The following is a 115343-nucleotide window of genomic DNA, read 5'->3' as shown; positions in this document are numbered from 1 at the left end:
CTATTGTTAAGGGTGAGCCAATGCCAGAACCTGGATTGCCAGAATCTTTCAACGTACTTATGCACGAATTGAAAGGTCTAGGATTGGATATAAAACTTGAAGAATAACATTCTGTTGAATTGGCTACGCTTCGGCGTAGCCTCTCTAACGGAATATTCACAATAATTAGCAGCATTTATTATGGCTAGAAATAATGATAAAAATACAGTACAGAGGTTCAACCAGATCTCTATAGGTTTAGCTTCTCCAGAGTCTATCCTCGCGGAATCTCGTGGTGAAGTCCTTAAACCTGAAACGATCAATTACCGTACGCACAAACCAGAGCGTGACGGATTGTTCTGTGAGCGTATTTTTGGTCCTGTAAAGGATTATGAGTGTGCCTGCGGAAAATATAAAAGAATTCGATACAAAGGGATCGTTTGTGACCGTTGTGGTGTAGAAGTTACCGAGAAGAAGGTGCGTAGAGACCGTGTTGGTCACATCAACCTTGTTGTTCCTGTAGCTCATATCTGGTATTTCCGTTCTTTGCCTAACAAAATTGGTTATTTGCTAGGTCTTCCTTCCAAGAAGCTTGACATGATCATCTACTACGAAAGATATGTAGTGATCCAGCCAGGTAACGCGGTAGATGAAGAAGGAAATGCTTTAAAGAAAATGGATTTCTTAACTGAAGAAGAGTATCTGAACATTTTGGATGAACTTCCTCAGGAAAATCAATATTTAGAAGACAGCGACCCAAATAAGTTTATCGCTAAAATGGGAGCTGAATGTCTTATCGAAATTCTTAAGAGAATAGATCTTGACGATCTTTCTTACGAATTGAGACACAAGGCGAACAACGAAACTTCCAAACAACGTAAGACTGAAGCCCTTAAGAGACTTCAGGTTGTAGAAGCACTTCGTGATGCAAACAAAAATCGTGAGAACAACCCAGAGTGGATGATCATGAAGGTTGTACCGGTAATTCCACCGGAACTTAGACCTCTTGTTCCTCTTGATGGTGGTCGTTTCGCGACCTCAGACTTGAACGATCTTTACCGTCGTGTAATTATCCGTAACAATCGTCTGAAAAGATTAATGGAGATTAAAGCTCCTGAAGTAATTCTACGTAACGAAAAACGTATGCTTCAGGAATCTGTAGATTCATTATTCGATAATACAAGAAAATCATCAGCAGTAAAAACTGACTCAAACCGTCCGCTTAAATCCCTTTCAGATTCATTGAAAGGTAAGCAGGGTCGTTTCCGTCAGAACCTGCTTGGTAAACGTGTGGATTATTCAGCACGTTCGGTAATCGTTGTAGGACCAGAATTGAAGATGTTCGAGTGTGGTCTTCCGAAGAACATGGCAGCTGAGCTTTACAAGCCTTTCATCATCAGAAAACTGATAGAAAGAGGTATCGTAAAAACTGTGAAGTCTGCTAAGAAGATTATCGATAAGAAAGAACCTGTAGTTTGGGATATACTGGAGAACGTATTAAAAGGACATCCGGTATTATTGAACCGTGCTCCTACGCTTCACCGTCTGGGTATCCAGGCATTCCAGCCTAAACTTATTGAAGGTAAGGCAATTCAGCTTCACCCACTGGCATGTACCGCATTCAACGCCGATTTCGATGGTGACCAGATGGCGGTTCACTTACCACTTGGGCCAGAAGCTATTTTGGAAGCGCAGTTATTAATGCTTGCTTCTCATAACATTTTGAACCCTGCGAACGGTTCTCCAATTACAGTACCATCTCAGGATATGGTTCTTGGTCTTTACTATATGACCAAGCACAAAAAATCTACTGATGAAGAGCCTGTAAGAGGAGAAGGACTTACTTTCTATTCTGCGGAAGAGCTTGTAATCGCTTACAACCAGAAGAGAGTAGACCTTAACGCAGGTATCAAGATTAGAACTAAAGATTATAACGAAGAAGGTGAATTAGTATACCAGATCATCGATACTACTGTTGGTAGAGTGCTTTTCAACGAGGCTGTACCAGAAAAAGCAGGTTATATCAATGAGGTATTAACCAAGAAATCACTTCGTGAGATCATTGGTAAGATCCTTAAAATTACAAGTGTACCAGAAACTTCTGAATTCCTTGACCAGATCAAGGAGCTTGGTTACGGTTTCGCATTCCGTGGAGGACTTTCTTTCAGCTTAGGTGATATTATTATCCCTGAAGAGAAACAATCTATGATCGATGAAGCTAACGAGCAGGTTGAGGGTATCATTGGTAACTATAACATGGGTCTTATTACCAATAACGAACGTTATAACCAGGTAATTGACATCTGGACTTCAACTAACGCAGGTCTTACTGAATTGGCTATGAAGCGAATTCGCGAAGACAAGCAAGGATTCAACTCGGTATATATGATGCTTGATTCTGGTGCGCGTGGTTCGAAAGAGCAGATCCGTCAGCTTACCGGTATGCGTGGTCTTATGGCCAAGCCGAAGAAATCTAACTCTGGTGGAGGTGAAATTATCGAAAACCCGATTCTTTCTAACTTTAAGGAAGGTCTTTCGATTCTTGAATACTTTATTTCTACTCACGGTGCTCGTAAAGGTCTTGCCGATACCGCACTTAAAACGGCCGATGCTGGTTACCTAACCCGTCGTCTGGTAGATGTTTCCCAGGATGTGATCGTTAATGAGGATGACTGTGGAACGCTTAGAGGAGTAGAAGTTAGACCTCTTAAGAAGAATGAAGAGATCGTAGAATCATTAGGAGAAAGAATCCTTGGACGTATTTCCCTTAATGATGTGGTAAATCCATCAACAGATGAATTGATTGTTGGTGCGAATGAAGAAATAACTGAAGAGATCGTTGCCAAGATTGAAGCTGCGCCAATCGAGAGTGTTGAAGTACGTTCACCACTTACCTGTGAAGCGAAGAAAGGTATCTGTATCAAGTGTTACGGTAGAAACCTTGCAACTAACAAGATCGTACAAACAGGTGAAGCTGTTGGTGTTGTTGCTGCACAGTCTATTGGAGAGCCAGGTACTCAGCTTACACTACGTACCTTCCACGTGGGTGGTATTGCAGGTAACATTTCTGAGGATAACAAACTTGAAGCTAAGTTTGACGGTATCGCAGAGATCGAAGATCTTAAAGTTGTTAAAGGTGAGGCCCCTGATGGTGGAACTGCAGACATCGTGATTTCTCGTACTGCTGAACTGAAGATAAAAGATAAAAAGACAGGAGTTGTATTAAGTAACAATAACATTCCTTACGGTGCTCAGATCAACATCAATGATGGAGCTACTGTATCTAAAGGAGACGTTATCTGTACTTGGGATCCATATAACGGTGTGATTATTTCTGAATTCGCCGGTAAGATCAAGTACGAGAACGTTGAGCAAGGTGTTACTTATCAGGTTGAGATCGATGAGCAGACAGGATTCCAGGAAAAAGTAATTTCTGAATCCCGTAACAAGAAACTGATCCCAACGCTTCATATTTTAGGTAAGAAAGACGAAGTAATTCGTTCTTATAACCTTCCGGTTGGAGCTCACCTTATGGTAGACAACGAAGAGAAGATCGGAGTTGGTAAGATTCTGGTTAAGATTCCACGTAAATCTTCTAAAGCAGGGGATATTACGGGTGGTCTTCCAAGGGTAACCGAGCTTTTCGAAGCGCGTAACCCATCTAACCCTGCGGTTGTATCTGAGATCGATGGTGTTGTATCTTTCGGAAAGATCAAGCGTGGTAACCGTGAGATCATCGTAGAGTCTAAACTTGGAGAGGTTAAGAAGTATCTAGTGAAACTTTCTAATCAGATCCTTGTTCAGGAGAATGACTATGTAAGGGCTGGTATGCCATTATCTGATGGTTCTATCACTCCGGAAGATATCCTTAACATTAAAGGGCCAAACGCTGTACAGCAGTATCTTGTGAACGAAGTTCAGGAAGTATACCGTTTACAGGGTGTGAAGATCAACGATAAGCACTTCGAGGTTGTGGTAAGACAGATGATGCGTAAAGTAAGAATCGTAGATCCGGGTGATACTATCTTCCTGGAAAACCAGCTTGTTCATAAAGATGATTTCATCGATGAGAACAACAAGTTGTTTGGAATGAAAGTTATCGAAGATGCGGGTGATTCTGAAAAGTTGAAACCTGGACAGATCATTTCACCAAGAGACCTTAGAGATGAGAACTCTATTCTTAGAAGAGAAGACAAGAATCTTGCAACTGCAAGAGACGTGATCACCGCAACAGCGAATCCGGTACTTCAGGGTATTACCAGAGCCTCCCTTCAGACCAAGTCATTTATCTCGGCTGCTTCCTTCCAGGAAACAACCAAGGTATTGAACGAAGCTGCAGTAAGCGGTAAGATCGATGAACTAGAAGGATTGAAGGAAAATGTAATTGTAGGACATAGAATTCCTGCAGGTACAGGTATGAGAAAATATGATAGCATTATTGTTGGTTCCAAAGAGGAATTCGACGAAATGCTTGAGAGAAAGCAGGAAGTTAATTATAACTAATTCCTGTTAATAATAAGAAAAAAGGCTCCGCTCACCGCGGGGCCTTTTTTATTTATAACGATATTTGAGATATGAAGGATTATTTTAAGGAATTACTCGAATATTCGCATTATTACAACCTCGAGATCATCAAAAAGTTTCGAGATGGAGACCTGCATTTTATAGTCCCAGACCGAGCCGTGGAACTTTTATCTCATACCCTGAATGCCCAGAAGATCTGGAATGAACGCCTGAAGGGGAACAGCGATAATCTAAAGGTCTGGGAAGTTCATGAAATAAACCACCTGGAAACCATAGAAGAGGAGAACTACCAAGAAAGCCTGCATCTTCTGAAAACCGAAGATATGGACAGGATCGTGGAATACAGGAATACTAAGGGAGAAAGCTTTCAGAATACTGTAAAAGACATAATCTTTCACATGGTGAACCATTCCACCTATCACCGCGGACAGATCGCGACAGAATTCAGAAAACAGGGAATTGACCCGGTAGTTTCAGATTTTGTCTATTATAAACTGAAAAAATAATATTAGAATCTTAAATTGAATAAAATTTAAAACATGGAAGACGATAAAAAGAATAAGAACCAGAAGGGAAAGATCAATATAGAACTGGATGAAGCGGTAGCCGAGGGTACCTATTCCAACCTTGCCATAATTAACCATTCTGTTTCAGAATTCGTGGTAGATTTTGTGAATATCATGCCGGGAAGGCCTAAAAGCAAGGTGAAGTCCAGGATCATTCTTACTCCGCAGCATGCTAAAAGACTGCTGAAGGCACTTGGTGATAACATCAATAAGTTCGAGCAGGCCCATGGAGAGATCAGAGATTACGATAAGGCTCCGCTACCATTGAATTTTGGACCTACAGGACAGGCTTAATTGAGTAGGCAGTTAGTAGGCTGTCAAATATAGACTTATCAACTAAAAAGAGATTTCTCGCTTCGCTCGAAATGACTTTTTCTATACGAAGTCATTTCGAAGGAGAAAAGCGACTGAGAAATCTCTTTTTTTCATTAAAATCAATCTTTTCACTTTCCATTTTGCACTTCTCAAGAAGTATATTTTGCGAAATAGATCTTCGCGGCTTTCATTACTCTTGGAGCAAGGATTAGAGTCGAGATCATCGTGGGGATAGCCATTAAGGCAAAGAATCCGTCAATAAGGTTCAGAATAAAGCTTAACGAGGTAGTCGCACCCAGAATAATACTAAGAATATATATCCAGTTGTAATATTTTTTGTTCTTGGCGCCCATCAGGAAAGAAAGACATTTCGTACCGTAGTAAGAGTACGAAAAGAGCGAAGATATACTGAAGGCCAGGATACATAATAATAACAGGTAATTCCCAACATAAGGTATCGCCTGGTCGAAAGCGGCGGCGGTAAGGCTTACACCATTCACATCTGTACTTTGCCAAACTCCGGTTACCAGAATTGCCATGGCCGTTAAGGTGCACACTACCAATGTATCTATGGCAGGCCCTAACATCGCGATAAGTCCTTCCCTGATAGGTTCAGAAGTTTTACTGGCTCCGTGGGCCATGGTGGCCGTTCCAATCCCGGCTTCGTTTGAAAAGGCACCTCTTCTAATTCCCAATAAGATCAATCCTCCCAGGATCCCACCTAGTAAAGGATCTCCCTTGTAATTGTTCGCGGCGAAAGCATCTGTGAAGATCATTCCGAAATATTTTAAAACTACCTCGTAATTCACGAACAGGATGGCCAGTACCGAAATAAAATAAAGGGCGACCATAGCCGGTACCAGTTTGGACACGGTCTTACTAATGCGGTCCAGGCCTCCAATGATCACCACAGTGGTGATAAGCGTTAGGCCTATACCAATGATAAGGTTGGAGGTGAAACCTGTTTGAATATCGTTTGGTTCCAGAAGTATATAATTGATCGCCTGCGTGAGCTGGTTCACGTTGAATACCGGTAAGGCTCCAACCAGTCCCGCCAGCGCGAAAAATACAGCTAATGGCTTCCATTTTTTGCCAAGGCCTTCCACGATAAAATACATTACTCCACCCTGTATCTTTCCATCAGTATCCTTACCACGGTACATAACCGCGAGGCTGTTGGTAAAGAATTTTGTTGCCATACCAACAATAGCGCTTATCCATAGCCAGAAGATCGCGCCGGGTCCGCCTACGGCGATGGCTACGGCTACTCCGGCAATATTACCCATTCCTACCGTCGAGGATAGGGCGGTAGATAGTGCCTGGAAATGGTTGATGTCTCCCGGATCATCAGGATTGTTATATTTTCCTCGCAGTACCTCTATAGAATGGCCAAGATACCTGAAAGGGATGAACCTTGAATAGATCAGGAGGTAAATTCCGCCTCCAATAAGCAGGACTACTAGGGGGATTCCCCATACGGCAGAAGCGAATTCTGCTATAAAATGATCGATTTGGGACATAGAAAAACTTTGTCCCCGAAAATAGTAAAATTTGTGGGGGTATCTATCGAATAAAATTGACTTTTAAAATTTCGTCACCCTGCAATTGTTCCAGAGCCATTATGAGATGCTGAAACAAGTTCAGCATGACGCGTATAGTCACAAAATTTTAAAACTCTGAAGTAAAATGGAATTTGATCGACGGATATTTCTGCTGGGTCATCTGTAGCGAGAATTGGGAATCTGCCAGGAATACCAGCTGTCCAGATTTATCTTTGGCCAGGTATTTGGATTTTACCCTCTTAAAGTCCTTGAATTCCTCACTTTTCTCGTCTTCGGCTTCTACCCAGGTCGCTTTATGTACGTTCAGGTTCTCATAAGTACATTTCGCGCCGTATTCGTGTTCCAGCCTGTATTGGATCACCTCGAACTGAAGCGCTCCAACTGTTCCTATCACCTTTCTACCGTTCATTTCCAGTACGAAAAGCTGGGCAACACCTTCATCCATCAGCTGGTCGATACCCTTTTCCAGTTGTTTGGATTTCATAGGATCTGCATTGTTGATATACCTGAAGTGTTCTGGTGAAAAGCTCGGGATTCCGCGATACATCAGCGTTTCCCCTTCAGTAAGTGTATCGCCAATTTTGAAGTTCCCGGTATCATGAAGACCTACGATATCCCCCGGATAGGAAACATCCACGATCTCTTTCTTTTCTGCAAAGAAAGCGTTAGGAGAGGAGAACTTCATGTTTTTGTTATTCCTTACGTGAAGGTAATTCTTATTTCTTTCGAACTTTCCGGAAACTATTTTTATAAAGGCCAGCCTGTCACGGTGCTTGGGATCCATATTTGCGTGGATCTTGAATACGAACCCGGTGAAATCTTTTTCTTCCGGCTTTACAACTCTTGTGTCACTTTCCTTGGGCCTTGGTGGAGGCGCGATATTGATAAAACAATCCAGCAATTCTCTAACCCCAAAATTGTTAAGGGCAGATCCAAAGAATACAGGCTGTAATCTTCCCTGCAGGTAGGCATCACGGTCGAATTCAGGATATACACCCTGGGCAAGCTCCAGTTCTTCCCTTAAAGTATCTGCCGCATTGTCGCCTATCAACTGGTTCAGTTCTTCAGACTGCAGGTCGCTGATTTCAACGGTTTCTTCGATATCCTTCCTCGGATCGCCGGTAAAAAGGTTTACGTTCTTTTCCCAAATATTATAGATACCCTTAAAGTCATAGCCCATTCCAATAGGGAAACTCAAAGGGGTTACGGTAAGGTTCAGTTTTTGTTCGATCTCATCCAGCAACTCAAAGGCATCTTTACCTTCCCGGTCAAGTTTGTTAATGAAAACGATCATAGGGATGTTACGCATCCGGCAAACTTCAACAAGTTTCTCGGTTTGTTCCTCGACACCCTTGGCAACATCTATCACCACGATCACCGAGTCTACGGCGGTTAGGGTTCTAAAAGTATCTTCAGCGAAATCCTTGTGTCCCGGAGTATCCAGGATATTGATCTTAATATCTTTATATTCAAAAGCAAGTACAGAAGTCGCAACAGAGATACCTCTCTGGCGCTCAATCTCCATAAAGTCACTGGTAGCACCCTTTTTGATCTTGTTGGATTTTACGGCACCGGCTTCCTGAATTGCCCCACCAAAAAGCAGTAGCTTTTCTGTAAGGGTGGTTTTACCCGCATCAGGGTGGGAAATAATTCCAAAGGTTCTTCTCTTGTTGATCTCTTTCTGATAATGCTTCATTCCTCTTGCTATTGGAGCGGCAAAAATACTATTATTTTCAGGATTTTTCTAAATGGATTTGAAGGCTTTAGAGATAATTTACGGCTGAATATTTCCGAAAAAATAAAAAGATGGGATGCTGTCGCACCCCATCCTGTTTTTCATAGCAATAATCTTCCGATCATTTGCATTTATATCTACGGTAATTCTTTTGCCGTGGTTTTGAATATTGCATCCAGCCCAAGAAATAATTGGGGTTTCCGACTTTTTATGCGACCTTTATATAAACTACTTCACTAAAGATCATGGGTTTTTCTCTACAAAACCGAAACCTGGTCGCAATTTTAATTGCGTTGATCTTGTTTTTTAATTTTTCCGCGAGTTCACAGAATAAGACCGAAGTGCTGGCCAAAGGCAGTTATGCCATAAATATGGGTCTTGTCCCGCAGACCCATGGGAATGCGCTTAAACCCTACGGACTTATCTATGAACTGCTAACGGAATATCCTGTAGAAATAAAATGGGTGATAGAACCTAATAAGAGGAAGGATGGAATAGATTTTAAACTCGAAGATGAGACCTTTAGGTCCAGCTCTTTTGTAGTCCCGGTTTCCTATCTTACCGATGAAGTTAAACAAGTGATTTCTTCCTGGGAAACCAAGGGCGTGGTTGGTTCTTATCTGGACGAGGATACCGCCTTGCCTGTTTTTTCTGAACTCTCGGTAGCCCCGAAATGGACGCTGGATAAACAGAATGGCATTATCGCCCTTTCTTATTTTAAAGCGGCTGAGATCCCTGCCTCGGCCTTTGGAGGGTATAGTTCCCAGAACTGGAAGCTGCCGGAAGAATTGGATATTTGTGACGATATATTCGTGATGCCCCATGCAGAGCCTAAATTCGAGACCCATAAAAATCTTTATTTCTGGAACAGGGATTATAAAGGTGCCATCTGGGCCGGTTGCCACGCAGGCAGTCAGCTGGAAAATTTATATGGTCCTGCTTCTGAAGCTAAAAATGCTGAATTGATTCAGCTGAATTTCCTTTCGGCTGGTACTGCCGGTGCCAGGACCACAGGATTGGTACCTTATTACGAGCATAGGTTCGCCTCTCCGCCCTATGCACACCAATTTCCCTCAGATCCCGTAGCGCAGTATATTGGGAAGAGCGATATGGCGCTTATCAATGGGTCTGAAAGGATTTTTTATCCAAAAAAAGCGAACATCTGGCGGGAAAGCGCAAGGCAGATCATTATTGATCCCACCGCGCCAGATGTACCTGAGATTTCCAATGGTCCCGGTGCAATCCTCATCTACGGTCCAGGCTTTGGAAATCCGAAGAACGGGCTGGTAATGTACCAGGCTTCGCATGATTTTTCGGGAAATAAACCCGAGAATATTGCTGCCATGCGAGCATTCTTCAACTGGAGCTTTTATGCCAGCGAAGTAAAAAGGAAGGAGAATATCATCAAGTTTCAGAACATTAATGGAGACAAGATCTTCGCGGCCAGGGTAGGGGACGATCTGGCCAAAATGCTCAATCTGGACCCGATTCTTTTCGATCTGGACAAGGCCGAGATCAAACCTAAAGCGGCAAGCCATCTAGATGAGATTGCGGCTTACATGATAGAATATCCCGAACTTTTAATAGACATCCGGTCACATACCGACAGTCGTGCCGACGATGCTTATAATCTCAAATTATCCCAGCAAAGGGTGAAGGTGACCAGGGATTACCTAATTCAGTCTGGAGTAGATGTCGCCAGAATCTCCGGCAGGGGTTACGGTGAAACCGAATTGGTGAATGATTGCCGTAATGGTATCCCCTGTTCAGAAGCCTCGCATGAGAGGAACAGGAGGTCTGAGTTCATACTTTCCATTAACTGCGATATATATTCCGGTAATCTCAAACTTTAGGAATTGCTTAATCAGCTTCCCTGTGATAAAAAATTCCGATTTTGTACATTTGAGCTTCAATTAAAAAAATGGCAGAAGAAAAAGTAATTTTAGTTAACGAAAAGGACGAGCAGATAGGGCTCATGGAAAAGATCGAAGCGCATGAGAAAGCCTTGCTGCACAGGGCATTTTCAGTTTTCGTCTTTAACGATAAGAATGAGCTGATGATACAGCAGAGAGCCTTTGGGAAATATCACTCACCGGGCTTGTGGACCAATACCTGCTGCAGTCATCAAAGAGAAGGAGAGTCGAATATCGAGGCCGGAAAACGCAGGCTTCAGGAAGAAATGGGGTTTTCTACAGAGCTGAAGGATACGATTTCCTTTATCTATAAAGCACCTTTTGATAATGGCCTGACTGAACATGAATTCGATCATATCCTTGTTGGGAATTTTGAAGGTGAACCAGATCTAAATCCCGATGAGGTTGCCGCCTGGAAATGGGTTTCCCTTGAGGACCTTAAGGTGGATATGAAAAAAAATCCTCATATTTATACGGAATGGTTCAAGATCATTTTCGATAAATATTATTCACATATTCAGTAATGAGAATCACTGTACATAGAAAAGCTCATTTTAATGCGGCACATCGTCTCTTCAGAAAAGACTGGGATGATGAAAGGAATTTCGAGGTGTTTGGAAAGTGCAGCAATCCCCATTATCATGGGCATAATTACGAGCTTATAGTTTCGGTGACCGGTGAGCCAAATCCTGAAACCGGCTTCGTGATGGACCTTAAGATCCTGAAAGAGCTTATCTATAGTGAGGTAGAAGAAGCATTTGACCATAAGAATCTTAATGTCGAGGTTCCTGAATTCGAAGAACTGATCCCAACTGCAGAGAACATCGCCGTGGTGATCTGGAATAAGCTCAGGACCAAGATCAAGGAGGATCATGATCTCGAGATCACCCTTTATGAGACTCCGCGAAACTTCGTAACCTATAAAGGGGAATAATATGAAGATAGGAGACAAAGTACCCGATCTGGAACTAAAAGATCAGCATGGAAATAACTTCAGATTCCATCACCTGATAGGGAAAAAGGCCTTTGTGGTCTATTTTTACCCAAAAGATTTTACTCCCGGTTGTACCAAAGAAGCCTGTAGTTTCAGGGATAGTTACGAAGAATTCAAAAAGCTGGGCGCTGAGGTGATCGGGATAAGTGGTGATTCGGAGCAATCCCATTTCAAATTTGCCGATAGGTATAACCTGCCATATATATTTCTTTCAGACCAGAATAAAAAAGCACGGAATGAATTCGGGGTAAAACCGAATCTTTTGGGATTACTTCCCGGAAGGGAAACTTTTATTTTCGATAAGGACGGAAAACTGCTACACAACTTCAATAACATGAATGCCAAAAGGCATATGCCTGAGGCACTAGCGGTGCTGAAAAAAAATCAGCATTAATTTCCTTTAATTTCATCCACATTTCGAAAAATAGTTTAAATTCGCAGCCGAAATTTATTTGATAATGGCGAGTAAAAGATTGCTTAAAAAGGACGTGAATTATGTAATGGGAGACATCATCGATGCTGCCTATATTCACCAAATGGCTCATCCAAAAGAAGACCCGGCGAAGTCTGAGGCTATAGTAGATGAGGCTATCAGTGATTATGATGAATTGATTAGAGAGATCAATCGTCGTGATGTAGAGAACAAACAAAAGCATTTTAAAGCTGTTCAGGCAGATCTTGAGAAAAAGGCCAAGGCTTTGATCGAGAAACTGAACGCACTTTAATAAGTTGCCGATGTAGCTCAGCTGGCTAGAGCAGCTGATTTGTAATCAGCAGGTCGTGGGTTCGAGTCCCTCCATCGGCTCTTAATGAAAACCTCCCTTTTTGGGAGGTTTTTTTTATGGAATCAATTTGGATTTAAAAGCCTGTCATGGGCCTAGGCGAACGGAGTAATTTTATCGGCTTAAAAAAAGCCTCTTCAAAAGAAGGGGCTTTTTTATTTGACCAAGGGGTTATTTTTTTACTAAATCGCGTGCATCAATGTAATGCTTCTAGTTTCAGATGTTTTGAAGTTCTTTCCTGTACTCTTTTAAATTCCTGCTCATCTTCCCGTACGTCCCTGTTCCAGAATGGGATCATCTCTGCCAGTTTTTCCTGGGTGCTCGATTTTTCCAGCCGTTCCGGGAAGGCTATTTTTAATACTTCCAGCATGATGTGAACAGCGGTGGATGCTCCCGGGGAAGCACCTAGTAAAGCAGTGATCTTTCCGTCCTTGCTGTGTACTACATCAGTACCAAATTCAAGAATTCCTCCCTTTTCCTTGTCTCTTTTTATGATCTGTACCCGCTGCCCGGCAACCATAAGTTCCCAGTCTTCGGGTTTCGCATCCTTTATAAATACCTTCAGTTCTTCAACCCTGTCTTCGTGGCCCATTCGAACCTGGTCAATTAGATAGGAGGTGAGCGGTAGATTGTGCCAGAAAACTCCCCACATAGAAGGAAGATTATTAAAGCGCAGGGATTTGGGCAGGTCCAGGATAGAACCTTCCTTGAGAAATTTTGTACTGAATCCGGCGAATGGCCCAAACAACAATTCCTTTTTTCCATTGATGAACCTAGCATCCAGGTGCGGAACAGACATCGGCGGAGCATCGACCCCGGCCTTGCTATATACCTTCGCATGATGTTTTTCAATGATCTCCCTGTTCTTGCAGAATAACCACTGCCCGCTAACTGGAAAGCCGCCGTAGCCTTCTTTTTCCTTTATTTCCACTTTCTGCAGTAGGGGAAGAGCTCCGCCACCGGCGCCTATAAAAACATGTTTGGCATCGTAATAGGTCTTTTCTCCCGTTTTAAGATCTTTAACTTCGGCAGTCCAGTCCTCGGGGCCGTCGGGATCTATATCCAGTACCTCCTTGTTTCTTAATACCGGGACTTTAAATTTGTCTTCCAGGATCTTAAAATACTGTTCGGTGAGGGAACCAAAATTCACCCCTGTGCCGAGTTCCATCCTGGTGGCCGCCATTGCTTCGTTTGCATCCCTGTTCTCCATGATGAGTGGAAACCACTGCTTTAGATCTGAATGCTTTTCTGAAAACTTCATTTGCTCGAACATGAAATGTGAGCTCATGGCCTCGTACCTGTTTTTCAGGAATTCCACATCCTTTTTTCCGCGTACCCAGGCGTGGTGCGGAATACTGTGTACAAAACTCTCAGGCTCCTTGATAAGTCCCTTGCTAACCAGATAGGCCCAGAATTGTTTGGATTTTTCAAATTGCTGGAATATTTCGATGGCCTTGGAGATATCTACATTGCCATCTTCATCTTGCGGAGTATAGTTCAATTCGCAAAAGGCAGAATGTCCTGTTCCTGCATTGTTCCAGGCTTTGGTGCTTTCCTGCGCAACTTTATCCAGCCTTTCCAGAATGAGGATCTTAAGTTCCGGAGCGGAAAGTTTCAGGATAAGGGCAAGTGTGGCGCTCATGATGCCGCCTCCAACACAAATTAGGTCGTATTCGCGATTGGTGTTCGTCATAGTAATTGGATTTGCCTCAAGTTAAGTATTCCAATCCCAAATTTCAGCTAACAAAAAGCTAAGAACATGTTATAACAAAAAAGGAGCCTACTGGCTCCTTTAAGATATTTTTCCAAAGATTTTTATGAATTTTCGCTGGCAGTCTGGTTTTCTACCTTTTCTTCCAGTTTTTCTTCTTTTTTACGCTCTTTAAGAAAATCCTTCAGCTCCTGGCCATATTTCGATTTCTTTACTTTCGGAGCCAGAGAAGTATAGATGGTATCCAGATATTTGATATTGGCGTCGAATACTTCAGAAAGGGCCAGGTAAGGAGCGATCTCATGGTCTTTATTGTTAATCGCGAAGTTAACGGTATACAGGTATTTTCTTTTCAGAAGTTTATCATACTTCTGGTCGATCTCCATCAGTTTTTCCTCGTCCTGAGCCTTTTCAGCTTCAAAACTTTCCTTAATAAGTTCAAGGTTCTGGTCATTGAACCTGTTGATCATTTTACGATATTCCATCAATTTCTCTTGGTTCACAGAACCTACGATCTTCGCGCTGGTTTCAAACTTTTCAAGCTTGGTATTGATGGTCACCTCTCCCTGGTCTGCGAAAAAATCTATACGGTCGTCGTACTGATTATTATCTACCTTTTCCAGGTACAGGTACATGATCTGAGGGCTTTCAATATAAGTTTCCATAGTGAAGTTCGGGTCGCCATCTACCACTACAGAATCAACGTTTACCAGGATGGTGTCCTGGATCTTTTGAAGGAATAAGGTCCCTTTTTTTAGGCCCTTGATCTCCCCACTAACAATTAGATTGCTTTCTTTTTCTGAACAAGCAGTTATGCTTATTAATATTACTAAAAGAAGAGCTAGTTTTTTCATGTTTTGAATTCGGATTTTAAAGGAGCGCAAATATCTTATATTTTTCTATTTATTACTAACTACCGGCAGCTATTTGCATTAAAATTGTACACAGGATCGCGCCGTAAGTTCCCACTACATATCCAAAAACGGCGAGCAATACACCTACCGTGGCTAGCGAAGGATGAAAGGCTGCTGCGACCACCGGGGCCGAAGCTGCACCACCTACATTGGCCTGGCTACCCACCGCCAGGAAGAAATATGGCGCTTTTATTAATTTCGCGGTAGTTATAAGTACGATCACGTGAATAAGGATCCAGATAAGGCCTATTCCTAAAAGTCCCGGATTTTCGAAGATCTTTCCAAGATCCATTTTCATACCGATGGTGGCCACCAGGATATAGATGAAAATACTTCCTATTTTACTGGCTCCGGCTCCCTCGTAAGATTTGAATTTTGTGAAAGATAATCCTATCCCGATAGCGGTGGCAATGGTGATCATCCAGAAGAACTGGGAGGAGAAGGAGGATAAGGCGCTTTTGGAATCGCTGAAGATCTCGAAGTTTGCCAGCAGGTATTCAGACATTCCATCTGCGCCCCAATGTGCAAGACCTACCGCGCCGAAGGCCAGGGCAAGCATGATCATGAAATCTGGCAGGGAAGGGTTACGCACCACGCTTTCAGCATACGAGCTTACCTTCACCTTAAGGTCTTCTATAGCCGAATTATCTGCTTTTAACCAGTTGTCTATGCTATTATTTTTGCCAATTCCCATTAGGACGATCGCCATCCAGAGATTGGCAACCACGATATCCACAAGCACCATCCCGCCATAAAGTTCCGGATTGTATTCATATATCTCCAGCATGGCAGCCTGGTTCGCACCACCACCAATCCAGCTACCCGCAATGGTAGACAATCCTCTCCATATTGCATCGGGCCCAACTCCGCCAAGGGTTTCCGGGGAGATGATAGACATGATCAAGATCGCGACCGGACCTCCCAGCACGATCCCAATTGTTCCGGCAAAGAACATTATAAGTGCTTTTGGGCCAAGGTTAAAAATGGCTTTGAGATCTATACTTAGGGTCATAAGGACCAGTGCGGCCGGTAGCAAATACCTGCTGGCCACAAAATATAATTGGGAAGTTTCATCATCTATCCAGCCCAGGGAATTGAAAATGGCAGGGATCAAATAGCACATCAAAAGCGCCGGTACCACTTTATAGAATTTACTCCAGAAACCTTCTTTTTGGGATGAGGTGTAAAAAACAAAGCCGAGAGCAAGCATTAACAAACCAAAGACAATCGCGTCGTTGGTGAACAAGGTAGATTCTTCCATAAATTTTTAACTAGGTTGCCGGCAAAATACAATTTTTATTATTTCCAGAATCAGGTAAGCAGCGACTTATATTTTTAGCAGGTCAGAAATACTTTTGGCCACACCGTCTTCCTTGCCGGGAGCAGTTACCATGTGAGCGACTTCAAGCACTTCGGGCTTGGCATTACCTACGGCGATCCCCATGCCCACGCCGCGTAGCATCTCGATATCATTATAGTTATCTCCAAAAGCCATGCTCTGGGATAACGGGATCTTAAAATGATTTTCGAGCAGGTGGTTCACGGCAGTAAGTTTAGAAATAGCCTTAGGAGCTATTTCGATATAGGTTGGTTTGGAACGATAGAGGTGAAGCTGCTCGGGGTATTTATTTTTCAGGAAACTAAAAATGCTATCGATCTTTTCTTCTTCGCCCATGGCCATGATCTTGTGAGCTCCCTTTTCCTCTTCTTTCCATTTTTGGATCACCACCTTATTTTCATGGAATTCCGGTTGTACTTTGGTGTTGTTGATCTCCCTCCTAGTCCAGAAATCGTCGCGTGGCACGTACCATTCATCATTATGGAACAAGCTAAGATGAACATCATGATCGAGGTTGTAATCATGAAGATCTTCCAGGATCTCCAGAGGAATTTCGGTGGAACTGGTGGTTTTGCCGTCGGCAATAATGAGTCCGCCGTTATAACTTATCAAAGGCAGGTGCTCTATATCCATTTTTTTCTGAAGATGCCTCATGGCTGCTGGCATCCGGGAAGAGATCAGGATAAAGGGAATGTTAGAGTTGTTTAGTTTTTTTATGGTTTTAATGGTGTATTCAGACAGGTCTCTCTCGGCATTCAGCAGGGTTCCGTCTATATCTGAAAAAATTATTTTGAACATTATTCTTCCTTCTTTTGGTTTTTAGGGTGTCTTTTTGCCTGTTTCAGCGCGTTATTCAGCATCCATTCAATCTGCCCGTTGGTACTTCTAAACTCGTCTGAAGCCCACTTCTCGATAGCTTTTAGCATATCTTCATCTACTCTTAAGGCGAATGCTTTTTTCTTGCCCATAATTTACTCAAGTTCTTTGATAAAATCAGTGATTATCGGGATCAATTGCGGGTGTAAAGGCAGGTTAGGTTCGTTATAAGATTTTGTGTTCACGAGTCTGTCATCGGTTTTTATTTCCCTGAAAATATGGTTCATATTTTCAACGATCTCCAGCCGGGAATCTGGTCCGGCGTTTTTGAGCATTTCTGCTTCTTTGACCTCTACCTGAATATCTGAAGTTCCATTGATGATCAAGACAGGAATATCTAATTTTTCGATCTCTTCGGCAGGATCGTATTTCATCCAGCTTTGCATATAAGGCTGAACCGATGGTTTAAAGATATTTTCGAGCATAGGGCTGTAATTGGTCGTTTGGCCATTTTCCCTTATTTCATTGAAAGCGGTCCTGGCATTTTCTGTTAATTGCGGAGCCATTTTATCGATCTGCTCTACGATAACATTGTCTATGGGCTGGGCTGCCCCAGCAAGAGAGATGTAGGCATCGGCTTTTTCCCTGGCCGCCAGCATTCCAACCAGGGAGCCCTGACTGTGTCCCGCGATCACGAGCTCATTATAAGTGTCCCGCTCCTCAAAATAATTCAGGATTTTCTCCACATCATTTACCAGGTCTTCGAACCTCAGGTCTTCCTCCTTGATATTTAACTCGTTCATCTTAAAGATTCGCTTGTCGAATCTGTAACTGGCTATGCCGTTAGCTGCAAGTTCCCTGGCAATCTTTTTCATCCCGTCGTTCTTCATCAGGGCCTGGTTCCCATTTCTGTCGGTTGGACCAGATCCCTGGACAAATATGACCAGGCTTTTAGCCTCGCCGGTTGTGGGAGAGGTGAGTGTGCCTTCAGTAAACTGATCGATCTTCAGGTCTTCTTCCATATATTCTTCCTGGGCAAAACTTCCCTGAGAGATGAGTAAGATCAGGAAGGCAAATAGTATATTTCTCATGCTGTTTTAAATTTTTCCCGATAACGGGCAATTACTTTTTGTGCTTTTTCCGGCTTATTGGTGCCGATCAGGAATTTTTCATTATCCTTTGTGATGATCTGTATGCCCATATTTCCGGAAACATTGTAAGCCTTGGCTTTTCCGAAACCTCGAATTCCCCAGCCACCATATTCCTGTACTGGCAGATACTGGCGGACATAGCAATCTTCAATCTTCTCCCATTTATATTGTCTTTTAAAGACTTTTAATGGCCTGAACTCTGCCCTTATCCCGCGGGCATCGATTTTCGTTTTTAACCTTATCACCCAGAAAAGGACAATAATTAGCAATACCAGGCATAAACCGAGAAGGTTGGTGCTTCCGCTGCTGTTATCACCTAAACTGTTGATTAGCGGGATAGAAGTAACGACTAGGGTGCTCCCCAGGACCAAAATAATCCACCATTGCCGGAAGGCCTGTTCTTCCTTGAATATCCTCATCTTTTAATGATTGAGAGTTCCGGCATTCACTACCGGGGTGGCATCTCGATCCCCGCACAGCACAACCATCAGGTTACTAACCATGGCGGCCCGCCTTTCAGAATCCAGGTCTACCAGTTCCTTACGGCTCAATTCATCTAGCGCCATTTCTACCATACTTACTGCACCTTCAACTATCTTATGCCTGGCCGCGACAATAGCAGTTGCCTGTTGTCTTTTCAACATGGCACTGGCGATCTCATTAGCGTAAGCAAGGTACCCGATCCTGGCTTCCAGTACTTCTATCCCCGCGATATCCAGTCTTTCTTCAAGTTCTTTTTCCAGGGCATCGCTTACCTCGTTCATACTCGATCTTAAAGTGATATCCTCGTCCAGGCCTTCGTCTGCAAAATTATCATAAGGATACATACTGGCGAGTTTTCTAACTGCCGCATCTGTTTGTACCACTACAAAATTTTCAAAATCATCTACGTCAAAAGAAGCCTTGAAAGTATCCATTACCCTCCAGACAAGGATCGTGCTTATCATGACCGGGTTCCCCAGTTTGTCATTTACCTTTAGCCGTTCACTGTCGAAGTTCCTTGCCCTTAATGAAATTTTCTTTTTGGTGTAGAATGGGTTCACCCAGAATAAACCGTTCTGTTTTACGGTTCCTTTATAATCCCCAAATAAGAGAAGGACTCGTGATTCATTTGGATTTACCAGTATTAAGCCCGGCAGAATAAGGATTGCAATAAAAAATGCTATTGCCCAGAGGGGATTGGCGGTATTTAAGACCGCAACGATACTTCCTATAGCTAGAATGAGGAAGACGAAAAGCATCACGTAGCCGTTAAATGCCTTTATGGTTTTTTCTTGTGTCATGATTGAATTAGTTTCTGATATTAAAATGATATCATAAATATATAATATTAAATTTTAATCTTCTTTATTCTTAACAGTTATTTTTTTCTGGCTTCCTTATATTTGCCGCAAATATTTTAAATAATGAAGAATATCTTGTTTACAGCCGCCTTCTTGCTGGTTTCGGTTTTTAGCTTCGCATCTGAAGGTGATTGGGGTAAAACCGGGCACCGCGCAACGGCTGAGATCGCAGAAAAACATTTAACCGAAAATGCTAAAGAAGCTATAGATGAATTGCTGGGAGGATACGGCCTGGCGTTCGTGGCAAATTACGCAGATGATATTAAAAGCGATCCTGAATACAGAAAATATGGTCCCTGGCATTATGTAAATATTTCTCCGGAAGCTGATAAGTATAAGATCGAAGAGGCAAGTAAAAAGGGAGACCTGGTTCAGGCAATCAGGAAATGTGTGGCCGCATTAAAAGATAAGGAAACCTCCAAGGAACAAAAGGAGTTTTATTTGAAGATGCTGGTGCATTTTGTAGGAGACCTTCATCAGCCTTTTCACACCGGGCATGCCGAAGATAAGGGTGGTAACGATATTCAGGTAAGATGGTTTAATGACGGTTCTAATATCCACAGGGTATGGGATAGTGAGATGATCAATTTTTACCAGATGAGCTATACCGAACTTGCAATAAATACCAAAGATCTTTCCAAGAAAGAGATCAAAGAAATTAAAAAAGGCAAGCTGCTGGATTGGGTTTACGAATCCAGGGAAATGGCTGAAGATCTTTATGCCGGGGTTCAGAACGGCGAAAAACTAGGTTACTCCTACATGTACGAACATATGCCTACCGTATTGAACCAATTGCAAAAAGGAGGGATTCGCCTGGCAAAAATCCTGAATGAAATTTACGCGGAAGAAAGTTCAGATTCTTAATAGATCTTTCTATAGGTTAGGTTGATCCTGGGTTCAGAGACTTTTTTTGTTTTGGGAAGCTGATGTTTCCAGAATTCCTGGGTTGAACCTTTCATGATTAAAAGGCTGCCATGTTGCAGCCTTATTTTATGCCTGGCAGTTTTGTCTATTTTATGTTTTAAATGAAAGATCCTTTCGGCTCCCAGGCTTACGGAAGCGATAACTGGGTTTTTGCCGAGTTCCTTTTCGTCATCGGCATGCCATCCCATGCTATCGGCACCATCCCGGTATAAATTGGCCAGGCATACATTAAAGCTGGTATCGCTGTATTTTTCGCATTTTCTCCTTACCTCCTCCAGCTCAGGAGGGAATGGTTGCGGGTGCATTTCCAGGCCAGAATATCTATAACTTTTGCCGTCCTCTCCAAAAAGAGCAGTGAGTCGTGGCTGCAGGATCTCCCTGCCAAATAGTTTTATCTTCTCCTGTTTCCACTGGCTAAGGTCAAGTAATTTTTCCAGGTAATCATCGGCCGTAGTGGGATCAAAAAAAGTGGGATAGTATTCTATTTGCCCGTCCTTAAGATCTATGCTCTGCTTTTTCATGGTCTTAAAATTTCAAATAGAACCAGGCCCACCACATCAAAAAGAACTGTAAGGGTATTCTTACGATTAAAATCCACCTGGGAATGCCTGCGGCGGCCTTTTTGCCTGAAAGCATGTAAAAATGTACCAAAAGGAAAATAGTAAGCATAAGTATGATCCCGTAGATCGCCAAGTCTTTAGTTTCAGGGAATAGCAACGAAACTCCCAGTATGATCTCGGCCAGGCCGCTTAAATAAACCAGGCTCTTATGCGCCGGGAGGTAGCGCGGCATGATCCTCATGTACATGGCGGGTTTCAAAAAATGGAAGATTCCGGCGATTATATACATAAAAGCCATTAAATAAAGATGCCAGGGGTATATCATAAAGATCAATTTTTGATGAAGATAAGAGAAAATATGGTATGACGAAATTTGTTAAAAAGGTTCATAAAACAGATTTTTGTTGTGTAAATTCTTAAAATAGAGTAATTTCAACGCCCTGAATCTAACTAAATTAAACTAACCTGCTGTTGAAGAAAAATTATTTTCTTTTATTTCTCCTGTGCCTATTTATCTGTAATTCGTCTAGAGCTCAAGCCGATGATTCCTACATTGAAAAAGAATTGGAAGAGTTGCTGGATAGTCTTATTAATGAAGTCGATAATTATCATTATGAGCAGGCTATAGATATTACCCACTCTTTGCTTACAAAGGCTAAAGACCTTAAAAACCATTATTATATCTCTAAGGGATATAACTTTCTAGGACATATTTATACAGATAAAAAGGATAGTGCACGTGCTCGGAAAAATTATACACTTGGTCTGGAATATGCCTACCTGAGTAAGAACGATACCTTGCTCATGCATGCCTATAATAACCTGGGGAATGTATATTCAGAGATACCGCAAACTACTTATAAAGGTATTTCATTTTATAATGAGGCTATCAAAGAAGCAAAAAAGGTTGGATCTCCTTTAGATGTGATTACTCCCAGGACAAATATTGGCTGGACTTACCTGGATCTTGGGCAGCATAAAAAAGCATATCCCTATATTCATAACTCCCTTGAATTACTTGATTCTACAGAGGTGACTGATTCTTTAGATAAGGAATATAAAGAATATTTATACTCCCAAATTTATATGCTGCATGGCCGGTATTTCAGCCAGGAAAAAGAATATGATACCGCCAGGTACTATTTTGAAACCTCTCTAAGAATGGTGGAAAAGGATAGCGCTATATTGCTTGCAGCAGATACTTACCGGGAATATTCAAAAATGTTGGCCCAAAAAGGTGATTATAAAAAGGCTTACGAGGCTCAGCAAAAATACATCGATTATAATGAACAGGTTTTTGAAAAGGAGAAACTAAAACAAACAGAGATCGCTAATGCCAGGTTTAATCTCAACCAGTATAAAAAGGACCTTTTAATTGCCGAGAAGGAACAGAAATACCAGAACGATATCATCCAGAAATCCAAGGAAAAAGTAGTGGTTATGGTTTTTTCTTCCATCGGGATGATCTTTATCCTGGTCTTTCTATATAAGGTGAACCGCGACCGTCAAAACCTGATCGAAAAGCTAAAGCATAAGAACGTTCAGTATCGCGATGCCAAGGTTGAAGCTGAAAAGCTTTCCTTACTTAAAACAAGATTTTTTAGTACGGTAAGCCACGAAATAAGAACCCCACTTTATGGAGTGATAGGCCTTACTTCGCTTCTTCTTGAGGATAAGAGCCTGGACAAGCACAAAAGCGATCTTAAATCCCTGAAATTTTCTGCAGATTACCTGCTGGCGCTCATTAACGATGTCTTGCAGATGAATAAAATGGAATCTAATGAGGTGAAGCTCGAAAATGTTTCTTTCAACCTGCGTGACCTTATGAATAGCATCGTTAATAGTTTCGAGTTCACCAGGGTGCAGAACAGGAACAAGATACACCTGGATATCGATGAAAGTATCCCGGCCTACCTGATAGGTGATTCCGTTAGGCTTTCACAGGTTCTAATGAACCTTGTTGGGAATGCGACCAAATTTACCGAAAGGGGAAATATCCATATCATTGCCCGCCAAATAGACAGTGAAGCCGAAACCTCCAAGATCTATTTTGAAATTAAGGATGATGGCCCGGGAATTCCGGAAAGCAAGAAGAAAGTGATCTTCGAAGAATTCTCACAGCTAAGTAATTCCAATTACAATTACCAGGGCACAGGACTTGGTTTGCCCATTGTAAAAAGGCTGCTTAAACTTTTCAGGTCTAAAATAAATCTGGAAAGTGAAGAGGGTAAAGGTTCCACTTTTAGTTTCTCGATCCTATTCAAAGTCGATACCTCTAAAAAGGAGATCGAAAAACCTGAAGAGGAATTCAAGTCATTGCATAATGAGGATAGGAAGAGGATTCTAATCGTGGACGATAACCGTATCAACCAGGTGGTGACCAAACGAATACTGGAAAAGAAGGATTTCGAATGCGAGGTAGCGGGGGATGGGCAAACCGCCATTGACCTGGTACAGAATGGAAATTATGACCTTGTTTTGATGGATGTGAATATGCCAGGAATTTCAGGCCTGGAAGCTACTAAAGAGATCAGGAAATTCGACCAGCATATTCCTGTCCTAGCCCTTACTGCGGTTGAAGTAGAGGAGATCAGGGAAGAGATTCAGGCTGCCGGGATGAGCGGCATTATCATCAAACCTTATGATGTACAGCAGTTCTACCAGATCGTTTACAAGAATCTTAGCCTTAACGAGTATACCGAAGAATTATAATTATTTCGTCACCTCCTGGGCTTTTTCAGGCGCCTTGAAATAATCTTTCTTAGGGTCGAAGAACCTGATGTTCGAGATGGTCGCCTCGCCTAGTTTTTCGCCAAATCCATCCTCAGAATTCCAGTTGTGGAAACTCCATTTGGTAGCGATATCTACATTTTCTACAGACTTAAAATCTGAATAAACGATCGCGTGCGGATCTTCTTCCGCTTTTTCTTTTTCCTTGCTGAAGGTGACAATATAGGCTGCTGCCTTTAGTCTGTTGGTTTCTTGGTCCTTATAAACAACATACCAGTCGTCTGGAGAGTCACCAATATTTGATTTAAAACTAAGTTTTGCCGTATCATAGCTTATACTGTCCAGCATCTTTGGTTGCTGTTCTTCCCAAACCGTACCTGGATCGGTAAGTTTAAAAGGCATGGCAAAGAAATACTGCCAGGTGAAAATGTCGAATCTCGCTCCCTTAGCTTCAGAAGTATCCGGGCTCATAAATACTTTTTCACCGTCATAAATGATCGAGGAACCGTCGGCTTTATCTACCCGCACTTTCGTGGAATTGGTGGTCATGGTCACCCTTCCCTCCAGACGGGTCTGGCCGCCAAATTTCAGGTTGATATCAAAGGCCACGGCCGGTTGGTTCATGAAAGCCGCCTTGTTATGTGCTTCCTCTATATTTTCAGAAAAAGAGAAAACTTTCGGGGGAGTGGCCCCATCGCCGATACCGTTATCTGGTTCCACCGGTATTTGCTCTTCAGAAGTATTCTGTTTACAGCTTATAATTAACAAGAAGGCGAAAAGGAAACTTAATTTTTTCATTGCTGGAATTTTTTTAAAAGTACGAAAAGAATGTACATCAAATAAAAAACCGCTTCCCCGAAGGAAAGCGGTTGGCATTCAAATATCGAATAAGGTTTATTTTACCATATCAAAACTTCTCTTGATAAAGGCAGTTAATTCCTCACCTTTAAGAAGGTTCTGAGATAATCTGGCCAGGTCTAAGGATTGCTTGATTAGACGCTGCTGTTTCTTCTCGGTTTTGGTGTTAAGAATGGTATTGATGAGGTCGTGGTTGGTATTCACAACCAGGTTATAAATCTCTGGCATATTGCCCATACCAAACCTTCCACCACCGCCGGTTTGCTGCATTTCTTTCATTCTACGCATGAATTCTGGCTGGGTGATGATCAATGGCGCAGCATTGCTGTCCATCGCTTCCATCTGTATGGTATACTTTTCTGAAGGGATCACCTTTTCAAAATCTGCTTTAAGCTTCTCTTTCTCTTCATCTGAAAGTTTAGAGATCTTTTCGTCATCCTTTTTAATAAGGTTATCTACGTGATCTGAATCTACACGTACAAAAGAGATCTTCTCTTTAGAAGTTTCCAGCTTTTGAAGCAGGTGAGATACGATTGGCGAATCCAACAGAAGTACTTTGTATCCTTTGTCTTTGGCTGCTTCGATATAGCTATGCTGCTCATTTTCGTTAGAAGCATAAAGGATCACCATATTTCCGTCTTTATCGGTCTGGTTTTCCTTGATCGCTTTTTCCAGCTCCTCGTAAGTGTAATAGTCACCATCTGTAGTTGGGTACAGCGCAAATTTGTCAGCTTTTTCGAAGAACTTGTCTTCGGTTAGCATACCGTATTCAATCACGATCTTGATGTCGTTCCACTTCTTCTCGAAATCTTCCCTGTTATTGTTGAAAAGACTCTTCAGCTTATCTGCCACTTTTCGTGTGATATAGCTAGAGATCTTTTTAACAGCACCATCTGCCTGAAGGTATGATCTTGAAACGTTCAACGGGATATCCGGAGAATCGATCACCCCGCGAAGCATGGTAAGGAATTCAGGAACTATACCTTCCACATTATCGGTTACAAAAACCTGGTTCTGGTAAAGCTGAATTTTATCCTTTTGAATGTTCATATCCTGCGCCATCCTTGGGAAATAAAGGATCCCGGTAAGGTTGAACGGATAATCTACATTAAGGTGAATATGGAATAACGGCTCCTCGAACTGCATAGGATACAATTCGCGGTAGAAGTCGTTATAATCCTTTTCTTCAAGATCTGTTGGCTGCTTGGTCCAGGCCGGGTTTGGGTTGTTGATGATGTTATCAACGGTTTTTGTTTCCGGCTTGGCATCTTCAGGTGCATCCTCAGGAAGGGGAAGTGTTTCTTCCTTGGTTCCGAACTTGATCGGGATAGGCATGAACTTGTTATACTTCACCAGTAATTCCTGAATGCGATTCTCTTCAAGGAATTCCTTGTCATCTTCATTTATATGAAGAATAACTTCGGTACCATGTTCCTTTTTATCAGCTTCTTCAAGTTTGAATTCGGTGGTACCTTCACAAACCCAGTGAGCCGCTGGTTCGTCTTTATGAGATTTGGTGATGATCTCTACTTTGTTAGCTACCATAAAGGCAGAGTAGAAACCAAGACCAAAATGACCAATGATCCCGCTGTCTTTAGCGGAATCCTTATATTTATGTAAAAATTCTTCAGCGCCAGAGAAAGCTACTTCGTTGATGTATTTTTCAACTTCCTCCTTGGTCATCCCGATCCCCTGGTCGATAATATGAAGGGTCTTGTTCTTCTCATCGATCTTCACTTCGATGGTCGGGTTACCATATTCTACATTCGCTTCCCCAAGACTGCTTAGGTGCTTGAGTTTAAGAGTTGCATCGGTTGCATTTGATATAAGCTCCCTCAAAAAGATTTCATGATCACTGTATAAAAACTTCTTGATGAGCGGAAAAATGTTTTCAACAGATACATTTATTTTTCCGGTTGCCATAGGTATGATTTTAAATTTTGATTCGCATTTCTGATTTCAAAAAAAATACCATTAGTGAATTGCTGTCAAACTGACACTTACTGTAATTAAATGGCGGGCATGTCGTCTAAAACCCTGATTCCAAAAAACCTAGTAAATATTTAACAAAGTTTTGTTTAAAGTTTATGGAAAAAACTTGAACAAATGTTGTATTTTTGAAATAGAAATTAAAATTATGGCGAAGAAGACAGGAAATAGTAAAGTGAAGGAAAAACCAAATGCAGATAGGCTCATCGCTATTTATATGGACCATGTTCTGGAACATGAGAAAACTCCTAAGAGTGTTTACAAGTTCACCAAGGATAATGGTCTAACCGAAGCTGACTTCTATAAATTTTTCGGAAGCTTTGAAGGATTAAGAAAAGCGATCTGGGAAAAGTTCTTTGACAATAGTACTGAAGTAATGGAGAAATCTAAAGAGTATGCTACTTTCTCTAACCGTGAAAAGCTGCTCACTTTCTTCTACACATTTTTTGAAGTTCTCACTGCCAACCGCAGTTACGTATTGTACACTTTAAATGAGCATGGGCAGTCCCTAAAGACCATGGACCAGCTTAAGACACTTAGGAAAAGAATGAAGAACTTCGGGAAAGAACTTATAGCAGATAATAACAGGGAAAAATCCTTAAAGGTCTTTCAGCAGAATGAAATGTTATTTTCTGAAGGTGTGTGGGTACAGTTCCTGTTCCTGCTAAAATTCTGGATGGACGATAATTCCGCAGCCTTTGAAAGTACCGATGTGGCGATAGAAAAATCTGTAAATACGGTCTTTGACGTATTCGATAATACCCCATTAGAAAGAGTGGTCGATTTTGGCAAATTTCTATGGAAAGAAAGAATGGCCTAAGCCTAAAGAAGAAAGATAGATGAAAACCATAGATAGCATACCAACAGGCAAATTAGGCAGAACCGGAAAGCTGGTATCTACCGGGGTGAAAATAGGTGGCAATTACCTGAAATATTATGGTAAAAAAGCCTTTAATCCCGAGTTGACCAGAGATGAGCTGGATGAAGATAATGCTACCGATATTTATGACGGTCTGAAAAGCCTGAAAGGTAGCGCCTTAAAGGTCGCCCAAATGCTTTCCATGGAGAAGAATCTTCTTCCTGGAGCATATGTAGAGAAATTTAGCCTGGCGCAATTTAGTGTGCCGCCACTGTCTGCCCCTTTGGTACGTAAGACTTTTAAAAAATACCATGGAGAATATCCTGAAGACTTATACGATACATTTGCAACCCAGTCGGTAAATGCCGCCAGCATCGGTCAGGTGCATAAAGCGACAAAAGAAGGGAAAAAACTTGCTGTGAAAATCCAATATCCGGGGGTTGCAGATAGTATCAGTTCAGATCTGGCGATGGTAAAGCCAATTGCCTTAAAGATGTTCAATCTACAGGCGAAAGATTCTGAAAAGTATTTCAAGGAAGTTGAAGGTAAATTGCTGGAAGAAACAGATTATGTGCTAGAAGTAAAGCAGAGCAAGGAAATTTCTGAAGCCTGTGCACATATTCCGAATCTAAAATTTCCGAAATATTACGAAGAACTTTCGAGTGAACGAATTATTACGATGGATTGGATGGACGGGATCCATCTGAGTGAATTTGCCAGGCAGAACGAAGACGAGGAGCTGGCAAACAAAGTGGGTCAGGCTTTGTGGGATTTTTACATGTTCCAGATACATGGCTTAAAACAGGTACATGCAGATCCACATCCCGGCAATTTTCTGGTAGATAAGGACCATAACCTTATAACAATAGATTTTGGGTGTATCAAACAGATCCCCCAGGATTTTTATGAACCTTATTTCTCTTTAACAAATAGAGAAAATTTAAACAATAAGGAATTCTTTTATCAAAGGCTTTACGAGCTGGAAATTCTCAACGAGAATGATTCTGAAAAAGAAAAAGAATTCTTTTCTGAAATGTTTCACGAGATGTTCACCATGTTTTCGACACCGTTTCAATCTGAAAGGTTTGACTTTACCGACGAGAAATTTTGGAAACATCTTACTGAACTAAGCGAAAAATATTCTAAGGACCCTGAATTACGAAGAATGAATGGAAATAGGGGAAGCAGACACTTTCTCTATATGAGTAGGACCTTTTTTGGCCTTTACAATCTATTACATGATCTTAAAGCGAAAGTAGAAATAGAAAATTTTAGAGTGTATCTCTAATGGTTGATTTATTGGTTAGGTTGTTAGAAAGCGTGGTCACGTTCTAGTGGTTGCGCTTTCTTTCTTTAAAACAAAGATCCCCGGCAATTCGCCGGGGATCTTTATTTATTTATTTATGGGAATCACTATCTAATTTCCCGGGGTTTCCTGGAGCTCCTGTTCTTTTGGCTCATCTTCTTTATTCTCTTTCTTGTTCTTCACATATTTTTCCAGCCAGCGATCCTGTTCCCACAGGACATGCAGAACAGATTCTTTTGCGCTGTAGCCATGACTTTCCTTAGGTAGCATTACCAGTCTGGCCGTAGCACCAAGTCCTTTTAGGGCGTTGAAATAGCGCTCGCTCTGCATAGGGTAAGTTCCCGAATTATTATCGGCTTCTCCATGAATAAGCAATAAAGGGGTTTTCATCTTATCTGTGTGCATGAAAGGGGACATGGTGTTATAGACCTCTGGTGCTTCCCAGTAACTTCTTTCCTCACTCTGGAAACCAAAAGGGGTCAGGGTTCGGTTATAGGCACCACTTCTGGCGATTCCTGCTGCAAAAAGATCGGAATGTGAGAGCAGGTTAGCCGTCATGAAAGCTCCGTAACTATGGCCACCCACGGCAACCCGGTCACGGTCTACATATCCCATTTCGTCAACAGCATCTATGGCCGCTTTAGCATTGGCCACCAATTGTTTTCTAAATGTGTCGTTTGGTTCTTCATCACCTTCACCCACGATTGGGAAAGAAGCGTCGTCCAGCACAACATAACCGCGGTTCACCCAGTAAATAGGAGAACCATAGTAAGGATAGGTGAATTCGTTGGCGTTGGAAGTATTTTGAGAAGCCGAATTCTTATCCTTGAACTCACGCGGATAAGCCCACATGAACATCGGTAATTTTTCAGGATTTTCTTTATCGTAACCCGCCGGAAGGTAAAGCGTGGCATTCAATTCCAGGCCATCTTCCCTTTTATAACTGATCACCTCCTTGCTTACCTCTTCAAGGCTCTTGAATGGATTTTCAAAAGACGTGATCTGTGTAAGCTCATTATTAGCATCGATATCGCGAATGTAGTAGTTTGGATATTCAACCGAAGATTCGATTCTTACCAGGATTTTTCCATCTTCAATATCCAGGGCCTCTACCAGCGTTTCCTTTTTATCCTTAAATTCAGACTGGTAAAGTCTTTCGGTATCGCCATCATCAAGATCTATTTTGTCTACAAAGGGGAATTGTCCTTCTTCAGTATATCCGGCTCCCAGTAGAAAAGCATCATCACCGTCTAATTTTAAAACGCTTTTACCAAATTTATTTTTCCTGGTCACGAAATTTCCCGGATCACTGTATACATCTTGGTAATTCCTGTCGAAAATGATCTTAGGCTCTTCAGAAGCGTCAGCAGGATCAAAAACATAAGTTTTGGTGTTCCTGGTATTCCACCAGTAATCGCTGGCTATGGCCAGGTTTTCCTCTGCCCATAGAATTCTGCTGGCGCGGTTCTTTACTTTAAGAAGCGATTTACCTTCACCTTTAAAAGGAGCTTCCAGTTGAAAAAATTCATCGCGATAATCAGCTTCCTCCTCGGGATCTCCGCCATCAAGGGCCTCCACATAGACCAGGCTTGCCGGCTTATCGTCCCGCCATTGGAAATCTCTTTTCCCGGTACGCTCTGCCATAAATCCTTTAGGAAGATCCTCGATCAAAGGCACATCATTTATCTTGCTTACCAGTTTTCCAGTTCGGGTATATACGTTAGTTTCTGAAGGGAACCTGTAGTAAGGCACCAGGTAGGAGAAAGGTTTTTTGATGTTGGTGATCATCACATATTCACCATCTGGCGAAAATGAAATATCGCTGTACATTTTAGGTTTCATCCATTTTGAAGAGGTACCGTCTAGGTTTACCTTGATAAGTTCAGACCTGGCTAGCTGTTCAAAGTTGTATTCGTCATTAGGATTCTTTAAAAGATCCTGGTAGGTACGGTTCTGTGCTTCTTTTCCATCACTTACAGAGATCGTAGGCCCGGTAGGAACAGAAGTTTCGGTATCTATCAGTTCCTTCCTGTCTGCAGGAAGCATGGTGACGAGCAAGGCAGAATTATCCCTGAACCAGTTCACGGTACTTCTCATGTTCGCATTGATATGTGCATCGGTAAGCTTTTTCGTGGTTGCCTCCTTTACATTCAGTACCCAAAGTTCTACTCCCTTAGCGGTGGTATGGGTGAAAGCGATCATGGATTCATCTGGTGACCAGGCGAAATTGGTAAGTCTTGGAGCGTCTGGCAATCCTTTTACTTGAGTAGGCTGTTCCGCATCGATCTGCTTTACCTTCAGGTTGTTGTAATACCGAGCCCGGCTGTTAATATTGGTTACGGGATTAATCCTTAACCCGCCAAGGCGCATCTCGGTTTCACTTAATTCAGCAATACTTTTAAACTGGTCGCGGTAAAGGAAGGTCATCATTTCAGCATCGCTGTCCAGGATGGTGGCAGGAGCCAGGGGAACATCAATAAGCTCCAGGATCTCTTTAGGTGGTTTTTGATAATCCAGATTTTCCTGGGCGAACATTCCCGAAAGGAATAGAAAGCATGCCGAAAGACAAATAACAATTCGGTTCATAAAATAGGTTTTAGTTTAAATTTAAAACGCGACAAAAACTGAAGGAATGTTAATGTTTAGTATATTGCGCGTCCGTTTTTTTACAATTTGCTTAAATTTAATAAGATTAGTTTTTAATTTCATAAAAAACATCCATGTATCAAACAAAAATTGCAGGATTAGGAAAATATGTCCCTGAAAACATAGTGACGAACGATGATCTGTCTAAATTGATGGACACGAATGATGAATGGATCACCGAGCGTACAGGAATCAAGGAAAGAAGACATATTAAAAAAGGAGATGGGAACACTACCGCCACCATGGGAGTGAAAGCTGCTAAGATCGCCATTGAAAGATCTGGAATTTCAAAAGATGATATAGACCTTATAGTATTCGCTACCCTGAGCCCGGACTATTATTTTCCTGGCTGTGGAGTTCAGGTGCAGGAAATGTTGGAGATAGATACTTGTCCGGCCCTTGATGTTAGAAACCAGTGTAGTGGTTTTATTTATGGCCTGTCTGTGGCAGATCAGTTCATCAAGACGGGAATGTATAAGAACGTTCTTTTAATAGGTAGCGAGAACCATAGTGGAGGATTAGATTTCACTACTCGTGGCCGCTCTGTTTCAGTGATCTTCGGAGATGGCGCCGGTGCCGCCGTGCTTACCAGGAGTGATCATAACGGTCAGGGGGTACTTTCCACGCATTTGCATTCTGAAGGTAAACATGCCCTAGAACTTTCTTTAAAAGGACCAAGTACGGAGCATTGGGTGCCAGAAATCATTGCCGAGAACCCTCAGGGAGATGATATTCCCTATTACCCATATATGAACGGGCAGTTCGTTTTCAAAAATGCCATCCAGCGTTTTTCTGAAGTCATTAATGAAGGCTTACAGGCGAACGGGCTTGAGGTTTCAGATATAGATATGCTTATTCCTCACCAGGCGAATCTCAGAATCTCGCAATTCGTGCAGCAGAAATTCAGACTTTCAGACGACAAGGTTTATAATAACATTCAGAGATACGGTAATACTACCGCCGCTTCTATCCCTATCGCCCTTACCGAGGCCTGGGAAGAAGGAAAGATCAAAGATGAAGATATAGTGGTGCTTGCCGCTTTTGGTAGTGGATTTACCTGGGGTAGTGCAATCATTAAATGGTAAAATAACAAGCTCCGCTTCTGGCGGAGCTTTTTTTATATTCCCTTGTAGTATTTATAAAGATCATAGATTCCAAAGGCTATAAAACCAATGGCCAGAATGATCCCGAAACTATCTGTTTCCACAGCCTGGGATTTCTGGTAAAGCCTGAAACTTCCATAAGCCAGGAAGACGAGTCCCAGGACAAGATTCCAGATATTGCGTTGAGGTTTTTCATGCCCTTCAAGCGGCTCTTCACTGTTCATCCTTGAAGTCTTTAGGGAAAGTGGTCCTGGCTATTTCTACTGCCTGCTCGAGATCTTTCTCCAGAACAAAAAGAAGTACCTGGCCCGGAAGTCCGCCTCCGAAACCTGCCCGCAGGCCGGAGTCGAAATCATTCCTTACCCGGGAATGAATTCCTTCCTTTTCAAATAATTCCTGTAAATACTGTACGTTGGTTTCAGGGCCGGTATAGACCCTTTTGTAGCTATAGTTGTCTTCGTCACTCATTGGTTAAGGTTTACATCCCTAAAATACGAATTAGGTAGTAGCAATCTTAACTTTTTAAACGGAAATTAACTTTCTAAGCATTGTAGAACTTGCTGTCCCAAATGGCTGTATTGAAGTTTTTTCCCATTTTAAAGCCATAAAAAATGGATAGTCCTGCAAACCACTTAAAGATAAAAAAGAAGACCATAAAGAATTCTGTAGTGCTTTGCTGTTGAGAGAATAATCCATCAGGGATTAGCAGCGCGGTAAGAAAACTGATGGCCAGCAGTAAGACCACGAAATTTTCCAGGGTCTTGAAAGGCCACATGATCATCTTTCTGAAAGGATGCAGGTCATTGCCCCATTTATGGATAAGGTAATAGTAATCATTGCCAATAGGAGCGAAGAGCAGCGGATCATCGGCATTTTCAAGTTTGAACAATTTCGAGGGGGCAACGATCTTAAAACCCCTCAAAGTGGTTTCATGGGCTTTCTCGAGTCTATTTACCTCCATCACCGCTTCATACGGAATTTTAGCTTTAAAGAATTTTGAATCAAGAAAACGAAGGCGGTAATCGATACAGATCTGATAAATATCGTCCAGGTGAAAGATCCTGTGGGTTTCCAGCAGGTCAAAATTGAAGTCATTTCGATCTATTCCCTGGCCGGCTTCTAATTCCTTAAAGATCTCTTCATCCTTTTTTCCGGCTTCGGCCAGAATTTTCTCAACCTGTTCCAGTAATTGCTGTTCAGAGGTCTTTTTATCTCGAATTTTAAGGAGCTGCTTTTCTAAATTGGTGCGGGGAATTCTCAACTTCATTTTCTTTTTCTTTAGCTCCACTAAATTAGACAATTAAGCTTAGAATTACAATCTGAGACCACTCAAAAACAGGAAATTAACAGCCTGCTTCAGGCTCTACAGCTGTTAATTCTATGCCAATTAGCCCTAATTTAAAAACCGTCTAAGCTGCTTCAGCGTAACTTTCTATATAAATCATTAAAACTATTGATATGAAAAATTTAAAATTATTCAGCCTGTTAAGTATTTTCCTTTTTGCTGGAATTATGGCCAACGGGCAAACCACAAGTGCAGAGACCAATATGGTTGGAGGAGCCGAGATGTATTCTACCAAGAATATTGTAGAAAACGCGGTAAATTCTAAAGATCACACTACGCTGGTTGCCGCGGTAAAAGCTGCCGACCTGGTTGATGTTCTATCAAGTGAAGGCCCGTTCACCGTATTTGCTCCTACGAATACTGCTTTTAATGCGCTGCCAGATGGAACTGTAGATACACTGCTAAAAGAAGAGAACAAAACTAAACTACAAGGGGTATTAACATATCATGTGCTTGCCGGAGATTATAAAGCCGGAGATATTGTTGATGCGATCAAAAAAGGAAATGGAAAAGCCACTTTTACCACCGTAAATGGCGAAAAACTATATGCTATGTTAGATGGTGATAAGGTGAAGCTGAAAGATGCTAACGGAAAGGTGGCCACCGTTACCCAGGCAAATGTGAACCAGTCTAACGGGGTGATACACGTGATAGATGGCGTTTTGTTACCATAAGTTTCGATAAAAATTTAATTGAATCACAAAAAGCGGCTTCAGGCCGCTTTTTCCGTTAAATAAAAGTCAAATTTAGCCTGAGCGTTTTCCATTTAAAAGCATTCAGGTTATTTTGACTAAAATGAAAAATCTTAAAGCTATGAAATTTCTAAAATTAGGTTCATTTATCATGCTAGTAAGCATTTTGCTGGCGTCCTGCGGTTCAAGCGGACCTTCAGCTAAAGATGATCTAAAAAAACTTAAATCTTATAATACCTATGCCTTTTTGCCTAATAAGGATACCATCATTAACCGGGAGCTGGAAAATGAAGCTATTCAGCAGGTGATCGTGGAAACCATTAATGCCAATATGCGCGATGAAGGTTTTGTGCTGGACCAGAGAACTCCAGATGTACTGGTACATTTTCATCCAATGTTCGACGAAAAAGTGGCAGTGAACGCAAATCCCGTTTATACCAATTATCCGTATTATCGTCCAGGGCATTATGTAGGACCCTATTACCAGGATTTCATGTATGAGAACTATTTTACCATACAACGCCTGAACGGACCACGGGTGGCCCAGGTGCCTTACCGGGAACGTTCTATCGTGATAGATCTCATAGACAGAAGGACCAACGAAATTCTCTGGAGAGGTACTTCCGAAGAAAATATAGGAAGCAGGCGTATGCAACGAGAAATAAGGGAATATATAGACGACATATTCAAAGAGCAGTTCTAGGAATTCTAGATGTCAAAAAAAACCGTGTGAAGCTCACACGGTTTTTTTATTATCTCAATTCAGCCTTGAGTTCTTTTTCGAACCTGTGCTGGAGCTTTTTCATCATTTTGTCCACCTGCTTATCGGTAAGGGTTTTGTTCTCATCCTGGAACATAAAACTAACCGCATAACTTTTCTTGCCTTCCGGAAGATTTTTACCTTCGTAAACATCAAAAAGGTTAACATCGGTGAGCATTTTCTTTTCGGTCTGCCTGGCGATCTGCTCGATCTCATCATAAGTGACCGACTGGTCCAGAAGCAAGGCAAAATCCCTTCTTACGCTTGGATACTTTGGAATAGGAGCGTAGCTGGTCTTTTGCTGCTTGGTAATCTCGATCACCTCATCCCAGTTGAAATCTGCAAAGATCACTTCCTGGTCTATATCGAACTTCTTAAGAACAGATTTCTTAACCACTCCAAATTCTACCAGTTTAGATTTCTTATTACTTAATTGCAGGCCTTCAGAGAAGATATCGCTTTTTGCCGATTTCAGCTTCAGATCTTTCACTCCAAGTTTTTCAAAAATGGAATTGATCACTCCTTTCAGGTAGAAAAAGTTTCCGTTGCCCGGTACTTCGTTCCAGCTTTCAGAAGTTCTAGCCCCAGAAATGAACAGGGAAAGGTGCTTTTTCTCCTCTCTGCCGCTAACAAAAGAGTGGTAGGTCTTTCCGAATTCAAAGATCCTGATATTGCTGCGCTTTCTATTAATGTTGTAACTGATGGCCTCAAGACCAGAGAAAAGCATGCTCTGCCTTAGCACAGAAAGGTCCTGGCTTAGCGGGTTAAGCATTTCTACCTGGTACTCATTCTTTAACTCTTCACTCAGCTTATTGTAATTAGAAGTAGTTAAGGAGTTAGCCATGGTCTCATAGAATCCCTGACCGATCAATTGCCTGGCGATGAGGTTCTGTATCTTGTAATCTTCAAACTTAGATGAATTGGCCACCGAAAGGCTAAGCTTATCTCCAAACTTGATATTATTATATCCGTAAACCCTTAAGATCTCCTCGATCACATCAGATTCGCGCTGTACGTCCACGCGGTAAGAAGGGATCGTAAGTCCCATCCCGGTTTCGGTCACGTTATTAACCCTGATCTCGAGAGAGGCAAGTATAGATTTAATGGTTTCCTGTTCCAGGTTCTCCCCAATAAGTTTGTTTACCTTTTCAAAAGTTAAGAACACCTGGAAATCCTCGATTTTTTTAAAATAGAGATCGTCGATATCGCTGGTGATCTCTGCATCTGCAATTTCCTTGATAAGCAGTGCCGCACGTTTTAGCGCGTACTCAACCGAGTTGATGTCGATACCTCTTTCGAACCTGAAAGAAGCATCGGTGTTTATCGCATGCCTTTTGGCAGTTTTACGAACGCTTACCGGATTAAAATAGGCACTTTCCAGGAATACCTGGGTAGTGTTTTCGGTTACCCCACTGCCAATTCCGCCAAATACCCCGGCGATACAAAGTGGTTTTTCAGCATCGCAGATCATAAGATCTTCCTCGTGTAATTCTCTTTCTACCTCGTCTAGGGTGGTGAACTTAGTGCCCGATGGCAGGGTCTTTACATTGATCTCGTTCCCGGCGATCTTGCCGGCATCGAACGCATGCAATGGCTGCCCTAACTCGTGCATCACGTAGTTGGTGGCATCTACCACATTATTTTTTGGGGTGATCCCAATGGCTTTTAACCTGTTTTGTAACCATTTTGGAGATTCTTTTACTTTCACTTCTGAAAGGCTTACCCCGCAGTATCGCGGCGCCAGGTTAGAATCTTCAACCTTTATCTGGATTCTTAGACTTCTATTATCTACATGAAAACTGCTTACCGAAGGGGTGATAAGCTCCATTTGCTGTCCCTTTTGCTGGTAACCTGCTTTCAGGTCGCGGGCAACACCCCAGTGGCTCATGGCATCGGCACGGTTAGGGGTAAGTCCAATTTCAAAGACCTCATCATTCTCTACCTCGAAGATTTCGGCTACGGGAGTTCCTGGTACAAGTTCATTGTCCATTACCATAATCCCCTCGTGGCTTTGACCAAGACCAAGTTCTTTTTCAGAACAGATCATTCCAAAGCTCACTTCACCACGAATCTTTCCTTTTTTGATTTCCCAGGCTTCTCCTTTTTCGTCATAAAGTACGGTGCCTATGGTCGCAACCGGAACTTTTTGCCCGGCGCTAATATTTGGTGCGCCACAAACGATCTGTACTTCCTCGCCGTTACCAATATTCACCTTGGTTAATTGCAGCCTGTCGGCATTTGGATGAGCCTCACAACTTAGAACATGGCCAACCACTATGCCATCAAGCCCTCCTTTTATGCTCTGGAAGCTATTGATGCCTTCTACTTCCAGACCAAGGTCTGTTAATAATTCGCCGGTTTTTTCAGCGTTTTCGGGTAGTTTGATGAACTGTTTAAGCCAGTTATATGAAATCTTCATGAATTGTCTTTTTCAGGCAGCAAAGATAGTATTACGAATGGTTTTGTCATAATTTGAAAAACAATTTTGTAGCCGCTCCTGAGAAAAGAAAAAGAGGTGATTACACCTCTTTTTCCTGCTCTTAAGTGTTGATTTCTAGTTTCGTTTTTTCAGGTTCATTGTCCTTACTTTTTGCCAGTCATCTCCATTGGCATTATAAACTATCCATTCTACCTCATCTGCATTCTTTTTGAGGTCATGTTTCACTTTTACTTCCTCGTTATCATTATTGGTATAGGTTTCCATCATTTCATAATGTCCCGGCTCAACTTCCTTGACCTTCATTTTTGAATTATAGATCCCCTGGGTCTGATTCCTGCGCATATAGGCAATATCGAACTCGTCTTCCGTTGGGTCGTAAACCATGACCCTTTTACAGCAGGGGTCCTTGTCGGGCCCGTCATGATCCACGATCATAATAGAACCGGACGGATCAAAAGAAACCTTATTGGTACTTTTAGAACTGTTCATTTCTTTCCCGTTCTGGTAGGTCCTGGTCTCGTTATCCCAGTTACCTACCAGGAAGTTCAACTGTTTGTCCTTATTTTCCAGGATGGCCATTTTTGCTTTCCCCGCTTCCATGACCAGTTGATTTTCCTCGGTATCCTTTTCTGAAGCCAGTTTCATTGACTTTTCAATATATTTTTTAGCTTCTTCCTTTTTCCCCATTTCCAGTAGAACGTCAGAATAGGAATCATAAGGATTGGCTTCGTTTGGATATTCTTCGATCTGAGCCTGTAGAAGCATTTCAGCAGCTTTTAGGTCTTCTTCCTCTTGCATCAGGCGATAGGCTAGCACGTTTAGCGGTTCGGCCATTCCTTCGTATTCCTTGTTAGGATTGTTCTTTTCGTATTGTTTTAGTACTTCCTTGGCCCCCTTGTCCTTATAAGTTTCATAGAGCTCATCTTCCATAGACCTGTTTACGGTCTGTGCGAAAAGTGAAGCGGTAAAAAAGATCAACATTAGGCTGATACTCCATTTGATTTTTGTAATTGCACCCATAATTTGAATTTTTAATGAATAATTGATTAATGCTCACAATAGCATTTGATTGTAGGGTAATGGGCTTGTAAATTTTACAGATCATCAAAAGGGAGCAGGGCTCCCTTTAAGACCTGCTTCTAACTTTTCTTTTTCATATGGCGATAAACCATCTTTTCTTCGCCTTCATCGGTTATATTATATACAGTCCATTCAACCTCATCACCGTTTCGTTCTACCACATGCCTGGTTTTCATCTTTTCATCATTATTTTCCATGGTTTCGATCATTTCCAGTTTATTGGTGCTGTATTCCACGATCTTCATCTCGGCGGTCTGGAAACCGTTAAGGTTGTTGCTGTTTGTCCTGGCTACTTTGTAAACATTGTTCACCGCATCATAGGCGATCATCTGTGTGCCCTCCCAGTTTTCTTCCTCGTTGGTCATTTTCATCACCAGTGCCGAATTCATTTTGCTGGGCATAAATTGTACATCGTCCCTGAATCTCAAGGTCTTTTCTCCATCTGGGAAATTATAGGTCTCTACTTTCCAGTTGCCTTCAAGAAAGCTGAACACCTTATTGAGTCCTTTTAATTTGGCGAGTTTAGATTTAGAAGCCAGGATAAGATTATTATTGAAATCATTATCTTCTGCACCGGCGAGCAAGTCTATAGATTTGTTCAAATTATTGATAGCTTCTTCATCCTTTCCCTGCTCTATAAGTGCATCGGCGTAGGAGTCATAAGGGTTGGGTTCGTTAGGATGTTCTTCTATTTGAGCCTTAAAAACTAACGCGGCAGCTTCGGCATCATTTTCATCATTGAGCAGCCGGTAACCCAGAACGTTTAAAGGCTCCTGTAGCCCATGGTATTCCTTGTCCTCCGGCATGTTTTTGTACATGCTTAGGGCTGCATCTGCCCCGTTAGACTTATACTCCTTATGGAGCTTATCGATCGTTTCCATATCTGCTTCTCCGTTCTGAGCGAACAGGCTCATTGACAGGATAAATAGAAGACCGCAGATGCCCTGTTGTAAAGTGGTTCTTGATTTCATCTTTTTAGGATTAAATGGTGTTAAATGAATAGTTATAGAAATTGCCTCATGGCTTTTTCACATTACTTCAAAATGGGGCGTAAGAATCTACCTCAGAGATTTGGGGAGGGCATGAGGTTACAGGTAAGTATTAAAAATTTTCGGATTGCTTAAATATACGGAAAAATGCATAAATAGCTGTGATTCAGTAATTAAAAAGATGCTGGCCTTTTACAGGTGACCATTAGATTTTAATCGATAACAGGTTCTCTCAAAATTGGATATGGAAGCATCCTTATAGAAATTCCATTTTACTGAAAGCCTTTAGTTTCTATAGCACACCATTTAATTGAACAAGCCAGATAAGAGATCCATGAATGATTATCATTTTAGGTTTTCTAAAAAATGCCAATTAATGGGGGAATACCCCCATATTTAAAAACAGCGTTTTATCGTACAAAAAGAAATCTTGTGAAATAGCCTGTTCTCCTTTCCCGGCCTGGTTTAGCTGATGTAGTTCCAGATGGTTTTATTCTGAACCAGCCTGGAATAGGCATGTTTGATCATGGCATGCTTTTCCTCGCTAAGGTTTGGGTCTTCCTTCAGGATCCTGGAGGCATAGTACCTGGCCGACTGAAGAATGGAGTTATCCTTGACGATATCGGCTATTTTCAGGTTGAGGACCCCGCTTTGCTGGGTTCCCATAAGATCTCCTGGACCCCTGAGCTTAAGGTCCACTTCCGCGATCTCGAAACCATCGTTGGTAGCGGTCATGGTTTCCAGACGGGTTTTGCTGTCGTTAGACAGCTTATGTCCGGTCATCAGGATACAGAAACTTTGTTCGGCGCCCCTTCCCACGCGGCCTCGTAACTGGTGTAGCTGGGAAAGACCGAATCTTTCAGCGCTTTCAATGATCATCACACTGGCATTGGGCACGTTCACTCCAACCTCGATCACGGTCGTGGCCACCATGATCTGGGTTTCGGCCCTTACAAATCGGTCCATCTCGTAATCCTTATCTGCCGGTTTCATCTGCCCGTGCACTATCGAGATCTGAAAATCGGGGAATTCCCGGGCGATACTTTCATAACCGTCCATCAGGTCCTTATAGTCCATTTTTTCGGATTCCTGGATAAGTGGATAAACCACATAAACCTGCCGGCCTTTTTTTATCTCATCCCTTATAAAAGCGAAGACCTTTAGCCGGTTGCTGTCAAAACGATGCACGGTCTTAACCGGTTTCCTGCCCGGCGGCAGTTCGTCTATCACCGAAATGTCAAGGTCACCATAAAGGCTCATGGCCAGGGTTCTGGGGATGGGCGTCGCGGTCATTACCAGGACGTGCGGTGGGATATGGTTCTTTTTCCATAATTTGGCTCTCTGTGCTACTCCAAACCTGTGCTGTTCGTCGATCACCGCCAGTCCCAGGTTCTTGAATTTAACTTTGTCCTCTAAAAGGGCATGGGTTCCAATTAGGATATCTATCTCACCGTTCACCAATTTTTCATGGATCTCCCGCCTTTCTGCGGTCCTGGTAGAACCAGTTAGCAGCCTGATCTCCAGGGCGAGATTTTCGCATAATTCCTTCAGTCCGTTATAATGCTGAATGGACAGGATCTCGGTTGGAGCCATCAGGCAGGCCTGGAAACTGTTGTCCAGCGCGATAAGCATCGACATTAGCGCGACGATGGTCTTTCCTGAACCAACATCTCCTTGTAGCAGGCGGTTCATCTGCGCCCCGCTGCCCATATCGCTCCTAATTTCCTTGATCACCCTTTTCTGGGCATTGGTGAGGTCGAAAGGAAGATGGTTCTGATAAAAGTCATTAAAGTGCTCACCTATCTGGTCAAAATTAAAACCCTTGATCTTTTGCTTGTGCATCAGGTTACGCCGAATAAGCTGCAACTGGATGAAGAAAAGTTCCTCAAATTTAAGTCGGAACTGCGCCTTGGCCAGTAATTCCTGGTTTTTGGGAAAATGTATGTTAAAGATGGCTTCCGCCTTCGGTATGAGCTTTAGTTCTTCGATAAGGCCGGCACTCAGGCTTTCTGAAAATTTCAGACCGGTTTGCTGCATCACCTCCTGCATCATCCGCATTACCACCCTGTTGGTGATTCCTTTTTTCACCAGCATTTCGGTGGAAGGATAGACGGGCTGCATGGCCGTTCGCAGGTTCTTTTTATAATCTGCCACCAGTTCCATTTCGGGGTGGGGCATGCTGAAAACGCCGTTATACCAGTTGGTCTTTCCGAAGATGACATAAGGAGTATTCAGCTTTAGATTTTCCCGTATCCATTTATGTCCCCTGAACCAGATAAGTTCCAATTTGCCGGTATCGTCCACAAAATCTGCGACCAGACGTTTTCCCCTTTTTTGCTCGACCATTTTCATGTGAACGATCTTTCCTACAACCTGAACTTCCGCGGAGTTTCTCTGCAGCTGGTTGATCTTATAAAAACCGGTCTTATCTATATACCGATTGGGAAAGAAGTTGATGAGGTCCCGAAAATACTTAATATTGAGCTCTTTCTTTAAAACTTCGGCTCGATTTGGTCCAACACCTTTCAGGTATTCAATGGGGGTTTGCAACAGATTTTGGATCATAAAAACGAAGATATTAAAACCGATTGATTTAAACAGAGCTGCAATTAACCGAAGATGTTTAAACTTTAAATTTTATGGTTTGAGCTTTCAAATTTGTATTTTGCAGAAGATATTCTCCTTATTTCGATGCAAAAACAACTTGCTTTCCTGCTTTTTTTCTGTTCGTTTTATTTAATGGCCCAGGAAAAAAGCCAGTCCCAGACTGAAAATTTCGATTTTAAACATGTTGATGCTTATATAAAGATCCGGCCTTCCCAAAAAAAGGTCGAGGGCCGCGTGATCTATGATTTTGATGTGCTCGCTCAAAAGGACAGTCTTTTTATAGACGGCCGTAAGATGAGTTTTTCCGGGCTTAGTCTTAACGGAAAACCGGTCAAATCCTCGATCGGAGAAAATGGTATTTATATACTGCATGAATTCCTTCCTTCAGAAAATAACCGGCTGGAGCTGGATTATTCCGTGCAGCCTGGCTCTGGTATGTATTTTATCAACTGGGAATACCCGGACCTCGATAGTTCTGAAAAGCAGGTTTGGACTCAGGGGCAGGGGAAATATACTTCCACCTGGCTTCCCAGTTTTGATGATATGAAAGAAAAAGCCGAGTTCGACCTGAGTTTTGAATTTCCTGAAGGCTTTGAACTGGTTTCTAACGGACGGCTTGAGTCCAGCGAAAAAATAAATGATTCTGTCAGGCTATGGGAATTCGATATGGAGAAACCCATGAGCAGCTACCTGGTGGCGGTTAGCGCAGGAAAATTTTATTCAGAAGAGATGCAGTCTTCCGCGGGAGATAATATCAACCAGTATATCATGCCGGGAGATTCGGCCAAATTTGAACCTACTTACCGGTACACCGGGCAGATCTTCGATTTTCTTGAAAAAGAGATCGGCCTGCCTTATCCCTGGCAGAATTATAAACAAATGCCTGTCATGGATTTTCTGCATGGAGGCATGGAAAATACAGGTCTTACCATATTTTCAGCTTCTTTTGTGACAGATTCTATTGGCTTCAAGGACAGGAATTATGTGAATGTGAATGCCCACGAACTGGCGCACCAGTGGTTTGGCAACCTGGTTACCGAAACCTCGGGCAAGCATCACTGGCTGCATGAAGGTTTTGCTACCTACTATGCCTTACTGGCTGAAAAGGAGATCTTCGGTGAGGATTATTATTACTGGAAATTATATGAGTCTGCAGAGCAGCTCAAAGAGCTTAGTGACTCCGGGAAGGGAGAATCCCTGCTGAATCCATCTGCAAGTTCGCTTACTTTCTATCAAAAAGGAGCCTGGGCCTTACATATTTTGAGAGAAAGGGTAGGGGATGAGGCCTTCAGAAAAGGTATAAAGAATTACCTGCAGCTTTACAGTTTTAAAAATGTGGAAACCGATAATTTCCTGGCAGAAATGGAAGCTGCCTCAGGCCAGGACCTATCCAAATTTAAGGAGGATTGGTTAGAGCAATCGGCTTTTAAGGCCAACCAGTCTTTAGAAGCATTGAAGGAATCTGAATTTATCACCAGTTATCTCAATATTGCGGCGCTTCGGGAAACCGGGCTGGACCAGAAATATGAATACCTGGATAAGGCATTGGATTTTCCGGTGAACGATTATATTGGCCAGGAAGTGGTGCACCAGCTGGCAGGACTGGAATCTGAAAATGCTAAGAAATTATACCGTAAAGCCTTTGAAACCAATAACGTATTTGTACGCCAGGCCATCGCCCTGAGCATGCAAAAGATTCCGCAGGGTTTGCAAAAGGAATTCGAAAGTCTTCTTGAGGATGAATCTTATCTCAGTATCGAAGCGGCGCTTTATAAGCTCTGGGAACAATATCCGGACAAAAGAATTGAATATCTTGAAAAGACCAGGGATATAGTCGGTTTTTTTAATAAGAACGTTCGTATGCTCTGGCTAATTCTAAGCCTGGTGACTCCTGAATTCGAGCCAGAACTCAATCAGCAATATTATGCGGAACTGGCAGGGTATACGGAAACCTGGAGACCATTCCAGATAAGGGAAAATGCCTTTAGTTACCTGTTTCAGTTAGGAGCCTTTAACGAGGCTAGTTTACAAAGTCTCATAAAGGGAACACAGCATCATACCTACAGTTTCAGAAATTATTGCAGGCAATTGCTGGGAGAGCTTTTGAAAAATGAGGAATATAAGAAAGAATTGATCGATCTTTCAGGAAATATGAGCGAGGCAGAAACCTCTTATTTAAGGTCTAAAATATCCGGATAAATGCGTGCACTGGTAATTTCAGGAGGGGGGAGTAAAGGCGCTTTTGCAGGAGGCGTTGCTCAGTACCTTACAGAAGAACTAAAACGTGAATATGATATTTTTATCGGTACTTCTACCGGCAGCCTTTTAATTTCGCATATGGCCTTAAATAAGGCCGAAAAGGTCAAGAAGGTATATACCTCGGTGAACCAGTCCAGCATCTTTAGCAGTAAACCATTTTTGGTCACCAAAAAACACGGCCGTGAGAATATAACGATTAACCATGTGAACGTGCTCAAGAATTTCCTGAAAGGAAAAAAGACCTTTGGCGATAGCTATAATTTGAAAAAATTACTGGAAAAGACCCTTTCGCGCGAGGAGTTCGAGGAATTGAAGGCAGGTCCAAAGGAAATTGTCGTCACGGTTTCAAATATATCCCTGAATGAGGTAGAATATAAATCTATTAAAGATTATGATTACGAGGAATTTATCGAATGGATCTGGATCTCCTGTAATTATACTCCTTTTATGAGCCTGGTGAAAAAGAATGGCTGTGAATATGCCGATGGTGGGCTTGGTTCCATGGTGCCTATAGAAGAGGCCATAAAACGAGGGGCTACAGAGGTAGATGCGATCATTTTACAGACCGAGGTGACCTACTTTAACCGCATGCCTTCTAAAAACGTGTTTTCACTTATCACCAATCTTTTTGCTTTTATGCTAGACCGTATCGAAAAACAGAATATCAGGATCGGGAAATTCTCTGCAGCCAACCATGATGCTATCTTAAATTTTTACTATACCCCAACTGTACTCACAACTAATTCGCTTATTTTTGATGAAGAACAGATGACGGCATGGTGGGAGAGTGGCTTTGAATTTGCCAAATACAGAAATGAAGAGTTGAACCAAATCGAACCTTAATGCGAGCATTGGTAATATCTGGAGGAGGAAGCAAAGGAGCTTTTGCCGGCGGCGTGGCTCAGTATCTAATTCAGGAACAAAAAAGAAATTACGATCTGTTTTTAGGAACCTCCACCGGGAGCCTGTTAATTCCGCATCTTGCCGCGGGAAATATCCAGAAAGTTTACGACATCTACACCAATGTTACCCAGCGTAAAATCTTTAGCGTAAACCCTTTTGTGGTCAAGAAGAAGGAAGGCAGGGAATACGTAACCATCAATTACATCAATACCATCTGGCAATTCATGAGGTCCCGAAGGACTTTTGGAGAAAGTAAGGCCTTAAGGAGAAATATCAGGAAAAGTTTTTCACGTAAGGATTTCGACGAACTGAAAGCACAGGTAGAAGACGTGGTGGTCACCGTATCTAACCTTTCTAAGAACAGGGTGGAATACAAATCTATCCACGAGTTCGAATATGACGATTTTTGCGACTGGATCTGGATTAGCTGCAACTATATTCCTTTTATGAGCCTTGCCCAAAAGGACGGTTTCGAATATGCCGATGGCGGCCTGGGATGCGTGGTCCCTATTAGGGAAGCGATTCGAAGGGGAGCCACCGAAGTGGATGCCATTATCCTCGAGGCTGAAAATATGGAATACAACAAGATCCTGGGAAAGAACCCATTTTCATTGATGGTCAACCTTTTCGGGTTCCTGCTGGATCAGGTAGAATATCATGATATCGTTGAAGGTAAACTGGCCGCGATGAACAAAAAGGTAAAGCTGAACATCTATTATACTCCCACTAAACTCACCGAAAACTCTTTAGTTTTCAATAAAAAGGCCATGACCGAATGGTGGCAGCAGGGCTATGAATACGCTGAGAAAAAGGAGATGGAAAGGAAGGCTTCCCGTACTTCCTGGTTTAAGTTAGGCTTTTAACCTCTTTTTTAATGTAAGAAAGAGCGGCATCTGTTGGAGCCTGCTTGTCCATCATATTCTTTAAGATCACCTGGCGTAATTCATCGGTGGTATTTACTTCTTCCTTTTCGGTAGCTTTTCGAATCAGAGTGATGGTAGCATTCTTTGCCGTTTTTACATAGTCCCAGCAATCATTGCTTACATAGATCTGTTGCGCCAGGTTATGCTCGAATTCCTGCTCGATATTTGCGATTAGTAGGTTTGCATACATGTCGGCGTCCTCAGAGGTTGGTTTTACCCTGAACAGGATCTGTCCCGGAGAGATCCTTTCCAAAAGTAGGGCAAGTCTTTCGTAGGCCTGTAGTCTAATTGGTAGTGAAGTTTTCTGTTTTTCTCGTAAAAGCAGAAAACGTCTCCTGTTCTCTTCGTTTTTGGAGTAACTGCTGAAAAAATAAAAAGAAACAAAACCTACCACGATGGCAGGTAAAATGGCGTATAGAAAATCGAGGATCTCAGTCTGATTCATTAATATTAATTTTAATCTATGGCATCTTCTGTTTGTCGCATATGTTCAAGGTTGAGGTTACCACCAAGATGGGGACAATCCAGGAGTTGCTGTACAGAGGCGAAATTTACTTCATCTTTATGGTAAGAAAAAGTAGTTGCCAGGGTTTTTGCCAGATTCTTATCGCTAAGGTTGATGTCTACATCGTCTGTACGGAACTGGCAGGGATGCTCATATCCGCAGGCATGGCTTATCTGTAGCAACTCTTTTCTGAATTTCACAAAGTAGAAATTGGTACGCATGGCCTTGTCTTTTACGTTAATGCCAGATTGCAGCCATTTGTTCTGGGTGGCCACTCCGGTAGGGCAGGTATTGGTGTGGCAGCTTTGTGCCTGTATACATCCAACGCTCATCATGGCTTCTCTGGCCACGTTTATGATATCGGCTCCAAGGGCGAAAGCCATGGCAGCCTTTGCCGGAAATCCAAGTTTCCCTGCCGCTACAAATACTATCCTTTCGGTAAGTTTATACCGCTGGAAGATCTTGTAAATATCGGTAAATGCGTAAATCCAGGGCAGGGAAACGTGATCTGCAAAGCTGGGAGGTGCCGCACCTGTACCTCCTTCACCACCGTCTATGGAGATAAAATCGGGGCCGTGATCTTTTTCCTGCATGATCTTCGCCAGTTTTTCCCAGTCCTTAAGCTGGCCTACTGCCGATTTGATTCCTACCGGAAGGCCGGTAGCCTGGGCCATCTTTTCCACGAATTCAACCATGCCTTCTACATCATCGAAAGTGGAATGGTAGGGAGGCGAAACTACATCCTTACCCATAGGAACACCGCGTATCTCTGAGATCTCTTTCGATATTTTCGCTGCAGGTAATACCCCACCTTTGCCTGGTTTAGCCCCTTGTGATAGTTTTAGTTCTATAGCCCTTACCTGCGGATTTTCCTGTACCAGCTTTACTAATTTCTCCATGGAAAAATTACCATCCTGGTCTCTAACCCCAAAATATCCGGTGCCAATTTGAAAAACAACATCGGCTCCCTTTTGGTGGTATGGGGAAAGCCCGCCTTCACCGGTATTATGATAGGCGCCGGAAAGCTTACAACCTTCATTCAAAGATTCAATGGCCCGGGCAGAAAGGGATCCATAGCTCATGGCAGAGATATTAATGATCGAGGCTGGTCGATAAGGCCTTTTTCGTTTGTTCCAGGCACCCATTACCTTGGCGGAAGGGATCAAACCTGAATTCTTGATATTGGGATGACCATTGGGCAGTTTATAAGGCAGAAGGGCATTATTGATGAATATATAATGCGTGGAGAATATATCCTGGTCTGTCCCAAAGCCCTCGTAATTGTTCACGTTTTTGGCTGAAGCGTAGATCCATCCGCGTTCCCTGCGGTTAAAGGGAAGCTCTTCCCGGTTGTTGGCCACTATATACTGTCGCAATTCCGGGCCTATGCTCTCCAGTGCATACCTTAAATGTCCCACGATGGGAAAATTATGCTTTATGGTATGTTTCTTATTGAAAAATATATCGCCAATGGCAATGATGAGCAGGATGATTAATATCCAGGCCCACCAGGGTATGTTCGCTAAAAAATCGAGTACTTCCTGCATCAGGCCTTGTTTAGATAATCCAGGGTTAACTGGGTCATGGTTTTAACGCCCAGCAGGAGCCCGCTTTCATCTATATAAAAATCGGGGGTATGGTGCCTGGTTGGTTCAGCGTCTACCGGCATCCCACCCAGGAAGAAATAGAGACCAGGCACTTTTTCCTGGAAAAATGAGAAATCTTCTCCTCCCGTGGTGGCCTTCATCAATTTTACATTATCTTCTCCAGCAACTTTTTTAAGGCTGGGCAGCATTTTACTGGTGAGCCCAGGATCGTTGAAGGTGATGGCAGTATTGTTCTGAAATTCGATCTCAGCTTCACCACCATAGGCCTCTGCGATGGTAGAAGCCATGTCGGTCATTCTATGTATGATCAATTCCTTGTTCTTGGGATCCAGGGTCCTCACGGTTCCAATCATTTCGGCAGTTTCGGGGATAATATTGAACCTTACCCCACTGGTGATCTTGCCCACGGTGATTACCGAGGCAGATTCGGTGAGGTCGGCATTACGGCTGATAATGGTCTGGAAGCCATCGATGATCTTGGCAGAGATGAGGATGGGGTCTACGCCGCTCCAGGGAGCAGAGCCATGCGCCTGTTTTCCCTTTACCTTCACTACGAATCTTTCTACGGCAGCCATGGTGCCTTCGGGTTTATATTTGATGGTTCCTACGGGGGTAGCTGCGTTTATATGGAGGCCAAAAATGGCATCCACGTCGGGATTTTGTAGTACCCCTTCAGCGATCATAAGGCTAGCTCCACCTTTTTCGCCCGGGGGCGGTCCTTCTTCGGCAGGCTGGAAAATGAATTTTACCGTTCCGTTGATCTTATCCTTGTTTTCTGAAAGAATCTTGGCAGTGCCCATAAGGATCGCGGTATGCGTATCATGACCGCAGGCATGCATCACCCCGGTTTTGGTACCCAGGAATTCAGTGGTAACCTCAGATTTGAAGGCAAGATCATTCTTCTCGGTCACCGGCAGTGCATCTATATCTGCTCTCAGGGCTACCGTCTTTCCCGGGTTGTCACCTTTTAGGATGCCTACGACTCCGGTTTTGGCGATGCCGGTCTTTGTTTCTATACCCAGGGAATTCAAATAACTGGCAATTTTTTCTGCAGTATTGAACTCACGGTTGGACAGCTCGGGGTTTTGGTGAAAATCCCTTCTCCACTCAATGACCTTTTCTTCAATGTTTTTGAATTCCTCTTCTGGGATCACTTCCTGGGCATGGCCAATGCCGAACATTAATAGCGCAAATAATGATATAATTTTCTTCATAGGGAATTTAAAAGTTTATGATTCGGTAATTATCGTTTTGTAGCTGAACTAATGCGGTCATGGCCGAAAGCGCCATGCTTGCATTTTCATCCATTTTTTCCCGGGTAACCCCATAATGTGTGGCGCTTTGCCCGCAAACAATGATCTTTACACCGTTTTCTGCCAGAGCATCCAGTAAGGGCAGGTTAGGATTGGCTTCCTGGCCGGGAAATTCATCCCGGTAATACCGGTCCTGCAGGACATCATTTACTGCTTTTCCATGGATCACGAGTGCCACTTCCATATTTTCTGGTGGCACGCCGGCATGTTCATGCATATTGAGGTAGCGCGCAGCTGTTTCGATAAGTTTGTTTGGCTCTTCTTCAGCGAAACTTCGATTCACATCAAAAACGACCTTCATTTTAGAAAGCGTATCGGTTTTGAAACCAGGGGAGGATATGGGATAAGTTTTTCCGTAATCAGGGATAAGGTCTCCCTGCTTTAGTTCCTGGGAAAAAGTCATAGAGGTCCATAGCAGGCTAAGCAGAAATAAGTAATTTTTCATGAATGCTCTTCAGCGGTTTTTAGTTGGGTTTTTAAAGATATTAAATTCTAGCTCACTGCTGGAAGGCCAAAGCCAATTGTTTAAAAAAACCAGGTGTTTGGAGTTTCCTTTTTTAAGCATTTTGGTTACCTTTCAGCTTTTAAAAAACGGAGAAAATTTGGAAGCTTATTTAGCTGGATTGAATGATGCACAAAGGGCTCCGGTGCTGCAAAAAGATGGACCCATGATCGTAATTGCCGGAGCTGGTTCTGGTAAAACCCGTGTGCTTACTTTTAGGATCGCATACCTGATGAACCAGGGGGTAGACGCCTTTAATATTCTTGCCCTCACCTTTACCAATAAGGCAGCGCGTGAGATGAAACATCGTATCGCCCAGATCGTAGGGAACAGCGAGGCCAAGAACCTTTGGATGGGAACTTTCCATTCTATTTTTGCAAAAATGCTGAGGTTTGAAGCCGATAAACTGGGTTACCCTTCGAATTTCACCATTTATGATACCCAGGATTCCCATTCGGTGATTCGGGCTATCATTAAAGATATGAGGCTGGATAAGGATGTTTATAAATACAAGCAGGTCTATAACCGGATCTCCTCTTATAAGAACAGCCTTATCACAGTAAAGGCGTATTTTCAGAATCCTGAATTACAGGAGGCAGATGCCATGTCCAAAAAACCGAGACTTGGCGAGATCTATAAGGAATATGTGGACCGTTGTTTTAAAGCAGGAGCCATGGATTTTGATGATCTTCTGCTAAAGACCAATGAGCTTCTTAACAGGTTTCCCGATGTATTGCATAAATATCAGAGCAGGTTTAAATATATTCTGGTTGATGAGTACCAGGATACCAACCACTCTCAATACCTTATCGTAAGGGCGCTTTCAGATAAATTTCAGAATATTTGCGTGGTGGGAGATGATGCCCAGAGTATCTACGCCTTCCGTGGAGCGAATATCAACAACATCCTGAACTTCCAGAAAGATTACGATAATGTACAGATGTATAGGCTGGAGCAGAATTACCGCTCTACCAAGAATATCGTAAATGCGGCCAATTCGATTATAGATAAGAACAAGACCAAGCTGGAGAAGGTAGTTTGGACGGCTAATGATGATGGTCCCAAGATCATCGTGAACAGGCTGTTAACCGATGGTGAGGAAGGCCGTTACGTGGCCAGTTCCATTTTTGAGAACAAGATGCAGCACCAGCTGAACAATGGTGATTTTGCGATCCTTTACAGGACCAATGCTCAGAGTAGAGCGATGGAAGACGCCTTGAGAAAACGGGATATCCCATACCGAATCTACGGTGGGCTTTCGTTCTATCAGCGTAAAGAGATCAAAGATGTGCTTGCCTATCTAAGGCTTATTCTGAATCCGAAAGACGAGGAAGCCCTTAAACGGGTGATCAATTATCCTTCCCGGGGAATTGGAATGACCACCATGGACAGGCTATCTATTGCGGCTAAGGAACACAATCGTTCCATTTTTGAGGTTATCGAAAACCTGAGCCAGTTAAACCTGAATATCAATCGCGGAACCCAGACCAAACTGGAGAATTTTGTGAACATGATCAAAAGCTTCGCGATCATGAACGAAACCAGTGATGCCTTTCAGCTTGCCGATACCGTTACTAAAAAGACTGGCCTGGTGCAGGAGCTGAAAAAGGATGGAACTCCGGAGGGGATCGCGAGAATCGAAAATATTGAGGAATTGCTGAATGGTATTCGTGACTTCGTGGAAGGGCAGAAGGAACTGGCAGATGCCAACGGTTCCCTGGCCGAATTTTTGGAAGATGTGGCCCTGGCGACTGACCTGGATAATGATACCGGGGATGAGGACCGGGTGGCACTTATGACCATTCACCTGGCTAAGGGGCTTGAATTCCCTTACGTATATATCGTGGGGATGGAGGAAGACCTTTTCCCTTCAGCCATGAGTATGAACACTCGAAGCGAACTTGAAGAAGAAAGAAGGCTTTTTTACGTTGCACTTACCCGTGCCGAAAAACAGGCCTACCTGACTTATACACTTTCACGTTACCGCTGGGGTAAACTGGTAGATGCCGAGCCCAGCCGTTTTATCGAGGAGATAGACGACCAGTACCTCGAACTTCTCGTGCCTCAGGATGATTATAAATATAAGCCGCTTATAGACACAGATATATTCGGAGACGAGGTAGATAAGTCTAAACTTAGAACTACTAAACCTAAGGGCGGCACGCCACCACCGGCACATAAACCTTCAGAAGAGCAGTTGCGTAAGCTCAGAAAGCTGAAACCGGCTGCTTCTGAACCTGCCAAGGCAAGAAATACCCTGGAACTTTCAGAAGGAAATGAGGTGGAACATATGCGTTTTGGAAAAGGAAAGGTGCTTAAACTCGAAGGAGCAGGGCAGGACAGGAAAGCCGAAATAGATTTTGACCAGGGCGGCATCAAAAAATTGTTACTGCGCTTCGCCAAGTTAAAAGTGCTCTCTTAATTTAAATTTAGGTAAAACGTAATTTTTACATATATTAGCTAGGAGATTTAAATGATCCCTACAATTGTTTGAGTTTCAATAACCAAACAAAACGAAGTTTTTAAGAGCCCCCTTGAGGGCTCTTTTTTTTGCATTTTCCCTAGGCTTCTTTATTCCAGTATGGTTGCTTCAGGAAAGGCTTCTTCCGGTAATACAACCTGTTAAAAATGATATAAATTAATTCTCCAGAGCGATAATCGAGAAAAATACTGCTGAATATTCTTTATCTTGAAAAGAAAAAAATGATAAGAGAAGGAAGTAAAGTAAGCTGGAAATGGGGTAATGGAACCGCTACCGGTAAAGTGATTTCAACCTATACTAAAGAAGTGACCAAAGAGATAGATGGCAGCGAAATTACCCGTGATGGGGAAGAAGGTAATAAGGCCCTTTATATCGAGCAGGAAGACGGGAGTAAGGTTTTGAAACTTGAAAGTGAAGTGAGTAAAGCAGATTAATAGATTGATCTGCTTCATATTTTATAATTATTAATAGGTTTTAAAAAATTAATTATGGCTGAATTACTGAAAATTTATGATGAAAACCCGGCTCCAAAACATATTAATAAAGTAGTAGAGGTTCTTCGGAAAGGAGGGCTTATTATTTATCCTACCGATACTATCTATGGCCTGGGCTGCGATATCACCAATGTTGCTGCCCTGGAAAAGATCGCCCAGATAAAGAACGTGAAACTTGAAAAATCTAATTTTTCATTTGTTTGCGAAGATCTGAGCAACCTTTCAGATTATGTAAAGCAGATCGATACGGCTACTTTCAAGATCCTTAAAAGATGCCTTCCCGGCCCGTATACCTTTATCCTTCCCGGAGGCAATAACCTGCCTAATGTTTTTAAGAAGAAAAAGACCGTGGGGATTCGAGTGCCCGATAATAATATCTGCCGTGCCATCGTAAAAGGCTTAGGTAATCCTATTGTGTCTACCTCCATCAGGGATGATGATGAGGTGCTGGAATACGGAACAGATCCCGAGCTTATAAGAGAGAAATGGAATCATCTGGTTGATATCGTGATAGACGGTGGCTATGGTGATAACATACCTTCTACGGTAATAGATCTTACCACAGATGAACCCGAGGTGATAAGGGAAGGAAAGGGCAGCATTGATATTATGTAAAGGTCTTCCAAAATTTTATTGATTTACAGTTAATTACATCCTAAAGTACCCTTTATTCTTTTTAATAGGGCTGAACATTCATATTTTAAATAAAAAAATGAATTGTTATGAGCTATATTGAAACCACGAGTAAGGAAAAAGGAAAAAACATCAAACTCTATTACGAAGATTATGGAGAGGGGAAGCCGGTGATACTGATCCATGGCTGGCCACTGAGCCATCGTATGTGGGAATACCAAATAAATTCGGTAGTAGAAGCTGGATTTAGATGTATCGCCTATGACAGAAGGGGTTTTGGGGACAGTGATAAACCCTGGACCAACTACGATTATGATCATCTTGCCAAAGATCTCAATGACATTATCAATAAGCTTGATTTGTCTGAGGTAAGCATTGTAGGATTCTCTATGGGTGGTGGCGAGGTAGCCCGCTATATTGGAAATTACGGAACTTCCAAATTATCCAAGGCTGCGCTCATCTCGGCTGTGCCTCCTTTTATGCTGAAAACAGAGGATAATCCTGACGGTATCGAGAAGGAAGTTTTTGAAGGTTTCAAAAAAGATATAAGAAAGGACCGGCCGGCATTTTTAAATGGTTTCGGAAAGAAGTTCCTGAATTTCGATAAGGTAGGTGACCGCATCAGCCAGGAGATCGCAGATTATTACTGGGCTATTGCCTGTAAGGCATCTTCTAACGCCACCCTGGAATGTGTCGATTCATTTGGTCATACCGACTTCAGGGAAGATTTGAAGAAAATCGATGTCCCAACTCTTATAGTACATGGAGATGCAGACCAGATAGTTCCGCTGGAGATTTCGGGTAAGAAAAGCTCTGAAATAATTCCAAATGCGGAATATCATGTGATACAGGACGCGCCACACGGTCTTATTTTGACCCACACGGCAGAATTTAATAAAATATTCATAGAGTTCCTGAATTCCTGATAGTTAAACAAAAAAGCCCTCGATTCGAGGGCTTTTTTTATATGCATTTTCCAGAACATTGGATCAATGTTTCATAAACATCCAGGAAGGCCTGGTGAACTTCCTCAGGACTTAGAACAAAACCTTTTTTCCTGGCCTCATCGGCTAGGTCATAACCAGATTGAGCAGCCATTAGTCTTTGCACTGGAGTGCCATGATGCTGATCGCTTTCAGAAAGGCAATCCCCCACATTAAAGGAAAGAGTAAAATATTGTTCGATCCGCTTCCAGTTATAAGTCGCGCCCCTTTTATGGGCCATGAAATAGGCCGCGGCAAAATCGGCTTCTAATTCTGAGAATCTGTTCTTTTCAGTTTTAGAGGGGATTTCATCTATATAATCCCAAGTATCATCATTTTCGAACTGCGCCTGGTGCCACCACTCATGGGATAGGACAGCGGTAAAGGCAATCCCTTCTTCTACTCCCACCTCTATAAGGCTTTGCAGCAGTCCATCGCCTATGACCAGCAAGCCATTAGATCGCGTAAAGGCGTCCATGGCGAAATACGGATTTTCGGGGATATTAGGGGAAGCTAAATTCAGCTCCAAAAGAGCCATAGCTTTCTCGTGGGCTTCATCGCGGTTCCTTACGCTTCGGTCGAAGCTCTCGATCATATCTGTAAGCAGTTCGAGGTCGTCCAGGCTTTCAGTATGCTGGCCGTTTAGATAGATCTCCTTTTCCAGTTGCCAGAAACGGGTAAGCTCTCTCATCCTTTTTTCAGCTAACTGGTTAAATTCACCATTCTTTCCGTAATAATTCTCCCCGCGATAATGCGTGGCATATTTACGGTTGAGGTCGCTATAATATATTATAAGATCCAGGTCAAAAACTGGATCATTAATAAGATCTTCAAAATAACCGCTCAGGATCCTGGAAAATTCTGTTCGCTCGCACGATGCATCCAGCAAAAGCTTATCGAATAAGATCTCGTTGACAATATAGGGCTGCTCGGGTTTCGAATAAAAACTATGGCCTTTTTGGATAGCTTTATTCTCGAGAGTTTGAGAAACAACTTCGTTGTTCTGGGAAAGTGGCTCCTCGGTGGAACAGGAGATCATGGTAATCGCAGACAGCAGGGCGCCAAGACACCAGATGTTTACATCGGTCTTCTTCATAGCATCAAAATTTAGGTCTGGTTGGCACTCACTAAAATAACATAAAAAGCTAATACATAGCTCTTTAAGTGTTGAAAATAAAAAAGCCCCGCAATTGCGAGGCTTTCCTTATATCTTATGAAATGAATCTTACTCCTGCCCAGCAGTCGCTTTTTCCATTCCTTCTTCGATCATGTTGTAGAACTGATCCAGCTTAGGAAGAACCACGATTCTGGTTCTTCTGTTCTTGGCACGGCCTTCAGCAGTTTCGTTAGTTGCAACCGGTACATAGTAGCTTCTACCTGCAGCGGTCATACGAGCTGGCTCCACACCAAAATCATCCTGAAGAACTCTAACTACAGAAGTAGCACGCTTCACAGAAAGATCCCAGTTATCTTCGAACATAGAAGTGCTGATAGGCTTGTCATCTGTGTGACCTTCAACCATAAACTCGATGTTTGGCTTGTTCTTCACTACTGTAGCAACTTTTCCTAGTACTTCTTTTGCACGAGGAGTGATATTATAACGACCACTATCGAATAACAACTTGTCTGAAATAGATACGTAAACCACACCTTTTTCAACATTGATCTCGATGTCCTCATCGCTCATGTTTCCAAGAGCTCCTTTAAGGCTTGTTACAAGAGCAAGAGTTACAGAATCTTTCTTGTTCATCGCATCCTGCATAGAACGGATGGCAAGATCTTTCTCCTTAATGCTCTCTAAAGAACGCTCAAGGTTTTCAGCTTCTTTCTTAGAAAGGGTAGCAAGATCACCAACATTATTTAAAAGAGCAGCATTCGTATTATTTAAACGGGTAATCTCCCCGGTCATTCTTTCTTTTTCATCTAAACAGGAGTTCAACTTAACCGTAGCGGTATTCAATTGATCCTGAGTTTCTCTTTGCTTGTCTTCAAGTTCATTGTATTTTTTCTGTGAAACACATGAAGATAGCAAGATGGCAGCTGTTGCCGACAAAAGCATGAATTTTTTCATAACTAGTTTCTTATAATTTTAAATTGTTAGAATGCCCAAAAATATCAAAAAAATAATAAGACGGAAGCGTATTTTAACTTTTCCTTTTTTAAATATTATTACAGGTCGCTGAATTTGTTTTTTCCCTGTATATAATGGGTATAAACAATGGAAGGAATAAAATAATAATCCTTGAAAATGAACCGCTTGGGTCTTTTCTTGCTCATTCTTCCGTAATGCCTGTAAAAGCTGGCATGAGCCTCCAGAATGGCGAAAAAATGATTGAATTTTCCTTCAAAAATGAACTTGATCCCGGCCACGCCATCAAGGATCATTCTCATCAATAAAATGAAGAAAACTTTCCCGGGTTCCACATTCTTCAGAAGTAAAAAAAGTCCGTTCCTGAAGTTGAAAAAGGTCTTCTTAGGGTTCATGTCCTGTAATGTGGCTCCTCCAACATGGAAAATCCGAGAGTTTGCAACATATTTTATGTTATAACCGGCATTCTGAAGTCTCCAGCAAAGGTCTATCTCTTCCTGGTGAGCGAAAAAGTCCTCATCCAGTCCACCAACCTCATTATAGGCATCTTTCCTAACCGCCAGGCAGGCGCCACTGGCCCAGAAGATATATTTGTCCTGATTATACTGTCCGTGATCTTCTTCCAGTTGCTGGAAGATCCTGCCGCGACAAAAGGGATAACCAAATTTGTCCATGTATCCACCGGCCGCACCGGCATATTCAAAATGATCTCTTTTCTTATAATCCAGGATCTTCGGCTGTATCGCGGCCGTCTTAAGCTCCTTTATGAAGGTTTCTATAATGGGTTTTAACCAGCCTTCGGTAACTTCTACATCGCTGTTGAGTAGCACATGAATTTCTTCCGGTACAGATTTCAGGGCGAGATTATAACCTCCTGCGTAACCGGCGTTCCTGCTGTTTTCGATAAGAGTTACTTCGGGGTAATTCTTTTTCAGAAAGCTTACAGAACCATCTGTGGAAGCATTATCTGCCACATAGACCTTTGCTTCAGCAGAGAATTTGAGGACAGAAGGCAGGAATTCATCCAGCAGATGCTTACCGTTCCAGTTTAGTATGACGATGGCTATATTCATTTTCTGATATATTCTGGAAGTTCCTTTAAAAAGATATAATTCTCATTTTCATAATCCATTTTACAGAAATAGTGTTGAAGCCCGTTGGTGACCATAAGAAAATTCGCCTGCAGGCTGAGGTTATACCTGGCGATCTGGTCGAAGGTATCCTGGGTGATCTTTACCGAAGGTGCCTTGCATTCCACGATGATCTGTATATTTCCTTCGGGTTCGAATACCACTACATCATACCGTTTGGTGAGCCCGGCGATCTTCAATTGCTTTTCAACATTGATAAGGCTTAGCGGATACTTTTTTTCCTCCTGTAAAAATTTCACGCAATGCTGGCGTACCCATTCTTCCGGGGTAAGGATGACAAATTTTTTCCTTAGATCGTCAAAAACGGCTATTTTATTTTGATTATTTTTGAACCGAAACGAATAAGGAGGGAAATTCAGTTTTTGCATGCCTCAAAAGTAATAAAGAATATTACAGCCCTGCAATTTACTTTTTTACAATTCCCCGTTTAAACCTGCACTCAAATCCATATGGACGAAGCAAAACAAATTGTAACTGATATCAAGAAAGGAAACATCAAACCCATTTATTTTTTAATGGGAGAAGAGCCCTACTATATAGACAGGATATCAGATTATATAGCTGAAAATGTTTTAAGCGAGGAGGAGCGTGGTTTTAACCAGATGCTGATCTACGGCCGGGATTCCAATGTAGAAGATATTGTGAGCAACGCCAAGCGCTATCCCATGATGGCCGAAAGGCAGGTGGTGATCGTCAAGGAAGCACAGGATCTTTCTAGGACCATTGAAAAACTGGTAGATTATGCTGAAAATCCGCAGCCAACCACAGTTCTGGTACTATGTTATAAATATAAGAAACTCGATAAACGGAAAAAGCTTCATAAGGCCATTGCCAAGACCGGGGTAATTTTCGAAGGAAAAAGGCTTTACGAGAACCAGGTAGCCGACTGGATCATGAAAACCATGAAGGCCAGAGGTTATGCCGTTTCGCCAAAAGCCGCACAAATGCTTGTGGAATTCCTGGGGACAGACCTTGGCAAAATCGATAACGAACTTCAGAAACTACAACTAATTTGCCCTGAAGGCACAACCATTACTCCAGAGATCATAGAAGAGAATATCGGGATTAGCAAGGACTTTAATAATTTTGAGCTGAGGAAGGCGATCGGGGAGAGGGACAGTTTAAAGGCTCACCGGATCATTAATTATTTTGCCCAGAACCCAAAGGACAATCCGCTGGTGGTGACCATTTCCCTGTTATTTTCTTATTTTTCACAGATACTGCAATACCACGGTTTACCCGATAAATCTAAGCAAGCGGTAGCAAAACAGTTAAAGGTGAGTCCTTATTTTGTGAGCGATTATGTGTTGGCAGCTAGGAACTATCCCATGAAAAAAGCCAGCCATGCCATAAGCCTGCTTCAGGAGACCGATGTGAAAAGCAAGGGAGTTGGAGCGGCAAATGTGTCCCAGGGCGACCTTTTAAAAGAATTACTGGTGAAAATAATGAACTAATTTATGAGCAATCTTTCATCATGGATAAGCGCTGCGCGTTTAAGAACCCTTCCGCTTTCAATTTCAGGAATTATTGTAGGAAGCGCGATCGCTGCTCATTCCGGGTATTTCGATATCGCCATCTTCAGCCTGGCCCTGGGGACCACTTTAGGCCTGCAGATCTTATCGAATTTCGCCAACGACTATGGCGATGGCGTCAAGGGGACAGATAATGATGAGAGGATAGGCCCGGCCAGAGCCATACAAAGCGGGCTCATTACTCAAAAAGATATGAAAATGGCGATGGTCGTAACCGCGATCACCACGCTTTTAATGGCCGTGCTACTCATCTATGCCTCTTTTGGAAGTGAAAAACTGCTTTCCGCCTTGTTTTTCTTTGTGCTTGGGATCGCCGCAATTATTGCAGCTATTAAATATACCGTAGGAGATTCTGCCTATGGTTACCGCGGCATGGGCGATATTTTCGTATTTATCTTCTTTGGACTGGTAGCCGTCTACGGTTCCTATTATCTATATGGTCATGATCACCAGCTAATTGGTGTTTTTCCCGCCATAGCTATTGGGTTCCTGAGTGTTGCTGTGCTCAACCTGAATAACCTGAGGGACAGGATCTCTGATGAAAAATCGGGAAAAATGACCCTGGTGGTGAAACTTGGTGAACGCCAGGCCAAGAACTATCATTATTTGCTAATTCTGGGTGCGCTAATGTGCCTGCTGGTATATTCTGTGATCACATCCAAAGAGCTAAATGATTTTATATATATCCTGGCATTCATTCCACTTATTTTTCATTTGAACCGGGTGGTGACCAATAAAGATCCCAGGAACCTGGACCCCGAATTGAAGATCGTGGCACTTTCAACCTTTGGGATTGCCCTGCTGTTTGGTCTCGGGCTTATCTGGTAGAAGTTCCAGCTTTAACAAAATTATATATTCAGTCTACTTCAGGTTTTTAACTGAATCCTTATTTTTATAAAAATCAAGAAATTAAGATTATGAAAATTACCTTTTACGGCCAGAATACCCTGGCGCTTAAAATTGGAGATATTAATGTGCTTGTAGATCCATTTATTACCGGAAATGATCTTTCTAAGGATAAGGTGGATATCATGGACCTCAAGGCCGATTACATTTTACTTACCCACGCTCACCAAGATCATATTTTAGATGCAGAGGCTATCGCCAAAAATACCGGCGCGGTGATCGTTAGTAATTTTGAGATCGCCAACCATTACGAGGAAAAGGGATTCGAGGTTCATCCTATGAATCACGGAGGAAGCTGGGATTTTGATTTTGGGAACGTAAAATACGTGAACGCGATCCATACCAGTTCATTTCCAGATGGTAGCTATGGAGGCCAACCTGGTGGTTTCGTGATAGAAAGCGAACATAAGAACATTTATATTGCCGGTGATACTGCCCTTACCATGGATATGAAATTGATCCCTATGAAGACCAAACTCGACCTGGCGGTTCTTCCTATTGGCGACAATTTTACGATGGGGGTAGACGATGCCATCATTGCCAGTGATTTTATTGAATGTGACAAGATCCTTGGCTGCCACTACGATACATTTGGATATATTGAGATAGATCACGAAGAGGCAAAAAAGAAATTTTACGAAAAAGGAAAAGACCTGATGTTACTCGATATCGGAGATTCTATAGAGTTATAGTAAATGACCGCAGATTATAAAAAGTATATTTTAAAATTCAAACGCCCCAGTGGAACTTCCCGGGGCGTTCTTACTGAAAAAGAAACATGGTTTCTTAAGATTTCTGATGGGGAAGAGTTCGGGATCGGCGAATGCGGTATCCTGAGAAGCCTTAGTTATGATGATCGTCCAGATTATGAAAACAAGCTGAAATGGGTTTGTGAGAATATTAATATGGGTAAGGAAATGCTATGGGAAGAACTTCGGGAATTTCCAAGTATACAATTCGGGGTGGAAATGGCTTTCAAGAGCCTTGAGTCTGAGCATCCCTTTGAGTTATTTCCTTCAGAATTTACTTCAGGCAAAAGCTGCATTCCTATAAATGGCCTTATCTGGATGGGCGATAAGGAGTTTATGAAGCAACAGATCTCTGAGAAGATCGATGCGGGTTTCAGCTGTATAAAATTAAAGATCGGCGCAATAGATTTTGAGACCGAGCTGCAGCTGTTAAAATCCATAAGAAGTAATTTTTCAGAAAATGAAATTGAATTAAGAGTAGATGCCAATGGTGCCTTCGCTCCCCAAGATGCCCTGGAGAAACTAGAAAAGCTGGCAAAATTCAAATTGCACAGTATTGAGCAGCCGATCAAACAGGGACAGATAGAGTCCATGGCTGAACTTTGCCGAAAGACGCCTTTGCCGATTGCCCTGGATGAAGAACTAATTGGGGTTACCAATGTAACAGAAAAAGAAAACCTTATACAAACTATTAAACCTCAGTACGCCATTTACAAACCAAGTTTGATTGGTGGTTTTAAAGGGACCGGGGAATGGAAAGAGATCTGTGAGAGCCAGAATGTAGATTGGTGGATCACCAGTGCCCTCGAGAGCAATGTTGGTTTAAATGCCATCGCTCAATGGACTTATACCCTGCGGCCAGATCTGCCACAGGGTCTTGGTACCGGTGGTTTGTATACCAATAATTTCGAGTGTCCCCTCGAGGTTGAGGATGGTAAAATTCAATATGATCCCGCGAAGAGGTGGGAATTTAATTTTTAGATATATGTTTATAGCTCAGGCCTTTCGTTATTCGCATTCTTTCTGGCGATATTTAGTGATCCCCTTGTTATTTTTCGGCTTGATGGCCCTCAATTATGCCGCGGTAGAGTTCCTGGAACTCGATGTAGCCCAGGTAATGCAAGAAGAGATCGCCCGCAAGGGATCTAACCGGGTACTGGCTGAAAACCTGTTTGCTTTTGTGATCTTCCTGGCTGGTCTATTCTTTTGGGTGAAGTATGTTCACAACCAGCCCATCAAGGCGCTCACCACTTCTCGCAAAAGAGTAGACTGGAGCAGGTTCTGGTTCGCTTTCTTACTGGTGGCTGCCTTTAATATTGTAGTAACTTTGCTGGATTATTTTTCCAATCCACAGGATTATCAACTCAATTTTCAATTAGAACCATTTCTTTACCTGGTTATTATTTCAGTTATCCTGATCCCTATACAGACCAGTTTTGAAGAATATTTCTTCCGTGGTTACTTAATGCAGGGACTTGGACTGCTGGCCCGTAACCGATGGGTGCCTCTGGTGCTCACCTCTTTTATATTCGGAGGCCTGCACTATTTTAATCCTGAAGTGACCAAGCTTGGCGATATCATCATGATCTATTATATAGGTACAGGATTCGTGCTTGGCATCATGACCCTGATGGATGAAGGCCTGGAGCTTGCGCTTGGTTTTCATGCCGCAAATAACCTCATCACTGCTTTACTGGTAACCGCAGACTGGACTGCCTTCCAGACCCATTCCATCTTCAAGGATGTGTCGGAGCCCTCTGCCGGCTGGGACGTACTAATTCCGGTATTCATCGTCTACCCCATCTTTCTTTTTATCATGGCCAAGAAATATAAGTGGAGCAACTGGAGAGAGAAATTATTAGGAAAGGTGAAAAAACCGAAAGAGCTGCAGGCTGAGGTGGCTAACTAGTTATTTTTTTCGTGCAGGTGCCTGTGCATATATAATAAAGATTCTTTCAGATCCTGAATTTCTTTTACAATTAACCGAATTAGGTTAGAATTTTTCCATGTGCGGGATCCAAAGATTAAAGATCTGGTAGCTGGGATTCCATTAAATGTTTTTGTTTTGATAATAAGGAAAATCATTATTTCCGATTTATCCGGAAGCATTTTATCAATTAGAATTGAAGCCCGGAAAATAAAGGAATGTTTAATCGCTGAGCTCCTATTTTTTCTAGTAATTCACCTTATGTCAGTAAGTTATAAGGATTGGTTTTGTGCCATAACGATTTTGGAATTCATAAAAGTTTCTGAAGAAATTTAAAATTTTCATTGCAATTTGTTAACTTTAAGATGTAAGTATTTTCACATCTTAGCATCTGTATGCCAAATAAATACAAAATACCGGAAACCCATCCTGAGTTCAGGCTCAATAAAAGGCACTTCACCAACTCTGAGCTTAAACAGGTGGCTTATAGCTTTATTAAGGAAGGTGAGCCTTATGAGCAGTCTATTGGCAGTTTCCTGCTAGACTGGTTTAAACCAACTACCTATATCGAAGTGCATACATCCGGTTCTACGGGTACACCTAAAAAGATCAGGCTTAAAAAAGAACATATGGTGAATTCGGCCCTGGCTACTTCACGGTTCTTTGATCTTCCTGCATCTACGACAGCTCTTATGTGTCTGCCGGCTGATTATATTGCTGGTAAAATGATGCTGGTAAGGGCCATGTTCCTGGGGTGGGACCTGGATACGGTTCCGCCATCTTCCAATCCGCTGGATAACCTGTTCAAGGTATATGACTTTTCTGCAATGACGCCTTTTCAGCTGGATAATTCCATAGCACGGCTTCACCTGGTAAAAAAGCTTATCATTGGAGGGGGAGCAGTCTCCCCAAGGCTGAAAAAGATGATCAAGGACGTGGATACCAAGATCTTCGAAACTTACGGAATGACCGAGACCAGTAGCCATATTGCAGCAAAAAGACTGAATCCGCAGAAAAAGAAAAATTCTCAGAGGGCCTTCAAAATACTGCCAAATATCCATATTGCCCAGGATGAAAGAGGCTGCCTGGTGATAAAGGCGCCAAATATTCTGGATGAAGAGATCGTTACCAATGATGTGGTGGAGATCCTTACCTATAAAAAATTTATCTGGAAAGGCAGGTATGACAATATTATCAATTCCGGCGGTATCAAGCTTTTCCCGGAACAGATCGAGAAAAAACTGAACAAGGTTTTAGATCATCGTTTTTTTGTCACTTCCATGCCAGACGATGCCCTAGGCGAAAAGCTGGTGCTTTTTGTAGAAGATGATTTTTCTGAAGAAACCATCAATGAGCTTCAGGAGAATATAAATTCTATCAAGGGGCTGGATAAATACGAAAAACCGAAAAAGATCTACCTGATCGAAAAATTCGAGGAAACTCCCAACGGGAAGATCCACCGGGAGAATACCCTGAAAAGTAAGGTCTCATAGTCTAGTTATGAGATACCTCCTGATTATCATTCTTGTCTTATTTAGTTCCATGAAATTGATCTTCGATTTTAGTAAAGATTCAGATATCTCTGACTGGAATGTAGTTGTTGACGGGGTGATGGGAGGAAAGTCTACCGGTAATTTTTCTTTGAACGAAGAGGGTTATGCCCTGTTTTTGGGAGAGATTTCGCTGGCCAATAATGGAGGTTTTTCCTCGGTTCAGTATGATCTTCCACAAATGGAGGTTGGTAGCCATAAGTATATTGCTTTAAGGTTAAAAGGAGATGGTAAAAAATACCAGTTCCGGGTGAAGAATAGAGATGAGGTTTATTATTCCTATGTTCATGATTTCAAGACATCCGGGAAATGGGAGATCATAAAAATTCCTTTGGAAGAAATGTACCCGAGCTTTCGTGGCCGCAAACTAAATCAGCCCAATTTTGATCATGAAACCATAGATCAGGTCGCTATCCTGATAGGTAATAAAAAGGAAGAGAGCTTTCAACTCCTTATAGATAAGATCGAATTGGAATAATTTTCCCATCTTAGACCTCTAAATAATCTTCAGGCTTTATATGAAAAAAATAATCATAGCCCTGTTCCTATTGGGTGCAGGTATGCTTCAGGCTCAGGTCCTGGCGGAAAGGGAAAGGTCACGCGTCACCGATGAAATTCAATCTGAACGTTTTACCCAGCTTTTACCAAAATTGATGGACAGGACGGGAATAGATATGTGGATCGTTATCTCCCGGGAATATAATGAAGATCCTGTATTAAGGACCATGTTGCCTTCAACCTGGCTGAATGCCAGAAGAAGGACCATTCTTGTGTTTTATCGTGACCAACAGGAGGACAGCCTTCAGAAATTGGCTATAGCCAGGTATAAGATTGGAGATAATATCGAGTCTGCCTGGGATAAGGAAGCTCAGCCCGACCAGTGGCAGGCACTGATGGATATCATAGAAGAACGTGACCCGGAAAAGATAGGCCTCAATATTTCTGAAAATTACGGTATTGCCGATGGACTTGTTAAAACAGATTACGATGAGTTTACAAGCGCCTTGCCTCAGAAATTCCAGGACAGGATAGTTTCAGCAGAAGAACTGGCCGTGGGCTGGATCGAGACCCGAACCATGCGGGAAATGATCGTTTACAGCGATCTGGCCAGAATTACTCATGAGATCATCGAGGAAGCTTTCAGCAGTAGGGTGATCGAGCCGGGAGTGACCACTACAGACGATGTGGTATGGTGGATGCGACAAAAGGTTACCGATATGGGGCTAGAAACCTGGTTTCACCCAACCGTGGATATACAAAGAAGCAAAGAGAAGCTGGTAGATCATATCACGGCATTCTCAGACGAGAACGGAAGCTCGGTAATTCTTCCAGGCGACCTGGTGCATTGCGATTTTGGGATCACCTATCTCAACCTTAATACAGATTGCCAGCAGATGGCTTATATTTTAAAGGACGGAGAAGATGAGGCCCCTAAGTTCCTTCGGGAAGCTTTTGCTAAAGGAAATCGGCTTCAGGATATATTGACCTCAAATTTCAAGACGGGGCTTTCCGGAAACCAGATCCTTAAAAAAAGCCTGCAGCAGGCAAAAGAGGAAGGACTTAAAGCTTCCATATATACGCACCCGCTTGGATTATACGGACATTCTGCCGGCCCTACAATTGGAATGTGGGATCAACAGGAAGGGGTGCCGGGAACAGGTGATTATCCCTTATATGAAAATACGGTATACGCGATAGAACTTAATACCGAAGTGGAAATTCCAGAGTGGGAAAAAAGTGTACGTATCATGCTCGAAGAAGCAGGGTTTTGGGGTGAGGAAGGTTTCAGGTACGTAAATCAAAGACAAAGAGAACTTATGCTTATTCCGACGGAAAAAGCAAATAACTGAAAAGGCCGCGCAGCGTTCAATAATTAGTATCCCATTTTCATCATATAATCTGCGGAATGTTTACCAGATCCGTAGAAAATAAAGAAAACACTAATTGCGGTGATCAACAAGGCCAGGATCAATGCGGAAGCATTCATTGTTCCCACAAAATTGATCAGGATCGCCCCGATAAGAATGGGGATCTGCACGATTAGTGCCCACCTCGTTAACAGGCCGAAGGCAATAAGAATACCTCCAACCAGGTGCGCAGATGCGACATAATGTACGATAAGCATCGTACCTCCAAAGCCCTGTAATGGCTTGATGAGTTCGGCCAGCATTTCTGTTTGAGAGATGAACTGTATGCCTTTTATAAAGAAAAAGACACCCAAAGCAACCCTCAACAGGTCCAGCCAGTAATAAGTATGCGAATTGGCCCACTTATTAAGTGATTTTATACTTAACATAATGCTGTGAATTTACATTAAGTTACTAAAAACCAGTTTAATATGGAATTATTTGGGCCGTTAAAAAGCCAGTTTCAGTTTTTTTAGCTTATTTACCTGTAACTGAAGATAAGTGCTTGGTACGGTGCCAAAGTCAGATCTAAACCTTGTTTTGTGACCTCCGGAAGATTATTCTTCAATAATTGCAACTCTTTCATTTCTGAAGGAATTTCAATGGAAGATTCCTCCTTAGAAAAATTAAGTAAAATGAGCATCTTTTTATCACCCATCTGCCTGGTGTAGGCATAAACCTGCTTATGGTCGGGGAACAATAGTTCGTAAGCACCATAAACAAGTACCGGGTTTTCCATTCTGAAATTCACCATTTCTCTAAAATAATTAAGACAGCTGTTCGGGTCTTTGTCCTCGGCCTCTACGTTAACCTCTTTATAATTATCGTTCACCGGTAGCCAGGGAGTTCCGGTGGTAAAACCGGCATGTTCAGAATCATTCCATTGCATGGGTGTGCGGGCGTTGTCACGGGAGAGAAATTTTAATTCAGCCATGTATTTTTCAATATCTCCACCTTCATTCAGGGTCTTTTCGTAGCCGTTCTTCGCGACTATATCCTGGTACTGGCTGATGCTATCAAAGCCGATATTGGTCATTCCCAGTTCATCACCATAGTAGCAATAAGGGGTGCCGCGCATAGTAAGGATAAAGGTATTCAGCATTTTTGAGGAAGCAGCACGAAATTCCGGACTGTCATTTCCGAATTTGGAAACCATTCTAGGAACATCGTGGTTGGCCAGGAAAATTGACAGCCAGCCCTTTTTGGCGAAGGCGCTATCCCATGTGGTATATACTTCCTTTAATTCGGATAGCTTATAACCTTCCAGGCTGTTTCCCACATCCATTCCCTTAAAATGATAGGCCATCTGCAGTTCATTCCTGTCTGCATCCACCAGGGAGTGTGCATCTTCGAAGGTACTTCCTGCGCCTTCAGAAACTGCAAATACATCATACTGGCTTAAAACTTCCCTATTGAGTTCCTTAAGATATTTATGCAGGTTGGGACCCATCCCGTAATATTTGATCACATCCTTTTCATACCCCTTGGGTAGCGGTGGAAAACTGGTGTCCTTTGACACGAATTGGAAAGCATCCAGGCGGAAGCCATCCACACCTTTTTCTGCCCAGAACTTCATAATATCATAGACCTCCTGTCTTACTTTTGGGTTTTCCCAGTTTAGGTCCGGTTGCTTCTGTGAGAAATAATGCAGGTAATAGGCATTGGTTTTAGAATCATATTTCCAGGCCTCTCCTTTAGGATCGAACAGACTGTAGCGATAATTGGGTTCACCCTTTTCAGCCGGCCACCAGTGATAATAATCGCGGTAAGGATTATCACGGGATTTTCGGGATTCCTTAAACCACCTGTGCTCGTCACTGCTGTGGTTTACCACCACATCCATTACGAATTTGATGCCGCGTTTGTGCATCTCACTAAGCATGAGATCAAAATCTTCCATGTTGCCGAATTCATCCATGATCTCGCGGTAATTGCTAATGTCATAGCCGTTATCGGCATTGGGAGAACTGTAGATAGGGTTCAGCCAGACCATGTTCACGCCCAGACTTTCGATATAGTCCAGTTTTTCGATGATTCCTTTGAGATCACCTACGCCATCGCCGTCTGAATCCTTAAAACTTCGAGGATAGATCTGGTATATTACAGCTTCTTTCCACCAGGTCTTTTGAGTATTAGGGATATCAGAGGAATCAGGCTGAGCCAATATTTCATTATAGGTGCTGAAACAGAAAATTAAAGCCAGGGAGATAAATAAAGTTTTCATAGAAGGTCCAGGATATTGATTATCATATCCTAATGTACCAAAAAAATATTTTAAGACCGGATCCTATTCAAGGATCTCGGTCTCAATATAAAATTCCAGGTCGTTCACTTTTAACTCATCCAGCTCTTCCCCGGTTTCGTAGGACTTCCATTCAGAAGTGGCGTTTAATCTTATTTCCTCTTCATCGATGATCACATCTACGGGCATTTCAAAACCTACCACATCGGCTTTCCAGCGGTACAGGATCTGGTCGTCTGCTTGTCTAAGTTGAAGAACAGGTAAAGCAGCGTGTCTTAAATATTGATCGAATACCGGTTCCAGGTCTACCTCGGTGGCTTCATTAAAAAAGTTCTCGGTATCCTGGGTGGTGATGGTTTGATGTTTATAGGTGTTGGTATAATCCTTTAAGGTCTTCCACCATAATTGATCATTATCATATATACTTCTAATCATATTCAGCAGGTTGGCACCTTTATAGTACATATCGCCGGAACCTTCGGCATTCACCCCATAATCACCGATGATCTTGCGGCTATTTCCAATATTCTGACGGATTCCCCTTATATATTTTAAAGCCTCTTCTTTTCCGTACTGGCATTCGATATAGATAGCTTCAGTATAGCTGGTAAAACCTTCATGTATCCACATATCGGCTATATCTTTTGACGTGATACTATTACCATACCATTCATGGCCCGCTTCATGGATTATGATAAAATCCCACTTCAGTCCAATACCGGTTCCGGAAAGGTCATTCCCAAGGTATCCCTTCAAATATTTGTTTCCATAGGCCACGGCACTTTGATGTTCCATGCCTAAATAAGGAGTTTCCACTAATTTGAATCCATCTTCCTCAAAAGGGTAGGGCCCCATTTTTTCATAAAAACAGGCCATCATGTCCTTTACTTCGGTAAAATGCTCTTTGGCTTTTTCGAGGTTGTAAGGAAGTACATAATAATCCAGGTCAAGGTCTTTGTAGGTATCTGAAAAATGCTCGTAGTTCCCGATATTGATCATGATATTATAATTATTTATCGGGTTTACCACTTTCCAGCTCCATTCGGTAAAACCATTTCCCAGGTCCTTTTTACCCAGAAAACGACCGTTGGAAACATTCATCAAACCATTAGGAACTGCAATGTCCATTTGAGCTGTTTCAGGTTCATCGCTTTGATGGTCTTTATTTGGGTACCAAAGACTCGCACCCGTCCCCTGCACCGCAACACCAACCCAAGGCTTGCCTTGTTCATCCTCTGTCCAGACGAACCCACCGTCCCAGGGAGCATTTTCGGCTACCACCGGTTTACCGTGATAGAAAAATTCAATGGAATCTTTAAGGCCCTGCTTTAATGCCTCAGGAAACTGAACAAAAACAGCATTATACCTGCGTTCATATTCAAGTTTATCCCCGGCGTGCATGATGGAGTCGATCTTCATATTTTCAAAAAGATCCAGTTGCATCACCGGCATATCATTTTCAACCTTAAAACTGATCACATTAGATCCCGAAATAAACTGTTTTTCAGGTTCAACTTTCAGTTTTAAATGATATTTAAGAACATCGAAACTTGTTCTTTCCGGTCTTAAGGCACCTCTAAGGCTATCTGCTTCGGTATAATCGGTGTGGTTAGAACCCACTACCTGGGCATGCCCGGCCGCTGCTATAATTAAAGCAGTTAGAAATATTGTCAATTTTTTCATCGTGAAATCTATGTTTGGATAACGCCCATATTGAAATCTTTTTCAATAGGAGCATGATTGGCAGCTTCGATTCCCATGGAGATCCATTTCCTGGTATCCAGCGGATCTATGATGGCGTCTGTCCATAACCTGGCAGCAGCATAATAGGCAGAAGTCTGTTCATCATATTTTGCTTTCAGCTTGTCAAAAACTTCTTTCTCCTTTTCTTCGTCTACTTTTTCGCCTTTCTTTTCCATTGCTGCCGTTTCTATCTGGGCAAGTACTTTCGCTGCCTGGGTTCCACCCATAACTGCAAGTTCTGCACTTGGCCAGGCCGCGATAAGTCGTGGATCATAGGCTTTACCACACATAGCGTAATTCCCGGCCCCATAAGAGTTACCTAGAATAATAGTGAACTTAGGGACTACCGAGTTGCTCACCGCATTCACCATTTTGGCTCCATCCTTAATGATGCCTCCATGTTCACTTTTGCTGCCTACCATGAATCCGGTCACATCCTGAAGAAAGACCAAGGGAATTTTCTTCTGGTTACAATTGGCAATAAAACGGGTGGCCTTATCTGCAGAATCTGAATAGATGACCCCGCCAAACTGCATTTCTCCTTTTTTGGTCTTTACGATTTTTCGCTGGTTGGCCACAATTCCAACGGCCCAGCCATCGATTCGTGCATAGCCGGTAATGATCGTCTGGCCGTAACCTTCCTTATATTCCTCGAATTCTGAATTATCTACGAGCCTGTAAATGATCTCGTGCATATCATACTGGTCGCTGCGCTTCTTTGGTAATATTCCGTAGATATCTTCCGGTTTTTCCTTAGGTTTTGCCGGTTTTGAATGGTTATAGCCAGCCTTGTCATAATCGCCGATCTTATCCATGATATTTTTGATGCGGGTAAGGGCATCTTTATCATCTTTGGCCTTATAATCGGTAACCCCACTAATTTCTGAATGAGTGGTGGCACCGCCTAATGTTTCATTGTCAATGGATTCACCGATAGCGGCTTTTACTAGGTAACTTCCCGCAAGGAAGATACTTCCGGTCTTTTCCACGATCAGGGCCTCGTCGCTCATAATGGGTAGGTAGGCACCCCCGGCAACACAACTACCCATCACCGCGGCAATCTGGGTGATCCCCATGCTGCTCATTACGGCGTTGTTTCTAAAGATTCTTCCAAAGTGTTCCTTATCTGGAAAGATCTCATCCTGCATTGGCAGGTAAACCCCGGCAGAGTCTACAAGATAAATGATAGGAAGCCTGTTTTCGATAGCGATCTCCTGGGCCCTTAAATTCTTTTTGCCGGTAATAGGGAACCATGCCCCGGCCTTTACCGTAGCATCATTGGCCACCACGATACACTGCTTGCCGGAAACGTAGCCCATTTTCACTACAACGCCACCGCTTGGGCAACCTCCATGTTCCTTATACATTCCGTCTCCCGCAAAAGCACCGATCTCTATAGATCTTTCCTTATCATCTAAAAGAAAGTCGATCCTTTCTCTGGCGGTCATTTTTCCTTTTGAATGATGTTTTTCGATGCGCTTTTCGCCACCACCTAATTTTATTTTAGCAAGCTTCTGTTTCAGCGTAGAAACTAGCAGCTTATTATGATCTTCATTTTTATTGAAGTTGATATCCATTAGATTAAACTTTTTACAATAATTTGTTTATTTTAATGTGATTAATTTTAAATTAATCTGATTTCTGAAGGAATTTTATGAATTTTTATTCAGAAATGGCTTTTGGCTAAAATACAAAAACACTGCAATTCTCGGCCGTTAATGAAGCATTAAAAATTAGCCGATATTTGTATAAAATCAGGGTTTATGGCGATGAATAAAAACACTATTTTCGGTTGGGCTTCCTTTTTGACCTTTCTGGTTGGAGCCGCTTTGGTTCTTTTGGGAGTATTAAAATATAAAGATTATGCCATAGGATTTTCAGTAACGGGGATCGGGTTTTTCTTTATTTCCTGGGTTTTTAACGCTCTTAAGGGAAGGGTATAATTCATAAAATATGTTTTCAGAAAAATCAACCAGGCAGCAGCTGGTAAAACACCTTGAAGGCGGGCAGGCCTTCGCATCTATTGATAGTTTCCTGGATGCTGTCCCATTCGATATGATAGGCCTAAGACCTTCCGGATTGCCTTATTCCTTTTACGAGGTTTTCTTTCATTTAGCTTATGCCCAGAAAGACATCCTGGAATATTCAATGTCTGAAGATTACCAGGAAAGCAACTGGCCCGATGATTACTGGCCCGATGCACCCGAACCTCCCGGCGAAGAGGTGTGGGAAGACCTGAAATCTGATTATTTCGAGGACAGGAAACTTCTGAGGGATTTTATTCTGGATGAAAATAATGATCTCAATATGCCAGTGAAAAACTCCAGCGAGCATAGCCTGTTGCGGGAACTACTGCTGGTTATAGAACATAGTGCTTACCATACAGGACAATTGCTAATTATCCAGAGATTATTGGGAGTTTATGATAATTGAATTCTGTGAAAAATTCAGGATATTTGCAGTCCTGAACGAATAAGAACTAAATTTTTAAAATATATGTCAGACGATAAAAAAGTGATCTTTTCAATGTCTGGAGTTACCAAGACCTTTCCCAAGGCTAATACTCCGGTATTGAAAAATATTTATTTGAGCTTCTTCTATGGGGCTAAGATCGGGATCCTTGGTTTGAACGGATCCGGTAAGTCTACCTTACTGAGCATTATTGCCGGTAAAGACCAGAATTACCAGGGAGATGTGGTATTCTCTCCTAATTACAGCGTCGGGATGCTGGAGCAGGAGCCAGAACTGGATGAAGATAAGACCGTACTTGAAGTAGTGAAAGAAGGGGTTGCGGAAACAGTGGCCATTCTTGATGAGTATAACAAGATCAACGATATGTTCGGTCTTCCGGAAGTTTATGAAGATGCAGATAAGATGCAGAAGCTTATGGATAAGCAGGCTGAACTTCAGGATAAGATCGATGCCAGCAATGCCTGGGAACTGGATACCAAACTGGATATTGCGATGGATGCCTTAAGGACTCCGGAGCCGGATAAAAAGATCGCCGTGCTTTCCGGAGGGGAAAGAAGAAGGGTGGCCCTTTGCCGACTTCTACTTCAGGAGCCGGATGTATTATTGCTGGATGAGCCTACCAACCACCTGGATGCCGAATCGGTACACTGGCTCGAGCATCATTTACAGCAATATAAAGGAACCGTGATCGCGGTTACTCACGACCGTTATTTCCTTGATAATGTTGCCGGGTGGATCCTTGAGCTTGACCGTGGAGAGGGTATCCCATGGAAAGGGAATTATTCTTCCTGGCTGGATCAGAAATCCAAGAGACTTGCCCAGGAGCAGAAACAGGCAAGTAAACGCCAGAAGACGCTTGAGCGAGAGCTGGAGTGGGCCAAGATGAGTCCTAAAGGCCGACAAACCAAGCAAAAGGCCAGGCTTAAGAATTATGATAAGCTACTTAGCCAGGATCAGAAGCAAATGGACGAAAAGTTGGAGATTTATATTCCAAACGGGCCACGCCTGGGAACCAATGTGATCGAGGCTAATGGGGTAAGCAAAGCTTACGGCGATAAGTTGCTTTACGAAGACCTTAATTTTAATCTTCCACAGGCCGGGATCGTAGGAATCATTGGTCCTAATGGTGCTGGAAAAACCACGATCTTCAGAATGATCATGGGAGAGGAAGAGCCAGACAAAGGAAGCTTCAAAGTGGGGGAAACCGCCAAGATCGCCTACGTAGACCAGAGCCACGCGAATATTGATCCCGATAAAACTATTTGGCAGAACTTTAGTGATGAGCAGGAGCTTATCATGATGGGTGGCCGCCAGGTGAATTCCAGGGCATACCTAAGCAGGTTCAACTTTAGTGGAAGTGAACAGAACAAGAAGGTAAGCATGCTTTCTGGAGGGGAAAGAAACCGCCTGCATTTGGCGATGACTTTGAAAGAAGAAGGAAACGTTCTCCTGCTGGATGAGCCTACTAACGACCTTGATGTGAATACCCTTAGAGCGCTGGAAGAAGGTCTGGAGAATTTTGCAGGTTGCGCGGTGGTTATTTCTCACGACCGTTGGTTCCTGGACAGGATCTGTACACATATCCTTGCCTTTGAAGGTGATTCCCAAGTGTATTTCTTTGAAGGTAGTTTCTCAGATTACGAAGAAAATAAAAAGAAACGCCTCGGAGGAGACCTAATGCCGAAAAGGATTAAATACAAGAAACTGGTAAGGTAAGAGCCTCTGGCTTAAAATTATTAGTAGTAAGAAAAAAGGAGCTGAAAATATTTTCGGCTCCTTTTTTAATTTCGTCTAAAGTCAATCTTCTTACTTCTTCTTAGGCATGGGACCGCGAAGATGAATAATAAGCCCGTCCAGGAAATTTCGAAGGAACTGGTCTCCGCATTCCATATATTTTTCGTGGCCTTCTTTTCTAAAAATAGCGCCCAGTTCACTTTTTGAAACATTGAAGTCAACCAGTTTACAGATCTCCACGATATCATCATTGGTTAATTTATGAGCTACCCTTAATTTCTTAAAAATATCATTGTTCGTAAGTGCCATATTAATCTTTTGTAGTGTGTAAATTAAATCTCGCCGCAAGTTCGGTAGCTTTTTCGATATCTTCCTCATTTTCGATGGAAGCTTTTGCATCTTTCATCAAAGACTCCGCTTCTTTCCTTAGGTACTTACAGTAATTGGTATTATCGCTTTCCTGTTTTTCCAGATAGTAAAACATCAAAAGTAATTTTTGAACCAGAATTATATCGTTCTTACAGTAAGTACGTATTGGTGCCATGATGTTGTATAGCAGGTCTTCAAAATCTATGGTGTTCAGCTTGATATAAGCTACCTCGTCCCGAAGGATCATGCTCTGGTCCTTTTTCTTCATCCTCAAGGCCAGTAGTTCGGTAAGGTAATCTATTCCGTTAATTGCGGTGCCTGGATCGTTGATTCCGGGAGACATAGCTTTTACAATAATTTCAGTGATCTGTTTAAAGGCCAGGGTATAGTTGTCTGCCACAAGTTCCTCACGAGAGAAATTGAAGTTAGAAAGTATCTTTTTTACCTTGTCTTCATCCAGATCCTTATTGCAGCGGAATAAAGGAATGCCGCTCAATACGAAAATTCCTTTTACTGGAAGAATGTGTAATTTTATGTCCTCGCTCTCACAAATATCTACCAGGTTGGTAAAGGATATGTTCTGTAGATATCCGCTTTTTTCACTATGATATTCTTTCCAGTCTTCGGTTTCAGGAAAATCTGATTTTTGTTTTTCTTCGGTGTCTATGAGCTTGGTGAGTCTGCTCTTAGCTGTTTCAAAAATATTCTGCAGAATATTACTTATCTGTATGCTCTGGGAGATGTTATGAATAAAATATATAAAAGCATAAATGCTTACCACGGTCTGGATAATCCCCAGAAGAACAGCGAATCCGGGGATTTGGGATTTGTTCCCGGTGGGCTGAATGGCAAACAAAATAAAAATACAGTACAGTATCGTAAACAGATAGATTCCCAGAATTACCTGATGCCGGCGGTCACTGATGAGTCCGGGTAAAAGTCTCGGAGAAAAATTACTTGAAGCCTGGCTTAATAAAAGCATTACCATCGAAAAGCTGAAAACCACCATGGAAATAAGTCCGGTAATAAGCGAACTTAGAATGGTCATGGCCGTATCTCCATTATCCACAACAAGAACAGGTACATGTTCGAGTAAATACTTTGAAACTCCCCTGTTTTCTAGATAAAGCATGAAAAAAGCAAAATTGAAACCCAGGAACGCCAGGAGAGTAGGGTAAAAGGCAATTTTACTTTCCAGTACATTAAAAAAGGAAATGGTTCTATTAAAGAGCTGCTTCATAGGGCTGATCTATTCAGTTTTAAAGTTAAGCAAACTTGGGGAAGCTCACAGAGATTAACCTAATTTTAGTCTATTGTCAAAATGACATGTATTTTTACTTTTAAGGTGTCAAAAAGGCATGTTTTTGCAAATGGTATCTGAATTGCTAATTAGTTACTGAAAACAAAATGTATAACAACTTAAAAATATAAAACCATGAGTCTAATTAAAAGAAACGAAACAGGTTGGTTGCCATCAGTATTCGATGATATGTTCAGAACTGACTGGCTAGGTGGAACTACTAATGTTAATAGCATAGGAACCAGTATTCCAGCGGTAAATATCCAGGAGACTGAGGAAAGCTTTAATGTTGAGGTGGCTGCACCAGGAATGTCTAAGGAAGATTTTAATATCGAACTTGATAACGACGTTCTAACCATTTCTTCTGAAGACAAAAAGGAAAAAGAAACCACCGATAAGGATGGTAGATACACCAGGAAGGAATTTAGCTATAGCACCTTTAAACGTGCCTTTAGTTTACCAGATTCGGTTGATAGTACTAAAATTTCAGCTTCATATAATAATGGAGTACTCGAGATCGCTCTTCCTAAGAAAGAAGAAGCGAAAGTTCAGGCTAAGAGATTGATTGAAATATCATAACCTGAATAAATTTGATTAGTTAGTTTTAAAAGCGCTCTTTCGGAGCGCTTTTTTTATTGACTTAATAATATCCAACGGTTACCTGCACTCTGTATAGTAAGCAGTTGTTGAGGTTTTATACTTAGCACCTTGGAGTTTGTTCTAATGTCAAAAAGATCATCTCCACCCTGGAAGATCAAAATTTTTTCAGAGTTTCCCGGCCAGTTGATAAGCCTTATGATCCTGCCCTTGTTAGATGCAGAGGAAGGGATCACTAAACCGCTCACCTGATTATTGATTCTTAACGAACCAACATCATCGGTGATTACGAAATCACCCGTGGCGCTGGTAGTTGAGGAATAATTTTCGAAGCCTGGGTTTGCCCAGGAAACCTGTCCCGTGGCATTGGTCATGAGGATCTGCCCATCCGTGCCCCTTGAAGTAGGGAGGACATACTCGATATCTGGCGTATTCCCAATCCCAACCCTTCCGGCAAAATAACCAGCATACACATTGCTGTTTGCATCACCTATGGCCACAGAATATATTCCGTAAATATTTCCTACGCCCTGTATGCTCCCAATTTCACTGTAGATTCCGTAATTGTTGCTTTTGGCGCCAAAGGTTCGGCCAACCCTGTTGAAAATTCCATAGATATCATTGGTGCCCGTATTCTGGTAGGTCTCATTGAAGATTCCGTAGTGTATCCCGATACCTACTCCGCCTACGTTGGTCTTAATTCCGTATTTATTGCCATTGGTCTGGCTGCGGTTGTCACTTATGATCCCATAGGTCGTTAAATTATCTGTGGCCGAATTAGCATTATCTACTTCCAGGCCTTTTTTTAGTGTAAGGTCCTTGCCGGCTGCAATGGCAACCTGTAATCGGGAAGTGATCTGATCTGTTCCCAGGCCAATGCTGGCATCCCGGTACATGGGCTCGGTCACATTGTTGGGACTCAGCGTTGTTCCGGGTTTATAGAAATTAGGATTAGATGCGTCAGGAGTGAGAGCCTTCCATTTATTATCAGCAGCATTCCAGAAATAGAATCCGGAAGGATTTACTCCAACGGTTTTGCTTAAAAAAACCATCATTCCATGCTGATCCATTCCCGGATTGGTAATCGGGAACTTCTCTATCCTGGGGATGAGTAGCCCGTCAATACTGGCCGGATCGAGCCTGTTAGTGGCCGAAATGTCTAGTTGCGCTTTGGGATCGGAATTGCCGATACCAACCTGCGAATACACAGGAATACTGAATACTACAAAGAGTAGAACATAAAAAATTTTCATGGACAAACGTTTTTTGTTTGCCAAGCTAGCAGGTGTAAATGCTTTAGGATGAAATAAATATAAATAAAATTTCGTTTAGCAGAATTTTATTTTTAACTCATTTGCCCTATTTTTTCCTGCAGGATTTTAATTTCGTCCCTAAGTCTCGCCGCCTGCATGAAATCCAGCTCTTTGGCGGCAGATTCCATAGCCTTACGTTTTTCCCTTACCTTTTTCTCCATTTGTGGTTTGGTCAGGTATTCGGCTTCTTCCTCTGCAGCTTTAAGATCGGGACGTTTCTCGTGCTCGTAAACATCCAGTTTTTCCTTGATAAGGGCATTATTGTATTTCTTGTTCAATGCCGTTGGGGTGATATTATGCTCCTTGTTATATTCGATCTGTTTGCTGCGACGATATTCCGTTTGATCGATGGTTTTTTGCATACTGTCGGTAATCTTATCGGCATAAAGTATGGCTTTACCTTCCACGTGCCTGGCAGCACGACCAATGGTTTGGGTTAGGGAACGATTACTTCGCAGGAAGCCTTCCTTATCAGCATCGATAATGGCCACTAGGGAAACTTCGGGCAGATCCAGCCCTTCACGCAATAAGTTCACCCCTACAAGTACATCAAAAAGACCTTTCCGAAGGTCCTGCATGATCTCTACTCGTTCCAGAGTATCCACATCTGAGTGGATATACCTACAGCGAACGTCTATTCTCGTAAGGTATTTGGTAAGCTCCTCGGCCATTCTTTTGGTCAGGGTGGTTACCAGGATCCTTTCATCTTTCTCAACCCGTACCTGTATCTCCTCGATAAGGTCGTCTATCTGGTTAAGGCTCGGTCTAACTTCGATTAGCGGATCCAATAATCCTGTTGGCCTTATCACCTGTTCAACGTATACTCCTTCACTTTTCTGAAGCTCATAATCTGCCGGGGTCGCACTTACATAGATTACCTGGTTCTGTAAAGCCTCAAATTCCTCAAATTTTAATGGCCGGTTATCCATTGCTGCCGGTAGCCTGAAACCATAATCTACCAGTGTTTCCTTCCTTGACCTGTCCCCGCCATACATCGCATGAACCTGCGGAATGGTCACGTGACTTTCATCGACCACCATCAGGTAGTCATCGGGAAAATAATCCAGCAGGCAGAAAGGCCTTGTGCCGGGTTTACGGCCATCCAGGTAACGTGAATAGTTTTCGATCCCGGAGCAATATCCAAGTTCCCTGATCATCTCCAAATCAAAATTCGTCCTTTCGTCCAGCCTTTTTGCCTCAAGTGTTTTTCCGATATCCTGGAAATAGCTGACCTGCTTTACCAGGTCATCCTGGATCTCGTGGATCGCATTTTGTAGTACATCTGGGGAGGTCACGAACATATTAGCGGGATAAATGTTCAGACGGTCATATTTTTCAAGAACATCATTGGTTCCTGGATCGAAAGCCTCGATCTCTTCAATTTCATCTCCAAAAAAGTGAATTCTGAAAGCATTATCTGCATAGCTAGGAAAAACATCAACAGTGTCACCTTTTATTCTGAAATTTCCGTGGGTGAATTCTGCTTCGGTCCTGGAATAAAGGCTTTGCACCAGGCTATGTAAGAATTTGGTCCTGGAAATTTCCATGTCCCTTTCAATAGAAACCACATTCTTTCTGAATTCCACCGGGTTCCCGATACCATACAGGCAGGAAACCGAAGCGACGACGATCACATCCCTTCTTCCGCTAAGAAGAGAAGAGGTAGTACTAAGCCTGAGCTTTTCAATCTCTTCGTTAATGGAAAGGTCTTTTTCAATATAGGTTCCCGAAGTTGGAATAAATGCTTCCGGCTGGTAATAATCGTAGTAACTTACAAAATATTCTACCGCGTTATCCGGAAAGAATTCCTTGAATTCTGAATATAACTGAGCAGCAAGAGTCTTGTTATGGGCCAGTACTAAGGTAGGTTTCTGAACCTCTTCAATGACATTTGCCACCGTAAAGGTCTTTCCAGATCCGGTAACCCCTAGTAAAGTTTGATATTTATCGTCGTTATTAACACCCGTTACCAGCTGCTTTATCGCATTTGGCTGGTCGCCGGTAGGTTTGTAATCAGATTTGATATTGAATTTCATGCAGGCAGATTTCTTTTACATAGCCTCACGAAATTAAGCAATTATCGGTCCCTAATCAATTTTTTAGGAATCATCTAACAAGTGAGAAATGTCCGTTGAATTCCTGGCCATTTTGTAGAGTTACCCTGAACCAATAATCATCGGCTGGCATAGGCTTCCCGTTGTAATAACCATCCCAGCCTTTACCTGTGGCATTGATCTTAGTGAGTAGTTTTCCGTATTTGTCAAAGATATGCACCAGGTTTCCCGGAGTGCTGATCCCTCTTAACTGCCAGAAATCATTGATGCCGTCATTATTCGGGCTGAAAAAATTATCATATCCCACCACTACAATCTCGGTACTCACCACGGCACAGCCCTTCAAGTCCCTGATATATACTGTTTGAAATCCTGATTTTACATTAGTAAAAACATTGCTGCTTTGATACGGGCCTTCAATGATTCCCATAGAATATTCATACGCGGAAGCATTGTCGAGATTGAGAGTAACTGTATTGTTATTCGAATTGATCTGTGGCTGCGTTAATGAAACCGATTCGAGCACGGGAGGGTTATTTAAGACCAGTTTTACTTCGGCAATATTATAGCAATCTGAATCTGTTTTTTCTGAGATCCTGGCATAAACCGTTTCATTTCCCTTTGAATTATAATCAGTCAAAATGGGATCCATGTCTGCACTTGCTTCTTCCTGGGTTCGGAAATATTGAATTTCATAAACTGACCGATCCAGTCCGTTGAGAATGCTAGAATTTAGATCGGTGAGCACAAAATCTTCTTCTCCATTGAGATCCAGATCGCAGCGTTCAATACTGTTTTCATCGCTTATCATCGGACCCTCATGAATAATAAGGTCAAATTCCGTGATCTTTGCGCAACCTGTAAGATCGTTTTCCACTCTTGCGTAAATAGTTTTTATTGGGCTTGAACTGGTGTAGGTTCCGTTAATAGGGTTTATATTATCTGTGGCGTCGGCCAGGGTTTTATGGTAGCTAAGGCTCGTATTGTTCTGAGTCACGATCTCATTGCCGGTCACCGAAAAATCAAAATCTGCTAGCCCCTTGTAATTACAGGTTTCAAGATTCATGGCTTCACCTATTGCAGGGCCTTCAGGAAAGGGAAAACCGTCAATTGTAGAAGTTCCCGTCCATTCCAGTTCAAAGGGACTATTCCCAATAGGCCTGTCTATCACAATAAAATAGGTTTCGCCTGGCAGTACGTCCAGGGATCTGATAAAATTATTTCCATCGGGACCAGGGCCTTCACTTGTATCGGTTTCGGTATCATTCATTCCGGTATGATTGCTGGTAGAATTTGAGGCCAGGGGATTGGTGGTGGAACAACGGATAGCACTTCCCAGGTTTCCGCAGCTCGCGTTAGGGCCAAATATGAAGAAGTCATAATCTATGTTCAATGAACCGCTAGTCGGTTTTAGTGTGAAACCTAAACTACCGGGTTTTGTGATCTCGATCTCTAGCCACAGGCTGTTATGTTCCCTGCTTGAGCAATTATTTCTACCGTTAAGCTCCTGGGTTCCGGCATTTTCGGCATTACTGGAGATAGCGCCATCCCCGCAGATCTTGATAGCCCCGGAACAATCATTCACCTGAGCCTGGAGAGAGAAATTCAGAAATATAAAACCGAGAAAAATTAAAATGTGTTTAAAGATCAATTATTCAATTTTTACGAACCAGTGAAAAATGTCCCTTGAAAACCCTGCCATTCTGTAAGGTCACCTCGAACCAGTAGTCGTTGGAGGGCATTGGTTTTCCATTGAAATTACCATCCCAGCCCTTAGTTTCCGCGGGTAACTGAACCAGTAATTTTCCATAACGGTCAAAAATAAATATTCCATTTAATTTATATTCTGGGTCTGGAATATCAGAAGGTCGCCATCGATCATTGTAGCCATCATTGTTTGGCGTGAAAAATTTTGGAAAGCCAAAGACAAAAATTTCCCGGGAGGCGATCTCGCAGGCCTTTTCATTTTTTACGTAAACCGTATGTGCACCGGGAGTGACATCGGTGAATACCGGACTGGTCTGAAAAGGCCCATTTTCGGAATCCATGGCATAAAAACCTTCCCCATTCGTTTCGGCGATCACTTCCACCTGGCCACTGGCTAGATCTGCATCTATATCCACTGTAATGATCTCCGGAGAAAGCTGTTCTGTTACCTGATATTCTATTTCCCTGCTGCAGCCAAGTTCCTTGTCTGAAACAGTTAGAAAATAGGTTCCGCCTTGCTGTATGTTGATACTTTCTCCTGTCTGGCCTGTGTTCCAGGTAAAATCGTACCTGGCTGAATTGATATTAATTTCTCCTCCCAGCTGGATGGGAAACTGAGACGAACATGCCTCCAGGCTGAAGGCCTGTTGAAAATCTGGTACGGAGCCGATCTTTAGCTCCACGGCCCCCGATCCGTAACATATGTTGTCGCTCTCTGCCCTTATATAAAGTGTGCGTGGATCGGAAAAGTAAGTATCGGGTAAGGGTTTCAGGCCCAGTGCCGCATCAGATTCTTTTTCATGAAAAGTGAGGCTTATATTTTGAGGCAGCCCGTAGTCATTAACAATATTATTTTTTATAAGATTCAGGTTGAACTCGGCCTCGCCATTACCCAAATCACAACCGCTTACTGGATCTGGATAAATATCGGTACCGTCTTTCGTTTTAAGGCTAACTTCAGAAATACTGTAGCAAAGGGACCCGAAGGAGGTCACTTTGGCAATAAGCTTTTGATTTGGTGTGGTATTCCTGAAAATATTATCGAGAGACTTTCCATTCTTAATATCATTTTCTGCGGCCGATCGGGATTCATAGAAAAATACCTGTGTAGCCGTATTGCCTTTTGAGATAGGATCTTTTGCCAACTGCAGGTTAAATTCAGCGAGACCGTCAGATCCATTATCGTCATAAATATCGCATTGAACCAGTTCGTAAGTCGGTAAAACATCAGGATTCTCAGCAATATCTATTTGTTTACAGATAGGTTCCTGTATAATTCCATTGATATAACCATTTACGGTGATCGTATAAGATCCCGGCTGGGCATAGGTATGATCAACTTCAAGACCAGAGCCAGTGGAGCCATCACCAAAATCCCATTCTGCCGTATCATAATTCGTTTCTGTAGAGAGGGAAAAATGTGTTTTGTCTCCGAGGCATAGGTTCTCAAATTCAAAGTCATTTTTTAAAAGAGACTGGATAAATTGAGGTAGCCCCAGGGTGACCAGGGTGCCTTCGGGTAATTTAACCGCATCCTGCACGTAATTGGCCGCGGTGCCTGTAAGATCAGGTTTGTTGATCCTGGAAACGGCGGTATGACCATCAGCAAGAAATGGATAACCAGACCTATAGATCTTTCCATCGATGGCAAGTTGCAGTGCCCCGGCTGTGAAAGTCCCGGTATGGATCAGGGTTTTTGTACTGGCAATATTTGCTGAATTCTGATCGAATTGATAAAGTTCAGATTTTTCAAGTACCCCATTAGGTTTATAAAAATTGTTGGTGATATACAGTTTTTCTGAGTTCGCCGAAAATTCTACTCCGTAGGGATAGGCGTTGTCCAGTATCAATTTTTCGTCGGAAACTGTTCCATCATCATCATTGAAGTGGTAGAGGAATGCCTTACCATTGGTTTTGTTGGTGTCCTTGGGACCACCACCCAAAATGGTGGAGGAATGCGCAATGGCGAGAAACTTCCCGTCTGGAGATATTTTCATCTGGCCAATTGCAGTTTTATTAGCACCGTCATCACGTGTGGTAGGGGGAATGTTGGTTGGTACTTTAGAAATTACGGGATCGGTAACCAAACCATCTTCGGTAACCTTGAACGCATAGAATTTATTGGTGAAATGGGTGACTACCCAATAAGATTCGCAATCTCCGGCTATTATCGCTGCTATCTTTTCTGAACTTTTAAATTCGTTTTCGGCTGGATTCCCCGGGTCATAGGTTTGTAGGTGAATATTCTTCTGGCCATTTACAATATCTCCGAAGCCAGAATTAAGGGACATATCTATAATACTATAATTGACCCCTTCAATTGGGTCATTTTTGGGAATAGTATAATCAGGCTTGTCAACGGTAAAAAGGTAATAGATACCAGGGTGCTTAGGCCTGGGAACAATAAGGGCAGATTGAGTACTTGAAACATTCCCTTTAAGATTTCCTCCGTTCGGCATCAAATTATGCTTCCGGTCATATAATTCTATACCGTCAGTATAAAATAGTAAATTTCCATTTCTATCTGAGATGGTGGACACCCCTTCAATGGTAGTGATCTTCCCATTAGTAAGTGTCTGAACCTGATCATCTTTAAAGGATAATCCGGCATTCAATCCAAAATACCAGTTTGCGCCTTCTCCCTGGCTAAAGAGGAATAAAGGAAAAATGGTAATTATGATGAATGCTATAAATCTCATGATTTATATAAAGCTAACTAATTTCCCTACAAATCTCTCTTCCTCAAAAGAAGAAGCGAGGAATAGACAAAAATTAAAGTCCAAACGATTACAATGGCCAGTTGATACCAGTGAATCCCGTAATCCTTGTCCAGTTCGCTGCCTATCTGGCTGGCGGCCGTTTGTACGGCGTTCAGCCTGGAGAAAGGTTCCACGATAAGGTTGCTCATCGATTCCAGGGGGAAGAACTGTGCGATGCCCGAAGCGATATCTGCATCTTTAAAGATCCTGAATCTCATGATGGCATAAACGATCCCTTCAAAAATAGCCCATACTACCAGGAAACCCAAGGCAAAAGCCGATCTTTTAACCAGGATGCCAAGAAACATACAGAAAGCGAAAAATCCGGTAAGCTTTATAAAATAGGCGAGCAGGTACTCAAGATCTGAGAAAATGATAGATATTTCGTTATAGTCTGAAAATGATAATCCAAGGATCATACTTACTATAAAAAGAAATAATGTGGAAATCCCGGCGAACACCAGAACTGTAAGAAATTTCGACATTATGAACTCTTTTTTGCTGAGCCCGTCGATAAGGTTCTGTTTGATGGTTCGGTTGCTATATTCGTTCGACATCATGGAAACGATCACGATGGCCAGGAATAGTTTCAAGATCGCGGCTATATAACTGTTAAAGTGCCAGATGTAGGGGAAGTTGAAAATTCCCTGGTCTGCAACTCTGAATTCGATCTCACCTATATTGAATTCAATTGAAGCAATAAGGGCGATGAAAGTGATCAGGATAAAATAGGTGATGATCAATATCCTGGCTGAACGGCTGTAGCGTAACTTATTATATTCTATTTCGAGTAATCGTAACATTAATTCTGCTTGGTTTGGTTGGTTAATTGAAGGAACTGTTCTTCCAGGCTTTCCTTACGCATGCTTAGGTAAGATAGGGAAAGCCCTTTTTCAAAAAGATAGCGGTTAATCTCATCTGCCTGCATAGGTTCTTCCAGGATAGCCGTTAGCATTCCTTCCTTGTAGGAGATCTTTCCGATCTTAGGATGGGTTTTCAGCAGTTCTTCAAGCTTTTCCATGTTGGCTGCTCTAAGTTCAAAAAATCCATGGCTGTTGATGATCTGGTCCACCGGCCCGCTGTACAACTTCTTTCCTTTCCTGATGATCACTACATGCGAACAAACCTTCTCTACTTCATCAAGCAGGTGAGAAGCCAGCAGAATCGTTGTTCCACCGGCTGCGATCTTCCTGATGATCTCCCTTATCTGGTGTATTCCCTGAGGATCCAGCCCGTTAGTAGGTTCATCCAGGATCAGTATTTCCGGGTCGTTCAACAGGGCAGAAGCGATAGCAAGACGTTGTTTCATACCAAGAGAAAAAGTGCTGAACTTACTGTCCTTACGATCCAAAAGTCCTACGATCTCCAGTTTTTCCAGGATCTTGCTTTTGTTAGTTCCCTTAATCTTGCAGACGAGGGCGAGGTTTTGTTCCGCCGTCATATATGGGTAAAAGTTAGGATGCTCGATAATGGCACCTACTTTTTTCAGAGCTTCATGGGTAGACATATTACCGTCGAACCACCTGAATTCTCCTGAGGTCTTGTTAACCACATTCAGGACCATACCAAGGGTAGTGGATTTTCCGCTACCGTTCGGGCCCAGAATGCCATAGACATTTCCCTTTTCTATGCTAAAACTTAAATTATCAACGGCAGTGATCCTGCCGAATTTTTTAGTTAGGTTATTTAAACTTAAAATTGTTTCCAAGATTGGTGAAGTGTTTAAAATACGACGCCTAAAATAGGATTTTGTTACAGCTTTCGCTATAATAAGCTTAATTTTGAGCAAATCGAGGAATACTATGGATGAAAAACTGATGTCTAAGAAGAAGCCTGCATTTCCTATCAATGAGCGCTTCAACCGATATCTGGCCAAATATAATCGCAATACTAAAATCCCTGTTTTTTACGACGACCTGCTAAGGTTTTCTGGTTCTATCGTGGTTTACGATCAGCATGACGAAGATACCTTCTGGGTAAGATGTTATTATCCCGATCATGAACGCCTGGAAATAGATAATAGTCTTAAGAAGGTGTATACGATCCTACATTCAGATGGTAGTGATGACTCGCTGGATTATCTGAATGTGGATGCCATCGATTACTGTACCTTCGGGAACTCCAAGCCTTTCCGGGTTAAGGTTAGGAACATCCTAAATGATAGTTTTACCTATTTCTATGTAAAAAAGGCAGATGCTTCCAGGTTGTATGGCCTTGAATTCGAGCATTTGCTGTCTCCACACCGAATCAATTTCCTGGTCTATAAGGATACGCTTATCGAGGAGCATATTGCGGGTATTCCAGGTGATGTCTTTATAGAAGACCATTTGCCAAAATGTGATCTCAGGGCGCAGACCCAGATCGCGAAACAGTTCGTTAAGTTCAACGAACGCTGTACGGTGAGGTTGCTGGGGGATATGCGCTCCTACAATTATGTGGTCATCCCAACCCACGATTTTGACCATGTGGAATACCAGATCAGGGCAATAGATTTCGACCAGCAGTGTTTTGAGGGTAACCTGAAGGTTTACCGTCCGCAATTCTTCAAGGAGAACTACAAAATGGTGAAACTGGTTTCAGATAAACTGGAAGAATCATCTATCGAACAATATCGAAAGGAGGAGAGGTCATTGCTGGCAAAAAGGATGATCAATACCCAAAGCCGGTACAAAGAGTTGATCAGGTGTATGATCAATGACCATGTTTCTACCAAGGATAATGTTAAGGAGCTAAGAAATGATCTGTACGCCTTTTCAAAGGATATGAAGTTCAAACGTGCCAGTACCATGGGACAGATCCTGAGAACGGCCCTGGATTTTGTGAAGCGTAATTACGAGAACGTGAATATGCAGCGACTGCTGGAATAAAAAAAGCTCTAAGCTGTAATCAATACGGCTTAGAGCTTAATATTTTCAGCTTGTAGCTAATATTATTTTTTCTCCTCTTTATTGAAGTAAACCAGGTAGTAGTACATCTGTTTTTCCTCATCCCAGCCTTTTTCAACGAATTTTTCGGCCGAATCTGCATTTACGAAGTCCATTTTAATCTGGATGTTCGTGTCTAAAGTGATCACATTCTTGATCTTTTTACGCGCATCGGTCACTGCCTTGTTAGCGATAGGGAAACTCGTCAGGTCCTCGACCTTATATTTCGGAGCCTTTTCAGTCTTGTAATTCTGAAATTCGGGGATGAGGGCCGGGTTGTCGATCACAGAGTTAATGTAATTGCTTTCCTCGAAATCGTCATTTTTCGCGAAATAATCCATGCTTCTATTCATGAACATTACCTCCTGCTTCTTGTCTTCAGCAGGCAGTACCACGTCTTTGGCGAAATTCTTGGCGAAGTTCAGGTAATTCTTGGTGAAATAGTTCTCATCGGCAAGCACATCCACACCCAGGAAGTTTTCCAGCCAGTATTTTGTATCGTATTTATTAGAATCTACGGATAGGATCTTGTATCCTTCAGTCCTGTTCTTGTTGAAGATGATCGCTCCTTTGTCAAGTTTCTGTAGGTTCACACCCTGCTGAACGATCATTTCAAGATTGCTTTGTTTCTGTTCGAACTGAAGGAAATCATGTTTCAATTCAGACTTAAAGATCCCGATGGCCGAAACCTTTTCATTGTCAAGTTGCATCCCTTCAAAATAGACCACATAAACCTCCCCACTTTTGATATGCGGGTGAGTGGACTGCTCATAAAGAAGCGTAGCGATCTTTTTCGAGTATTCATGGGTGTTGTAAGGATCGTCAAAGATCTGGTTGCTCAAATTATAAAGTTCATTGAACTCTATATCAGATTCATGATGAAATCGATAATAAGACTCTTCCTTTTCACGGAAGGGTTTCAGAAAATATTCCTTGATCAGCGGTTTGATCTCATCGTTCAAATGAAAGGTAGAAGCTGAAATGAACATATTCTCACCGCGATTCTTGTTTCCCACCCGGTGGATGGAAAGGGATTCAATTTGGGCATTAAAAAGATTGATCATCTATGTCTGAAATTTTGACTAAATAAAATTGAAAAATGTGAATTCTGAAAGAAGTTTTTTCAGAAGAAATTAACCGGCCTGTGGAAAAGACCCTGAATTAATTCCAGTTTTCGTCGAATTCGAAATCGTCGTAACCATCTGTGTCAAAGTCATCGTCGAAATCCCCGTTCAAAAGGCCTTCGTCTTCTCCTTTAAATTCTTTCTCGGGAGCGCTGTCTGGAATTTGTCCGTGAACATACATCAGGTTAGGATAATCACGTCCTTCCTCGATCTCGGCGATCTGGCCAAGCTCCACGAAGAAGGTCCACATTTTAAGGAAATCGTAAACGTAGATAAGTTTGGTCTGTTTTTCAGAAAGGATGCTGTCCAGGGAGGTTTCGTTCATCAGTTTTATGGAGGTGTCGTGACCGCTCATATCGAACTGGTGGATCTCCTCGCCCTGATTCCATTCGTCATCACTTATGTAAAAGGAAGCCATTTCGGTCCCATCAAATCCAAAAGACTGAACAATCGTATTGTGAAGGTCCTCCAGGGTGCTTTCCTGAAGCATTTCTATATCCCTAAACACATCTTCATCAGCATCGAGAATTACTCGGAATCTATAAACCATAACTAAAAAATTTGGAGTGCAAAGTTACAATTTTTTAATTTTCTTAGTTGCATAAAGGCTTTCCAATAACAGGTAAAACTGGAATCCAAATAGCAGGGAAGCTATCACTAGATGCAGCGGCTGTGAGAGGAAAGGAAAATCGAAGTTGTACATGGCAACCCCTGTGGCTACTTCCAGCAGGATAAGGGCGATCACGATATTGATCCTGTTGAGGTTCAAATCGAGTTTACGGTTCTTCCACCAGAGCGCAAGATTTACGAGCAAAACGATAATCGAAAAAGAACGATGCAAGTAAAAAGTGATATTGGGATCTGCCAGCCAGAGGTTTTTGGCATTATAACCAAGACTGCGTACCTGTTCATCTACGAATTGCCTTACCTGGGTGCCCATAACCACCTGGATAAGGCTTAAGAACACCGCCAGGATCATCAGGTTCTGGAAAGTGCTGGTCTTGAATTTATCTTCTCCCTTTTCTGCAGAAACATAAAGAAGGTACAACAAAACCGCGACGATTACCAGGGCCATGACCATATGGATGGTGATCTTTGCAGGGGCAAGGACAGAATAAACCACGGTAGCTCCAAGCCAGGCCTGGAATCCCATCATAAATACACAAAGCCAGGACAGAAAAGTGATCCGTTTTTTATACCTAAATTTTTTGATGGATAGGAAGGCCATAATGAGAACTGCCAGTCCGGCAAGTGCTCCTACCAGCCGGTTGATATATTCCACCCAGGTGTGGGTTGGGTTAAAGATAGCGTAATCATGCTTGGTATAATCCTGCCAGTTTGCCGGGTCATAGGTATCCTCGGTGGTAAAATCCTGGTTTGCAACTTTCAGGCTTTCATCTACGATGATCACCTGGCCCTTTTTAAAACTTTTTTTAGGCTGGAACTGAAGTTCAGAGACTTCGGTGGGAGGGATGTAATATCCAAAACATTTTGGCCAGTCTGGGCAACCCATGCCAGAACCGGTCATTCTTACCACGGCGCCGGCCACGATCACCAGGTAGACCAGGATAAGCGAGGTTTTTACAAGTTTACGATACATCGAATAGCATAAAAGTTAGTAATACAAAATGCTTATGTTTTTGAGGTTTATTTTACACTAAGCCCCAGTTTTTCTCCTTTTTTCAGCATAAAATCACGGGCCGGTTCATATTCATTAGGGATCTCACCCTCCAGGATAGCCTCTTTAATGGCATCCTTGATCATCCCCACCTCGCGGCTTGGCTTGATTCCAAAGGTCTCCATGATCTCTTCACCGCTAACCGGAGGCTGGAAATTCCTGATATGGTCCCGCTCTTCTACTTCCTGTATCTTCTGCCTTACCAGCTGGAAATTATTATGATATTTCCTATATCGCTTGGGATTCTTTGTGGTGATATCTGCCTCGCAAAGGGTCATAAGGTCCTCGATATGGTCTCCCGCATCAAAAATCAGCCTGCGTACCGCCGAATCGGTGACACTGTCATCGGCTATGGCAATGGGCCTGGAACTCATCAGCACCATTTTCTGAACGAATTTCATTTTTTCGTTAAGGGGAAGCCTGAGCCTCTTAAATAATTTAAAGACCATTTTAGCTCCAACAAATTCATGGCCATGGAAGGTCCAGCCGATCTTCTTATGGAACTTTTTAGTAGGAGCTTTCCCGATATCGTGCAGCAGCGCAGCCCACCTTAACCAGAGGTCACTGGTATTTTCAGAAATATTATCCACGACTTCTAAAGTATGCCAGAAGTTATCCTTATGCTTCTGTCCCTCAACCTCGTCTATTCCCTGCAGGGCCGTTAGTTCGGGAAGTATCTTTTTAAGAAGCCCGGTCTTATATAGCAGCGCAAAGCCCTTGGATGGTTTGTCGCTTAACATGATCTTGTTAAGTTCATCAAGGATGCGCTCCTTGGAAATGATCTTTATACGATCCTTATTTCGTTTGATGGCCTTTAGGGACTCAGCTTCGATCATAAAATTCAGCTGGGTGGCGAACCGGATGGCCCGGTACATTCGCAGTGGATCATCAGAATAGGTAATATCCGGGTCCAGCGGAGTGCGAATAATCCTGTTCTTAAGATCTTCATAGCCGTTGAAAGGATCGAGAAGGTCACCGAATCCATTTTCATTGAGTTTCAGCGCCAGGGCGTTTATGGTGAAATCGCGGCGATTCTGGTCATCCTCAAGACTTCCGTCCTCTACGATGGGCTTGCGGCTGTCCTTACGGTAGCTTTCCTTACGGGCGCCGACAAATTCAATTTCCATATCACCAGAACGCAACATGGCAGTGCCAAAATTCTTGAATACCTGAACCTTGGGTTTATGAGGTAGTTTTTCTGAAACCTTCTTGGCAAGCTCGATCCCGCTTCCAATCGCAACGATATCGATATCTTTAGGCTCTCCGCGCTCAAGAATATGATCCCGAACGAAACCTCCAATCACATAAGCATCTACTGATAGCTCATCGGCGGCTTCAGAAATGACATTGAAAATTTTATGATGTAAAGCTTTCCTGTAATTGTGGTATTTCGGCATCTGTTATTTGCGTATCACTCTCACCTGACCATCGTTACTCAGCTTGATAATTGCTGAAGGTCGAGGCGATTTTTTTGAACGCTGCAAATTTACTACATAGTCGACACCTTTTAAAATTTGCGGGGTGATTTGATCGAATGATTGTGGAGTAGGCTGCCCACTCACGTTAGCCGAGGTAGAAACCAGTGGCCTTTTCATTTTTTTGATAAGTTCTGAACAGAAGGTATCCCTTACTACTCTTATGCCCAGGGTATCATCTTCGCCCACAAGATTTTCTGCGATCCTGATGGGTTTGTCATAGATCACCGTAGTAGGTTTTTTGGCATATTTCAGGATGTCGTAAGCCATTTCCGGCACTTCTTCCACGTACTGCTCCAGCATTTTAAAGTTTGAAACCAGGCAGATCAGAGCCTTGGACTCTTCCCTTTTTTTAAGCTGGTAGACTTTGTCTACAGCCTCAGCGTTGGTAGCATCACAGCCAATTCCCCAAACAGTATCTGTGGGGTAAAGAATGATACCTCCTTTTTTTATTACTTCGAGACAATTTCTAACTTCCTGATCTATTTTCTCCATATAGCACTTTTTTATATTCAGCCAGGGTTTGCCTGGCCATTTCTGTAGAGGTAAAGTTCTCGATCAGTTTCTTATATGACCTTTCAGTGAATTTTTTCTGCAGAACTTTATCCTGGGACAAAGCTATCAATTTATCTGCTAATCTGGCGGCTTCGAACGGATTGCTTAACATGCCATTTTCACCATCTGTTATAATTTCGGGGATTCCACCAACATTAGTGCTTACTACAGGAACCCGGTTGTAAAAACTTTCATAGATGAATTGTGGGATACCCTCACTTTGAGAGGTCATAAACGAAATGTCGAACTGGGATATCAATTCTGAAGCTTCCGGTAAAAAGCCCGTAAACATACAGTAATCCTGAAGGTTCTTTTCCCTGATCTGGCGATTGTAATCGGCTGTTCTTTCGGTGATCTTTCCAATTTCGATGAAATAGAAATTTTTCATCCCCAGCCGGTTAACTACACGATCTATGGTAGCTACCCAGGTGCCAAGATCTTTGGCCCTTATATGGTTTGCCACAGTACCCACCAGGATGCTGTCCTTGGGGATATTGAATCTTTCCCTTAATGAACAGGGATTGTTTCCGGGATTTGAAGGCCTTGTACCGTGATAGATCGTGGTTAATTTATTTTTATCCTTTACACTCTCAAATGTCACCCGCCTGGTTTCGTTCGATACGCAGAGGATCTTTTGGATGTTCTTATGGTTGTATTTGTAAAGAGTACGGCCGCGGTCTTTGATGGGGAAGGAGGTTTTTTTACTAAGAACAAAGGGAGGTAAAGCGCTTAATTTTGTCGCCATCACGGCAAGGGTAAGAGCTGTACTGTCGTGAATATGAATTAGGTTTATGCCTTCTCTTTTACATATCCTGATCAATTTCAGAACATACCTGAGATCCGGTTTTATCAGCAATGGAGCTGCAAAAATATTGAGCTTATATGATGAGAATCTTTCTACCGGCTCAGAACCCTTTTTACATAAAACAAAATGTTCCACTTCAGGAAGTTCCAGGCAAAGATTAAGAAGGTGGTTTTCCCCGCCTCCCCAGCTTTTTGCAGCCGAAAGATGAAGTATTTTTGTAGGTTTGACCACCGGAAGTGACATTTATGTTTATTAAATCTTTATTCTAAGAATGCAAAATTAATGGAATTGCGCTGAACCTCGCGCTCATTTCTTCCAAGTTCTGGTATTTTTAGAATCAGTAGATTTTAAAAACTATCTTTGTCGACTTTCTGGCAAACTAAAGCAATTATGAACATTTTACATGTATCTGGAGCTACTAGTTGGGGTGGCAATGAGCAGCAGCTAATGTATTTAATAGATGAGCTGCCTAAACATGGAGTAAAACAGAAATTTTTCTGTTACAAGAATTCGCCTCTTTTTGAGAAATTACAGGATAAACCGGTAGAGATTATTGCTACCGAATATATGAAGCCTCACTCTTCTGGCTATCGGAAAACGCTCACAAAAATTGTCAGAGATCACCAAATAGATATTCTTCATTTACACACTAGTGATGCAGTGACCGGATATGTGCTTGCGGATATTTTCCATAAACTGGATACGCCAACCATATATGCCAGAAAATCCATTCGACGTAAAAATAGTTACCTGAGTCAGTTAAAATATAATTATAAGAATATCCATAAGATCACCTGTATTTCAGAATATGTTAAGCATCATTTCAGTAAGCTGCTTAGCGAGGAAAATAAAAAGAAGCTGGTGATTGTGCGAAATGGCGTAAATCTAAGTGAGAATCAAACTCCTGCTCCATTCCAATTAAGGGAAAAATTAAGTATTCCTGATTCTAAGTTACTGGTGGGAAATATCGCCAATCATACAAAGGCGAAGGACCTGAAAACTTTGGTTAGAGCGATACATCATCTCGTTTTTGAACTTAAATTGACAGATTTTCATCTGGTACAGATTGGAGAATTTACCAAACGAACCGAAGAATACAAGAGTCTGGCGAAAGAGTTGAAGGTCGATAAGTATATTTCATTTATGGGCTTTACCGAGAAAGCCTCACGTTTCCTGCCTCAGTTTGATGTGTTTGTTATGTCTTCTGAAAGAGAGGGTGGACCGTCTTCGGTTATTGAAGCTTTATATTATAAAACTCCGGTTGTTTCTACCAGGGTAGGGGTAGTAGATGAGGTTATAGACCATGGAATAAATGGTTTTTCTGCCCAGGTTGGCGACCATAAGACTCTGGCTGGTTCGATCCTTGAATTACAGAAAAATGCTGAACTAAGAGAGGAGTTTGCCCAAAGGTCCCATGACCTGTTTTTGAAAAATTTCACAGCAGAAAGACTGGGCAGGGATACTTTCGAGGTTTATAAAGAAATATTGAAAGGGAAAAAGCAGAGATAAGATTTATATGAAGTTCATCTTTTCAGATAAAGGCAGGGAGATCACACGAGAACTTGAAAGTTCAATCAAGAATTTCGATTCCAGGGGTGAGGCGCTAGGACCGGGGTTAAGGAACAGCCTGAGAATATTCGAGATTAAGGACTATAAGGTCAATATCAAATCATTCAAGAAACCTAACCTGGTCAACAAGCTCGTCTATAAATATTTCAGGAAATCCAAGGCCGAGAGGTCCTTCAGGAACGCGATCAAATTATTGGAATCCAACATTGGAACTCCTTATCCCATGGCTTATGCGGAAGAGAATATTTCCCTGGTTTTTGGCCGAAGCTATTATGCCTGTTTACAGCAAGATTATGATCTTACCTATCGGGAACTGGTCACTAAAGCAGATTATCCAGATCACGAGAATATTTTAAGGGCTTTTACCCGGTTCACTTTTGAACTTCATGAAAACCACGTCCAGTTCCTGGATCACTCGCCCGGGAATACTTTAATTCAGAGTAAAGGTGGAGATTATAAGTTTTTTCTGGTAGACCTGAATCGAATGAATTTCAAAGAGCTGAATTTTGAAGAGCGCATGCAAAATTTCTCCAGGCTTACCCCGAAAAAAGAAATGGTGAAAGTGATGGCCAATGAATATTCTAAATTGATAGGAAGGCCTGAAGAGGAAGTTTTTGAAAAGATGTGGTTTTATACCAGCCAGTTTCAGGAAAAGTTCCTGAGAAAGAAAAGGCTAAAGAAAAAGCTGAAATTCTGGAAAAAATAAACTATTCCTTTACTGTCCAGGCTTTATGGTAAGTTTTCAGAGTCCAGTATCCCAGTTGCTTTCTAATCTTATATTTCCTGATCAGGTTTGCGGGTTTTTTCTTAAGATAAGACTTGTCCCTGTGTAAAAATTCGATGGAACTATCTATCACTCTTTTGCTGGATTCTCCATCTTCATATGGCTGAGAAAATTTGGCGAAGCTGTCTATTTCCTTTATAAGTTCCTCAGGATATTTCAAGGCCTTGTCGAAGGCGGGTTCAATTTCAGAGATCTTGTGAATGTCTATCAGGTAAGGTCCGGGCATGTTGTTATTAAAGGTCACCACGGGTTTACGCTGAAGCAGGAACTCTATGATCGCCGATGTGGTATCAGAGAACATGATATCAGCCTGTTTGAAAAGCGGGATAAGATTTGTGGTGTCGTGAAATTCAAAATTCTCATTTTCCAGTTCCCGGAATCTTTGCCTTACAGAATCATCGATTTTAGGATGCAGCGTGGCAAGGAATTTATATTTTCCGGTATTGGAAAGCCTTTCAATTTCATTCACCACCTCCTCTATTAAGGCCAGGCTATAATACCGGGTAAAAGTGGAAGAAATTAGAATTACAGGTTTTTCATTTCTGGTGGTTTCCAAGGGGAAAAGCGGGTCCATTTTTGACCAGCCGGTCTCCATCACCTCGAAACTCTGATATTTTTGCTGTTGTTTTTTAAAAGGACCGGTGCTTGATGGCCCCTGCGTACAATACAGGTCGAAAAAATGCCGAATGACGAACTGGTCAGTTCCCTTTCTTTTATTAGCCGGGAAACCGTGAAAGATCTGGACCTTCAGTCCGGGGAAGAAATCGGGAACCGTATCTGTGGCTGCGAATACGATATGGGGATCGTATGTCATTACTTCTTCTACCGAATCAAGAAGCTGGCCGTTTTCGGGAAAAAGCTTTTTAGGCTCTTCCATTCCTGAAAACCATTTTACCTCATAACCTCGCTTCAAGATCTCTTCCTGCAATGGTTTCCCAATAGGTATCGCGTAATCGTGGTTAATAAAGATCAAGAAACGGTACTTCATTTAGAATTGTTCTTTAAGAATTGCTCTAGTTTATCCTGTAAGAGTTCCGGTTTAAAAGAATTGTACAGTTCTTTCCACTCCTTTTTCAGGCTTTTTTCAGGTTTCCCCTGGAAGATTTCAGGTTTATAATCGCGCAGGTGCACCGAAACATTTTTTTTGCCATCTTCATAAATATTCCAGTTTTCCTTATTCAGTGGAGGGGAGAATATGGCGAAAGTGGGTACACCCAGGGCCTTGGCCATGTTAACCGCACCGCCTTCGTTACCTATTAAGGCATCGCAATGATAAGTAAGGCCGAAAAATTCACGCAGGCTTTTACCATAAATTTCCGGGTGAATTTTTTCCCGTGTCTCTGGAGCACAAAATCCTATTAGTTTCTCCACCTCATTCTTTTGAGAAGGAATATAATTTAAAAGCAGGTTGGCTGAGGTTCTTTCTACTATCTTGTCCAAAAGTCGGGCAAGGTAAGAGAGGGGATAAGTCTTCTTTTCTGAACTTCCCAGCGCCCCGATCATATAGAGGTTCTCAGAAAGATCTATACCGTTGTTCTCCAGTGTCTGCTTCGCTGCAGATATTTCTTCATCTTTCAGGTATATCTTCGGCTTGATTTCCCTTGGGAAATTGTCTGAAATCGGAGAAAGCATTCTAAGCCTTTTTTCTATGGCTGCTCCTGCATTTGTTTGTGCCTCTATCTTCCTGCTGAAGACATGGGTACAAAGCGGTCGAGTATATTTCTTATTGTAAGCGATTCTGAATTTAGCTCCGGAGAGTCCAGTAAGTAAAGCGGTTCTTAGGTTGGAGTAAACATCTATCACCGCGTAGTAATTTTCCTTTTTAGCATTTTTGATCAGGCTTCTCAGGCTCTGGTCTTTTTCCGGCATGATAAATTTATCGATATGCGGATTATGCTGTACCACCGGGAAAGTATGCTCATAGATCATGTAATGCAATTCGGCTTCTGGAAATTCCTTTCGCAGGGCCTCAAAGAGGATTGAGGATGTAAGCACATCCCCAATCATTTTCATTTGTATTACAAGTATCTTCAAATCTGTGTTCTAAACTGCCACGTTGTATTCACGCAGGGCCTCGTTAAGGGAGGTTTTCTTATTGGTGCTTTCCTTACGTTTTCCAATGATGAGGGCACATGGCACCTGGTACTCACCCGCAGGGAATTTCTTGGTGTAACTTCCCGGGATCACTACAGATCTTGCCGGTACATATCCCTTGAATTCTTTAGGCTCTTCACCGGTCACATCTATGATCTTAGTGGAGGCGGTAAGCACTACATTAGCTCCAAGTACGGCTTCCTTTTCGATTCTGATTCCTTCTACCACGATACTTCTTGAACCAAGAAAAGCATTGTCTTCCACGATCACCGGCGCAGCCTGCAGTGGTTCAAGTACACCGCCAATTCCAACACCACCGCTAAGGTGAACGTTTTTACCTATCTGGGCGCAACTTCCCACTGTAGCCCAGGTATCCACCATGGTTCCCTCGTCTACATAGGCACCAATATTTACATAGCTAGGCATCATGATCACGCCAGATGATATATAGGCTCCATGTCTGGCTACCGCATTAGGCACTACACGGATGCCCTTTTCTTTATAACCTCTTTTTAAAGGCATTTTGTCGTGATATTCAAAAATTCCTGCCTCCAGGGTTTCCATTTTCTGAATAGGGAAATAAAGTACTACGGCCTTCTTAACCCACTCGTTCACCTTCCAGCCGTCTGTGGTTGGCTCAGCCACGCGTAGTTCACCTTTATCCAAAAGCTCGATCACTTCCCTTATAGCGTCTGTAGTTTCATTTATTTTAAGGAGGTCCCGGTTGTTCCAGGCCTTTTCGATTTTCTCTCTTAAAGCGTCCATTTTCAAATTTTTTCCAAATATAACAGCTATAAAGCAATATTTATGGACAAACGAATATAAACCTTACCTTTGCGTAAATTTTTGAAATGCCCAGAATTTTAGCCCTGGATTACGGAACCAAACGAACGGGAATAGCCGTTACCGATGAACTGAAGATGATCGCTTCCGGTCTTACTACCGTGCAAACTCCCGAGCTAATAGATTTCCTGGAGAACTATTTCAATAATGAAAAGGTGGAACGTGTGCTGGTCGGAGAACCCAAAAGGATGGACGATACACCTTCCCAGAGTGAAGTTCATATTCAGGAGTTTTTGAAACGATTTTCAGAAAAATTCYCTGAAATGCCACTGGAAAGGGTAGATGAACGATTTACCAGCAAGATGGCCATGCAAAGTATGATCGATGGAGGCCTAAAGAAAAAAAAGCGTCGCGATAAGGCACTGGTAGATGAGATAAGTGCGACCATCATCTTGCAAACCTGGCTGTACGAATAAGTGGTTTAAAAGTAAGAAATTGCAGGTTTAAAAGTCTGCCAGAATTATAATTAGATTAAATATTAAAGAGGCTTATAGCTTTTGGCTTAAAGCTGAAAACTTAAAATATGATTTTACCAATTGTAGCATATGGAGATCCGGTTTTAAAGAAAAAAGCAAAAGAGATCGATAAGGATTATCCTAAACTGGAGGAATTGATAAACAACATGTGGGATACCATGTACAATGCCTATGGGGTTGGTCTGGCAGCGCCACAGGTAGGACTTCCTATCAGGATGTTCATGATAGATCCAGCACCTTTTGCGGAAGATGAAGAGCTTTCAGAAGAAGAAAAAACAGAATTAAAGGATCTGAGGAAGGTATTTATTAATCCGCAGATCATTGAGGAAGAAGGGGAAGAATGGGCTTTTAGTGAAGGCTGCCTTAGTATTCCTGAAGTACGTGAAGATGTTTTTAGAAAACCAGATATCACCATCGAATATTACGACGAGAACTGGGAAAAACATACTGAAAATTACAGCGGACTGGCGGCAAGAGTAATCCAGCATGAATACGATCATATTGAAGGGATTCTGTTCACCGATAAGCTTTCCAGCCTGAAAAAGAGATTGATAAAAGGCAAGCTTGCGAATATTTCGAAAGGCAAGATCAATGTTGAATATAAAATGAGGTTTCCCCTGGCAAAAAAAGCCCGCTAAAGGCTTTGATAATTGATAATGGGGATGGATATTTGCCAACTTAAATTAAAAAAGTACTATGGGATTAGATAAAATTCTTGCTATTTCTGGAAAACCTGGTTTATATGAGCTAACGGCTCAAACCAGAGGTGGCTTTGTTGCAAAATCTTTAATGGACGGGAAGAAGATCGCGGTGAATATGCGTCACAACGTAAGTATTTTGAGCGAGATCGCTATTTATACTTATATTGAAGAGATTCCGTTAGGCGAGGTTTTTGAAAAGATCAAGGAGAAGGAGAACGGTGAGGAAACCATTAGCCATAAATCCTCAAAAAAGGAGCTTGAGAATTACTTTTCTGAAGTTTTACCAGATTATGATGAAGATAGGGTGTATGCCAGCGATATGAAGAAGATTTTCCAGTGGTACAATATTTTGATCAATAACGGATTTACTGATTTTTCAAAGGAAGAAAAAGCTGAAAAAAATAAGGACGAGGAAGAATAGTATTCTCATTCCTTACCAAATAGATAAAAGCTGAAATTTCTGATTTCAGCTTTTTTTATGTTTTAATATTAGTCATTTTGAACCCGTTTTAGGGTCTCATTTTAGAACTGCGAAAACATCTGATCGTTCCAGAATCTGTTGTTTTTGTCATTTCGACCGAAGGGAGAGATCTCTGGTTTAAACAAGATTTCGCAGTCGCTTTGCTTCTTCGAAATGACAAACCGGTAATACTTTTGGTCAATTGATCCAATTCGGTGCTCCAACTCCCGATGCTTCGGGACAGTATGACGTTATAAAATTTATAGTGAAAAGTCACCCTGAACTCGTTTCAGGGTCTCGTTTTAAAGATTTTGATACTTCTAGTTATTCCGAATTTTCTTGGATTTGTCATCTCGACTAAAGGGAGAGATCTCTGGTTTAAACGAGATTTCTGAGTCGTTTCACTTCTGCGCAATGACAAACCGGTAATCCTTTTGGTCAATTAATCTAATTAAATGCTAAAACTCCCGAGGCTTCGGGACAGCGTGACATTTTGAAATTTATAGTACCACCTCACCCTGCATTAGTTTCAGAGTCTCATTTTAGAACTGCGGAAACTTCTGATCGTTCCAGAGTCTCTTGCTTTTGTCATCTCGACCGAAGGGAGAGATCTGTGGTTTAAACGAGATTTCTCAGTCGCTTTGCTTCTTCGAAATGACATTTGTAAATTAAGGGTCTCATTTTAGAACGGCGGAAACTATTAATGGTTCCGGAGTCTCTTGGATTTGTCATCTCGACCGAAGGGAGAGATCTCTGTTTTTAACAAGATTTCTCAGTCGTTTCACTTCTTCGAAAGGACCTGCTATGGTTTGATTTTTTAGAACTTAAGCCCGAAAACAAAGGCCCCGTTCCTTTCCCCTCCAAAATCTGAAACCACGTAATCCAGCCTAAGGAACCTGTATTTCCCGAATCCAAGATTATCCAATCCTATTGAATATTCTGAATATGGCCCGCGATCTTCGGTTACTAATCTGTGCGCTCCCAGTATCAGGTTAAAATTAAGCTTGTTTATTAATGGCAATTTCCCCAGGGCCCAACCCTGGAAGTCGTGCTCGGCATGAAATTCAGCGTAATTTTTATTGGTGCTGAATTGATAATAAGGCATCAGATTAAATTTCCCCACATAGCTGCCAAAACCAATTCGAGTTTGGTTCCCATCGAAATGCTGGTAATCTACCAGGCTTGTATTATTGGAGTTAAGAAATAGACCGGCATTTACCAGGTAGCTTAACTGTCCCTTATTCCCCAGACCAAGGTCCTGCTTTACCTGTCCCTTGAACTGGTCAAAATTGTACTGGCTTTCACTTCCGCCAAAACCTTTTTCCCAGGCCAGTTTTAGTTTCGGAAATTTAGATTCATAAACATTATACCTGCCATCGGGATAGCTCATATATTTCTGCCCGAAAGTAATATCTGCAGAAAATTCGGTCTTAAATAACGAGTGTTCTGCGAAAGGTAAGCTGCCGAAATTCTGAGGCTCCAGGGGATTATTAGAGGTGTATTCCCGGTCTTCCCAGTCTATGATCACATGATCTGTGTGATTGGTCAATGCCTGCCGGTTCTCCCAGCCAAATTCACCAACCAACCTGATCCCGGGAAACACATCAACGCCATAGCCGATATTGGCGAAGCTCTTCTCATAAAGTTTCATGTAATTCCGTTCAAAGAAAATGGTGGTGATGCTATTTAGAAGGGGAGCGATAGGTTCTCTATCGTTTATTTGTTTTGCTGCCGTACCCCCGGTGATCCTAAGAAAAGCCTTATCGAAATTGTTGAATTTTTTTTCAAAACCTCCGCTGAACCTGAACCTGTCTTCGCTTAGCCCGTAGTCTATATCTGAAAATAATCGCCAGTAATTTCTTTGGTTTTCCCCGGTCCGTTGCCGGTAAGAGATAGTAACGTCGGTATTCCATCCCTGAACGGTGTTGAAGCCGATCCCTGAAATGGGAGGACTTATGCTGAAACTTCTATGCTTCCAGGAGTTGGTATAGGAATATCCAAAAAGAACATCGGTAAAACCGAATTTATTCCTTTTTGCATCTACGGAATCCTTATATTTTTTGGTGCTCCTCACTTCCTGTATGCTATCCTTGCGCACGTAGTCGCTTATTTCTTCACCTGTAAGTGGCACGGGCCTGTTCTTTTGCCAGTAAAGAGAGTCCTTTTGGTTCGCCTGCTCTTCAAAATTCAGGATCTCCCTTCCAAAGCTATCTTCGGTAAAAGAGGGGCTAAAGTTGTAGTTGCTGTACACCGCGGTGAACCTGCCATCGCCGCCAAAACCGAATATTTTAAAACTGAAATCAACGCTTTGCGAAATTTGGATATACAGGTCATTTTTTTTGGAATATTTATAGTTTTGGATAAAGACCAGTTCCTCGATGGGAGGGACCTGTACCGCCTGCCCGGTGGTGCGAAGCTCGACCCCATAGATCTGCCAAAGGTCTTCCACTATGTAAATAATTCCAGAAAATACCCGGTCGTTCTCCCTTTTCGGACTTACCCTTATCTTATTGATCATATTGCCCCAGTCATCGAAAAAAGTACCTTCCAGTTCATAGCGATAATAATTAAAGGCATACTCAGCGATTGGAGAGACCATTTCACTGTTGATCTCCAGGGTGTTCTCATAAAAGGAAAAATAAGCCTCCTGTGCAGAGTTTAGGCTGAACCCGTTATCATCGCCGCTTACCTTGGAGGCGATGATCTTTTCCTTAAAATCATCTGGTTTCTGAAAAGCGATCTTTGAGATGGTCTCACTAAGGTAAACTATTCCGCTCCTTGTGGAATCCAGGCCACCACCCAGGTCTCCAACGTCCTGGCCTAAAATTTTCTCTGGGACATTCTTGATCCGCCATAAACCACGGGAATAGAAATCGGCAGTAAAAGCTTCCAGTTTTTCAGCATTTTCTTGTCTTTTTTCAATGGCCTTCCTGATGATACGATTGGCCGGATTTTCACCGCTATTCACCGTGACCTCGTCAAGGCTGGTGCTTTCAGGGTTAAGGATCACATCCATTTCAATAGGAAATTCGCTGGCTTGTATCTCTTTTTTGAGGGTTTTGTATCCCAGGAACTGGTATACGATATGGTAGCTTCCGGTCTGGGAGATCTTTAGTTCGTAATCGCCTTCTTCATTGGTAGTGGTCCCTTTTGCACCATCTTCGGTATAGATGTTCACATAGGGTAGAGGGGTTCCGCTTTGGTCTTTAACAGTCCCCGTTATTTGCGCATTTACCTGAAGTAACATGAAAAAAGTGCACAGGCCAATTAGCTTTTTCAGCATTGGTTAGATTTTGGATCTTAAAGATAACGCAAAGATTCAGGATTTATTTGTAATCCTTCTGGATACGATCTAAACGGCGTTTATTTTCACGATCCTTGATCGTTTCCCTTTTGTCATATAATTTTTTACCCTTGGCCAGGGCGATCTGAAGTTTGGCCAGCCCGCGATCATTTATGAATAGACGTAAAGGGATAATAGTAAGACCAGAATTGGTCACCTCCTTTTCCAGTTTTCTCAATTCCCTTCTCTGTAACAGTAGCTTTCGCTCGCTCTTGGGATTATGATTAAAATGGGTGGCATGAGAATATTCTTCAACGTGCATATTTATCACAAAAAGCTCGTGGTTGTTGAACTCACAAAAGCTTTCCGCGATATTGGCCTTACCTTCACGTATGGCCTTGATCTCGGTTCCGGCTAGTTTTATCCCCGCAGTATATTTATCCAGGAACTCATAATTGAACTTCGCCTTACGATTCTTAATGTTGATAGAATTCTTCATATACGCACAAAAATACAAGCTTTAAGATAAAATCATACTAAAGCAATTTTAAAATTACCCAGCAGCTTAACCTATTTAAAAATTTTTATTTTTGCCCCCTCAAATTGCTTGCTATGAAAAACCTTTTTTACTTCATTTTTATTCTGCTTTTTGCCAGCTGTGCCGAAGAGAACGAGAAGCTTACCGCTAATCAGATTATTGATAAGGCCATCGAGAATGCAGGAGGGGAAAGGTATAAAAATGCCGAGATAGATTTCAGCTTCAGGAACAGGGAATATAAGAGTACCAGGAATGGTGGCAAGTACCGCCTGGAAAGAAAAATGAAGGATTCTTTAGGGAATAATATTCATGATATCCTTGATAATGATGGCTTGGAGAGATTTGTGAACGATTCCGTTGTACAGGTCCAGGATTCGCTTGTGGTTCCTATCGGAAATTCCGTGAATTCAGTACACTATTTTGTGCACTTGCCTTTTGGACTGAATGCTCAGGCCGCTCAAAAGGAACTTTTAGGAAAGGACAGTATCGCCGGGAGAGAATACTACGAGGTTAAGGTGACCTTTGCTGAAAATGGCGGCGGAACAGACCATGAAGATGAATACTTGTACTGGATAGACACCAAAAATTACGAGGTGGATTACCTGGCTTATAATTTTGAAGAAAATGGTGGTGGTGTAAGATTCAGAAAAGCCTTTAATCATCGTCTCATAGAAGGAATTCGATTTGTAGATTACGAGAATTACAAATATCAGGACATCTCTGTGCCGTTAAGATCACTGGACAGCCTTTACGAACAAAGGGAGCTTGATCTTCTTTCCCTTATAGAGACCAAGGATGTAAGGGTTAAGCTGGGGTCTGATTCTAATTGATATATAGCACCTGGCTCTGCGTGGAGCCATCGGCGAAAACCTGCACGATAAAAAGGGCTCCATTCTCCTTGTCGTCTATATCTTCATATTTTTTTTCGGCAAGGATCGCATTGGCGAATTGAGGTGTGGTGTTGCTATGTCCCACTACCAGCACGGTTTTACCGGCGGTTGACTTTTCAAAAGCTTCATCGAACAGGTTTTTTGGATCATACTTAATGATCTCAAGCTTGTTAAGATCGGCCGTAGGTTGTGCGGTTTGCATGGTTCGCTTATAATCTGTACTGTAAACCGCATCGAAATCTATATCCTTAAAAACTTCAGCCCATTTTTTGGCTCGTTCCAGTCCCTTTCTGGTAAGATCTGAATTCCTGTTCGAAGAATCGCTGCGGTCCTTTTCTGCATGTCGAATCAAGTAGTAAGTAGAAACCGGGTTTTGTACTGGATTCACGGGTTTATCTTCTGAAGGATTACTGACTCCTAAAATTAGGGAAAACAAAATAGTAATAACATTAGCCATAGCCTGAAGGTTTTATTTAATGGTTGGACGCCTGAAATCTAATTTGTTACAGTTTTGTTCTTAAAGTCGATTTGCATAAGGATGAACTGATTGATCTGCTTGGCAAAACTGTTGAAGTTATTATCTGAAACCAGCAGCAGGGATCTTTTTCCGTTCTCCAGGATTGGCCCAAAGCAAATGCCCTCGATATTATCAACGATTCCTTCGGTCAGTTCATCTTTAACCGATTTGAAATTAAATAGCAGCCTCTTTTCAGCAAGTTTATAATCGGCTCCTTTAAGCCTGGGTATGTCCAGGGTGTTGGTGGCCTGGGAAGCATCTATCTCGAATATCTTCACCGTGTTCCCATGAGGACCGTAACCGGCTGAATAAGACCTCTCCAGAATTAGAAACCTGTCCTGGCTAAATTCCAGGATCTCGGTGGCACCGTTTACCGCGAAGTAATTAATGGGTAGCTTGGAAATCCCGTCCAGTTTGTAAGCGAACTGCTTCACCGGCTCTCCCGTTTCCTTGCTGAATTTGGTGATCCTGATATGAGCCCTTGAAGGAAAGATCTTCGGCTTTCCCGAGTCTTTTTCCAATGGGGATTCAGTGGCGACCCAGTAAGCTTTGTTGTCAAAGCTTTCCGAAAGCCCTTCAAAAACACCATTGTTTCTTGGTCTTTGCTCGCCTTTAGCCCGGAAATATTCCGGGATCACGAAGGCATTCTGCACTTCTCCAAGGCTGGAAAGTCGATAAATTCCAGGGTCTTTACCCATGTCAATAAGTCCTTCACTGGCAATTACGAATTCATCCCTGTCTACGTCATACCTGGCTGCCTCAAGATCAAAAACCTGGTCTGAATAATCCTGGGTTGCTTTCAGGCTTATGAGCTGTTCGATACTGATATTCTCGATTTGTTCGCCATTTATTTCGATATCGGCGATATAAAGTCTTGGATTCGACGCCTGGTCACTAACCAGGTAATACTTGCCATTTTTGTAGTCTATACCTGAAAGACCTCCCACGATGGTGTTATCTATGCTAATATTTGGAGCCAGGACAAACTCGTCCAGGAATTCAATTTGCACATTTTCGTCTTCGATCTTCCGGGTAACGGCGCAGCTGCTAAGCAGGATGCTTAATGCGCAGAGACTGAGGATTTTTTTCATGGGTAAGGCTTAAGCGGCAAAAATAACAAATGTTTAAGACAAAAATAGGACTTTGTTAGGGGAGATCGGGACAGGCTTTCTTTACATTTAGCATATTAACACCTAAAACCAATAAGTTATGAATGAAGATCAAATTGAAGGAAAATGGAAACAGATACGCGGAGAGTTCAAGCAAAAATATGGCCGACTCACCGATGATGATGTAACCTATTCTGAAGGGAAGTTTGATGAAATGCTTGGTCGAATGCAAGAGAAAACTGGTAAAACAAAAGAAGAATTGAAAAGGGAAATCGATTCCTGGTAGGAACTATGAATGAAAATAAAAAGGCGATGGATCACTCCATCGCCTTTTTTTTATAGGTTAATTTTATCAGTTATTTTCAGCCAGATGTTCCTGGTTTCTAAATACCAGTTCATCGTCGAACTCATCCAGTAAAATGATGCTATCGGTATGTATCCTTCCAGCAAGTATCTCTTTGGAAAGTTTATTCAATACTTCCCGCTGAACGACTCTTTTTACCGGCCTGGCCCCAAATTGCGGATCGAATCCTTTTTGCGCCAGGTATTTTATAGCTTCCTCGGTAGCATCCAGTACTATATTCTGCTTAGACAACATCTTTTTCACACCCTTCAGCTGCAGGCCAACGATCTGCTTGATATCCTTCTGGGTAAGCGGACTAAACATCACGATATCATCTATCCTGTTGATGAATTCAGGTCGTACACTCTGTTTGAGCAATCCAAGCACCTCGGTTTTTGCTGCTTCCATCGCGGTTTCCAAGTCTTTGATATTCTCGAATTTTTCCTGGATAATATGGCTTCCCATATTGGAGGTCATGATGATGATCGTGTTCTTGAAATCTGCCAGACGACCTTTGTTGTCGGTCAGCCTTCCCTCATCCAATACCTGTAAGAGGATGTTGAAGGTATCAGGGTGAGCTTTTTCGATCTCATCCAGAAGTACCACAGAATAAGGCTTTCTGCGTACAGCTTCGGTCAGTTGGCCACCTTCATCATAACCTACATAACCCGGAGGTGCTCCTACAAGTCTGCTCACCGAATGCCTTTCCTGGTATTCGCTCATATCTATCCTCGTCATTGCCGATTCATCATCGAACAGGTATTCCGCAAGTGCTTTTGCTAACTCGGTTTTACCTACCCCGGTGGTTCCCAGGAACAGGAATGAACCAATTGGCCTGTTCTGATCCTGTAGCCCCGCGCGACTTCTTCTAACCGCGTCGCTCACTGCAATAATGGCCTCGTCCTGGCCAACTACTCGTTTATGAAGGTCTTCCTCAAGTTTTAGAAGTTTTTCGCGTTCGCTCTGAAGCATCTTGGTTACGGGGATGCCGGTCCATTTTGCCACCACTTCGGCGATATCCTCATTGGTCACTTCTTCCTGGATCAGGGATTTCTCATTCTGGTTTTCTGCAACCTTTTGTTGAAGTTTCTCCAGTCTTTCCTGGGCTTCCTTGATCTTTCCATACCTGATCTCAGCCACCTTTCCGTAGTCGCCTTCACGCTCGGCTCTTTCGGCCTCGAGTTTGTATTCTTCGATTTCAGATTTCGCGGTCTGAATATTGTCTACGATCTCTTTTTCGCTCATCCAGCGGGCATGCAGGTCGTTGCGCTCTTCCTTCAGGTTCGCAAGGTCTGCCCTCAGGGATTTCAGTTTGGCTTCATCCTTTTCGCGTTTTATAGCCTCTATCTCGATCTCCAGCTGCATGATCTTACGATCCAGTACATCAAGTTCCTCCGGCTTGGAGTTGATCTCCATCCTTAGTTTGGAAGCTGCCTCGTCCATAAGGTCTATCGCCTTATCGGGCAGGAACCTGTTCGTGATATATCTTTGGGATAGTTCCACCGCGGCAATGATCGCCTCATCCTTGATCCTTACCTTATGGTGAGTTTCATATTTTTCCTTGATCCCTCTCAGGATAGAAATCGCGCTCTCGGTATCTGGTTCTTCCACGGTTACCTTCTGGAATCGACGTTCCAGTGCCTTATCCTTTTCAAAATATTTCTGGTATTCATCCAGGGTGGTTGCTCCAATGGCTCTTAGTTCACCACGGGCCAGGGCAGGTTTCAGGATGTTCGCCGCATCCATGGCTCCCTGTCCACCACCGGCACCCACCAGGGTGTGTATCTCATCAATGAAAAGCACGATATTTCCGTCGCTGGTGGTAACTTCCTTGATCACGGCTTTTAATCGCTCCTCGAATTCACCTTTGTATTTTGCACCCGCGATAAGCGCACCCATATCCAGGGAATAGATCCTTTTATCCTTTAAGTTTTCAGGTACATCCCCATCCACGATACGGTGGGCCAGACCTTCTGCAATGGCAGTTTTACCGGTTCCAGGTTCACCAACCAGCATCGGGTTGTTCTTGGTTCTCCTGGAAAGGATCTGGAGAATTCGTCTAATCTCTTCGTCGCGGCCAATTACAGGGTCTAATTTTCCTTCTTCGGCTAATTGGTTGAGGTTACGGGCATATTTATCCAGAGAATTATAGGTTTCCTCGGCGCTTTGTGAGGTAACCTTATCTCCCTGGCGTAATTCTGAAATAGCGGCTCTTAGTCCCTTTTCGGTCGCTCCCTGGTCCTTCAAGATCTGGGCAACCTTGCTGGAAGACTTAAAAATAGCCAGTATCAAGTGCTCGATTGATACATATTCATCTTCCATTTTCTTGGCAATGGAAGATGCTTCGTTAACTGTTTTTCCGGCTTCACGGGATAACATGATATCTCCACCGCTAACCTTCGGAAAGCTCTCCAGGCTTTTGTCAAGTATCTGGGTAAACAGGTTAACGTTAATGTTCAGTTTTTTCAGCAGGAACGGGGTCACATTTTCGTCTACCATTGTGATGGCCTTGAAAATATGTTCGTTCTCAATCTGCTGATGGCCCATTTCCTGAGCAAGCTGCTGTGCCTGCTGGATAGCCTCTTGTGATTTTATGGTAAAATTATTAAAGTTCATCTATGCTGTTTTTTGGAATTCATATGGCAATAGATATACCATTCAAAATAAATGTCAAAATGACGTGTATTATTGAAAAAATTACGACAAAACGGCAGTTTGGTTGAATAGTATTAAAAAATCATCGATATTTTTCGTCTATTAAATTTACTTAGATTTACTTTTGCGAAAAAGAATGTTATGGGATTATTTGATAAAATTTTCAGTTCAGACAAGAAGGAAAATGCCGAGAAGAAAAATGAAACTCCATGGATAGACCTTAATTCCATGCAACAGTTAGATGAAATTGAAAAGGCTTCAGAAGATCACACCGTCGCCATTTTAAAGCATTCTACCAGGTGCGGGATAAGCAGGATGGTTTTGAAGATGTTCGAATCAGATTATAACCTTGATGAAAGCAAGCCCGTCAAACTTTATTTCCTGGACCTTATAAGTCACAGGGACATTTCCAACGAGATCGCTGAACGATTCAAGGTAAGACACGAAAGCCCGCAATTGATCGTTCTCAAGAACAGGGAAGTGGTGCACCATTCTTCACACCAGGCCATATCTGCCGAGAAACTGGCCGATTTCGTGGCTTAGATCGCTATTCCAACTTTCAGTTATAAGTGTTTTCACTTAATTTTTACAGATAATCGTCTGATCAGGAGCTTAGGTGATTGATTATCAATAGGTATGTCTATTTTTATTGTTCAAATAAGATAGATATGAAAAAGCAAATTGAGCGATCGGGCGCATTTCAGGAATATATTGCTGAAGCAGTAAAAGCAGGAAACAACATTTATATCTCAGGTCAGGTGAGCCTGGATGAGGAAGGTAACCTGGTTGGGACAAATGATATGAAAGCACAGGTTGATAAGGCCTACAGCAATGTCGCTGAACTACTGAAAAAATTTGGTCTGGGCATGGATAATATCGTAGACGAAACCTGGTTTGTCACCAATGTGCAGCACACCATGGAAAATCTCGATGAGCTTTTTGAAGTAAGGCGCAAACATTACGGAAAATTTCCGGAGGTGGCCAATACGCTGGTAGAAGTGAAATCCCTGGTGATGCCCGAGCTTATGGTAGAGATCAAATGTATCGCCCTGGCGGAATAAAAAAAAAGCCCTCGATCGAGGGCTTTTCATTTGAGCAAAATGCTAATTATTTTTTCTTCGGCTTATAGACCGGAAGAAGTTTACTTCTCACTTCTCCAAACCCGATCCTGGAATTACCGTTCTGGCAGTATCCTCTCATGATCACGGTATCATTGTCTTCAATGAACTTACGTTCAGAACCGTCCTTAAGTTTGATTGGTTTGCTACCGCTCCAGGTTAGTTCCAGCATAGATCCAAAGGAGTCTTCAGAAGAACCTGAGATCGTTCCTGAAGCCATCATATCTCCAGAATTGACCGGGCAACCATTCACGGTATGGTGTGCAAGTTGCTGGCTCATGTTCCAGTATAGATATTTGAAGTTCGATTTTGAAAGCGATTGTTCTTCACCTCCTTCTGGTTGAAGGAAAACCTCCAGGTTGATATCGAAGCTCTTGTCGCCACTATATTTTAGGTAAGGAAGTAATTCCTTTTCTGGTTTTGGGCTAGCCGTTCTAAATGGTTCCAAAGCATCCATGGTTACGATCCACGGAGAGATGGAAGAAGCGAAGTTCTTGGCCAGGAATGGGCCTAATGGCACATATTCCCATTTCTGAATATCGCGTGCGCTCCAGTCATTGAAAAGCACCATTCCGAAGATATAATCTTCAGCTTCATCTACCGGGATAGGCTCCCCAAGATGATTGGCATCGGTGGTGATAAAAGCCATTTCCAGTTCGAAATCCACTCTTTGGGATGGACCAAAAACAGGAGTATCAGAATCTGCCGGTTTTGTTTGTCCCTGTGGGCGGTGTACCGGAATTCCTGAAGGAATAATGGAAGAGCTTCTACCGTGGTAACCTACCGGGATATGCAGCCAGTTAGGCAGCAGGGCATTATCTGGATCTCTGAACATTGTCCCAATATTGGTCGCATGTTCTTTAGATGAGTAAAAATCTGTATAATCTCCCACCTGAACCGGCATTTGCATTTCTATCTCATCAAGAGTGAAAAGCACCGTATTCCTGTGGTCCTGATTGTCTTTTAATTTTGAGTTATTGGCATCGAAAATATCGGCGATACGGTTTCTAACCAGCCTCCAGGTTTTCTTGCCATCAGATATAAAGTCGTTTAAAGTATCCTGTAAAAATATATCGTCAGTTAGTGGGATCCCTTCAAAATAACCTAACTGGTGCAGGGCTCCAAGGTCTATCGCGTAATCGCCAATTCTGGTACCAATGGTGATCACGTCATCACGGGTAAGGAACACCCCGAAAGGAATATTCTGAATAGGGAAATCGGTATCGCCAGGAATATCCAACCAGGTTTTTCTATTTGGATCGTTAGCGGTAATTGACATAAAAAATGTTGGTTTTTTGTTAAAATCTAGTTGACTCAAATATATTATTTTCCTGTAATTAACCGAATGTATTTGTTACTTTTACCGAATATTTAACGTAAAAAATTGTAATGCAACGAGACACCCAAGTATTTGATTTAATAGCCGAAGAAAAAGAGCGCCAGTTAAATGGTTTGGAACTTATTGCCAGTGAAAATTTTGTGAGCGATGCGGTACTTGAAGCGGCCGGATCTGTCCTTACAAATAAGTATGCTGAAGGTTATCCCGGGAAGAGATATTATGGAGGATGTGAGGTGGTAGACCAGGTAGAGCAGCTTGCCATAGATCGTCTAAAAGAATTATTCAATGCTGAATATGCCAATGTGCAACCTCATTCAGGTTCTCAGGCAAACACAGCCGTTTTTCATACCTGCCTTAAGCCAGGAGATAAATTCCTTGGTTTTGATCTTTCTCATGGAGGTCATCTTACGCATGGTTCTCCGGTGAACTTTTCAGGTAGATTATACAATCCTGTTTTTTATGGAGTAGATAAGGAAACCGGGCTCATCGATTACGATGCGGTTGCTGAGATTGCCGAAAAGGAAAAGCCGAAAATGATCATTGCCGGTGCTTCTGCATATTCAAGAGAAATAGATTATAAGAGATTCAGAGAGATCGCAGACAGCGTGGGAGCTATTTTGCTTGCTGATATCGCACACCCTGCGGGCTTAATAGCCAAAGGACTTATCAGTGATCCTGTGCCTCATTGCCATATTGTGACTTCTACCACCCATAAAACCTTGCGCGGGCCAAGAGGAGGGATCATCATCATGGGTAAGGATTTTGACAATCCTTTTGGTGAAAAACTGAAGAACGGAAACCTGAAGAAAATGTCTGCGATGCTCAATTCTGGTATTTTCCCGGGAAACCAGGGAGGACCTCTAGAGCATATTATCGCGGCTAAAGCGGTTGCCTTTGGAGAGGCCCTGACAGATGAATTCCTGCACTATATGGTTCAGGTTAAGAAGAACGCCAAGGTACTTGCAAAAGCATTTGTAGATAAGGACTACGGAGTTATTTCAGGCGGTACAGATAACCACATGATGCTTATAGATCTTAGAAATAAGAATGTAAGCGGAAAGGATGCTGAAGAAGCCCTTGGAAAAGCTGATATCACCGTGAACAAGAATATGGTGCCTTTCGATGATAAATCTCCATTTGTAACATCGGGAATTAGAATCGGAACTCCGGCGGTAACTACCCGTGGACTTAAAGAAGATGATATGGCGAAGATCGTTGATCTTATAGATCGTGTGATCTCTAACATAGATAAGGATTCAGAAATTGAAGCTGTGAAAAAAGAAGTAAATTCCATGATGCATGGCCTTCCATTGTTTCAAATGTAACCTGAAATCAAATAATATAGAAAAAGCCATTCTTCGGAATGGCTTTTTTATTTTATAACCAGATAATGATTCCGCAAATAATAAGCAGGCTAAGAGCAGGAAGGGTCTGTTTAAAGGAATCCCTAATCTTAATGTGCATGATGATCGCTCCCAGCATCATAGCCGCCATTCCTATGGCTGCCGGGTCTACCAGGCTTTCTATCCAGATACCTGCAATTAGCATCAGGGCCAAACTTACCTTGATGAAGCCCACCAAGTAGACAATGCTTTCAGGTAGCCCGTAAGCTTTGAATTCTTCTTTCATATTCCCGGCCTTACCTCCCCGGTAAGCGGTCTTCTTATTGAATCTTAATAACCACACATTTAGTATTCCCAGGCCAACTATTAGCTGCAGAATGATTTTTACAATTTCCATAATTTGAATTTTTATCCAATATAGAAATGTTTAATGATTAAAAGAAAAGATTAAACAAAGTTTAAGACAAAGCTTTAAAGAAATATAAAATACTGGCTTGCAGGTAAGAGTCTATTGCTGAAATACTTTTTTCAATTCCTCAGAGATCTTTACCGGCCTTTTGGAATCAGCATTCAAAAGGCACCAGGTAGTTTTGGCTTCGGCCAGTAATTTCCCGGTTTCGGGATTTTTGATGATCACATATCTAATCGAGGTCACATGGGTGGTTTTGCCAACGTAGGTTTGCAGGGAGATCTCGTCTCCCAGGAAGGCCTCTTTCTTATAATTGATCTCATGACGTATTACAACCCAGATCACCTTGGTTTTTTGTTCGCTGGAAGCCCTGGCTTCCCAGTGCTCTTCAGCTACATCCTGCACCCATTGCACGTATTGAACATTGTTCACGTGCCTTTGTTTGTCCAGGTGTTCCTCTTTAACCACCAGTTTTTTCTCGTAGATCTCTGGGTTAGCTTCCATTATTTTTCTACTATTTTCACCTCGAAGATCTTATCCCAGTTCTTTCCGGTGACATAAAGTTTATCGGTGTTAGGGTTGTATGCGATTCCGTTAAGTACGTCCAGTTTATCATGCTGGCTAACCTTATTCCTTAGTTCCTTGAAGTTTACCAGGCCTTCTATAGCTCCATTCTCAGGATTTATGATTGCGACGCCATCTCTCTGGTAAGTATTGGCATAGATCTTTCCCTTCACCCATTCCAGCTCGTTGAACTTTTCAAACGTAGATTTATCGGTTGTTGGCTGCAGGAAGCTTTTTTCGGCAAGGGTTTCGGGATCCAGGATCCAGATCTTTTCTGTGCCATCACTTTTAAAGATCTTTTCACCATTATTGCAGAGGCCCCAGCCTTCTTTACTCTGGTTGTATCCAAAGCTGCCTATTTTCTCAAAGCTATCCAGGTTGTAGATGAAACCTTCGCCTTCCTGCCAGGTAAGCTGGTATAGTTTGTCTCCCATAATGGTAAGGCCTTCTGCGAAGTACTGGTCGTCCAGCTTGATTTCCCTGAGCACTTCTCCCGTCTCCAGATCAAGC

At 42.3% G+C, this 115343-nt stretch carries 106 protein-coding genes and 1 tRNA gene (2 of these 107 running past the window's edge); 47 read left to right on the top strand and 60 right to left on the bottom strand.

Going from position 1 to position 115343, the window contains the following annotated elements; all coding sequences use genetic code 11:
* From rpoB to FLP08_RS02215, 4 genes are all read left to right on the top strand, one after another.
* A protein-coding gene (gene rpoB, locus FLP08_RS02230) for a DNA-directed RNA polymerase subunit beta (RefSeq protein ID WP_156273607.1) crosses the window boundary here: on the top strand, positions 1 to 107 show its end. It extends 3706 nt beyond the left edge of the window; only the last 107 of its 3813 coding nucleotides appear in the window; the start codon falls outside the window, past its left edge; its stop codon occupies positions 105 to 107.
* A gap of 73 nt (positions 108 to 180) precedes the next feature.
* Positions 181 to 4482 (top strand): DNA-directed RNA polymerase subunit beta', encoded by a 4302-nt coding sequence (rpoC, locus tag FLP08_RS02225; protein ID WP_156273605.1) that lies wholly within the window; start codon positions 181 to 183, stop codon positions 4480 to 4482.
* Between the two features lie 71 nt (positions 4483 to 4553).
* Entirely contained in the window at positions 4554 to 5009 is a 456-nt protein-coding gene (locus FLP08_RS02220; protein ID WP_156273603.1) for a DinB family protein, read from the top strand.
* 33 nt (positions 5010 to 5042) lie between these two features.
* Positions 5043 to 5363: a DUF3467 domain-containing protein gene (locus tag FLP08_RS02215; RefSeq protein WP_156273601.1), complete on the top strand. Its 321-nt coding sequence runs from the start codon at positions 5043 to 5045 to the stop codon at positions 5361 to 5363.
* 170 nt (positions 5364 to 5533) lie between these two features.
* Here the strand turns inward: FLP08_RS02215 and FLP08_RS02210 are convergent, their stop codons facing one another.
* Together FLP08_RS02210 and FLP08_RS02205 are read right to left on the bottom strand one after the other, a co-directional pair.
* Entirely contained in the window at positions 5534 to 6904 is a 1371-nt protein-coding gene (locus FLP08_RS02210; RefSeq protein ID WP_156273599.1) for an alanine/glycine:cation symporter family protein, read from the bottom strand.
* A gap of 148 nt (positions 6905 to 7052) precedes the next feature.
* Entirely contained in the window at positions 7053 to 8642 is a 1590-nt protein-coding gene (locus FLP08_RS02205; protein ID WP_156273597.1) for a peptide chain release factor 3, read from the bottom strand.
* Positions 8643 to 8980: 338 nt separating this feature from the next.
* On the opposite strand from FLP08_RS02205, the gene FLP08_RS02200 reads away from it, so the two are divergent.
* The 6 genes from FLP08_RS02200 (at position 8981) to FLP08_RS02175 (ending at position 12393) form a co-directional block, all read left to right on the top strand.
* Positions 8981 to 10534 (top strand): OmpA family protein, encoded by a 1554-nt coding sequence (locus tag FLP08_RS02200; RefSeq protein WP_238388430.1) that lies wholly within the window; start codon positions 8981 to 8983, stop codon positions 10532 to 10534.
* A 68-nt stretch (positions 10535 to 10602) separates the two neighbouring features.
* Positions 10603 to 11118, top strand: coding sequence for an isopentenyl-diphosphate Delta-isomerase (gene idi, locus FLP08_RS02195; protein ID WP_156273593.1), 516 nt, complete (start codon positions 10603 to 10605; stop codon positions 11116 to 11118).
* Positions 11118 to 11528, top strand: coding sequence for a 6-pyruvoyl trahydropterin synthase family protein (locus FLP08_RS02190; RefSeq protein ID WP_156273591.1), 411 nt, complete (start codon positions 11118 to 11120; stop codon positions 11526 to 11528). Before idi ends, FLP08_RS02190 begins: the two co-directional genes overlap by 1 nt.
* A gap of 1 nt (position 11529) precedes the next feature.
* Positions 11530 to 11982: a peroxiredoxin gene (locus FLP08_RS02185; RefSeq protein WP_156273589.1), complete on the top strand. Its 453-nt coding sequence runs from the start codon at positions 11530 to 11532 to the stop codon at positions 11980 to 11982.
* A 64-nt stretch (positions 11983 to 12046) separates the two neighbouring features.
* Positions 12047 to 12313 (top strand): hypothetical protein, encoded by a 267-nt coding sequence (locus tag FLP08_RS02180; protein ID WP_156273587.1) that lies wholly within the window; start codon positions 12047 to 12049, stop codon positions 12311 to 12313.
* Between the two features lie 6 nt (positions 12314 to 12319).
* A tRNA-Thr gene (locus tag FLP08_RS02175) sits at positions 12320 to 12393 on the top strand.
* Positions 12394 to 12566: 173 nt separating this feature from the next.
* On the opposite strand, the gene mqo is transcribed toward FLP08_RS02175, so the two are convergent.
* The 8 genes from mqo to FLP08_RS02135 all read right to left on the bottom strand — a co-directional run bounded on the left by mqo (position 12567) and on the right by FLP08_RS02135 (position 19584).
* Positions 12567 to 14063 carry a malate dehydrogenase (quinone) gene (mqo, locus tag FLP08_RS02170; protein WP_156273585.1) on the bottom strand — a complete coding sequence of 499 codons (1497 nt, stop codon included), beginning with the start codon at positions 14061 to 14063 and terminating at the stop codon, positions 12567 to 12569.
* A gap of 122 nt (positions 14064 to 14185) precedes the next feature.
* Positions 14186 to 14935 (bottom strand): DUF4369 domain-containing protein, encoded by a 750-nt coding sequence (locus tag FLP08_RS02165; protein ID WP_156273583.1) that lies wholly within the window; start codon positions 14933 to 14935, stop codon positions 14186 to 14188.
* A gap of 55 nt (positions 14936 to 14990) precedes the next feature.
* Entirely contained in the window at positions 14991 to 16256 is a 1266-nt protein-coding gene (locus tag FLP08_RS02160) for a DUF819 family protein (protein WP_156273581.1), read from the bottom strand.
* Positions 16257 to 16322: 66 nt separating this feature from the next.
* A complete protein-coding gene (locus tag FLP08_RS02155) occupies positions 16323 to 17132 on the bottom strand; it encodes an HAD family hydrolase (RefSeq protein ID WP_156273579.1) in 810 nt (269 codons plus the stop codon).
* Positions 17132 to 17302, bottom strand: a complete 171-nt coding sequence (locus FLP08_RS02150) for a type II toxin-antitoxin system antitoxin (RefSeq protein ID WP_156273577.1) — start codon at positions 17300 to 17302, stop codon at positions 17132 to 17134. The genes FLP08_RS02155 and FLP08_RS02150 overlap by 1 nt, the downstream gene beginning before the upstream one ends.
* Positions 17303 to 17305: 3 nt before the next feature.
* A complete protein-coding gene (locus tag FLP08_RS02145; RefSeq protein WP_156273575.1) occupies positions 17306 to 18241 on the bottom strand; it encodes an alpha/beta hydrolase family protein in 936 nt (311 codons plus the stop codon).
* Positions 18238 to 18720, bottom strand: coding sequence for a hypothetical protein (locus FLP08_RS02140; RefSeq protein ID WP_156273573.1), 483 nt, complete (start codon positions 18718 to 18720; stop codon positions 18238 to 18240). Before FLP08_RS02140 ends, FLP08_RS02145 begins: the two co-directional genes overlap by 4 nt.
* Positions 18721 to 18723: 3 nt before the next feature.
* Positions 18724 to 19584, bottom strand: coding sequence for an SPFH domain-containing protein (locus tag FLP08_RS02135; RefSeq protein ID WP_156273571.1), 861 nt, complete (start codon positions 19582 to 19584; stop codon positions 18724 to 18726).
* Positions 19585 to 19707: 123 nt separating this feature from the next.
* Here FLP08_RS02135 and FLP08_RS02130 point away from each other — a divergent pair, with 123 nt between their 5' ends.
* On the top strand, positions 19708 to 20508 hold the full coding sequence (locus FLP08_RS02130; protein WP_156273569.1) for a S1/P1 nuclease: 801 nt from the start codon (positions 19708 to 19710) through the stop codon (positions 20506 to 20508).
* Here FLP08_RS02130 and FLP08_RS02125 read toward each other — a convergent pair.
* A complete protein-coding gene (locus FLP08_RS02125; RefSeq protein WP_156273567.1) occupies positions 20505 to 21089 on the bottom strand; it encodes an alpha-ketoglutarate-dependent dioxygenase AlkB family protein in 585 nt (194 codons plus the stop codon). The genes FLP08_RS02130 and FLP08_RS02125 overlap by 4 nt on opposite strands.
* Positions 21090 to 21093: 4 nt before the next feature.
* Entirely contained in the window at positions 21094 to 21453 is a 360-nt protein-coding gene (locus FLP08_RS02120; protein ID WP_156273565.1) for a DoxX family protein, read from the bottom strand.
* 146 nt (positions 21454 to 21599) lie between these two features.
* On the opposite strand from FLP08_RS02120, the gene FLP08_RS02115 reads away from it, so the two are divergent.
* The gene (locus FLP08_RS02115) at positions 21600 to 23840 is read left to right on the top strand and encodes a tetratricopeptide repeat-containing hybrid sensor histidine kinase/response regulator (RefSeq protein WP_156273563.1); all 2241 of its coding nucleotides are present in this window, start codon (positions 21600 to 21602) and stop codon (positions 23838 to 23840) included.
* Here FLP08_RS02115 and FLP08_RS02110 read toward each other — a convergent pair whose 3' ends face one another.
* Together FLP08_RS02110 and htpG are read right to left on the bottom strand one after the other, a co-directional pair.
* A complete protein-coding gene (locus FLP08_RS02110; protein WP_156273561.1) occupies positions 23841 to 24656 on the bottom strand; it encodes a DUF6503 family protein in 816 nt (271 codons plus the stop codon).
* 96 nt (positions 24657 to 24752) lie between these two features.
* The gene (htpG, locus tag FLP08_RS02105; protein ID WP_156273559.1) at positions 24753 to 26639 is read right to left on the bottom strand and encodes a molecular chaperone HtpG; all 1887 of its coding nucleotides are present in this window, start codon (positions 26637 to 26639) and stop codon (positions 24753 to 24755) included.
* Positions 26640 to 26853: 214 nt separating this feature from the next.
* Here htpG and FLP08_RS02100 point away from each other — a divergent pair, with 214 nt between their 5' ends.
* The gene (locus tag FLP08_RS02100; protein ID WP_156273557.1) at positions 26854 to 27525 is read left to right on the top strand and encodes a TetR/AcrR family transcriptional regulator; all 672 of its coding nucleotides are present in this window, start codon (positions 26854 to 26856) and stop codon (positions 27523 to 27525) included.
* A gap of 19 nt (positions 27526 to 27544) precedes the next feature.
* Positions 27545 to 28852, top strand: a complete 1308-nt coding sequence (locus FLP08_RS02095; protein ID WP_156273555.1) for an ABC1 kinase family protein — start codon at positions 27545 to 27547, stop codon at positions 28850 to 28852.
* Between the two features lie 129 nt (positions 28853 to 28981).
* Here FLP08_RS02095 and FLP08_RS02090 read toward each other — a convergent pair whose 3' ends face one another.
* Positions 28982 to 31456, bottom strand: a complete 2475-nt coding sequence (locus tag FLP08_RS02090) for a S9 family peptidase (protein WP_156273553.1) — start codon at positions 31454 to 31456, stop codon at positions 28982 to 28984.
* Positions 31457 to 31590: 134 nt separating this feature from the next.
* On the opposite strand from FLP08_RS02090, the gene FLP08_RS02085 reads away from it, so the two are divergent.
* Positions 31591 to 32601 (top strand): 3-oxoacyl-ACP synthase III family protein, encoded by a 1011-nt coding sequence (locus FLP08_RS02085; protein ID WP_156273551.1) that lies wholly within the window; start codon positions 31591 to 31593, stop codon positions 32599 to 32601.
* A gap of 32 nt (positions 32602 to 32633) precedes the next feature.
* Here FLP08_RS02085 and FLP08_RS02080 read toward each other — a convergent pair whose 3' ends face one another.
* The 3 genes from FLP08_RS02080 to FLP08_RS02070 form a co-directional block, all read right to left on the bottom strand.
* The gene (locus FLP08_RS02080) at positions 32634 to 32843 is read right to left on the bottom strand and encodes a hypothetical protein (protein WP_156273549.1); all 210 of its coding nucleotides are present in this window, start codon (positions 32841 to 32843) and stop codon (positions 32634 to 32636) included.
* Positions 32833 to 33087 (bottom strand): putative signal transducing protein, encoded by a 255-nt coding sequence (locus FLP08_RS02075; protein ID WP_156273547.1) that lies wholly within the window; start codon positions 33085 to 33087, stop codon positions 32833 to 32835. Before FLP08_RS02075 ends, FLP08_RS02080 begins: the two co-directional genes overlap by 11 nt.
* Positions 33088 to 33160: 73 nt before the next feature.
* Entirely contained in the window at positions 33161 to 33886 is a 726-nt protein-coding gene (locus FLP08_RS02070) for a hypothetical protein (protein ID WP_156273545.1), read from the bottom strand.
* 191 nt (positions 33887 to 34077) lie between these two features.
* On the opposite strand from FLP08_RS02070, the gene FLP08_RS02065 reads away from it, so the two are divergent.
* Together FLP08_RS02065 and FLP08_RS02060 are read left to right on the top strand one after the other, a co-directional pair.
* Positions 34078 to 34638 (top strand): fasciclin domain-containing protein, encoded by a 561-nt coding sequence (locus tag FLP08_RS02065; RefSeq protein ID WP_156273543.1) that lies wholly within the window; start codon positions 34078 to 34080, stop codon positions 34636 to 34638.
* 139 nt (positions 34639 to 34777) lie between these two features.
* A complete protein-coding gene (locus FLP08_RS02060; RefSeq protein ID WP_156273541.1) occupies positions 34778 to 35359 on the top strand; it encodes a DUF4136 domain-containing protein in 582 nt (193 codons plus the stop codon).
* 49 nt (positions 35360 to 35408) lie between these two features.
* Here the strand turns inward: FLP08_RS02060 and pheT are convergent, their stop codons facing one another.
* The 4 genes from pheT to recG form a co-directional block, all read right to left on the bottom strand.
* A complete protein-coding gene (gene pheT / locus FLP08_RS02055) occupies positions 35409 to 37835 on the bottom strand; it encodes a phenylalanine--tRNA ligase subunit beta (RefSeq protein ID WP_156273539.1) in 2427 nt (808 codons plus the stop codon).
* 135 nt (positions 37836 to 37970) lie between these two features.
* Positions 37971 to 38876 (bottom strand): tetratricopeptide repeat protein, encoded by a 906-nt coding sequence (locus tag FLP08_RS02050; protein ID WP_156273537.1) that lies wholly within the window; start codon positions 38874 to 38876, stop codon positions 37971 to 37973.
* Positions 38877 to 38995: 119 nt separating this feature from the next.
* Complete coding sequence (locus FLP08_RS02045; protein ID WP_156273535.1) at positions 38996 to 39907, bottom strand: tetratricopeptide repeat protein; 912 nt, start codon at positions 39905 to 39907, stop codon at positions 38996 to 38998.
* 483 nt (positions 39908 to 40390) lie between these two features.
* Positions 40391 to 42490 carry an ATP-dependent DNA helicase RecG gene (recG, locus tag FLP08_RS02040; RefSeq protein ID WP_156273533.1) on the bottom strand — a complete coding sequence of 700 codons (2100 nt, stop codon included), beginning with the start codon at positions 42488 to 42490 and terminating at the stop codon, positions 40391 to 40393.
* Between the two features lie 93 nt (positions 42491 to 42583).
* Between recG and FLP08_RS02035 the strand changes: the two genes are divergently transcribed.
* Genes FLP08_RS02035 through FLP08_RS02025 form a run of 3 tightly spaced genes read left to right on the top strand, consistent with a single transcriptional unit; the run spans position 42584 to position 46557 of the window.
* The gene (locus tag FLP08_RS02035; RefSeq protein WP_156273531.1) at positions 42584 to 44731 is read left to right on the top strand and encodes a M1 family metallopeptidase; all 2148 of its coding nucleotides are present in this window, start codon (positions 42584 to 42586) and stop codon (positions 44729 to 44731) included.
* Entirely contained in the window at positions 44732 to 45634 is a 903-nt protein-coding gene (locus FLP08_RS02030) for a patatin-like phospholipase family protein (RefSeq protein ID WP_156273529.1), read from the top strand.
* Positions 45634 to 46557, top strand: coding sequence for a patatin-like phospholipase family protein (locus tag FLP08_RS02025; RefSeq protein ID WP_156273527.1), 924 nt, complete (start codon positions 45634 to 45636; stop codon positions 46555 to 46557). Before FLP08_RS02030 ends, FLP08_RS02025 begins: the two co-directional genes overlap by 1 nt.
* Here FLP08_RS02025 and FLP08_RS02020 read toward each other — a convergent pair.
* Genes FLP08_RS02020 through FLP08_RS02005 form a run of 4 tightly spaced genes read right to left on the bottom strand, consistent with a single transcriptional unit; the run spans position 46541 to position 50487 of the window.
* Entirely contained in the window at positions 46541 to 47062 is a 522-nt protein-coding gene (locus tag FLP08_RS02020) for a DUF7935 family protein (RefSeq protein WP_156273525.1), read from the bottom strand. The two genes, FLP08_RS02025 and FLP08_RS02020, sit on opposite strands and share 17 nt — an antisense overlap.
* 11 nt (positions 47063 to 47073) lie before the next feature.
* Complete coding sequence (locus FLP08_RS02015) at positions 47074 to 48669, bottom strand: FMN-binding glutamate synthase family protein (protein ID WP_156273523.1); 1596 nt, start codon at positions 48667 to 48669, stop codon at positions 47074 to 47076.
* Complete coding sequence (locus FLP08_RS02010; protein ID WP_156273521.1) at positions 48669 to 49943, bottom strand: amidohydrolase; 1275 nt, start codon at positions 49941 to 49943, stop codon at positions 48669 to 48671. The genes FLP08_RS02015 and FLP08_RS02010 overlap by 1 nt, the downstream gene beginning before the upstream one ends.
* Before the next feature lie 7 nt (positions 49944 to 49950).
* Positions 49951 to 50487, bottom strand: coding sequence for a DsrE family protein (locus FLP08_RS02005; RefSeq protein WP_156273519.1), 537 nt, complete (start codon positions 50485 to 50487; stop codon positions 49951 to 49953).
* 157 nt (positions 50488 to 50644) lie between these two features.
* Here FLP08_RS02005 and FLP08_RS02000 point away from each other — a divergent pair, with 157 nt between their 5' ends.
* The 4 genes from FLP08_RS02000 (at position 50645) to FLP08_RS01985 (ending at position 55079) form a co-directional block, all read left to right on the top strand.
* Positions 50645 to 52966 carry an ATP-dependent helicase gene (locus FLP08_RS02000; RefSeq protein WP_156273517.1) on the top strand — a complete coding sequence of 774 codons (2322 nt, stop codon included), beginning with the start codon at positions 50645 to 50647 and terminating at the stop codon, positions 52964 to 52966.
* Between the two features lie 281 nt (positions 52967 to 53247).
* The gene (locus FLP08_RS01995) at positions 53248 to 53460 is read left to right on the top strand and encodes a hypervirulence associated TUDOR domain-containing protein (protein WP_156273515.1); all 213 of its coding nucleotides are present in this window, start codon (positions 53248 to 53250) and stop codon (positions 53458 to 53460) included.
* 54 nt (positions 53461 to 53514) lie between these two features.
* Positions 53515 to 54135, top strand: coding sequence for an L-threonylcarbamoyladenylate synthase (locus FLP08_RS01990; RefSeq protein WP_156273513.1), 621 nt, complete (start codon positions 53515 to 53517; stop codon positions 54133 to 54135).
* A gap of 107 nt (positions 54136 to 54242) precedes the next feature.
* Positions 54243 to 55079 carry an alpha/beta fold hydrolase gene (locus FLP08_RS01985; RefSeq protein ID WP_156273511.1) on the top strand — a complete coding sequence of 279 codons (837 nt, stop codon included), beginning with the start codon at positions 54243 to 54245 and terminating at the stop codon, positions 55077 to 55079.
* Between the two features lie 37 nt (positions 55080 to 55116).
* Here the strand turns inward: FLP08_RS01985 and FLP08_RS01980 are convergent, their stop codons facing one another.
* The 4 genes from FLP08_RS01980 to FLP08_RS01965 form a co-directional block, all read right to left on the bottom strand.
* Positions 55117 to 56232 carry a hypothetical protein gene (locus tag FLP08_RS01980; protein ID WP_156273509.1) on the bottom strand — a complete coding sequence of 372 codons (1116 nt, stop codon included), beginning with the start codon at positions 56230 to 56232 and terminating at the stop codon, positions 55117 to 55119.
* Positions 56233 to 56361: 129 nt separating this feature from the next.
* The gene (locus tag FLP08_RS01975) at positions 56362 to 57207 is read right to left on the bottom strand and encodes an OmpA/MotB family protein (RefSeq protein WP_156273507.1); all 846 of its coding nucleotides are present in this window, start codon (positions 57205 to 57207) and stop codon (positions 56362 to 56364) included.
* A 98-nt stretch (positions 57208 to 57305) separates the two neighbouring features.
* On the bottom strand, positions 57306 to 58298 hold the full coding sequence (locus FLP08_RS01970; protein ID WP_156273505.1) for a glycosyltransferase family 2 protein: 993 nt from the start codon (positions 58296 to 58298) through the stop codon (positions 57306 to 57308).
* Positions 58295 to 58744: a type I restriction enzyme HsdR N-terminal domain-containing protein gene (locus FLP08_RS01965; RefSeq protein WP_156273503.1), complete on the bottom strand. Its 450-nt coding sequence runs from the start codon at positions 58742 to 58744 to the stop codon at positions 58295 to 58297. Before FLP08_RS01965 ends, FLP08_RS01970 begins: the two co-directional genes overlap by 4 nt.
* Positions 58745 to 58825: 81 nt before the next feature.
* On the opposite strand from FLP08_RS01965, the gene holA reads away from it, so the two are divergent.
* The 8 genes from holA (at position 58826) to FLP08_RS01925 (ending at position 66890) form a co-directional block, all read left to right on the top strand.
* Positions 58826 to 59830 (top strand): DNA polymerase III subunit delta, encoded by a 1005-nt coding sequence (gene holA, locus FLP08_RS01960; RefSeq protein WP_156273501.1) that lies wholly within the window; start codon positions 58826 to 58828, stop codon positions 59828 to 59830.
* 3 nt (positions 59831 to 59833) lie between these two features.
* On the top strand, positions 59834 to 60736 hold the full coding sequence (menA, locus tag FLP08_RS01955; RefSeq protein WP_156273499.1) for a 1,4-dihydroxy-2-naphthoate octaprenyltransferase: 903 nt from the start codon (positions 59834 to 59836) through the stop codon (positions 60734 to 60736).
* A gap of 89 nt (positions 60737 to 60825) precedes the next feature.
* Positions 60826 to 61506: a metal-dependent hydrolase gene (locus tag FLP08_RS01950; RefSeq protein ID WP_156273497.1), complete on the top strand. Its 681-nt coding sequence runs from the start codon at positions 60826 to 60828 to the stop codon at positions 61504 to 61506.
* Between the two features lie 3 nt (positions 61507 to 61509).
* Positions 61510 to 62544, top strand: coding sequence for an o-succinylbenzoate synthase (locus FLP08_RS01945; protein ID WP_156273495.1), 1035 nt, complete (start codon positions 61510 to 61512; stop codon positions 62542 to 62544).
* 82 nt (positions 62545 to 62626) lie between these two features.
* A complete protein-coding gene (locus FLP08_RS01940; protein WP_341484967.1) occupies positions 62627 to 63472 on the top strand; it encodes a CPBP family intramembrane glutamic endopeptidase in 846 nt (281 codons plus the stop codon).
* Positions 63473 to 63885: 413 nt separating this feature from the next.
* The gene (locus FLP08_RS01935; protein ID WP_156273491.1) at positions 63886 to 64983 is read left to right on the top strand and encodes an AMP-binding protein; all 1098 of its coding nucleotides are present in this window, start codon (positions 63886 to 63888) and stop codon (positions 64981 to 64983) included.
* Between the two features lie 7 nt (positions 64984 to 64990).
* On the top strand, positions 64991 to 65518 hold the full coding sequence (locus tag FLP08_RS01930) for a CIA30 family protein (protein WP_156273489.1): 528 nt from the start codon (positions 64991 to 64993) through the stop codon (positions 65516 to 65518).
* Positions 65519 to 65558: 40 nt separating this feature from the next.
* Positions 65559 to 66890 (top strand): M24 family metallopeptidase, encoded by a 1332-nt coding sequence (locus FLP08_RS01925; RefSeq protein WP_156273487.1) that lies wholly within the window; start codon positions 65559 to 65561, stop codon positions 66888 to 66890.
* 23 nt (positions 66891 to 66913) lie between these two features.
* Here FLP08_RS01925 and FLP08_RS01920 read toward each other — a convergent pair whose 3' ends face one another.
* From FLP08_RS01920 to FLP08_RS01905, 4 genes are all read right to left on the bottom strand, one after another.
* Positions 66914 to 67336, bottom strand: a complete 423-nt coding sequence (locus FLP08_RS01920; RefSeq protein ID WP_156273485.1) for a DoxX family protein — start codon at positions 67334 to 67336, stop codon at positions 66914 to 66916.
* Between the two features lie 92 nt (positions 67337 to 67428).
* Positions 67429 to 69171: a glycoside hydrolase family 13 protein gene (locus FLP08_RS01915; protein ID WP_156273483.1), complete on the bottom strand. Its 1743-nt coding sequence runs from the start codon at positions 69169 to 69171 to the stop codon at positions 67429 to 67431.
* 63 nt (positions 69172 to 69234) lie between these two features.
* Entirely contained in the window at positions 69235 to 70872 is a 1638-nt protein-coding gene (locus FLP08_RS01910) for a M1 family metallopeptidase (RefSeq protein ID WP_156273481.1), read from the bottom strand.
* A gap of 8 nt (positions 70873 to 70880) precedes the next feature.
* Positions 70881 to 72509, bottom strand: a complete 1629-nt coding sequence (locus tag FLP08_RS01905) for an acyl-CoA carboxylase subunit beta (protein ID WP_156273479.1) — start codon at positions 72507 to 72509, stop codon at positions 70881 to 70883.
* Between the two features lie 186 nt (positions 72510 to 72695).
* Here FLP08_RS01905 and FLP08_RS01900 point away from each other — a divergent pair, with 186 nt between their 5' ends.
* From FLP08_RS01900 to ettA, 3 genes are all read left to right on the top strand, one after another.
* Entirely contained in the window at positions 72696 to 72875 is a 180-nt protein-coding gene (locus FLP08_RS01900; protein WP_156273477.1) for a CAL67264 family membrane protein, read from the top strand.
* Positions 72876 to 72885: 10 nt separating this feature from the next.
* Entirely contained in the window at positions 72886 to 73365 is a 480-nt protein-coding gene (locus tag FLP08_RS01895) for a DinB family protein (RefSeq protein ID WP_156273475.1), read from the top strand.
* A gap of 63 nt (positions 73366 to 73428) precedes the next feature.
* Positions 73429 to 75120: an energy-dependent translational throttle protein EttA gene (gene ettA / locus FLP08_RS01890; RefSeq protein WP_156273473.1), complete on the top strand. Its 1692-nt coding sequence runs from the start codon at positions 73429 to 73431 to the stop codon at positions 75118 to 75120.
* 90 nt (positions 75121 to 75210) lie between these two features.
* Here the strand turns inward: ettA and FLP08_RS01885 are convergent, their stop codons facing one another.
* Together FLP08_RS01885 and FLP08_RS01880 are read right to left on the bottom strand one after the other, a co-directional pair.
* A complete protein-coding gene (locus tag FLP08_RS01885; protein WP_156273471.1) occupies positions 75211 to 75447 on the bottom strand; it encodes a DUF1456 family protein in 237 nt (78 codons plus the stop codon).
* Between the two features lies 1 nt (position 75448).
* Positions 75449 to 76747 carry a DUF2254 domain-containing protein gene (locus FLP08_RS01880; RefSeq protein WP_156273469.1) on the bottom strand — a complete coding sequence of 433 codons (1299 nt, stop codon included), beginning with the start codon at positions 76745 to 76747 and terminating at the stop codon, positions 75449 to 75451.
* Positions 76748 to 76942: 195 nt separating this feature from the next.
* Between FLP08_RS01880 and FLP08_RS01875 the strand changes: the two genes are divergently transcribed.
* Positions 76943 to 77386 (top strand): Hsp20/alpha crystallin family protein, encoded by a 444-nt coding sequence (locus FLP08_RS01875; protein ID WP_156273467.1) that lies wholly within the window; start codon positions 76943 to 76945, stop codon positions 77384 to 77386.
* 53 nt (positions 77387 to 77439) lie between these two features.
* Here the strand turns inward: FLP08_RS01875 and FLP08_RS01870 are convergent, their stop codons facing one another.
* The 6 genes from FLP08_RS01870 to FLP08_RS01845 form a co-directional block, all read right to left on the bottom strand.
* Positions 77440 to 78657 (bottom strand): phage tail-like protein, encoded by a 1218-nt coding sequence (locus tag FLP08_RS01870; RefSeq protein ID WP_156273465.1) that lies wholly within the window; start codon positions 78655 to 78657, stop codon positions 77440 to 77442.
* Between the two features lie 92 nt (positions 78658 to 78749).
* On the bottom strand, positions 78750 to 80753 hold the full coding sequence (gene uvrB / locus FLP08_RS01865; RefSeq protein WP_156273463.1) for an excinuclease ABC subunit UvrB: 2004 nt from the start codon (positions 80751 to 80753) through the stop codon (positions 78750 to 78752).
* Positions 80754 to 80823: 70 nt separating this feature from the next.
* Positions 80824 to 82422, bottom strand: coding sequence for a T9SS type B sorting domain-containing protein (locus FLP08_RS01860; RefSeq protein ID WP_156273461.1), 1599 nt, complete (start codon positions 82420 to 82422; stop codon positions 80824 to 80826).
* A gap of 4 nt (positions 82423 to 82426) precedes the next feature.
* Positions 82427 to 85177 carry a T9SS type B sorting domain-containing protein gene (locus FLP08_RS01855; protein ID WP_156273459.1) on the bottom strand — a complete coding sequence of 917 codons (2751 nt, stop codon included), beginning with the start codon at positions 85175 to 85177 and terminating at the stop codon, positions 82427 to 82429.
* 26 nt (positions 85178 to 85203) lie between these two features.
* A complete protein-coding gene (locus tag FLP08_RS01850; RefSeq protein ID WP_156273457.1) occupies positions 85204 to 86040 on the bottom strand; it encodes an ABC transporter permease in 837 nt (278 codons plus the stop codon).
* A complete protein-coding gene (locus tag FLP08_RS01845; protein ID WP_156273455.1) occupies positions 86040 to 86945 on the bottom strand; it encodes an ABC transporter ATP-binding protein in 906 nt (301 codons plus the stop codon). Before FLP08_RS01845 ends, FLP08_RS01850 begins: the two co-directional genes overlap by 1 nt.
* Positions 86946 to 87039: 94 nt before the next feature.
* Here FLP08_RS01845 and FLP08_RS01840 point away from each other — a divergent pair, with 94 nt between their 5' ends.
* Entirely contained in the window at positions 87040 to 88104 is a 1065-nt protein-coding gene (locus tag FLP08_RS01840) for a hypothetical protein (RefSeq protein WP_156273453.1), read from the top strand.
* A 62-nt stretch (positions 88105 to 88166) separates the two neighbouring features.
* On the opposite strand, the gene FLP08_RS01835 is transcribed toward FLP08_RS01840, so the two are convergent.
* From FLP08_RS01835 to FLP08_RS01810, 6 genes are all read right to left on the bottom strand, one after another.
* Complete coding sequence (locus tag FLP08_RS01835) at positions 88167 to 89225, bottom strand: nucleoid-associated protein (protein ID WP_156273451.1); 1059 nt, start codon at positions 89223 to 89225, stop codon at positions 88167 to 88169.
* Positions 89226 to 89322: 97 nt separating this feature from the next.
* The gene (locus FLP08_RS01830; RefSeq protein ID WP_156273449.1) at positions 89323 to 89835 is read right to left on the bottom strand and encodes an IS1096 element passenger TnpR family protein; all 513 of its coding nucleotides are present in this window, start codon (positions 89833 to 89835) and stop codon (positions 89323 to 89325) included.
* A 24-nt stretch (positions 89836 to 89859) separates the two neighbouring features.
* A complete protein-coding gene (locus tag FLP08_RS01825; protein ID WP_156273447.1) occupies positions 89860 to 90885 on the bottom strand; it encodes a COX15/CtaA family protein in 1026 nt (341 codons plus the stop codon).
* 47 nt (positions 90886 to 90932) lie between these two features.
* Positions 90933 to 92360, bottom strand: a complete 1428-nt coding sequence (locus FLP08_RS01820; RefSeq protein WP_156273445.1) for a CCA tRNA nucleotidyltransferase — start codon at positions 92358 to 92360, stop codon at positions 90933 to 90935.
* 3 nt (positions 92361 to 92363) lie between these two features.
* Positions 92364 to 92933: an L-threonylcarbamoyladenylate synthase gene (locus FLP08_RS01815; RefSeq protein WP_156273443.1), complete on the bottom strand. Its 570-nt coding sequence runs from the start codon at positions 92931 to 92933 to the stop codon at positions 92364 to 92366.
* Complete coding sequence (locus FLP08_RS01810) at positions 92908 to 94041, bottom strand: glycosyltransferase family 4 protein (RefSeq protein ID WP_156273441.1); 1134 nt, start codon at positions 94039 to 94041, stop codon at positions 92908 to 92910. Before FLP08_RS01810 ends, FLP08_RS01815 begins: the two co-directional genes overlap by 26 nt.
* A gap of 147 nt (positions 94042 to 94188) precedes the next feature.
* On the opposite strand from FLP08_RS01810, the gene FLP08_RS01805 reads away from it, so the two are divergent.
* Together FLP08_RS01805 and FLP08_RS01800 are read left to right on the top strand one after the other, a co-directional pair.
* Positions 94189 to 95307: a glycosyltransferase family 4 protein gene (locus FLP08_RS01805; RefSeq protein ID WP_156273439.1), complete on the top strand. Its 1119-nt coding sequence runs from the start codon at positions 94189 to 94191 to the stop codon at positions 95305 to 95307.
* A 7-nt stretch (positions 95308 to 95314) separates the two neighbouring features.
* Positions 95315 to 96073 carry a lipopolysaccharide kinase InaA family protein gene (locus tag FLP08_RS01800; protein ID WP_156273437.1) on the top strand — a complete coding sequence of 253 codons (759 nt, stop codon included), beginning with the start codon at positions 95315 to 95317 and terminating at the stop codon, positions 96071 to 96073.
* Position 96074: 1 nt separating this feature from the next.
* Here FLP08_RS01800 and FLP08_RS01795 read toward each other — a convergent pair whose 3' ends face one another.
* From FLP08_RS01795 to FLP08_RS01785, 3 genes are read right to left on the bottom strand one after another with little or no spacing between them, the layout of a single operon-like run.
* Positions 96075 to 97139, bottom strand: coding sequence for a CDP-glycerol glycerophosphotransferase family protein (locus FLP08_RS01795; RefSeq protein WP_156273436.1), 1065 nt, complete (start codon positions 97137 to 97139; stop codon positions 96075 to 96077).
* The gene (locus FLP08_RS01790; RefSeq protein WP_156273434.1) at positions 97136 to 98185 is read right to left on the bottom strand and encodes a glycosyltransferase family 9 protein; all 1050 of its coding nucleotides are present in this window, start codon (positions 98183 to 98185) and stop codon (positions 97136 to 97138) included. The genes FLP08_RS01795 and FLP08_RS01790 overlap by 4 nt, the downstream gene beginning before the upstream one ends.
* 9 nt (positions 98186 to 98194) lie before the next feature.
* A complete protein-coding gene (locus FLP08_RS01785; protein ID WP_156273432.1) occupies positions 98195 to 99010 on the bottom strand; it encodes a 2,3,4,5-tetrahydropyridine-2,6-dicarboxylate N-succinyltransferase in 816 nt (271 codons plus the stop codon).
* Between the two features lie 86 nt (positions 99011 to 99096).
* Here FLP08_RS01785 and ruvX point away from each other — a divergent pair, with 86 nt between their 5' ends.
* The 3 genes from ruvX (at position 99097) to FLP08_RS01770 (ending at position 100686) form a co-directional block, all read left to right on the top strand.
* Positions 99097 to 99504, top strand: coding sequence for a Holliday junction resolvase RuvX (gene ruvX / locus FLP08_RS01780; RefSeq protein WP_156273430.1), 408 nt, complete (start codon positions 99097 to 99099; stop codon positions 99502 to 99504).
* Between the two features lie 107 nt (positions 99505 to 99611).
* The gene (gene def / locus FLP08_RS01775) at positions 99612 to 100202 is read left to right on the top strand and encodes a peptide deformylase (protein ID WP_156273428.1); all 591 of its coding nucleotides are present in this window, start codon (positions 99612 to 99614) and stop codon (positions 100200 to 100202) included.
* A gap of 58 nt (positions 100203 to 100260) precedes the next feature.
* A complete protein-coding gene (locus tag FLP08_RS01770; RefSeq protein WP_156273426.1) occupies positions 100261 to 100686 on the top strand; it encodes a DUF5606 family protein in 426 nt (141 codons plus the stop codon).
* An 856-nt stretch (positions 100687 to 101542) separates the two neighbouring features.
* On the opposite strand, the gene FLP08_RS01765 is transcribed toward FLP08_RS01770, so the two are convergent.
* Entirely contained in the window at positions 101543 to 104008 is a 2466-nt protein-coding gene (locus FLP08_RS01765) for a DUF5686 and carboxypeptidase regulatory-like domain-containing protein (RefSeq protein WP_156273424.1), read from the bottom strand.
* 43 nt (positions 104009 to 104051) lie between these two features.
* A complete protein-coding gene (smpB, locus tag FLP08_RS01760; protein WP_156273422.1) occupies positions 104052 to 104507 on the bottom strand; it encodes an SsrA-binding protein SmpB in 456 nt (151 codons plus the stop codon).
* A 113-nt stretch (positions 104508 to 104620) separates the two neighbouring features.
* On the opposite strand from smpB, the gene FLP08_RS01755 reads away from it, so the two are divergent.
* Complete coding sequence (locus tag FLP08_RS01755; RefSeq protein ID WP_156273420.1) at positions 104621 to 105376, top strand: DUF6503 family protein; 756 nt, start codon at positions 104621 to 104623, stop codon at positions 105374 to 105376.
* On the opposite strand, the gene FLP08_RS01750 is transcribed toward FLP08_RS01755, so the two are convergent.
* A complete protein-coding gene (locus FLP08_RS01750) occupies positions 105369 to 105893 on the bottom strand; it encodes a SixA phosphatase family protein (protein WP_156273418.1) in 525 nt (174 codons plus the stop codon). The genes FLP08_RS01755 and FLP08_RS01750 overlap by 8 nt on opposite strands.
* 38 nt (positions 105894 to 105931) lie before the next feature.
* A complete protein-coding gene (locus FLP08_RS01745) occupies positions 105932 to 107044 on the bottom strand; it encodes an esterase-like activity of phytase family protein (RefSeq protein ID WP_156273416.1) in 1113 nt (370 codons plus the stop codon).
* 118 nt (positions 107045 to 107162) lie between these two features.
* Here FLP08_RS01745 and FLP08_RS01740 point away from each other — a divergent pair, with 118 nt between their 5' ends.
* Positions 107163 to 107348, top strand: a complete 186-nt coding sequence (locus FLP08_RS01740; protein WP_156273414.1) for a CsbD family protein — start codon at positions 107163 to 107165, stop codon at positions 107346 to 107348.
* Between the two features lie 66 nt (positions 107349 to 107414).
* Here the strand turns inward: FLP08_RS01740 and clpB are convergent, their stop codons facing one another.
* On the bottom strand, positions 107415 to 110021 hold the full coding sequence (gene clpB, locus FLP08_RS01735; RefSeq protein ID WP_156273412.1) for an ATP-dependent chaperone ClpB: 2607 nt from the start codon (positions 110019 to 110021) through the stop codon (positions 107415 to 107417).
* Positions 110022 to 110201: 180 nt separating this feature from the next.
* On the opposite strand from clpB, the gene ytxJ reads away from it, so the two are divergent.
* Together ytxJ and FLP08_RS01725 are read left to right on the top strand one after the other, a co-directional pair.
* Positions 110202 to 110603: a bacillithiol system redox-active protein YtxJ gene (gene ytxJ / locus FLP08_RS01730; RefSeq protein ID WP_156273410.1), complete on the top strand. Its 402-nt coding sequence runs from the start codon at positions 110202 to 110204 to the stop codon at positions 110601 to 110603.
* Between the two features lie 125 nt (positions 110604 to 110728).
* A complete protein-coding gene (locus FLP08_RS01725; protein ID WP_156273408.1) occupies positions 110729 to 111121 on the top strand; it encodes a RidA family protein in 393 nt (130 codons plus the stop codon).
* A 46-nt stretch (positions 111122 to 111167) separates the two neighbouring features.
* Here the strand turns inward: FLP08_RS01725 and fahA are convergent, their stop codons facing one another.
* On the bottom strand, positions 111168 to 112457 hold the full coding sequence (fahA, locus tag FLP08_RS01720; protein ID WP_156273406.1) for a fumarylacetoacetase: 1290 nt from the start codon (positions 112455 to 112457) through the stop codon (positions 111168 to 111170).
* A 110-nt stretch (positions 112458 to 112567) separates the two neighbouring features.
* On the opposite strand from fahA, the gene glyA reads away from it, so the two are divergent.
* Positions 112568 to 113842: a serine hydroxymethyltransferase gene (gene glyA, locus FLP08_RS01715; protein ID WP_156273404.1), complete on the top strand. Its 1275-nt coding sequence runs from the start codon at positions 112568 to 112570 to the stop codon at positions 113840 to 113842.
* Positions 113843 to 113894: 52 nt separating this feature from the next.
* Here glyA and FLP08_RS01710 read toward each other — a convergent pair whose 3' ends face one another.
* The 3 genes from FLP08_RS01710 to FLP08_RS01700 form a co-directional block, all read right to left on the bottom strand.
* Positions 113895 to 114257, bottom strand: a complete 363-nt coding sequence (locus tag FLP08_RS01710; RefSeq protein WP_156273402.1) for a DoxX family protein — start codon at positions 114255 to 114257, stop codon at positions 113895 to 113897.
* A gap of 111 nt (positions 114258 to 114368) precedes the next feature.
* A complete protein-coding gene (locus FLP08_RS01705) occupies positions 114369 to 114773 on the bottom strand; it encodes an acyl-CoA thioesterase (protein WP_156273400.1) in 405 nt (134 codons plus the stop codon).
* A protein-coding gene (locus FLP08_RS01700; protein WP_156273398.1) for a glutaminyl-peptide cyclotransferase crosses the window boundary here: on the bottom strand, positions 114773 to 115343 show its 3' portion. The gene runs 485 nt beyond the window's last position; only the last 571 of its 1056 coding nucleotides appear in the window; its start codon lies beyond the right edge, outside the window; it ends in the stop codon at positions 114773 to 114775. Before FLP08_RS01700 ends, FLP08_RS01705 begins: the two co-directional genes overlap by 1 nt.

Source organism: Christiangramia aestuarii (genome assembly GCF_009735585.1).
GTDB lineage: Bacteria > Bacteroidota > Bacteroidia > Flavobacteriales > Flavobacteriaceae > Christiangramia > Christiangramia aestuarii.
Note: the sequence above shows the minus strand (reverse complement) of the source record. Positions and strands in the feature narration are given on the sequence as shown.

Coding starts and splice junctions, on each gene's coding strand:
- rpoC (WP_156273605.1), top strand. CDS start 181: ATGGCTAGAAATAATGATAAAAATACAGTACAGAGGTTCAACCAGATC.
- FLP08_RS02220 (WP_156273603.1), top strand. CDS start 4,554: ATGAAGGATTATTTTAAGGAATTACTCGAATATTCGCATTATTACAAC.
- FLP08_RS02215 (WP_156273601.1), top strand. CDS start 5,043: ATGGAAGACGATAAAAAGAATAAGAACCAGAAGGGAAAGATCAATATA.
- FLP08_RS02210 (WP_156273599.1), bottom strand. CDS start 6,904: ATGTCCCAAATCGATCATTTTATAGCAGAATTCGCTTCTGCCGTATGG.
- FLP08_RS02205 (WP_156273597.1), bottom strand. CDS start 8,642: ATGAAGCATTATCAGAAAGAGATCAACAAGAGAAGAACCTTTGGAATT.
- idi (WP_156273593.1), top strand. CDS start 10,603: ATGGCAGAAGAAAAAGTAATTTTAGTTAACGAAAAGGACGAGCAGATA.
- FLP08_RS02190 (WP_156273591.1), top strand. CDS start 11,118: ATGAGAATCACTGTACATAGAAAAGCTCATTTTAATGCGGCACATCGT.
- FLP08_RS02185 (WP_156273589.1), top strand. CDS start 11,530: ATGAAGATAGGAGACAAAGTACCCGATCTGGAACTAAAAGATCAGCAT.
- FLP08_RS02180 (WP_156273587.1), top strand. CDS start 12,047: ATGGCGAGTAAAAGATTGCTTAAAAAGGACGTGAATTATGTAATGGGA.
- mqo (WP_156273585.1), bottom strand. CDS start 14,063: ATGACGAACACCAATCGCGAATACGACCTAATTTGTGTTGGAGGCGGC.
- FLP08_RS02165 (WP_156273583.1), bottom strand. CDS start 14,935: ATGAAAAAACTAGCTCTTCTTTTAGTAATATTAATAAGCATAACTGCT.
- FLP08_RS02160 (WP_156273581.1), bottom strand. CDS start 16,256: ATGGAAGAATCTACCTTGTTCACCAACGACGCGATTGTCTTTGGTTTG.
- FLP08_RS02155 (WP_156273579.1), bottom strand. CDS start 17,132: ATGTTCAAAATAATTTTTTCAGATATAGACGGAACCCTGCTGAATGCC.
- FLP08_RS02150 (WP_156273577.1), bottom strand. CDS start 17,302: ATGGGCAAGAAAAAAGCATTCGCCTTAAGAGTAGATGAAGATATGCTA.
- FLP08_RS02145 (WP_156273575.1), bottom strand. CDS start 18,241: ATGAGAAATATACTATTTGCCTTCCTGATCTTACTCATCTCTCAGGGA.
- FLP08_RS02140 (WP_156273573.1), bottom strand. CDS start 18,720: ATGAGGATATTCAAGGAAGAACAGGCCTTCCGGCAATGGTGGATTATT.
- FLP08_RS02135 (WP_156273571.1), bottom strand. CDS start 19,584: ATGACACAAGAAAAAACCATAAAGGCATTTAACGGCTACGTGATGCTT.
- FLP08_RS02130 (WP_156273569.1), top strand. CDS start 19,708: ATGAAGAATATCTTGTTTACAGCCGCCTTCTTGCTGGTTTCGGTTTTT.
- FLP08_RS02125 (WP_156273567.1), bottom strand. CDS start 21,089: ATGAAAAAGCAGAGCATAGATCTTAAGGACGGGCAAATAGAATACTAT.
- FLP08_RS02120 (WP_156273565.1), bottom strand. CDS start 21,453: ATGATATACCCCTGGCATCTTTATTTAATGGCTTTTATGTATATAATC.
- FLP08_RS02110 (WP_156273561.1), bottom strand. CDS start 24,656: ATGAAAAAATTAAGTTTCCTTTTCGCCTTCTTGTTAATTATAAGCTGT.
- htpG (WP_156273559.1), bottom strand. CDS start 26,639: ATGGCAACCGGAAAAATAAATGTATCTGTTGAAAACATTTTTCCGCTC.
- FLP08_RS02100 (WP_156273557.1), top strand. CDS start 26,854: ATGGCGAAGAAGACAGGAAATAGTAAAGTGAAGGAAAAACCAAATGCA.
- FLP08_RS02095 (WP_156273555.1), top strand. CDS start 27,545: ATGAAAACCATAGATAGCATACCAACAGGCAAATTAGGCAGAACCGGA.
- FLP08_RS02090 (WP_156273553.1), bottom strand. CDS start 31,456: ATGAACCGAATTGTTATTTGTCTTTCGGCATGCTTTCTATTCCTTTCG.
- FLP08_RS02085 (WP_156273551.1), top strand. CDS start 31,591: ATGTATCAAACAAAAATTGCAGGATTAGGAAAATATGTCCCTGAAAAC.
- FLP08_RS02080 (WP_156273549.1), bottom strand. CDS start 32,843: ATGAACAGTGAAGAGCCGCTTGAAGGGCATGAAAAACCTCAACGCAAT.
- FLP08_RS02075 (WP_156273547.1), bottom strand. CDS start 33,087: ATGAGTGACGAAGACAACTATAGCTACAAAAGGGTCTATACCGGCCCT.
- FLP08_RS02070 (WP_156273545.1), bottom strand. CDS start 33,886: ATGAAGTTGAGAATTCCCCGCACCAATTTAGAAAAGCAGCTCCTTAAA.
- FLP08_RS02065 (WP_156273543.1), top strand. CDS start 34,078: ATGAAAAATTTAAAATTATTCAGCCTGTTAAGTATTTTCCTTTTTGCT.
- FLP08_RS02060 (WP_156273541.1), top strand. CDS start 34,778: ATGAAATTTCTAAAATTAGGTTCATTTATCATGCTAGTAAGCATTTTG.
- pheT (WP_156273539.1), bottom strand. CDS start 37,835: ATGAAGATTTCATATAACTGGCTTAAACAGTTCATCAAACTACCCGAA.
- FLP08_RS02050 (WP_156273537.1), bottom strand. CDS start 38,876: ATGGGTGCAATTACAAAAATCAAATGGAGTATCAGCCTAATGTTGATC.
- FLP08_RS02045 (WP_156273535.1), bottom strand. CDS start 39,907: ATGAAATCAAGAACCACTTTACAACAGGGCATCTGCGGTCTTCTATTT.
- recG (WP_156273533.1), bottom strand. CDS start 42,490: ATGATCCAAAATCTGTTGCAAACCCCCATTGAATACCTGAAAGGTGTT.
- FLP08_RS02030 (WP_156273529.1), top strand. CDS start 44,732: ATGCGTGCACTGGTAATTTCAGGAGGGGGGAGTAAAGGCGCTTTTGCA.
- FLP08_RS02025 (WP_156273527.1), top strand. CDS start 45,634: ATGCGAGCATTGGTAATATCTGGAGGAGGAAGCAAAGGAGCTTTTGCC.
- FLP08_RS02020 (WP_156273525.1), bottom strand. CDS start 47,062: ATGAATCAGACTGAGATCCTCGATTTTCTATACGCCATTTTACCTGCC.
- FLP08_RS02015 (WP_156273523.1), bottom strand. CDS start 48,669: ATGCAGGAAGTACTCGATTTTTTAGCGAACATACCCTGGTGGGCCTGG.
- FLP08_RS02010 (WP_156273521.1), bottom strand. CDS start 49,943: ATGAAGAAAATTATATCATTATTTGCGCTATTAATGTTCGGCATTGGC.
- FLP08_RS02005 (WP_156273519.1), bottom strand. CDS start 50,487: ATGAAAAATTACTTATTTCTGCTTAGCCTGCTATGGACCTCTATGACT.
- FLP08_RS01995 (WP_156273515.1), top strand. CDS start 53,248: ATGATAAGAGAAGGAAGTAAAGTAAGCTGGAAATGGGGTAATGGAACC.
- FLP08_RS01990 (WP_156273513.1), top strand. CDS start 53,515: ATGGCTGAATTACTGAAAATTTATGATGAAAACCCGGCTCCAAAACAT.
- FLP08_RS01985 (WP_156273511.1), top strand. CDS start 54,243: ATGAGCTATATTGAAACCACGAGTAAGGAAAAAGGAAAAAACATCAAA.
- FLP08_RS01980 (WP_156273509.1), bottom strand. CDS start 56,232: ATGAAGAAGACCGATGTAAACATCTGGTGTCTTGGCGCCCTGCTGTCT.
- FLP08_RS01975 (WP_156273507.1), bottom strand. CDS start 57,207: ATGAAAAAATTCATGCTTTTGTCGGCAACAGCTGCCATCTTGCTATCT.
- FLP08_RS01970 (WP_156273505.1), bottom strand. CDS start 58,298: ATGAATATAGCCATCGTCATACTAAACTGGAACGGTAAGCATCTGCTG.
- FLP08_RS01965 (WP_156273503.1), bottom strand. CDS start 58,744: ATGCAAAAACTGAATTTCCCTCCTTATTCGTTTCGGTTCAAAAATAAT.
- holA (WP_156273501.1), top strand. CDS start 58,826: ATGGACGAAGCAAAACAAATTGTAACTGATATCAAGAAAGGAAACATC.
- menA (WP_156273499.1), top strand. CDS start 59,834: ATGAGCAATCTTTCATCATGGATAAGCGCTGCGCGTTTAAGAACCCTT.
- FLP08_RS01950 (WP_156273497.1), top strand. CDS start 60,826: ATGAAAATTACCTTTTACGGCCAGAATACCCTGGCGCTTAAAATTGGA.
- FLP08_RS01945 (WP_156273495.1), top strand. CDS start 61,510: ATGACCGCAGATTATAAAAAGTATATTTTAAAATTCAAACGCCCCAGT.
- FLP08_RS01940 (WP_341484967.1), top strand. CDS start 62,627: ATGGCCCTCAATTATGCCGCGGTAGAGTTCCTGGAACTCGATGTAGCC.
- FLP08_RS01935 (WP_156273491.1), top strand. CDS start 63,886: ATGCCAAATAAATACAAAATACCGGAAACCCATCCTGAGTTCAGGCTC.
- FLP08_RS01930 (WP_156273489.1), top strand. CDS start 64,991: ATGAGATACCTCCTGATTATCATTCTTGTCTTATTTAGTTCCATGAAA.
- FLP08_RS01925 (WP_156273487.1), top strand. CDS start 65,559: ATGAAAAAAATAATCATAGCCCTGTTCCTATTGGGTGCAGGTATGCTT.
- FLP08_RS01920 (WP_156273485.1), bottom strand. CDS start 67,336: ATGTTAAGTATAAAATCACTTAATAAGTGGGCCAATTCGCATACTTAT.
- FLP08_RS01915 (WP_156273483.1), bottom strand. CDS start 69,171: ATGAAAACTTTATTTATCTCCCTGGCTTTAATTTTCTGTTTCAGCACC.
- FLP08_RS01910 (WP_156273481.1), bottom strand. CDS start 70,872: ATGAAAAAATTGACAATATTTCTAACTGCTTTAATTATAGCAGCGGCC.
- FLP08_RS01905 (WP_156273479.1), bottom strand. CDS start 72,509: ATGGATATCAACTTCAATAAAAATGAAGATCATAATAAGCTGCTAGTT.
- FLP08_RS01900 (WP_156273477.1), top strand. CDS start 72,696: ATGGCGATGAATAAAAACACTATTTTCGGTTGGGCTTCCTTTTTGACC.
- FLP08_RS01895 (WP_156273475.1), top strand. CDS start 72,886: ATGTTTTCAGAAAAATCAACCAGGCAGCAGCTGGTAAAACACCTTGAA.
- ettA (WP_156273473.1), top strand. CDS start 73,429: ATGTCAGACGATAAAAAAGTGATCTTTTCAATGTCTGGAGTTACCAAG.
- FLP08_RS01885 (WP_156273471.1), bottom strand. CDS start 75,447: ATGGCACTTACGAACAATGATATTTTTAAGAAATTAAGGGTAGCTCAT.
- FLP08_RS01880 (WP_156273469.1), bottom strand. CDS start 76,747: ATGAAGCAGCTCTTTAATAGAACCATTTCCTTTTTTAATGTACTGGAA.
- FLP08_RS01875 (WP_156273467.1), top strand. CDS start 76,943: ATGAGTCTAATTAAAAGAAACGAAACAGGTTGGTTGCCATCAGTATTC.
- FLP08_RS01870 (WP_156273465.1), bottom strand. CDS start 78,657: ATGAAAATTTTTTATGTTCTACTCTTTGTAGTATTCAGTATTCCTGTG.
- uvrB (WP_156273463.1), bottom strand. CDS start 80,753: ATGAAATTCAATATCAAATCTGATTACAAACCTACCGGCGACCAGCCA.
- FLP08_RS01855 (WP_156273459.1), bottom strand. CDS start 85,177: ATGAGATTTATAGCATTCATCATAATTACCATTTTTCCTTTATTCCTC.
- FLP08_RS01850 (WP_156273457.1), bottom strand. CDS start 86,040: ATGTTACGATTACTCGAAATAGAATATAATAAGTTACGCTACAGCCGT.
- FLP08_RS01840 (WP_156273453.1), top strand. CDS start 87,040: ATGGATGAAAAACTGATGTCTAAGAAGAAGCCTGCATTTCCTATCAAT.
- FLP08_RS01835 (WP_156273451.1), bottom strand. CDS start 89,225: ATGATCAATCTTTTTAATGCCCAAATTGAATCCCTTTCCATCCACCGG.
- FLP08_RS01830 (WP_156273449.1), bottom strand. CDS start 89,835: ATGGTTTATAGATTCCGAGTAATTCTCGATGCTGATGAAGATGTGTTT.
- FLP08_RS01825 (WP_156273447.1), bottom strand. CDS start 90,885: ATGTATCGTAAACTTGTAAAAACCTCGCTTATCCTGGTCTACCTGGTG.
- FLP08_RS01820 (WP_156273445.1), bottom strand. CDS start 92,360: ATGCCGAAATACCACAATTACAGGAAAGCTTTACATCATAAAATTTTC.
- FLP08_RS01815 (WP_156273443.1), bottom strand. CDS start 92,933: ATGGAGAAAATAGATCAGGAAGTTAGAAATTGTCTCGAAGTAATAAAA.
- FLP08_RS01810 (WP_156273441.1), bottom strand. CDS start 94,041: ATGTCACTTCCGGTGGTCAAACCTACAAAAATACTTCATCTTTCGGCT.
- FLP08_RS01805 (WP_156273439.1), top strand. CDS start 94,189: ATGAACATTTTACATGTATCTGGAGCTACTAGTTGGGGTGGCAATGAG.
- FLP08_RS01800 (WP_156273437.1), top strand. CDS start 95,315: ATGAAGTTCATCTTTTCAGATAAAGGCAGGGAGATCACACGAGAACTT.
- FLP08_RS01795 (WP_156273436.1), bottom strand. CDS start 97,139: ATGAAGTACCGTTTCTTGATCTTTATTAACCACGATTACGCGATACCT.
- FLP08_RS01785 (WP_156273432.1), bottom strand. CDS start 99,010: ATGGACGCTTTAAGAGAGAAAATCGAAAAGGCCTGGAACAACCGGGAC.
- def (WP_156273428.1), top strand. CDS start 99,612: ATGATTTTACCAATTGTAGCATATGGAGATCCGGTTTTAAAGAAAAAA.
- FLP08_RS01770 (WP_156273426.1), top strand. CDS start 100,261: ATGGGATTAGATAAAATTCTTGCTATTTCTGGAAAACCTGGTTTATAT.
- FLP08_RS01765 (WP_156273424.1), bottom strand. CDS start 104,008: ATGCTGAAAAAGCTAATTGGCCTGTGCACTTTTTTCATGTTACTTCAG.
- smpB (WP_156273422.1), bottom strand. CDS start 104,507: ATGAAGAATTCTATCAACATTAAGAATCGTAAGGCGAAGTTCAATTAT.
- FLP08_RS01755 (WP_156273420.1), top strand. CDS start 104,621: ATGAAAAACCTTTTTTACTTCATTTTTATTCTGCTTTTTGCCAGCTGT.
- FLP08_RS01750 (WP_156273418.1), bottom strand. CDS start 105,893: ATGGCTAATGTTATTACTATTTTGTTTTCCCTAATTTTAGGAGTCAGT.
- FLP08_RS01745 (WP_156273416.1), bottom strand. CDS start 107,044: ATGAAAAAAATCCTCAGTCTCTGCGCATTAAGCATCCTGCTTAGCAGC.
- FLP08_RS01740 (WP_156273414.1), top strand. CDS start 107,163: ATGAATGAAGATCAAATTGAAGGAAAATGGAAACAGATACGCGGAGAG.
- clpB (WP_156273412.1), bottom strand. CDS start 110,021: ATGAACTTTAATAATTTTACCATAAAATCACAAGAGGCTATCCAGCAG.
- ytxJ (WP_156273410.1), top strand. CDS start 110,202: ATGGGATTATTTGATAAAATTTTCAGTTCAGACAAGAAGGAAAATGCC.
- FLP08_RS01725 (WP_156273408.1), top strand. CDS start 110,729: ATGAAAAAGCAAATTGAGCGATCGGGCGCATTTCAGGAATATATTGCT.
- fahA (WP_156273406.1), bottom strand. CDS start 112,457: ATGTCAATTACCGCTAACGATCCAAATAGAAAAACCTGGTTGGATATT.
- glyA (WP_156273404.1), top strand. CDS start 112,568: ATGCAACGAGACACCCAAGTATTTGATTTAATAGCCGAAGAAAAAGAG.
- FLP08_RS01710 (WP_156273402.1), bottom strand. CDS start 114,257: ATGGAAATTGTAAAAATCATTCTGCAGCTAATAGTTGGCCTGGGAATA.
- FLP08_RS01705 (WP_156273400.1), bottom strand. CDS start 114,773: ATGGAAGCTAACCCAGAGATCTACGAGAAAAAACTGGTGGTTAAAGAG.